The following is a 115343-nucleotide window of genomic DNA, read 5'->3' on the forward strand; positions in this document are numbered from 1 at the left end:
AGAACTTTATCCGGACGTTACATAAAACCTTGCTACGTGAGGACTATACTGTCTATCGAGAGCTTCCTGAGGGTGTACAAACAAGCTATGTCATCCATGCGGGACAATATAAGACTCGCCCCAACAGTGTCATCACTCGCTATGGCGACCGATTCGAATACGCCTCACCAGAGGAAACTCCTAGTTTGATGACAGATTTGGTGGACTGGTATAACATGGCTGAGCAGGAAGGAAAACTTTCTCCAGTTGAGTTAGCTGCACTATTCCACTACAGATACATCCGTATTCACCCATTTGAGGATGGAAATGGACGTATAGCCCGACTGATGGTAAACTTTATTCTTACTCGTCACGATTATCCGATGATTGTAGTGCGCAGTCGTAAAAAGAGTGAGTATTTAGAGGCTTTACATCAGACTGATATGGAAGTCGGCCCAGTACCTGCTGATGGTGCACATGCTGATATTAAGGACATCAAACCGTTCTTGAAATACTTCAATGAACTGGTAGCTACAGAGGTATATAATGATGTACTCTTTGTGAGTGAAAAGGATGAAAATGTGTGGTGGTATGATGGAGAACGGATAGCTTTCCGTACACCTAACTATACTAAAATACTGAATGCTATGCGAACACAACCTACGCTTACATTGGCTGATATGAAAGAAATAACTGGCATCAGTATCGCCGCTATTCAAAAACTCCTTGACCAACTGATTCAGAAGAAGTATGCTGAACGTGGAGAAAAGGATGGTAGTTGGAGAGTGTTTATGACACAATAAGTAATGTAAGATGCTGAGTATACTAACGATATACAATTCCTCTTGAATCCCGCCATTTAATTGATCAAACGTTATTTAAAAGTGTATAATAATATGCAAAAGAAAACTTTTGTTACTATTCTGTTCTCTCTGCTTACAATTTTTGCATCTGGACAAATTAAATCGGAAGTATCTGAGACAGTAGAACTGATTAATGTTCTTCACAGATCATGCTTTCCTGGCAAACCAGCGGGCGATGACGGCTCCGCTCAGGTTGTGCCATACGCTGAAGATGGCACCGGGAATAGTGGCCATGGGGTAGGTGGCGAAATGGAGTGTTGCAAGACTGCTGGCCAGACCGGAGTTCTGCATGCCTACCTCGATGGCAACAGCACGGCGCTTGGCAGTGGTCATGCCCAACAGGCGGCTGATGAGATAGCCAAACGATAGTCCGCAGAGGTTGTGAAGAATGACCACGGCAATGATAACGGTTCCACCCGATAGCAGTTTTGAGGCATTGGCGGCAATGATGATGGCTACGATGGTGCAGATGACTACCGATGAAAGAGCAGGGAGATAATCGACGGCACGCTCGGTTTGACGGGGCCACAACTGTTTTACCGCCAAACCGGCTACGATGGGCAGAATGACCACCCAAAGAATACTGAGGAACATACTCACCACATCGACATCGACCGATTTTCCTGCCAACAGCCATACCAACAGGGGTGTCAGCAGCGGGGCCAAGAGGGTGGAGACGCCCGTCATGCCTACACTCAGGGCCAGATCGCCTTTGGCCAGATAGGTGATCACGTTGGAGGCGGTACCTCCCGGACAGCAGCCTACGAGTATCACGCCTACGGCCAGTGCCTCGTCGAGCGAGAAAATCTTGCCGAGCGCCCAGGCTAAAAGGGGCATCACCGTGAACTGTGCCAGACAACCTATGATGACATCCTTCGGGCGACTGAACACAATGCGGAAATCTTCCAGGTGGAGGGTGAGTCCCATACCAAACATCACTAGTCCCAACAGGGGATTGATGACCGTGGGCTTTATCTGTCCCAGTACTTCGGGCCACATCAGTGCGGCTATCGATACCACCAGCACCAGAATGCCCATATAGTCGGCTATGAATTTGCAGATATTCTTCATCATGGCGGCAAAGATACAACATTTTATACGAACAACGGATTCCGAAGACTGTTTTTTTCGTCTGCGAAATCCGTTGAACTGTTTTTATATAAAAAGGAAATCAGATTATTTTCCTGCCCATTTAGCTATTCTGTTCAGAGCCTCGTCGGTCTGTTCGTGACTGCCGAAAGCGGTGAAACGCACATAGCCTTCGCCCGACGGTCCGAAGCCCACACCCGGCGTGCACACCACGTTGGCTCCATAGAGCAGTTCCTCGAAGAACTGCCACGACTTACTGCGGTTGGTGTTGCGAATGTTGCTGAGGCTGTCAACGGTAGGTGTCTTCATCCAGATATAAGGAGCATTCTCGCCTCCGTAGCACTCAAAACCGAGACCGCGGAAGGTGTCGAGCATCTTGCTTGCATTCTCCATATAGTAGTTGATGGTCTGTTGCACCTGCTCTTTTCCTTCAGGCGTGTAGATAGCCTCGGCGGCACGCTGTGAGATATAGCTGGTGCCGTTGAACTTGGTTGACTGTCGGCGGTTCCACAGTGGATTGAGTGGGATGCGCTCGCCCGTCAGCGTGGCGGCCGTCAAATCCTTGGGAACGATGGTATAGCCACAGCGTACACCCGTGAAGCCGGCCGTCTTAGAGTACGAGTGGAACTCGATGGCGCACTTGCGGGCACCACGAATCTCGTAGATAGAGTGGGGAATCTCCGGATCCTTAATATAAGCCTGATAGGCTGCATCGTAGAAGATGAGCGTGTCGTTCTTCAGTGCGTAGTTCACCCACTTGCGCAGTTCCTGTTTCGAGATAACGGTACCCGTGGGGTTGTTGGGGAAACAGAGGTAGATAACATCTACGCGGCGGTCGGGCAACTTTGGCACGAATCCGTTCTCGGCCGTGCAGGGCATGTATATTACATTCGACCAGCGGCCGTCCTCGCCTTTCACACCGGCACGGCCAATCATCACGTTTGAGTCGATATATACGGGGTAGATAGGATCGGTAACGCCGATGGAGTTGTCCCAGCGAATCAGTTCCTGAATATTTCCCGTGTCGCTCTTCGCACCGTCGTTGACAAAAATCTCGTCAATGTCCAGATGAATGCCGCGGGGCAGGAAGTCGTTCTTCAGAATGGCCTCGCGCAGAAAATCATAGCCCTGTTCAGGACCATATCCGCGAAAACCCTGACGGGTAGCCATCTCGTCGGCAGCACGGTGAATGGCGTTAATAACGGCGGGGCACAGCGGTTGGGTCACATCGCCAATGCCCAGCGAGATGACGTCGGCCTTGGGGTGCATCACCTTGAAGGCGTTCACCTTCTTGGCAATGTCGGCAAACAGGTAGTTGTTGGGGAGTTTAAGAAAGTGGTCGTTTACTAATGCCATATTTTTTCAATTCATAATTTATAATGCATAATTCATAATTCTATTTCGCCGTCACAGACGAATTCTGCAGGACCAGTCATATATACGTGATTCTTTTTAAAAAATTGTGAACCAATTGTAGAATCTTTTTCACACCATTCAATTTTTAAGGTTCCACCGTCCATCACGATTTGCGATGTTCGTCCGGCCCTACCGGTGACGCAGGCGGCAACAGCCGTGGCGCAAGCACCTGTTCCGCAGGCCAGGGTGATACCACTGCCACGTTCCCAAACACGGGTGCGGAAGGCCTCCCCCGATCCCTCCGAAGGGAGGGGAGTCGCAAACTCAATATTGCAGCGCTGAGGAAAGGCAGAATGGCGCTCGAGCTGAGGCCCTGTCTTACCCACCTGGTCTATATCGTCGGTGAAAATGACGTAGTGAGGGTTGCCCATGGAGACGAAGAGACTCTCCCCCGACCCCTCCCTGTGAGGGAGGGGAGTGGATAGACCTTTTGCAATTTGTGGGTTGAAGAGAGTTTCGTCTTCAAATACAGGCTCACCCATATCCACAGTAACGGATTCAACTATATTATTAACAATATGAAGATAGAGATTTTTAATCCCAGAGAGTGTCAACAAGCGTATTTCAGCTTCTTGGTAACCACTCCCCTCCCTCACAGGGAGGGGTTGGGGGAGAGTCTTCTGGGGGAGAGTCTTTTCATACAAATACTTTCCGATGCACCTCGAGGCATTGCCGCACATCATGGCCTCAGAGCCGTCGGCATTAAAGATACGCATGGAGAAGTCGGCCTCGGGTACAGGACTCTTGTCTATCAGCACCAGACCGTCGGAACCGATGCCTTTATGGCGATCGCTCCATTTAATGGCTGCCTCGGCAGGATTGTCGATAGGGTGCTCCATGACATTGACATAGATATAGTCATTGCCACAGCCGTGCATCTTGGTGAAGGGAATCTTTTTCATGAAACTGAGACTTTAGAAATGTCTTCATAGGGTGGAAAGATATGCATCAACTTCTTCATAGGATGGAGAGATATGCATCAACTTTCTTCGCAGTCTCCTTACCGCTGGCCATTGCGCGCACTACCAGTGAGGCACCGTTGGCGCTATCGCCACAGACAAACACGTTCTCAGGGTATTCAGGATGCTCAGGCTTGAGGAATCCCATAGCGAGAAGGACGAGTTCGGCCTTGATAATCTCAGGCTTGCCTTTCTCAACCATGATGGGGCGACCGCCTTCAGGATTGGTTTTCCAGTCTATCTCCTGCACCTTTACGCCAGTCAGATGACCGTTCTCACCCAAGAACTCCAGTGTGTTGATGTTCCAGCGACGGGTGCAGCCCTCCTCATGACTGGAAGTTGTTTTGAGTGTACGCGGCCAGTTGGGCCAAGGGCTCTGCGGGTCTTCTGGACCTTCAACAGGTTTGGGCATAATCTCTATCTGAGTCACGCTCTTGCATCCTTGGCGGTGGGCAGTGCCAATGCAGTCAGAACCTGTATCGCCACCACCAATCACCAGCACATCCTTACCTTTGGCAGTGATACGTTCGTCCTTACTAAATTCAATGCCTGCCAGCACACGGTTCTGCTGTGACAGCAGTTCGAGGGCGAAGTGAACGCCCTTGAGTTCGCGACCAGGAGCTTTCAGGTCGCGAGCGGTTGGGGTGCCGGTAGAGATGATGACAGCGTCGAAGCCGGTTGAGAGCTGCGATGAAATCGCATCAGAAGAAATGGGACTGCCGTATTTGAACTCGATGCCTTCTTGTTCGAGCAGGGCGATGCGACGATCGATGACGGCCTTATTCAGTTTGAAGTTGGGGATGCCGTAGCGCAACAGTCCGCCGGCGGCTTCGTTCTTCTCGAACACCGTTACCGTGTAGCCCATCAGGTTCAGGTCGTTGGCAGCAGCCAGTCCGGCAGGGCCGGCACCAATCACAGCCACCTTCTTGCCATTCTCGCCTTGCGAGCGTCCTTCAGCCGAGCGGCGCTTGATGTTAATGTGAGGCTGGATAAAGCCCTCCTGAAAGGCCATCTCGGTGATGGCACACTCATCCTCACGGTTGGTGGTGGGCTCGTGGTTAAAGCGGTTCAGCACACAGGCCTTCTCACAGAGTGCCGGACAGATGCGACCAGTGAACTCGGGGAAGGGGTTGGTGCTGCTCAACAGCTTGTAGGCCAGTTCCCAGTCGCCCTTATACAGGGCATCGTTCCATTCGGGGGCTTTGTTGCCCAGCGGACAAGCCCAGTGGCAGAAAGGTACGCCGCAGTCCATGCAGCGCGAAGCCTGCAGTTTACGTTCGCGGACGCTGAGCGTCTGCTCTACTTCACCAAAATCGTGTATTCTATCGTGAATGGGGCGGTAGCCAGCCTCCTGTCGATGTATCTCTAAAAATGCTTTTGGATTTCCCATCTCAATTATCAATTATCAATTATCAATTGTCAATTATCAATTTAATAGTCGCGCTGGACGTTCTCGATTTTTTCTTTCAGCTTCTGCATCTTTTCCTCCTCGAGAACGCGCTTGTACTCGATGGGCACCACCTGAATGAAGTCCTCAATATAGCGATGCCAGTTGTCGAGCATCCTTCCTGCAAGGGCCGATCCTGTGTGCAGATAGTGCTGACGAATGAGTTCGAGCAGTTCTTTGCGCGATACAGAGTCCTCGACCAGCGATAGCTCCACCATATCCATATTACAGAAATAGTCGAATGTGTGGTCGGGGTCATAGACATAGGCCACACCGCCTGACATACCAGCAGCGAAGTTGCGGCCCGTCTTACCAAGAACCACCACACGACCGCCAGTCATATACTCGCAGCAGTGATCGCCGGCGCCCTCGATAACGGCGATGGCACCCGAGTTGCGCACACCAAAGCGTTCGCCCACCTTACCGTTGACGTAGAGTTCTCCACTGGTGGCGCCATACAGACCGGTGTTGCCAGCGATGATGTTTTCCTCAGCATGGAAATCCTCACTACTTCTGACAGGAGGAAGAATAGAGATGCGACCACCTGAGAGTCCTTTTCCAAAATAGTCGTTACACTCTCCTTCGAGTTTCAGGTTCACACCCTTCACGGCAAATGCACCAAAACTCTGACCGGCTGAGCCTTTGAACTTGATATTGATAGTACTGTCGGGCAGTCCCTCTTCACCATATTTCTTGGCGATGGCACCTGAGAGCATTGTACCCACGGCACGGTCGGTATTCTTAATGGCGTACGAGGCCTCACCTCCGTTTCCTCTCTCAGAGGCGAGGGGAGTAGATAGAATTTCATTGAAGTCCGCCAATATCTGCTTGTTGAGTTGGTTGCCGCTAACCTCTGTGTATGCCCCGCGGTCCCAATAAAGCGCCTTGTCAGTGTCAGGCTTGTGAAGCAAGCGACCGAAGTCAATGGTCGCCCATTTGTCGGTGACACTACTCCCCTCTCCACTCGGAGAGGGGCTGGGGGTGAGGCTTTCAATCAGTTCGGTCCGTCCTATAATCTCCTTCAGACTCTTTACGCCGATTTCAGCAAGGTATTCTCTCACCTGTTGGGCCAGGAACGTAAAGTAGTTTACCACATACTCTGCACGACCTTCAAAGTGCTTGCGCAGCTCAGGATTCTGAGTAGCCACACCCATGGGACAAGTATTGGTGTTGCACTTACGCATCATCACACAGCCCAGCACAATAAGCGGCAGCGTACCAAACGAGAACTCGTCGGCACCGAGCATCGCCATGATAATCACGTCCTTGGCGGTTTTCAGCTGTCCGTCGGTCTGCAGGCGCACCTGATTTCTCAAACCGTTGCGTACCAGCGTCTGCTGAGTCTCGGCCAGTCCTATTTCAGGTGAGATTCCTGCGAATCGCATACTTGATGCGGGACTTGCACCCGTACCACCTTCGGCACCGCTGATTACAATGAGGTCGGCCTTAGCCTTCGCCACACCGGCAGCAATGGTTCCTACGCCACTCTCGGCAACAAGCTTTACGCTGACGGCAGCCGTGGGGTTGATGTTCTTCAGGTCGAAGATGAGCTGTGCCAAGTCCTCGATACTATAGATGTCATGATGAGGTGGGGGAGAGATGAGCGAGATGCCGGGGATGGCATTACGCGTCTTGGCAATGATGTCGTTCACCTTAAAACCGGGCAGTTGACCGCCCTCACCGGGCTTAGCACCCTGGGCCACCTTAATTTGTATTTCTTCTGCGTTCACCAAGTATTCGGCAGTAACGCCGAAACGACCAGATGCAATCTGCTTAGTCTTACTGCTGAGGCTTACGCCGTCAACCTCAGTATGATAACGGCTGTTGTCCTCGCCACCTTCACCAGTATTAGAGCGCGTACCCAGTTTGTTCATGGCCAGTGCCAAAGCCTCGTGGGCTTCAATGCTCAAAGCACCAAACGACATGGCACCGGTGACAAAATGCTTCACGATGCTCTCTACAGGCTCAACCTCAGCCTCACCCCCAGCCCCTCTCCGATTGGAGAGGGGAGTAGATACTTTCTTGAAGCGAAGGAAATCACGCAGGAAAATGGGAGATTCTTTTTCATCTACTGACCTAGCCCACTCCTTAAACAGTTCATAGTTGCCTGTTCTGCAGGCGATTTGCAGTTTGGCTATGGTCTCAGGATTCCAAGCGTGTTGGATGCCGTCCTTGCGCCAAGAGAATTGACCGTGGTTAGGAAGGTAACCACTCCCCTCTCCAATCGTAGAGGGGTCGGGGGTGAGGCTGAATCGTATTTGATCCCTCGCAATCTCCTTCAGGCCCACACCGCCGATGGTGCTTACTTCAGTACCGAAGTAGCGGCGCAGCAAGTCCTCGCTCAGTCCGATGCTCTCGAAAATCTTGGCTCCACGATATGAGCGGATGGTAGAGATACCCATCTTACTCATGATCTTCTTCAAGCCCTTGTCCACGGCCTTGATATAGTTTTTCTCGGCAGTAGCATACTCCTCCTGAATCTTGTGTTTCTTCACCAGATCATCCAGCACGGCAAAGGTCATGTAAGGACAGAGAGCGCTGGCGCCATAGCCCAACAACAGGGCGGCGTGCATCACCTCGCGAATCTCACCACTTTCCACAATCAGAGCTGTCTGCACACGCTTGCCCACGCTAATCAGGTAATGGTGAACGGCCGATACTGCAAGGAGAGAAGGGATGAAAGCCCACCCCGTCCCCTCCCCAAGGGAGGGGTCTTCGTTTACCTTATCTGTAAGAATGATATAGTTGTAACCATCATCTACTGCCTGTTCTGCATTCTTGCAAAGATTATCCAAAGCAGTTCTTAAATTCTCACCAGCCTGATTCCAATCTGGCTCCCCTCCCTTGGGGAGGGGCTGGGGGTGGGCTAATGACAATTTTATTGTCTTGAATCCCTTGTAGCGGATGTTACAAAGAATATCGAGTTGTGTGTTGGTCAATACGGGTTGTGGCAGGCGCACCATCTTACAGTTAGAGGCATCGGGTGTCAGGATGTTCGTTCCCACGGCGCCGATATACTCTGTCAGACTCATCACCAGCTCCTCGCGGATGGGGTCGATGGCAGGGTTGGTGACCTGTGCAAACTGCTGACGGAAGTAATTGAAAAACACCTGCGGACGGTCTGAGATGATGGCCAGTGGAGTGTCATTACCCATAGCTGCCACAGGTTCCTGTCCGGCGGTAGCCATGGGGATGATGGTCTTGTCGATATCCTCCTGACCAAAGCCGAAGGTTACGAGCTTCTGCTCAAGGTCGCTTACTGAGTTATCTACCTTTCGGCCGCTCTTCAGCTTCTCCAGTTGCACGCGGTTCTCAGCCAACCACTCACGGTAAGGATGAGCCTTAGCCAACTGTTCCTTGATTTCTTCGTCATAGTAAATCTTGCCTTCCTGGGTGTCAATGAGCAGAATTTTTCCAGGTTGCAGGCGACCTTTCGATACCACATCGCCCGGTTCAAAATCCATCACGCCCACCTCAGAGGCTACCACCATCATACCCTGTTTGGTGATGGTGTAGCGACTGGGGCGCAAGCCGTTACGGTCGAGCATACCGCCTGCATAGCGACCATCGCTGAACAGCAGAGCGGCAGGACCATCCCAGGGCTCCATCAGGATAGAGTGATATTCATAGAAGGCTTTCAAATCTTCTGAAATGGGGTTCTTGTCGTTGAAACTCTCAGGCACCAGGATCGCCATGGCCTGTGGCAGCGAGAGTCCGCTCATCATCAGGAACTCGAACACGTTGTCGAGTGATGCCGAGTCGCTCATTCCTTCCTGTACGATGGGGCGCAGGTCTTTGATGTCGCCCAGTGCCTCACTGTTCAGCACACTCTCGCGAGCCTTCATCCAACCGCGGTTGCCACGAATGGTGTTGATCTCGCCGTTGTGGGCCAACAAACGGAATGGCTGGGCCAGCTTCCATTTAGGGAATGTGTTTGTGCTGAAACGTGAATGAACCAGCGCCAGTCCGCTTGTGAAATAGTCGTTCGAGAGATCAGGGAAGTAACGACGCAGCTGTCCGCTGGTCAGCATACCTTTGTAGATGATATTCTTTGAGGAAAGAGAACAGATGTAGAAGTCATCAACAGCCTCACCCCCGACCCCTCTCCCAGAGGCGAGGGGAGTAGATGCCTTTGCTAATTCCGCAACTCTATTCTCGATTCTTTTCCTTATTATATATAATACACGCTCAAATGCCTTTTCTTCTTCGACAGGGTTGTAATCACTCCCCTCGCCCTTTGGAGAGGGGCCGGGGGTGAGGCTTCTCTTCACAAAAATCTGCTTGATGTCGGGTTCCACCTCGCGGGCAGCCACACCCAGCACTTCAGGGTTGGTGGGCACCGTGCGCAGATGCATCAGTTGTAGTCCTTCGCGCTCAATCTCCTCTATCATTATAGAGAGAATCTGCTGCTGTGCCTGTTCGTCCTTAGGCAGAAACACCAGTCCTGTACCATACTTTCCTTTCTCTGGCACGGGAATGCCCTGCAACAAAATAAACTCGTGAGGAATCTGTAACATGATACCGGCACCGTCGCCTGTCTTGTCGCGTGTCTCAGCGCCACGATGCTCCATATTCTCTAGCACTTTCAGTGCATTGTCCACCAGTTCATGACTCTTACCGCCGTGAATGTTCACCACCATGCCCACACCGCAGGCATCGTGCTCGTACTCGGGCTGGTATAGTCCTTTTCTTTCGCTTCTTTCCATATTATCCTATATAAAAACTTCTCTTATCTTAAAATCGGGCGCAAAATTATAGCAGTATGTAAGAAAACCAAACTTATTTCCGACTTTTTAATCTACTTTTTTGGCAAAAGTAACAAATTGTAAGCAAAATGTTATGATTTCGTTACAGATTGTTATTTACCTTAAAAATCTACATTGAAAGGCATGAAAAGTGTATTTCTATGTTGGCAAAACACGGTAACTTTGCCCTCGAATTCAGAAAAGTCACAGTGACAAGTAGTATTAACTAAAAGGTTTTAAGGTATGAAAAAGATTGAAGCAATTATCCGCAAGACCAAGTTTGAAGAGGTCAAGGAAGCCCTGCTGACGTCAGACATCAACTGGTTTGAGTATCACGACGTGCACGGTATCGGACAGAGCCGACAGGAACGTATCTACCGTGGTGTGATGTATTCAACGGATGTCATCGAGCGTGTAGCTATTACTATTGTTTGTCGTGACCAGTTTCTCGACCCCACCATCAAGGTGCTGCTTGAGGTGGCCCATACCGGTGAGGTGGGCGACGGACGTATTTTCGTGAGCGATGTGCTGGAAACCTATTCTATTCGCACAGGCGAGAAAGGTGACACCGTATTGAGAGACAAGAAATAGTTCGACATTAAACATTAAAAATTAAACATTAAGATTTTCAGGACTATGAACGAAATAGGAATTTCACTTGATACTGTATGGATGCTATTGGCAGCCATGCTGGTTTTCTGGATGCAGCCCGGTTTTGCGCTTTGTGAGGCAGGTTTCACACGCGGTAAGAACACGGCAAACATCCTGATGAAGAATTTCGTTGACTTTATGTTCGGCTCGCTCTTGTTCTTCTTCCTCGGCTTCGGTTTTATGTTTGGTGCCGATACGCTGGGAGGTTTTATGGGTATGCCCAACTGGGGCGACCTGAGTTTCTATGAGAGCGATCTGCCCGTTGAGGGTTTCTTGATTTTCGAGACCGTTTTCTGTGCCACCAGTGCTACCATCGTCAGCGGTGCTATGGCCGAGCGCACCAAGTTCTCGATGTACCTTATCTATAGTGCAGTCATCTCACTGATTATCTATCCCATCGAGGGTCACTGGACCTGGGGTGGCGGCTGGTTGTGCAACGATGCTGTTGACAGCTTTATGATGACCACCTTTGGCGATGTGTTCCACGATTTCGCTGGTTCTGCAATTGTTCACTCTGTAGGTGGTGTGCTGGCACTGATTGGTGCTTTGGCACTGGGTCCCCGTGTGGGCAAGTATGACAAGGATGGTAAGAGTCGCGCTATCCCTGGTCACAACCTGGCCATGGCTGCTCTGGGTGTCTTCATCCTCTGGCTGGGATGGTTCGGTTTCAACCCCGGTTCTCAGTTGGCTGCCAGTGGCGAGGTGAACCGCGTGGCTATCTCTCATGTGTTCCTGACCACCAACCTGGCTGCTGCTGCCGGTGGTGTGGCAACAATGTTCCTCACCTATATCAAATACGGCAAGCCATCACTCTCACTGACGCTGAACGGTGTATTGGCAGGTCTGGTAGGTATCACAGCCGGTTGTGATCTCGTATCACCCTTCGGTGCTATCATCATCGGTCTGGTTTGTGGCGTCGTACTGGTTTTTGCCATCGAGTTCATTGATCACAAACTGCACATTGACGACCCCGTAGGTGCTTCTTCTGTACACGGTGTCTGCGGTATTCTTGGAACCGTCATGACGGGTCTGCTGTCTGTCAGCAACGGTGCTTTCTACGGTCATGGATGGGGCTTCTTCGGTGCAGAGTGCTTCGGTGTCTTGGTGATTGACCTTTGGGCAGCTGCCTGTGGTGTGGCTCTGTTCTATGGAATAAAATATATTCATGGTTTGCGCGTTAATAAACGTATAGAGGAAGAGGGACTTGATGTCTATGAACATGGCGAAAGCTGCTATAACTAATTGAGAATTGACAATTGAGAATTGACAATTGAGAATTGACAATTAATTATTGGGCGAAGCCGAACGGACAAATTTATAATTGATAATTGATGATTATGAAAAAGACAATTTTATTTGCTATGGGCCTGGCCATGAGCATGATGGCCTTTGCACAGGGAGAAGACAAAGTTGAAACGACACTTGGTGCAGATTTCGTGAGCAGTTATATCTGGCGTGGTCAGGATTTGGGAAGCACAGCCGTTCAGCCTACTTTCGGCGTTGGCTATAAAGGATTGTCACTCAGTGCCTGGGGCAGTTACGGACTCGTGAATCCTGCCGACACCAAGGAGTTTGACCTTACGCTGGCCTATACCATCGGTGGACTGAACATCGGTGTGTCAGACTATTGGTTTACAACTGGTGGCGATCCCGATGGACGCTATTTTAGATACAATGCCCATGGCACCAACCATGTGTTCGAGGCCAATATCGGCTACGACTTCGGAGTGGCCAGTCTGCAGTGGTTCACCAACTTTGCCGGCAACGACGGTGTGAACAAAGACGGCGATCGTGCCTATAGCAGTTATGTAGAGGCAACCGTTCCTTTCACCCTCGGTGGAGTGGATTGGACAGCAACAGCAGGTGTCGTTCCCTTTGCCACCGATTTCTACGGCACCACAGGGGCAGCCGTTACCAACCTCTCACTGAAAGCTACAAAAGAAGTGAAAGTGACCGACACCTTCCGTCTGCCCGTCTTCGGCCAGGTGGTAGCCAACCCATGCTCACAGAAAGCCTATATGGTGCTGGGCGTGTCGCTCGCTATCGATTGATATTTCGCGATTGTCGCGAACCATAATCTTTTTTTTAACTGATTTCCTGCCCCCTCTTCCGCGTGATGCCGAAGAGGGGAGCTTTTTTTAATTGATAATTGATAATTCATAATTGTTTTCAGTGAACAACTTATAATTAGACTTGCAAATGCATTATGAATTATGCATTAATAGAACGTTGGTTGCATCGCAATTGAACGGTGGTTATGTTGCAATTGAACGGTGGTTGTGTTGCAATTGAACGGTAGTTATGTTGCAATTGAATGGTGGTTATGTTGCAATTGAACGGTGGTTGTAACATAATAGAACGGTGGTTTGAATGAACTTTTAATATGAATCTTCCCTTTTGGTAATATGCGCATTCTCTTGTAAGTATTGGCAAAGTCTGTCATAATTAGCTTCTTTGAGTAATACTTGCTTGTCTTTATCAAGCAAATAGATTGATGGTAGCCGTTGTATGTCATATAGTTGTTTTTGGTAAATCTCCTTGTTTTGGTCAAATCCTGTTATCCAATTCTTAGGATATTGATGTTCTTTCCAATCTGCTATTTCCGAATTAGGCGTGATGGCAAGAATCTTTAGTACTTCATCCTTTACCATATTTTGAATGTGGGCATTATTTTCAATTTTTTCTTCTGTTGAGTGACAAAGAGAACAATCCGGGTTGTTGAAGATAAGTAGCAAAAGAGGAGTATTAATGTCGTAAAGACAATGTACTTGCTCCTTCTTGTCGATAAAGGAGAAGTTGTTGGCAGCTTTACCTATTGCATTTTTTTTCATCATTTTCACACGTGCTGCAGGAGTCATTTTCATTACGGAATCGGCATCGGAACACAGCACCGCATTCATTAGAAGCATATATACTCTTTCATCGTATTGCGGTGATGAAGAGTCATACAAAATATTGTCCAACCAGTAGATAATTTGCCCTAAAGTATGTTTCTTTCGGCATGCTAATTCAATGAAAGAATTGGCATAAGCCTCCGCTTGTTTTTCGTCTAACTGCTTCAACAAGTATTGGTAGTCAAGCAATAATCGCGGATTCTGAAAATTCAACGTGTCACTGATGCTTTGCTCATTCCAGAAGTGTTCAGCCATATAGGCGACACGCCTTTGACGATCAAGAATACTGTCAGGTGGCATAGGATAAGAGAAAGTTTGTCCTAACAGAACGACAGGACAGATATTAACAATTATGAGGAAAACGATTTGTTTCATTTGCTTTTTACTGGAATACGGAAGGTGTAGCCGAGTGTCAGCGAGAAGTCACTTTCTGTACCATATTGCATACCTATATCCAGACTGCCTGGCCCTACGAACCAACAAGCACCCGCCAGTAGGCGCAACTCGGAATAGCTCTCAGGAGCAAATGCCCATGATATGCCAGCTCCTGCATATGGAGCAAGATTGACTCCTTTAATATTGAAAGGAAGATAGGCTCGGCTGTCGATACCTATATCGCCTGCAAAATCACTTTCATCTCCAAAATTGTTATAGCCAAGATTCAATGTAATGGAAGCATCTAAAATATTCTTGTAGAGGTATGAGCCGCCACGCAGATTTAAACTACCATTTGTGTAGTTATCGCCTCCATTGAATGTTCCGCCAACATAGTAGAATACTTTTGTGTCGCCACTCCTTTGCAGTTCCAATGGCATGTAGTCTTCAATTTGAAGGCTGTCGTTGTTCCACTGACTTAGCATTTTCACCCCCTCGGGCGACGAAATCCATAGTTCTCGTTGCTGACCTCCAGGATAGATATTCATGTCATAGTCTGCAAATTCTTTTGCTACTTTGCTAAGCACATCTCGCTTCTGTTCAGAATTTAACTTGCCGTAATCAGCATTAGTTATCAGATTCAATTTCCCGTCCTTGGCAAATCCTCCACGCAGATATCTAACTACTGTCGGGTCAGACAAGCTCTTATGTTTTGGTACTTCTTTCTTTTCTGCAACTACGGTATCAACTTTGGTAGGTTTCTGTGTTTTCTTCACCTGAGTTGTCTTTGCTTTAGTTCGTTTTGGGGTCGTCTTTCTTGTCTGAGCGTCCACCGATATGCACACCATTAATAATAGCAGGCACATCAAAATATTTTTTATTTTTCTCATTTCAACAGTCCGTTAAAGTCGAAATAAATGGTTTTACCAAGTGAGATACTATAGCTGAACTTTTGTTCAGAAGAGAAGGGTATATAGCCAGTTATCGTAATGTCGAACGATGACGTCTGTGCTTTGTTGAGGAAAGAGAGTCCAATTGATGGCGACAGATTCAGCGTACTACTTTCTTTGTTGAACATGTCTGTCAGTCCGATTCCTCCAACGAAAATGCCCCATGCTTTATAGACCGAAGCACCGATACTACCAGAGAACTCCTCATTATAGTAGTTGATACCAATATTTAGCGAAGCGCTAAACTTATTGCTGGTATAGAATCCCAGTCGGCTGTTCAGTGAATACATATCCTTAGCTGCTGAAGCTCCGATGTACGTCATCATTTTAGGAGGATTCATACCAAGCAATTGTTTCAGCCATGAAGCATTCTCGAATTTCAATTTTAGGTCGTTGACTTTAGTCAGATGGTGTTCAAAAACCTGTTTGTTTTCTGCCAGTTCTTGAGGCATAAGAGAGATACCCTTTTGCAGTAGTTGAGAAGCATAGGCGTAATGACCCAATGTTTCCCAAAGGGCGCTGTTATCTATATATACGATATAGGTGTCAGAGTAACGTTGCTTCAATTCCTCAAACAGAGCTATTGCCTGTATCGTCTGATGATTGGCTGCAAGTTTGTTGGCTCGCTTCAGTGCATCGGAAGGAGCGTCGTTGTTGATGCTGGTCTTAGTCTTGTACTTTTCATTAAGACCCTGATAAACTCCGTCTATCCACTCAGGAACTTTTGCTTGTTTCATTAATTGCTGTGCCGCATCTTCGTAGCCCATCAGCGTCAGCACCTGGGCCGAATAGAAATCAGCATATTTCGTCCCAACCATTCTGGCGCGATCGATATTCATCAGAGCTGCCTCGAAGTCATGGTGTAGGGCAAGGGCATAGGCATATTCAGCTATAAGCTCTCCGCTGACGCCACGACCCGCATTGCGGGTGTCTTGGGCATGAGATAGGGCTGAGGCGTATAACATCAATGAACTCAGTACTTCTCCTTGTTTTAGGTAAGCCCTAACTGTCTTAGACGAATAGTCAGTCAATGTCTTTCCTATTATTAATTCACCAAGAGACTGAGAAATAGCCTGTTGCGTTGTGATAACAAAAAGCAGTAAGAATATCTGAACCTTTTTCATATAGTTATTCAAATGATATGTTGATAGACTCTATAGTTCGCATACTTATTTTAGCTCTCTCTGCATTCAGTTTTGCTACTGCATGTAAATAGTTATCCCATTTTTCCTGTGTATTACTGTTTTGGTTTAGTATGTGATTAACAACATGTGTCATTCTATGCCCATCAAGACTTTGTATGGAATTTGTAATTCCACTAAGTGCAATCACGCTTCGACCTGCCTTGTAAATAACATTGTCGTTAAGCACCCCCAAGTCAACCTCTGTCCCAATAGCTTTTGCCACATAAGTGTTGCTCTTGTCCGAAGGGTCAAAAACTCTTCCTGTCACATTTTGCGCAACCTTTTGGGATGTTGTTAGAGCATCATTGGATGCATGATAAGCTGTTATATTGAAGTCACCATTGTTCTTCTTTTCAAAAAGATTGTTGTCTTTGAGTATCTTGTCTGAGAGTCCCTCTGAGTTGAATGTGTAAGTTGGTTTTCCTGTAGATAATCCTACATAAGTTGCTAATGCACCGCCAAGAGAATGCCCCGTTATATTTATCTTTGTTTCAGGAGGTAATTGATTAATTGCATTTGCTATTGTATTTGCAAGAATAAACTGAGGACCTATCACACCTGCTGCTTGAGTTGCATTATTAAATGCCCAGTCATTCCATGCGTCTGCAGATATATTCATCGCAGAACCCTCGAAGCCTATAGCATATTCATTAGTTAAATTATTATGATATAGAACTGCGTGAAAACCTGTTTGTTTATTACATGTTTCTATCGCTTCTGCTAATTGTCTGATTGGATCGTCTTCTTTAAGCCATTTAGATTGAATCATGGCATAATTTGTTTTAGACATCAGCTCTTCATTATCTCCTCCATAACAATCGAAAGCTAATATAGCCATATCTGTTTCTTTTTTTTCAACAGACATGTCTATTTCCATCCTTTTTTCTTCTATCTGCTTGTTTGCTTCATTAATAAGAGTTTTTGCAAATTCACGATAGTTAGCCATGGCTTGTCTTTCTGCTTCTGTTGGAACTCCTTGACTCACAATCCTGTCTATATTCATTCCTGATGCTTGATAAAACTGCTGTTTTATCCATGAGATGTAATCATCAGCTTGAATGAGAGAGGGCATAGATGTTTTATCGACTTGAAGAAGATAGTTTGCCACCATTATATCATTTGCAGGATGCTCTTTGGGCGCGATGAGATCCTCTGATACAATGGTACTGCTGCCACCTTCTCTCATGTTCAAGGACACATAAGGCTTGTCTGGGTCTATGACAGGCAGTGAACTATTTCTGGCGCGGTCATACTCATCGTCACCCGTTGAGACAGATGCGGTCATCTGTTTTTGTGCGTTCTTTTTCAAAGCCAGTATTTGCTCCATATAGTTGTTGCTCCAGTCATTGATTTCCTGAGCGCCATTAGTAGAATAGAAGCTGGTACCTTGGTTGACTCCTTTTATGTTGGGTACACCAATGTTGATGGTAGATCTATTCATGGGCCGACCAGTACAGGGAGAGGCTGTTAATTTGAAATAGCAGTTATATTTCTTCCTATCTATCGTTCTTCCTGTCCTTGCGTCGTAGATAATCATTTCTGCCTGTGCCTTTACGCTATTGACAAGATTTCTTACCTGTTCGCAAGAGCTTTGGTCGGGGAAGCCAGATATAGCCTGTCCTTTTAATTGTTGCAACTGAGTGTTCAATTCTCTCACTCCAATTACCCTCGCACAGTCGCCACTGAATCCGCCGTCAATAGTGAAGGTGTATTGAGCATTGGCGGGAATTAATCCCGCCAATGCTAATAATACAACAAGATATTTATTCATATAGTACCTGCTTTATTTCTTGTACCAACGCAGTGTAGGATAGGTTTTACCTTCTGTTATCTTCCACGTTTTTACGAAATCCCAACCTTCATAATTTGATTGTGTCATCATCTGCTGAGTGGTTCGTGCATTCTGAGTGTCATACAAATTGGTTGCCCCAATAATGGTTTTGTCATAGTAAGTATATATACCACCACATGTAAATTTACCATCCATAATATTACTATTAGTGTTAGACACTTTTCCTGCATAATAGCATTGTGAATGCGTTCCACCAAATGAAACACCATCACATAACCCTCCTTTTAGAGAAGCCTTTGAGTAACATTCCGTGATGGTTGTTAAGTTTGGACTTGCAACACCAACTATTCCGCCAACATAATCATAACTTTGGGTCCCCGTTATACTGCCTTCCGAATAGCACTCAGAAATAGTAACAGATCCATTAGTTTCTCCACAAATAGACCCTATATATTCGTTTCCTGCAATATTTCCTTTTACGGCACATTTGTTGAATGAGGAATTGCCCTGACCATACCCACAAATACCTCCTACAGACTTGGCACCTTTTATTCCATTATCGTCCGTTTCCAATATAACTCTGCTAATTGTAGCATTATTAATATAGCCAAACAATCCAACGCCATTAGTGGTAGGGCGCTTCATCCACATATTTTTAATCGTATGGCCTTGGCCGTCAAGCGTACCCGTAAACGGATTCTCTTTCTTGCCTATCGGATCCCATCCACTGCCATTGGCATCTTCATTCAAGGTGATGTCGGCAGTCAAAACGAAATGGGCGTTGAGGGCTTTTGTGATAGACTTCAGCTGATTCGCATTCTTAATCTGATAGGGGTCTTCTTTTGTACCGCTTCCTGCTTGGAACATAGGTGAAGAGGCTCCTTTCTGAGTAACAGTAATCTTGACCGTACTAGATGTGTTTGATAGTATGATTTCTCCTTGGCGTTGTTCTGCAGTCAGGTTTTCCGAGACTGTCACAGCGATAGTATTATCTTTTGTTGTCACCTCACACCAGTCAGGCTTTTCTTCTACTGTTACAGAAGTAGGATTCTCCAGAGTTAATGTCATAGTCTCTCTTTCGCTACTGAAAGATAAAGAGGTCTTGTCCAATTTGATAGGTAATTGGAATGGAGCCTGATATTTGATAATTGCGCCAGAATTGCTACCTGTCGTCGTTCCAAACTCATCAGTAGTAGCCGTTGTTAGATAGTCAACAACATAGATTCGGGCATACTCAACTGGCCTACCATACCCACTCCACGGGGTGTAACGCATCACGTAGCCTGTACCAGGCACTACAGCAGCACTTTTAGACCAGCCAGTTACAGGAATCTGGGTTATTCTGGCAAGACCATCAACTCTGCCTATGTTGACGAACTCTATCTTATAATCGCTTTCCTTCCCTCTAAAATTGTTTGCCGCATCTACATGAATCTCTCCCAGGTCTCCAATTGTGTAATAGTTACCATCAGCACCGCTAATCAAGTTCAGTACAATTGTGCCTTCAGGATCCTGATTACTCAGATTTTCTGTATTTTCTTGCATGTCACTCTCTTCTTCCTCATCTTTACTACAGGAGACAAAAAAGAAACTAAGTAATGCTGCCACTGATAAAATCAGCAGATGTGAACACTTATTACTCTTCATAGCAATAATGGTTTTAGTTTGCCTCCTGAACTCCCGAATTCAGCGTTAGTAGATGATTTGTTTTAGGTCTGGAAATAAAAAAGACGTGGGAGTTTGTTCCTCCGCGCTTATCCCAGATCTCATGCCTTAGCATTGCCCCCTTTCAAGGATAAGCAACGCAAGCCAACCCACGCCGAGTGATATGATTATAATTCAGTCAGAAAATTAACCATAGAAAACAACAATGGCTATTACATAACCTCAATATAATGCACCCACGTGAACGCTTCGTTGCATTACCTCTGTGAAAGGATAGATCACAGATAATAACGTTCGAAAACGTCCTTTTTCCCTTGGCTTGCCTTACAAACGGTATTATTAGCCTAGGGATTCCATCGATGTTATTTCAACCCGCCCTGTCCTTTAGCCCCTATCTTTGTTGGTCAAGGGTGGCTGGACTGGCTTGATCGGTTGCAAATATACAAAGAAATATGAGAATCGCAAAACAAATATTAGAGAATATTTTGTACCTTTGTGCCGTTAACTCAAAAATAATGATATGACGATAGAGGAAATACAAGCGTTGATTCATGATGATGAGACTCGCACGTTGGAAATGAAAAAGACCACTGGCGAGTTGAAGGATGGTTTGCGTACCGTTTGTGCTTTCCTCAATACTGCTGGTGGCTGGCTGTTCTTCGGCATTGCACCGACAACACTGAAGATTATTGGCCAGGAAGTGACTGACAACACACGGAAGGAGATTGCCAGAGAGATAGCCAAATTGGAACCATTGATTGACCTACCAGTAGAATACATTGATGTGCCAGACCGTCCGGGCTTTCTTGTTATTGCAATTCATGTGAATGCTGCTGGTTATTGGAGTGCCCCCTACACTTACGACAGCAAACCATATATACGGATAGAAAGTACTACCGCTGTTATGCCCCGTGATATGTTTGAAGACAGATTGATGCGGAGCAAGAACAATCACTATAAATGGGAAGACCAAGTATGCGAGGGCATCACCATTGACGATCTGGAGGAGCAACGAATAAGGGGCGGTGTACGCCTCGGCGTTGAACGTGGTCGTATGCCAGCATCTTCATTGATGGAAACGACTGAAAATCTTGTCGAGAAACTGAAACTTACAACTTCCGATGGAAAGCTGAAAAATGCAGCAGCAGCCTTGTTTCTGCATGATACTAGTCAGTTCCCTCAGTTCCTTCTTCGCATGGCTCGTTTCCGTGGTACCAACAAGAACGAGTTTATTGACAACCAACGTGCTTATGGTAACTTCTTCACTCTTTTGGATGCAGGCATGGCATTCTTCTTTAAACACCTCTCGATTAGCGGGAAAATTGTTGGCTTTACGAGAGAGGAGAAACTGGAAGTTCCTGCTGAAGCTCTGAGAGAAGCCTTGACGAATGCGCTCTGCCATCGATTCTTTCACAACACAAGCAGTTCTGTTGGCATCGCCATCTATGATGACCGCATTGAAATTGAGAACTCTGGTCATTTACCAGAGGAGTTGACAACTGAGACCATCAAACAGTCACATCATTCCTTCCCACAGAACCCAACTATTGCTGACGTACTTTTCAAAACAACATTCTTGGAGAATTGGGGCAGTGGCGTTGGTCGTATCATAGATGCTTGTAGAGATGCAAACCTACCCGAACCGGAGTATAGCCAAAACGCATCTTTTGTTTGGGTGACATTCAAACGGGATACCATACAACCATACAACCATACAACCATACAAGTTCACCATACAACCTCTATGCACGCATCTAAGGCTAAACGTCTAAAGAAGTTTTTGTCGGTAGTTGGCGAAAAAGGTGCAAACATGAAAACCTTGATGGAAGAAATGAATTTGCGTAACAGGTCGAGCTTTGTTAATACTTACATAGCCCCGAACTTGGCAGAAGGATATATTGCAATGCTATACCCAGAATCGCCTAATCATCCTATGCAGTCTTACTACTTGACGAATAAGGGAAGGGAAGTCTTAGATAGTCTTTGATGGCAATTACTATTGTTTTTAATTCTACAGGCATGGTAAGAATGTAAACATTTTGATACTGATGTATTACAATTTGTCAGAAAATAACGTAAAATATTTACAAATTATCAAATTCTCTTTATTTTAACAAATAAAATGATTTGACGTTTCCAGATAATCTTTCAGAAAGAGTTAACTTTGCAGTCCATAAAATACAATTGTTTTATGGATACAAAATATATCTTTATCACCGGAGGCGTTGTCTCATCGCTTGGCAAGGGTATTATCTCTGCATCAATAGGAAAATTGCTCCAAGCGAGAGGTTACAAAATCACTATTCAGAAATTCGATCCTTATATTAACATTGACCCAGGTACGCTGAACCCTTACGAGCATGGAGAATGCTATGTAACGGCTGACGGCATGGAGACCGATTTGGATTTGGGTCATTATGAGCGTTTTACAGGTATTGAGACCACTCGCAACAATAGCGTGACAACGGGTCGTATCTACCTGAGCGTGATAGAACGTGAGCGCCGCGGTGATTATCTGGGCAAGACCATTCAGGTGGTGCCACATATCACCGATGAGATAAAGAGACGTATGCTGAGGGAGGGGGCGGGTGAGGCCTACGACTTCGTGATTACCGAAGTGGGAGGCACCATTGGCGACATAGAGAGCGCACCCTTCATGGAGGCCATCCGACAGTTGCGCTACCAGTTGGGGCGCAACGCCGTATGCGTACACCTTACCTACGTACCTTACCTGAAAGCTGCCGGCGAACTGAAGACCAAGCCCACCCAGCACAGTGTGAAAGAACTGCAGTCGATGGGCATACAGCCGGATATACTGGTACTTCGCACAGAGCAACATCTGGACGATAACATGCGCATGAAGGTGGCTTCATTTTGCAATGTTGACCTGGAGTGCGTGGTGCAGAGTGAAGACCTGCCATCCATCTACGAGGTGCCCGTTAACATGCAGCGTCAAGGGCTCGATGCAGCCATCCTGCGCAAGATAGGCATCCCTGTGGGTGAGACACCAGCCATGAAACCCTGGCACACATTCCTCGACAAGCAGCGCAATGCTACCCGCGAGGTTCATGTAGGTTTGGTGGGTAAGTATGATTTGCAGGATGCTTATAAGAGCATACGCGAGAGTCTCAACCTGGCCGGTATCTATAATGATGTGAAACTGAAGATTCATTTCATCAATAGCGAGGAAGTCACCAAAGAGAATGTTGCCGATAAACTTAAAGGCATGCAAGGCGTGGTGATCTGTCCAGGTTTCGGCAGTCGTGGCATTGAGGGTAAGATTATCGCTGCTGAATACACGCGTACTAACGATATTCCCACCTTTGGCATCTGTCTGGGTATGCAGATGATGGTTATCGAGTTTGCCCGTAATGTGCTGTGCTACAAGGATGCCAACAGCGTTGAGATGGATGCTGATACAAAGCACAACGTCATAGACATCATGGAGGAGCAGAAATCCATCACCCAGATGGGCGGTACCATGCGATTGGGCGCCTACGACTGTGAACTGGTTGAGGGTAGTCGCACATGGGAGGCCTATGACGAAGAGAAATTGATTCGCGAGCGCCACCGTCATCGCTATGAGTTCAACAACGAGTATCAGAAAGAGTACGAGGCTGCCGGCATGAAGTGCGTTGGCATCAATCCCGACGCTCAACTGGTGGAGATCGTTGAAATACCCGAAAAGCGCTGGTACATCGGTACCCAGTTCCATCCGGAATACTCTTCGACAGTGTTGCATCCGCACCCCCTGTTTATGAGCTTTGTCAAAACTTGTTCTGAGTAATCTGAGTAATCCGAAAAGAAATGGAGCAACTGAAACATGAGTGTGGTGTGGCAATGATTCGCCTGCTAAAACCACAGGAATATTACGAAAAGAAATACGGCACTATAGCCTATGGTTTCAACAAGCTGTATCTGATGATGGAGAAACAGCACAACCGCGGACAGGAAGGTGCAGGCTTTGCTGCAGTGAACCTGTGCACGGAGCCTGGTTCGGAATATATGTTTCGTGAGAAGGCTGAGGGAAAAGATGCGATAACAGAGATTTTCAAGAGAATAGGCAACGGAAAGCTGAGCGATGGAAATGACGATGCTCAGTTCTCTATTCTCAATTCCCAGTTGCTGATGGGACATCTGCGCTATTCCACTACCGGCAAGAGCGGACTGACCTATGTGCATCCTTTCCTTAGACGAAACAACTGGCGGGCCAAGAACCTCTGTCTCTGCGGCAATTTCAATATGACGAATATCGAAGAGGTGTTCTCCTTCCTTACCAGTCAGGGACAGTCGCCCCGTATCTATAGCGACTCTTATATCACCCTTGAACTGATGGGCCACCGATTGGACCGTGAGGTGGAACGACTCTACGAAGAAGCCAAGGCACGTGGCCTTCAGGGCACCGACATCACACTGTATATTGACAACCACGTGGAAATGGCCAATGTGCTGCGCACCACGATGACCCATTTCGACGGCGGATATGTGATGTGCGGACTCACCGGTAGTGGTGAGATGTTTGCCGTGCGCGACCCCTGGGGCATCCGACCAGCCTTCTACTATCACGACGATGAGGTGATGGTGCTGGCCAGTGAACGCCCCGTGATACAGACAACCTTCAATCTCGATACTGATAACATCAAAGAACTGCTTCCCGGACAGGCCATCATTGTTCATAAGAACGGTGAGATTTGTCTGGAGCAGATTCAGGAACCTAAACAGAATGCCCGCTGCTCGTTCGAGCGCATCTATTTCAGTCGTGGCAGTGACCGCGATATCTACAGCGAGCGTAAGAAACTGGGCCAACAGCTCACACCGGCCATTATCAAAGCTATCAATGGCGACGTAACCAACACAGTTTTTTCATATATTCCCAACACCGCCGAAGTGGCCTATTACGGCATGACCGACGGTGTCCGACAGTTGAATGGTGATGTGCGTGCGGAAAAGGTTGTCTGGAAAGACATCAAGCTTCGTACGTTCATTACCGACAACTCGGAGCGAAACGACCTGGCTGCCCATGTCTATGACATCAGCTACGGTTCGCTGAAACCCTACGAGGACAACCTCGTGATTATCGACGACTCCATTGTGCGCGGCACCACCCTGAAGGAGAGCATCTTCAAGATTCTGGACCGTCTGCATCCCAAGAAAATTGTAATGGTCAGCTCGTCGCCACAGATCCGTTATCCCGATTTCTATGGTATCGACATGGCCCGACTCGAAGAGTTGTGTGCCTTCCGTGCAGCCATCGAACTGCTCAAGGAAAAGGACGGACTTCATCTCATTCAGGATGTTTATCGGAAATGTAAGGAAGAGCCCTGTGCTGAGAATCATGTAAGGAAAATCTATGCTCCCTTTACCGTTGAGGAGATCAACACCAAGATTGTTGAGATGCTGCGCCCCGAGGGTATGCAGACGCCTATCGAACTGGTATATCAGAGCATCGAGGGACTGCACGAGGCCTGTCCCAACCATCCCGGCGACTGGTATTTCACGGGCCGCTATCCTACACCCGGCGGTGTACGACTGGTGAATAGGGCCTTTGTAAACTATGTAGAGAAAGTATTGAAATTGCAATTAAAATAGTATCGATGAAGAAAGCAACATTAACATTAGATGACGGCAGCCAGTTCACAGGCTGGTCGTTTGGCTATGAAGGCGAACTTGCTGGCGAGCAAGATGGCAGTGTAGTTGGTGAGGTGGTTTTCAATACCGCCATGACTGGTTATCCGGAGAGTCTGACCGATCCCAGTTATGCCGGACAGATTCTCACCATGACCTTCCCACTGGCAGGCAACTATGGTGTACCGTCAACAGCGGTGGAAAGCAATGGTCTGCCCACCTTTATGGAGAGTGACCGCATCCATGTCAAGGCACTGGTAGTGGCCGACTACAGCACACAGTTCTCCCATTGGAATGCAAAGGAGTCGCTGGCCGACTGGCTGAAACGTGAAAAGGTGCCCGCCATCACAGGAGTCGATACCCGTCGCCTCACCAAACTGTTGCGTGAGCATGGCGTGATGATGGGAAGAATCAGTCTTGATAGTGTAGAGTGTAGAGTGGAGAGTGTAGAGTGTAGAGTGGATAGTGTAGAGTTTGCTACCGCTCCGCAGAAATCTTCACAAGAAAAAGTCAATGAGGCTACCGCAGCGGTAGCAAACTCTACACTCTACACTCTACACTCTAAAGCTCCTCAAGATTACGGATCTGTCAACTGGGTGGAGCAGGTAAGCTGCAAGGAAGTGATTACCTACAAGCCAGACACCTCTCAACTCTCCGCTCGACCTTTGGTCGCTCGCAAGGCGAGATCTCTCACCTCTCACCTGAAAAAGGTTGTTCTTGTAGATTGCGGTGTGAAGGCAAACATCATCCGTTGTCTTTTGAAGCGTGGAGTAGAGGTGGTGCGCGTGCCTTGGGACTATGACTTCAATCAGTTGGAGTTCGACGGACTCTTCTTGGCCAATGGTCCTGGCGACCCTGAGCAATGCGATGTGGCGGTGAGACACATCAGGACTTTCTTGGAGACGGAATTGAAAAAGGTTGGGGATGAGGCTATCAGGCCTTTGATGGGTATCTGCTTGGGCAATCAGTTGCTGGCCCGTGCTGCAGGTGCAAAGACCTATAAACTGAAATATGGTCATCGCAGTCATAACCAGCCTGTAAGAATGGTGGGTACCAACAAGTGCTTCATCACCTCACAGAACCATGGCTATGCCGTTGACGACAAGACCCTTCCCGCCGAATGGGAACCTCTCTTCATCAATATGAACGATGGCTCTAACGAGGGTATCCGTCACAAGACGAATCCTTGGTTCTCGGCACAGTTCCACCCCGAAGCCTGCAGCGGACCCACCGACACGGAGTGGATGTTCGATGAGTTCGTCGCTTTAATAAGTGAAGAGTGTAGAGTGGATAGTGTAGAGTTTGCTACCGCTCCGCAGAAATCTTCACAAGAAAAAGTCAATGAGGCTCCCGCTGCGGTAGCAAACTCTACACTATCCACTCTACACTCTACACTCAAAAAAGTTCTCCTCCTCGGCTCTGGTGCCTTGAAGATAGGACAGGCTGGTGAGTTTGACTATAGTGGTTCGCAGGCGCTGAAAGCCATGAAGGAGGAAGGTATAGAGACCGTCCTCATCAACCCGAATATTGCTACGGTGCAGACCTCTAAGGATGTTGCCGACAAAGTATATTTCCAACCAGTGACCCCCGATTTCGTGGAGCGTGTCATTGAGAAAGAGCGCCCCGACGGTATCCTGCTCAGTTTCGGTGGTCAGACAGCCCTGAACTGTGGCGTGGAACTCTATCAGAAAGGCGTGTTCGAGAAATATGGCGTCAAAGTACTGGGTACACCGGTGCAGTCTATTATCGATACTGAGGACCGTGACCTCTTTGTGCGCAAGCTCGACGAGATTGGTGTGAAGACCATCAAGAGTCAGGCCTGTTCAACAGTTGAGGAAGTGAAGAAGGCGGCTGGCGAACTGGGCTATCCCGTTATTCTCCGTGCTGCCTATGCCTTGGGCGGACTGGGTTCTGGTTTCTGCGACAACGACGAGGAACTGCTGGCACAGGCCGAAGAGGCTTTCTCCTTCTCGCCACAGGTGCTGGTAGAGAAGAGTCTGCGTGGCTGGAAAGAGATAGAGTACGAGGTGGTGCGCGACCGTTTCGATAACTGTATCACCGTTTGTAACATGGAGAATTTCGATCCCTTAGGCATCCATACCGGTGAGTCTATTGTGGTAGCTCCTTCACAGACCCTTTCCAATGCCGAGTATCACAAATTGCGTGAACTGGCCATCAAGATTATCCGCCATGTGGGCATCGTAGGCGAGTGCAACGTGCAGTATGCTCTTGATCCCAACTCCGAAGACTATCGTGTGATTGAGGTCAACGCCCGTTTGTCGCGCTCCTCAGCTCTGGCATCAAAGGCTACCGGCTATCCTCTTGCTTTCGTGGCAGCCAAGCTGTCGTTAGGCTATGGTCTGTTCGACCTGAAGAACTCGGTGACGAAGACCACCTCAGCCTTCTTTGAGCCTGCCCTCGACTATGTGGTATGTAAGATTCCACGTTGGGACCTTTCGAAGTTCCATGGCGTGAGCCACCAGTTAGGCTCGTCCATGAAGAGTGTGGGTGAGGTGATGGCCATCGGTCGAACCTTTGAAGAGGCTATTCAGAAAGGCCTGCGCATGATAGGACAAGGCATGCACGGTTTCGTAGAAAACAAGGAACTGCGTGTTGATGATATCTGCTATGCCCTTCAGCATGCCACCGACAACCGCATCTTCGTATTGTCGAAAGCCATTCAGATGGGTTATACCGTCGAACAGATTCACAGTCTTACGAAGATTGACCGTTGGTTCCTGGAGAAACTCCTGCACATCGTCAATCTCGACCATCGGCTGAAACAGTTTGCCCAGCTGTCCGAACTGGTATCGTTCATGGACAACAGCGAGTTGCTGGAATACCTTGAAGCGCCCGAGTTCGTAGAACTGCTGTATCAGGCTAAGGTCTATGGCTTCTCAGACTTCCAGATTGGTCGTGCACTCGGACTGGAGAACGATATGAACATGGAGCAGGCTGGTCTCACCGTGCGTGAGTGGCGTAAGGAACTGGGTGTAGTGCCCACCGTCAACCAGATTGATACGCTGGCTGCTGAGTATCCTGCGCAGACCAACTATCTGTATTTGTCGTATGTTTAATTAACTTTTTAATTTGTAGATAATAACTATGTGTGGAATCGTTGCAATCTTTCATCCGGCTGCGCAAAAGGGCGTCAGCCAGACCAATAACGAGAAAGAGCAGATGCAGGCTTTGCGTCAGAAAGCTCTGAAGATGAGTCAGAAAATCCGTCATCGCGGTCCTGATTGGAGCGGTATCTACACAGGAGAATCCGCCATTCTGGCCCATGAGCGCCTGAGTATCGTCGATCCTGAATCGGGAGGTCAGCCATTGTATAGTCCCGACAGGAAACAGGTGCTGGCCGTGAATGGCGAAATCTACAACCATCAGGAGATTCGTCGCCGCTTTGCCGGTAAGTACGAGTTTCAGACGGGTAGCGACTGCGAGGTTATCCTGGCACTGTATAAAGAGTGGCGCCAGCAGTCCTCTTCTCTTGGGGATGGGGTAGGGCTTGACTCCTTCTTGGAACAGCTAAATGGTATCTTTGCCTTTGCACTCTACGATGAAGAGCGCGATGCCTTTCTGATAGCCCGCGACCCCATCGGTGTCATCCCCCTCTACATCGGTTACGACAGTGACGGCACCGTCTATGTAGCCTCCGAACTGAAAGCCCTCGAAGGACAGTGCGAACGTTACGAGCCCTTCCTGCCAGGACACTATCTTTGGAGTCCTAGTGTAGAGTGTAAGCGCTACTACCATCGCGACTGGATGGAGTACGATGCCGTGAAGGATAATCCTGCTTCTGTTGAGGCTATCCACGATGCACTGGAGGATGCCGTTAAGCGTCAGCTGATGAGTGATGTGCCTTATGGTGTACTGCTCTCGGGCGGTTTGGATTCGAGCGTTATCTCTGCCATCGCCGAGAAATACAGTGAGATGCGTATTGAGGACGACTCCAAGACAAAAGCCTACTGGCCCCGTCTGCACTCGTTTGCCGTAGGACTGAAAGGCGCTCCCGACCTGGCAAAGGCAAAACTCGTGGCTGATCATATCGGTACTGTTCATCACGAAATCAACTATACCATTCAGGAAGGACTCGATGCCATCCGTGATGTGATCTATTTCATTGAGACCTACGATGTGACCACTGTTCGCGCTTCTACTCCTATGTATCTGCTGGCACGTGTCATCAAGTCGATGGGCATCAAGATGGTGCTCAGTGGCGAAGGTGCCGACGAGATTTTCGGCGGTTATCTCTATTTCCACAAAGCTCCCAATGCAAAGGAGTTTCACGAGGAGACCGTGCGCAAGCTTTCCAAACTCCACCTCTACGACTGTCTGCGTGCCAACAAGAGTCTTTCTGCCTGGGGCGTAGAAGGACGTGTGCCGTTCTTGGATAAAGAGTTCCTGGATGTGGCCATGCGCACCAATCCAGAGGCTAAGATGTGCCCGGGCAAAACGATGGAGAAGCGCATAGTGCGCGAAGCCTTTGCCGACATGCTGCCTGATGAAGTGGTATGGCGACAGAAAGAGCAGTTCAGCGATGGTGTGGGTTATAGCTGGATTGATACGCTGAAGGCCGTAACGGCGGCAGCAGTTACCGACGAGCAGATGGCACATGCGGCAGAGCGCTTCCCCATCAATCCGCCGAAGAACAAGGAGGAATACTATTATCGCAGCATCTTTGCCGAACACTTCCCTAGCGACTCAGCCGCCCGTAGTGTGCCCTCAGAGGCCAGTGTGGCTTGCTCTACCGCCAAAGCCTTAGAGTGGGACGAGGCTTTCAAGAATATGAACGACCCCTCTGGCAGAGCGGTGAAAGGCGTACACGAGCAGGCATATTGCTAAAAAACTGCAAAAGCTGCCTAATAATCTGAATAAAAGGCAGAGACTTAGGAATATTGAGTAATTTTGCACCGATGAATTACGTTGGTGAATTAATATCTATTGGCGTGGCCTTCTCATGGACGGCCACGGCTCTTTTAAGTGAGTTTGGCAGCAAACGGTTGGGCAATCTTACGCTCAATGTGCTTCGCATGGCCATGGCACTCCTGTTTTCACTGGTTCTTTTTTATGTTGCTGTAGGCTCGCCCCTGCCTTCAGGCACCACATGGCAGTCCTGCGGATGGATGTTGCTGTCGGGCTTGGTAGGCTATGTGATTGGCGATTTCTGCTTGTTCCAGTGTTATATTATTATAGGTTCGCGCTATGGTCAGCTGTTTATGACGCTGGCTCCGCTGGCCGCTGCCCTCATGGCCTGGATCACATTAGGTCAGGAAATGTCGCCCATGAGTATTCTGGCCATGCTCGTCACCCTGGCTGGTATCAGTATCTCGGTACTGGGACGTGGCGAGCATCACAAGGTATCGCTCAAACTGCCGCTCAATGGCGTGCTCTATGCCGTTGCTGCCGCTATGTGTCAGGGCATCGGACTGGTGCTTAGTAAGATAGGCATGGACCACTACGACACCACCCAACTGCCTGAATGGCTCATTCCTTTCAGTGCCAATTTCCTGCGTTGTGTGGCCGGAATCATTGGTTTTAGTTTCCTTCTTTATTTTCGTGAAGGCTTTCAGCCCCTTCGCACTGCCCTGCACGATGCGAAAGGCATGACAGTAGTCACCATGACTACCATCTTTGGTCCCTTCATGGGTGTGGGCTTTTCGCTCATGGCTGTGCAGTATGCTCCTGCCGGTATTGCCTCCACGCTCATGGCTTTGACCCCCATCATCATCATTCTTCCTTCTTGGTGGCTGTTCCGTCAGCCCATCACCTTGCGTTCGGTAGTGGGGGCTGTTATCTCCTTTATCGGAGTAGGACTGTTCTTTTTAGGATAAAAAACAACGCTTTTTCTTTGTAGTTTCGTAGAGATATTCTACCTTTGTCGCCGTAAAAACGATAAAAAATCTACGATATGAAGCAAATTGTTTTGTTTATTGCAACACTTTTCTTGATGGGTGGTTTGCAAAGTTGTTCACAAGAAGAAAAGAAAGCTACAATGACTGTTACAGATGATGCCTCACAGGCTGTTATTGACTGTATCATGACTCGTACGTCAGTGCGCAGTTATCAGAAAGACCGTACTGTAGAGAATGAGAAAATCGAAGCCCTTCTGCGTGCTGGTATGGCTGCTCCTTCTGCTGTCAACAAGCAGCCTTGGCATTTCGTGGTAGTTACCGAACGTGAAGTGCTCGATAAGTTGGCTGCTGCCAATCCCAATGCTGGTATGCTGCGTCAGGCCCCATTGGCCATCGTTCCTTGCGGAGATATGGACAAAGCTCTTGAAGGCGATGCCTGTGCCTATTGGATTCAGGACGTCTCAGCAGCTACCGAGAATATTCTGCTGGCTGCCCACGCTCTTGGCTTAGGAGCAGTGTGGACGGGTACTTATCCCAGCGCTGAGCGTGTATCGGCTATTAGTGAGGTGCTCGCATTGCCCGAAACCGTCATTCCTTTGTGTACCATCGTGATTGGCTATCCTGAAGGCGAGCAGACACCAAAGGATAAGTGGAACCCCGAGAATGTCTCGTGGCAGCAATACGGACAGGCCGCTGAATAATTCTGTCTGTCAGATCGATTTTTGATTAGACTTATTGTTAAACAGAAAGATTCCTGATTAGTCTTTTTTGTTAGATAGAAAGATTCCTGATAAGCCTTTAGATAGAAAGATTTCTAATTGTAATATCTTCGCATGGTACTTGTTGCCATGCGAATTTTTTTATGAGTTCATCGGGACTTACGGGCTGAGGCTCTTTCAGCAGTCCGGCATGAAAGGCCAGCATACCGATGATTTCCTGTGGTGTGTGCCGTTGGCGCAGTTCGCCCATGTCCAGGCTCCGGTCGCGTTTTGACAGTCGTTGACCGGCCTCGTTCACCAACAGGGGGAAGTGTATAAAGGCAGGTGCATGGAAGCCTAACAGTTCACCTACATAGATCTGCTGAGGCGAAGAGAGCAGCAGGTCGCGGCCTCGTACCACTTCGTTGACGCCCATCAGTGCATCGTCGATCACCACGGCCATCTGGTAGGCCCAGGCCCCGTCTTTCCGGCGGATGATGAAATCGCCCACATGGCTGGCCAGGTTGATGCTCTGTGTTCCGTAGTGGCCATCGGTAAAGGCAATCTCGCGGTCAGGGACTATGAGCCGCTGAGCGGCAGGGGGAGCTATAGTTTTTATAGTTCCTATAGTATCTATAGTGCCTATAGTGCCTATAGTCTTTGGCCGGCAGGTGCCTGGATAGACCACACGGCCGTCGCTCTCGTGGGGCGCCTGTGTGGCCAGCAGGTCGGCGCGTGTACAGTAGCAGGGGTAGGTGAGGCCCTGCGCTTTCAACTGCTGAAAATACTGTTCGTAGATGTCTCCCCGCTCACTCTGATATACGGGCTCACCGTCCCACGACAGTCCCAGCCACTGCAGGTCGTCCATCAGCAGTTGGGCATACTCACGGCGCGAGCGCTGAGGGTCTATATCCTCAATGCGCAGCAGCCACTGGCCCCCTTTGCTCTTTGCCGACAGCCACGACAGCAGCGCTCCAAACACGTTTCCTAAGTGCATGCGTCCTGTTGGCGATGGTGCAAAACGTCCTGTTGGCAAGGTCGAAAAACTATCTTTCTGCATCTTTTCTGCTCTTTTTAAGTGCAAAGTTAACCACTTTTTCTCATTTTTTGGTTAGAAACGACTCTCGCTTACTGAAAAAGTTGTATTTTTGTACCGGACAAATCATATATACACATCGCTTATATAGATGACTTAACGCTTAAATGAACGAATCAATCTTAATCTTTAATAGAAAAGGCATGAAAAAATCATTGTTGCTATTGGCCCTGATAGGAGTATCTGCTACCCAGTTAGAAGCCGAGACAGTGGGCGACACGCTCGTTATTGAGAATGTAGGTAAAGTGACAATCGAGACAGGCGGCAATGCGCAGCGTATTGTTATTAAAGGTACCAGGGACAATGCCGATTACCTCTATGATCAGCGTATTGAATATAGCGATTCCTCAGCCTTTAAACGTACAGTAAAAACTACGAAGAAATATATTGCGAGACCGATAACGAAGACCAAGACTGTTGAAACCAACCTCCATTTCCTCTTTGGTTTGAACACCATGCTCAATGCCCCTTCCGATTATTCTTTCTCTTTATGGCCATCGTTTGAATGGTCTTTTGGCGGCACTATCGACTGGCATCCCTTTGGCAAGCGCAATGTGTGGAGTACAGGTCTGATGTTCGACTGGCGCAACTACCGTTTGAACGACGATAAGTACTTTGGAAAGAACAGTTCCAACGAGATGCAGCTCTTGTCTTATGGCTTAGGCGATAGCAACAAAAAGAGCACCATGGTAGCTTTCAGTCTGCAGGTGCCCCTGCTCTATACCCACAACTTCGATAAGAAAGGAAAATGGCATATCACCCTTGGTGCATTGGTCAATTTCAACACTGGTGCCCATACCACTCGCGAATATACTTACAATGATGAGGACTATGAGGTGAAGACCACCGGTATTGGTCAGCGTCCTGTTACCGTTGATGGCTATCTTGAACTGGGCATCCCTTCCTTCCCCGACCTTTATGTGAAGTACAGTCCCAACACCTACTTCAAGGATGGTCGCGGCCCAAAGATGCATCAACTCAGTTTCGGTTTGTCTCTTTTTTAAGTGAAATAATAATCCAATGAAACAGACCATACACCTTATTACAATTTTTACGTTGCTGGCATTGATGTCGGCCTGTTCAAAGTCTGAACGTAGCGAGGAGAATACACGGCTGAGACGGGAATATCAGAAAATGCTATATAAAACCTCCGAACAGATACTGGAACGTGTTGACAGTGCTGAACGGGCCTGTGTATTCTCAACAGCAGAAGCCGACCTTATCCGTAGTTCCGCACATGCAGCTATGGGTCACACGCATCTGGCTATATTCTATGGTGAAAGGATATTTAACGATCCTGAAATCAAAAGCGATCCCGATTCCTATTATCCGGTAGTCCTTATGGTCAACGGGTTGTTGGCGCGACAAGGAGAAAACGGCAAGGTTCTCCGTTTATGCGACGAGATTATTGAAGACGTTAACAATGAACGGGCGAAGGGTGACGGAGAATCCAAAATGAGTAACGAGGTAGCCCTGCGAGTGAAATGCCGTGTGCTGATTCAGAAAGGCGATTGCGAGTTGCATCTGGACCATCCCGACAAGGCAGAACAGTTATTTCTGGAGAGTATCGACCTGATGATGAACGGCGTAAAACACACTGACGATTACTGGGTGATAGACCCTCTGGTCATGGCCGTTATTGAGACCACGGAGTTTTATCTGGAACAAGGCATGCCTGAGAAGGCGTTTCCCCTGATTGCTAAGGGTGATACAGCCCTGGCCCGTATGGACCGCTGCACTAACTTGCCCGACATGCTTCGCCATATTCGCCACAATAATATTACCATCAGTCAGGCTATGATCTATGCCGCCAATGGTCAGTATGAAAAGGCCGACTCTCTCTACCGGAAACATCGGCAGGGTGAAATGTTGTCGGTATATGATATTGGAGGCGAAGCCCGCTATCTGTCCATGATTGGCCGCTACGACGAAGCCATCCGCCTGTTCCATCAGGCCGACTCCCTCTATCTGGCTCAGGGCAGCGCCATCAACACCACTTACATCAAGAACTACATGATGAACCTCTATAAGACGCTGCAGAAGGCCGGGCATAATGATGAGGCGATGGCTCTGTCCGACCGTATGCGCCAGTTGACCGACTCCATCCATGTTGAGGAGCGTAAGACCGATGTAGAGCAGCAGGAGGTCATCCGCCAGAAGGAACAGGAAATCACCAACCGTCGTCAGTCGGCCATCATCTATCGCATCCTTGTCGTTGCAGCTTTCCTTATCTCTATCTTGATTGCCTATTTCCTGTGGCGCTCCCATGTACACAATAGGATATTGCTTGCCAAGAACCGCCGCCTGCTTGCCGAGATTGAAGAGCGTGAACGACAGGAACAGCAAGCCATAGAACAGTTGCAGGCCGAACCCGAGGAAAGTCTTACTGCCGGACAGCAACTCTTCCGTCGCATCTGTACGCTGATGGCAGAGCAGCACCCCTATACCGACGAGAACCTGAACCGTGACATACTTGCCCAGCTTCTTGGCACCAACGCCAGGTATGTGGTTGAGGCCATTCATGAATGTTCGCATGGCGAGACCGTTACCGACTTCATCACCCGCTATCGTTTGGAGCATGTAGCCCGACTGCTCAGAACTACTGATGATGCCATTGCCATCATCGGCGAAATGTCGGGTATTCCCAGTCGTGCCACCCTGGCGCGTCTGTTCCGCAATGCCTATGGTATGACGTGTACCGAGTTCCGTGCAGTTGCCAAAGAAAAGGAGGAAGGCCTTCGCTAAACAACTTTTTTGCCATTTTCCGGGTGTGCGTTATTCCCGATGAAATGGCCGTTTTTTGATTTTTCTCAGATTTGAGACATACTTTTCCGCCAGTGAGACATCTGTTTCGCTGGCGGTTTGTTATTTTGCAGTCAGAAAACAAAAAAGTAAAACGATATATGCTGAACAACGAATGGATATTTATCATAGCAGTAGCATTGGGCGTGACCATGGTTTTGGTGATCCTGGTACTGGTAGCCATTATTATTTTCCAGCGATGGCGCATCAGCGACAGCAATGTTCACTTGGAAAAGTTCATTACCGAGAACATAGAGCTGCGCGAGAAGATAAGAAGGGCAGAAGCCCTATAAATATTATTAGGTGGAAAAACATTCTTAAATTAATAAATATATAACATTATGAAGTTTTTTATTTCGGAATGCGTACATGTGGTCGGACGGCTGACCAATGCGCACAAAATGGCGAGGACACTTACATTGCTGCTGCTCGCTGTGTTCCTGCAGCCAGAACAAGCTGCGGCAGCCAATAGTGACTTCCAAGAGAGCTACTTGTTTGACGACTGGTACAACGGAGGCGACTATGTTTTATTCACGTGTACCTATTTTGATCGCCGTGGTTGGGACGAGGGCTTTGTCCGTGACGGTGGTTTGGCTGTCTATGCCAGTAAAGATGATGGAGCTAGCTGGACCATCATCTTCCAAGTTCGTGCCAATTCATCAGGCGCAAGAGATGTTGAGAACTACTGGAATGGAACCAAGTACCATGATGCTTGGTGTGATGACGGTAACTATGATCGGATTAGAGTTCGTTGGAATCTCCCTCTCCAATGGCGTAACTGTAACCTCAAATTCAAGAGTGAAGGCTGGTGGAGTGAGAATGACGGAACCGACCAGTTATTGAAATCGAAAGTAATTGGACACTATCCCGTTGGCTATAGGTTCGATGTTCGTTCCATTGAATGGAATGGTGGTTTCTACATCGATGAGAATGGCAATATGACTGTTCCCTATTACTTTGGCGGAGGTTGTAACACCGACGGAGAGACGCATATCTGCACCAATATCAATGGTTCATACAATGATGCCATTGGCTACAGGTACCTCGCCGGCAACTATGCAGCAGGTTCCTATTCTTTCAATCTGAATAGCATTGGTAAGAACATGCGCTCACAGTTCACCATTCAGCCTTATCATGAGTTTACCCATAATAACGACAAGGATGCACGCAATGGCGTGAAGTATTACACTAATAGTGCAAGTACTAAGACTTTTTACCCAATGCCATTGGCATCCCTTGAAAACCCTGTTTTCAGTCAGGCAAGTAAAAGCGTGACGTTGAAGTGGAAGGCTGACAATTCAAACTACGGCAACGGAAGGTGGGCAATCTATCGCAATGGAAAGTTTCTTAAAGTTGTGCCGCAAAGTACTTATTCCTATACCGACCATGGTTTCCTTGATGAGAGCAACGTGAAGTACTACATCTGTTATGTGGCTAACGGTTGGGCAGATACTGCAATACGCAGTGAGTTGATGTCGAATGAGGTATCTGTGAATACCACGCGTACCGTGCCCGTAAACAACTTTAATGCTGACAGTCAAGATGACCGCATTGTTTTCACCTGGACATCCGATGGTTATCCAACCGCCATGAATCACAAGTTCAAAATTTACATCGACAACGTGCTAGCCTATACACTTATGCCATCTGATGGGCAAACGAGCTTCCGTTGGGAGCACCGCACCACCGATGCACACTCTGATCGACAGAACAAAATGGATGGTACCATCCCTTACACAGAGGAACCGCTGAACGCCTGTGCACCACACAACTACCGTGTCGAAGGTCTTATTGGTGAAACGGTGCTTAACAACTCCAATCCTGTTAAAACGGCTATTGGCACTGGTACATTGTTCTATTCTTTCGATGCTACGAAGGGGGTTTATCCTGGTACTGTGAAACTGCAATGGCATGTCAATCGCCAAGGCTCCACCGCCGCCAAGACCTATATCGTAGATCGTCGATGTGCAGAGAAGGACAGTGATCCATGGACGAACCTCTATCGTACATCGAGCACCGACGAATATCTGTTCTATACCGATGACACGCCCCTGCCTGGTGTTTTCTACGAGTACCGCGTAACAGTGTTTGACAAGTGTGACGACGGAAAAGAAAAAGAAAAACCGGCTTACGACATCGGCTTTGCTCAGACTACAGGTACTATGAGCGGCCGCATTACCTTTGGTTCTACGGGCAATTCCGTTGCCAATGTGGATGTGGAGGCTCGGAGGACGGGCGCGTCGGACGATGACAATGCGCAGTACCACGCCATGCGTTTCACTAGTACAGGCGGGGCAGTTATGTGGAACTATCCCTCTTTAGACTATGCTGCCAAAAAGTTTTCCAAGAACGATTTTTCTATGCAGATGTGGCTGAATCCCGAGACGCTCGGCGAGGCCAAGATACTACGTCTGAACAATGAGACCTGCTACGTGGGCATGGATGCCAATGGTAAACTGATATTAGTAAACAACGGACAGACCTATACCTTCGACAATGCCGAGCTGACAGCCGGACAGTATAACCATGTGGTGCTGACGCGTAGCGGACAGAATGTGACAGCCAGCGTAGTGGGCAGCGACGAGGCCGGCGTGCCTATGCTGAACAGCAGCACACAGACCTTGAGCGACAGTCTGGTACTGCAGGGTGCCGACACGCTGAAGTTGGGCCATTTCGTGGGCTATGTGGATGAGTTCCGTATTTGGACAAAGGCACTCACCGAGGATGAGATTCTTGAGAACTACGACCACCTGCTCGTAGGCAACGAGAAGAATCTGGAAACCTACTGGACTTTTGACGAAGGCCTGAGCTTACAGTTCTTCGACTACTCACGCGACGGAACCGTTTACCGCCAGCATCATGGAAAGACAGGCAGTAATGCCGGTCCCTCAAACCTTACTCCCGAACAGCTGAAGCTGAAAGCACGTACTGATCGGGACGGAAACTACATCATTCAGGGTGTACCATTCCGGGGCGAAGGCACTACCTATGCCGTTATTCCACAGTTGGGCATCCACCAGTTCAACCCCAGTCAGCAGCTGCGCTTCGTGGGCAACAACTCGCTGGTGCACAACGGCACTGACTTCACTGATATCTCCTCATTCCCCGTGCGTGGTACAGTGCGCTATGCCAATACCGACTATCCCGTGGAGGGCGTGAACTTCTACGTTGATGGACAGATCTGCGCCAAGGAGGGACAACCCATCGCAACGAATGCCTATGGTGAGTACGAAATCAGCGTACCCATCGGCGAGCACTATATCACCGTGAAGAAGCAGGGCCATGTATTTGCCAATGACGGCCGCTATCCTGCCGATTCTTTGAAGGTGGGTACACTGGTGAACTACAACGATGCCGTGAAGAATCTCGACTTTGAGGACGTGACACTGGTCACTGTAGCAGGTCGCGTAACGGGTGGTAAGATTGAAGAGGAGAAACCCCTCGGCTTCGGCGAGAGTGTGAACAACATCGGCCAGGCCACCATCACCTTAGGCATTGAATCAAGCTACCGTCTGAATGTAGTGCGCGAAGTCAACGGCACCACCGTCAGCTATGAGAATAATAAAAACGATCTGGCTGTCAAATCGCCTACTGCCGACGTACAGAGCGAGACCGTGCGCCAGGGTGGCGACATAGACGCGGTGAAGAACATCATTATCAAGACCGATCCACGAACAGGTGAGTTTGCAGCCCTGCTGCCTCCTATCGACTATAGCGTTAAGAGCATCGAGATTGAGTCGAACCCCGACATCATCTTCGACCACCTGCCCATCCTCTATGCCAACGATCCGATGGACATCGACACCGACTCGCTGATACTGGAAGACGGCACGAAGAAGGAGTTTGAGTATGTGGCAAAGCTCATCCAGAGCTACTACAGCGAACCTGTGCTCGAAGTAACACAGCAAGACCGCAACGACGGCTCGTTCGGTGAGGAGACTTATACCTATACCGACACTAAGACGGGCGAGGAGACTCAGCTGACACTCTATACCGTGAATGAAGGCGCTGAGGCTCCCACCTATACCTACGACTTCCCCATCTTCAATCAGATGAAGCGCTACACGTTCAACGTGCGCGGCTATGAGACCTACGTGAACAAAGATGGTGAGACTCCTGTCATCTACGAGGTGCCTCTGCAGAACGTGCCCGTGCAGTTCAGCAACCAGATGGGTACCGGACAGGGCGTAGTGATGGATCCCTCGAAGACTGAGGAGGCAGACGACCAGCAGGGTGACCTCTCTGGTGATCCCGTCCCCGACGAACTGACACTCGACGAGAATGGTAAAGGTCAGTACCAGTGGCAGGCTGGCTTCCCCAATATCACAGCCCCCTACACACTCAACCTTGCAGCTACCTTCACCCACAACGGCAAGGGTTATACCTGGAAAGGTATTAACACAACCAATTCGCTGACAGGTGTCGTCATAGGCGCACTGCCTACAGGTAGCAACTTCGTGACCAGTGGTCCCGACAAGGTGGAAATGATTATCCGTGATCCGGCAGGATCGGCATCGTCGGCTTTCTGGGAGACTGGTCAGAGTGTGACCATGACTGAGACGCAGAACATCACCGTGAACGAGGAACTGGAGACAATGACCCACACCGAGTTTGGCGTTGAGCTGACCACACTGACGGCAGCCAATGCAGGTGTAGTCATCCTGGGACTTATAGAGACCAACAAGACGAAGGCGACCCTCGACGTGGGTGTGACCACAGAGTATGAGCATGTGTCATCAGACACCCGAGTACTCACCACCAGCACCACGAAGCGCATTTCTACCAGTGGCGAGAGTGAGTATGTGGGCGCACAGGGTGACGTGTTCGTCGGACAATCTACCAATATCGTCTTCGGCAATGCCCGTACCGTAGGCTTCCAGAAGAATGGTACTACGGGCAGCATAGAGTTGCAGAAGTTCGACAACTACGTTACTGGTCAGGAGTTTGAGACTCACTTCAACTACACACAGAACCATATTGAGAATGTGCTTATACCAAACCTCATTGCTCTGCGCAACGATGTTCTGCGCAAGGGTGTGGATGAGCAAGGACTGATATACGACACCACCCTCAATGAGGATGACGAGAAGTTTGGCACAGCGGGCACTTACACCGTGACTCTGCCACAGCCTGCCGACAAGCCGTTCTACACCGATATGGTGAAGTACTACAACGAGCAGATTGCCAACTGGGAGTTCCAGATGGCCAGAAACGAAGAGGCAAAGGTGACGGTTATCAGCGACCGACGTCGCTGGTTAGAGGCTAACCAGAGCTTCGACTCCGGTACGTTCATCGACTCTGAAGTATCTTCTGAGAGTACAGTGGGCACCAGCACCACCAACACGTTCAACACCAGCCTCATTGTAGGCGGAGGTACCAGCGTGAGTGTCTTTGGACAGGATGTGGATATCAGTTTGCAGAGCACCACAAAGGCTGGCAGCGAGTGGGAGAAGTCAAATGAAAATACCCGTTCCATCACAACAGGCTACTCGCTTGTGGAGACGGGCGACGACGATGCCCTGAGTGTGGATGTCTATCGTGCCCCCGACGGCATGGGTGCCATCTTCGTGACCCGTGGCGGACAGACCACCTGTCCTTATGAGGGCGAACAGCGCACCAAGTATTTCGAGCCGGGCAAACACGTTCTGGCTACTGCCACTCAGCAGATAGAGAAACCGCGTATCAGAGTGGAGAATGGCGCCAACCGACTGGTGGGTGTACCTGCCGGCAAGATGGCCAACTTCCCACTGCTGCTCACCAATGAGAGCGAGACGGGTGAGGACTGCTACTTTGTTCTCTTCGTGATCGATGATACCAACAAGAAAGGTGCCGGTATCGACATCAACAGCAACGAACTGAGCGACGGACGCCGTGTGCTGGTACCTGCAGGAAAAACCGTGCGTATGAACCTGGAACTGGAACAGAACAACGCAGGCGACCTGCTCTACGAGAATATCGCCGTTGTACTGGCATCAGACTGTCAGAGCGATCCCTCCAGCACTTGGGACGTTATCGGTGATACGGTCTATATCTCAGCCGAGTTCGTACCATCAAGCACCGATGTGACCCTGCGTATTGACAACACCGTAGTGAATACCTCTACAAAGGGTATTCTGCCCCTGACAGTACGCGACTATGATCCTTACTATGATGGCCTGAAATATATTGCCGTACAGTATCAGGGCGTGGGTGAGACCATGTGGCACGATGCCCGTAAGTACGTGATGAAAGACAGTGCTATCGTGAATCCTCAGATTGAGGAGGTACTGCCCATTTCCGGTGTCATCAACCTGAATTTCGACATGAACAACAATGCCTTGTTCCCCGACCGCACCTATAAGTTCCGTGCTATCTCTGCCCGTACTTATGGCAATGGCGAGGTGACCAACGTGAGTCAGGAGATTCTCGTGGTGAAGGACATGAGTCGTCCCAAACCACTGGGTCAGCCACAGCCTACCGATGGCATTCTGCAGGCAGGCGACGACCTGAGCATTCTCTTCAACGAGGCTATCCTGAACGGTGAACTGACCAAGGACGCTAACTTCCGCATTACGGGTGTGCTGAACGGTTCGGCCGTGGATCATCAGACCGCTCTGGCTCTGCAGAATACTGTACAGACGGCTGCCACTGAGGCCAGCATCAACCTTGCCGGAAAGGACTTCAGTATCGATACCTGGGTGAACACCAATGGTGCAGGCACCCTGCTCACTCACGGCACTGGCACACAGAAACTGACAGTGAGCATCGATGACGACAACAAACTGGTGGTGAAGGTAGGTGATCAGACCTATACCTCGCTGGCTGATATGCCACAGAACAAGTGGGCATTCCTCACCTTGAGTCTGACAGCCGACGGCAAACTGAGTGCCAGCGTGGCTGCCGGTAGCGAAACGACAACTCTGTTCAGCAACAAGGAAGCCATCGCCTACGAGGGTAACGGTCCGCTGAGCGTAGGTCAGCAGATGACAGGCGCCATGCACGAACTGTTGCTCTGGGATGAGGCTCGCGATATAACCACTGCCCTGCAACAGCGTTCGGTAACGAAGAATCCTGCCACAAAGGGACTCATCGGCTACTGGAAGATGAACGAGGGTGAGGGTACTCTTATCACCGACTATGCACGCAACCGCCACATGGCCATGAGCGACGAGACCTGGCATATCGAAAACGAGAACAAGGCCGTGGCACTGGATGGTGAACACTTTGTGGGCATCAACACCAGCGAGATTCCGCCTATGCCACAGGACGACTACGCTGTAGAGCTGTGGGTGAAGGCCGGCGAACAGACTGCCGATGCACAGCTGCTGCAGTTGGGTGAGGTAGGCCTCGTGATTGACGCCGAAGGCCAACTCTCACTGGAGAGCAATAATTCTTCACTCTTCACTCTTAACTCTTCACTTACCGACAACGCCTGGCACCATGTGGCCCTGAATGTGCTGCGCGGCGGCAATGCCAACCTCTATATCGACGGTGAGGCAAAGGCTACGGTGAATGCCGACAGAGTAGGTTCGCTGGGTAGCGACCGCCTGATCATCGGTGCACGACGCACCCTGCAGGATGTTGAAGAGAGTGAGGTGCTCTACACCTACGACCGTCCGCTGACTGCCACCATCGACGAGGTGCGCATCTGGAATGCTTCTATGAACGCTAACCTGCTGAAGAAGCAGCGCAAGCTGCGCCTCACAGGTGAGGAACCGGGACTTGTGGCCTACTATCCTTTCGAGGTGAAGACTCTCGACCAGCAGAATCAGGTGATTACCAATGGTGATGACGCCGACCTTTGTGGCAGCGGTAAGCAGGCACAGTTCTCACCTCTCAGTTCTCAGTTCTCACCTCTCACCTCTCAGTTCTCACCTCTCACCTACACCAATGATGCTCCCGCCCTGCGCGAAAAGCCATCTGAGGAGAATGTTAACTTCACCTTCACGGCTTCCGACAAGCAGATTGTGATTACACTTGACGAGGAGGCAGCACGCCTGGAAGGCACAACGCTGAACATCACCGTGCGCGATGTACACGACCAGAACGGCAACCTCTCAGAACCTGTAACATGGACGGCCTTTATAAGTCAGAACCCGCTTGCATGGCAGGAGAGCACTGTTGGCTGCACAGCCAAAGTTACTGAAGGTGCCACACTCACCGCCACCCTCGTGAACAAGAGCGGCGTAGCCCAGAGCTGGACACTGAGCGGACTGCCCACATGGCTCACCGCCGACGTGGACTACGGTTTGCTGCAGCCTCTCGCTGAGCAGGTTATCACCTTGAACGTCAGCTCTTCGACCCCCATCGGCAAGTACGAGCGCAACATCTATGTCAAAGGTGACGACGGCATTGAGACACCTCTGACGCTGAACATCAAGGTAATGGGCAACACACCTGACTGGACTGTGAACCCGCACGACTTCGAGACCTCGATGAACGTGATCGGTGTATTGAAGAAGGATGGCGCCTATATGACCGACGCTGACGATATGATGGCAGCCTTCATCGGCGACGAATGCCGCGGTGTGGCAAACCTGAAGTATAACGAGCGCTATGGCAACTACTACGTGACCATGGATATCTACGGCGGCACCGCTGAGACTGGACAGGAAGTGAGCTTCCGCGCCTACGATGCTTCGACGGGTACCACCTATCCCGTAGTGAAGTGGGAGTCTGACAAGCCCTTCAAATTCCTACCTCTCACATTGCAGGGAACATACGCTGAACCGGCAGTATTCAATATTCAGGACCTGATAGAACAGGAGTTGGATCTGAAGGCTGGCTGGAACTGGATATCGTTCAACGTCGAAGCAGATGACATGACAGCACCTGCCCTCTTCGAGAAGATTGTTGACGATGTGATTGTTGTGAAAGGCCATTCGTCGTCTCTCACTCCTGAGGAAAACTCATGGAATGGAAAACTGACGGAAAGTCTGTCAACCGCACAAATGTATGCAGTGAAAATGAAGACCGACCGCAAGCTACGTGTTGTAGGTACCAGTGCCAACACACCTGTATCCATTCATGCTGGCTGGAACTGGTTGGGCTATCAAGGTCAACAGGTTGCTTCGCTCGGCGATGCACTGGCCGACATGGAGAAGACCGATGGCGACGTTGTGAAGGCACAGAGTGGCGTGGCCTACTGGGACAGCTATGAGTGGTCTGGCTCGCTGATGATGATGGAACCAGGTGTTGGATATCAGTTAAAGAGCACTGCCGCTGACCAGACCTTCAACTATCCTTCGACTGTTGCAACTGGTGTACGCATGACGCGTGCGGTAGAAAACACTTCCCTCTTCCCTCTTCCCTCTTCCCTCTTCTCGCCTGTCAACTTCCGCAATTATCCTGACAACGCCATCATGGCGGTGAAGGTGATGGCCGGTAAGACACTTGCAGGCGTTGAGGTGGCCGCCTTTGCTGGCGACGAATGCCGTACTGTAGCCGTCACCGACGAGAGAGGTATTGCTTATCTCACCATCCCTGGCGATGAGAATTGCGAACTGACCTTCAAGGTGGCTGTCGATGGCAAGGTGGTGGATGCACCGCTAACGCTTACTTACGAGAACGATGCTATCTATGGTACTCCAAAGCATCCTCTGGTGATGAACCTCAGCGATACTGACGGCATCCGCGAGATATTTAATGACAACGGTGTTGAGACCATCTATGACCTTGGTGGACGTAAGATCCAGTCTGACAACCAGTCTCGCAAGTTGAAGAAAGGCGTTTACATTATTAACGGTAAAAAACAAACTGTGAAATGAAATTGATATATAGATTATTCAGCCTGCTGGCACTCCTCCTTGTGGGGAGCGCCAGCCTTCAGGCACAAGACGAAGATCCTTTTCCTGAACTTAATTACTATCTATATCAGTGCAATGTAACAATCACATCCAAGATAGTACAAAATGGCAATGTACTCAAAGATGCCCTTGTTGCCGTCTTTTGTGGCGACGAAATTCGTGGAAAGGAGACAGTTGGTAGTGGTACTCAACCAGACATCGCTTTCATAACTGTTCATGGTAATTATCTGGGTAAGTATCAGTATTTGACTTTCAAAGTCTTTACGGGAGGTAAGATTTTCACATTTAATCCTAATCCATCATTAGACTGGGAAGATGACTGTTATATTAAATATGATCAACTGGTTGGTAGTGTCAAAGCCCCCTACATCATCGATATTACCCCTATCAGCCTGGCCGACCGTGCCGACAACACCGATTTGCTGACTTCTCTCGATGGTCAGACCGAGGATGTTGCGCTCACTGACCGCACCCTCTATAAGGACGGAAAGTGGAACACCATCTGTCTGCCATTCGATGTGGAACTCAGTGGCAGCGACCTGGACGGTGCCGTCGCCCGTCCGCTCAGCGATGCCTATATCACTGGCACCACGCTCAATCTGACTTTCGGCGATGCCGTGGAGACACTGAAAGCGGGTACTCCTTATATCATTAAGTGGGCAAAGGCCGACGACTACGATGTGGCCAGCGCAGACAGCCGCGACATCACGAACCCTATCTTTACAGGGGTGGCACTCAGCACAGAGACGCACTACTACGACAACGGCTTCAGCGGTGACGAGCGTGTGCGCTTCATGGGAAGCTATCAGAGCACTGCCTTCGACAGCAAAGACCGGAGCATCCTGCTAATGGGCAGCAGCAACACGCTCTACTATCCAAAGAGCGGTGCCGGTCTCGGAGCCTTCCGCGCCTATTTCAAGATTGGCGATGACGATGCCGTGGAGGCACGCAGACTGACTGCCTTCAACATCGATTTCGACGACGAGGGCGTGGTAACGGGCGTAATAGACCAAACTGTTTTGCCCACCAGCGAAAGCCAGTCGCCCGTATGGGGCTATACGCTCGACGGTCGCAAGCTCAGCGCTAAGCCTACCATGCGAGGCATCTATATCAATAATAGCAAGAAGGTTGTACTTAAATGATGGGGGAATCAGCAATGAAGAAAAAGAAATATGAAGCGCCGTTGACACAGGTTGTCTTGATACAAAACAGTTCGGTGATGCAGACTGTCAGTTATGTGCGAACCAGGGGATTCGAAGACTCTGATGATGAACTCGACCTCTGCGAAGAGTCCTGCGACTTTTGGGGAAGGTAGGAGATAAGAGTGTAGAGTGTAGAGTGCAGAGTTTCTTGCGTCCCGTTGGTAGCAAGCGACCATAGGTCGAGCGGCTACCGCTCCGCAGGACGATTCAGAGAATTGAGAACTGAGAATTGAGAACTGAGAGGTGTACAACACAATAACAACTTCATAATTTGCCGAAAAAGGCATCAATTTGCAGGCTTTTTAGCGATATTTTTTTTGCTTTTTGGGCTCAAAACTCGCGTCAGATTCACCAAACAGGAAGTGGGGTGGAAATACGCGAGTTTTGACGTATCTTGATTCTTTTTAGAACTATCTGAATATCAATTGATTGCGAGTAAATGGGAATTCTTCTGATATACTCCTATTGCAGTGATTCTATTATGCTGCAATGGCACTTCTGCTATACTGCAACCACCGTTCTATTGCAATACAACCACCATTCTATTGCAATACAACCACCGTTCTATTGCAATACAACCACCATTCTATTGCAATACAACCACCGTTCTATTGCAATGCAACCACCGTTCTATTGCAGTATAGCTGAACTTCAATTTTGGTGCAAGAAAAGTGCTATTTCACCAGAGCAACAGAATAATACCGTCAAATCAAGAAAAATGCGTCAAAATATGCCTTTTTTCAAGAAAAAGTAGGAAAAAAGGGATGAAATCGGCAATTTTCAACTCCAATCACTGAGGTAAGAACGCATCATGAGGGTGAAAAACAAATGATTCTCTTTCTAGATTGAGATTTTTATTTGTCTTAAAAATCGAAAATCTAAACAGGAAGGCAGTAGGTGGAAAAAGCGAACAAAATAGTCCAAGAATTTCTTTCTTTTGAACACGGATTTAACAGATAAAACGGATATTTTTTTCGACTAATTCGTGGTCTGAAAAAAATATCCGTTTAATCCGTTGTCGAAACAAGACGTTTAGCTATCGAACAAGTTCGGTTCCATGATATTGCCGCTGTAGGGGTTGCGACCGAAATGCTTGTAGGCCAGTTCGGTGGCCATACGACCGCGTGAGGTGCGCTTGATGAAACCCTCCATGATGAGGAATGGTTCGTACACCTCCTCTACGGTGCCGGCATCCTCGCCAATGGCAGTGGCAATGGTAGAAATGCCTACCGGACCGCCACGGAACTTGTCGATGATGGTGAGCAGAATCTTATTGTCTATCTCGTCCAGTCCGTACTTGTCGATGTTCAGGGCCGAGAGGGCAATCTTTGTAATCTTCGTGTCAATACCGCCCGTTCCCTTCACCTGAGCAAAGTCGCGCACACGGCGTAACAGCGCATTGGCTATACGTGGCGTTCCGCGCGAACGACCGGCTATCTCCAGCGCAGCATCCTCGGTGATGGGCACGTTCAGCAGTCGGGCCGAGCGCTCAATGATGTGTGCCAGCGTCTGCGGGTCGTAATATTCCAGGTGCATGTTGATGCCGAAACGTGCGCGCAACGGTGCCGTGAGCAGTCCGCTGCGGGTAGTGGCACCCACCAGGGTGAAGGGGTTCAGGTCTATCTGGATGGAACGTGCCGACGGACCTTTGTCTATCATGATATCGATGCGGTAGTCTTCCATGGCCGAATAGAGATATTCCTCTACCACGGGCGACAGGCGGTGAATCTCGTCGATGAAAAGCACATCGCGCGGTTCCAGCGAGGTAAGGATACCTGCCAGATCGCCGGGCTTGTCGAGCACCGGTCCGCTGGTAATCTTGAATCCCACGCCCAGTTCGTTGGCAATAATATTTGAGAGGGTTGTCTTTCCCAGTCCGGGAGGGCCGTGCAGCAGGGTATGGTCGAGCGGTTCGCCACGGTATTTGGCCGCTTCGACAAACACCTCCAGGTTCTCCACCACTTTCTGCTGACCGCTGAAGTCGCTGAAAGCCAATGGGCGGAGGGCATTCTCGAACTCTTTCTCGGCATTGCCGTTGGCATAGCGTTCTTCCCTGATGTCAAAATCGTCGTTCATTTTGATTTTTTCTATGATTTGACTGCAAAAGTAGTGTTTTATTGTCAAATAAGCAAATCTTTTGCAAGGCAAAGACTGTACTTTTGCAAGGCAGTAACTACAGGGCGAATTACATTGTCTTGCTAAATCAGTTCATGTTTTTATCAGATTTTGTTTTTTTTGTTTTATTTTTTTTGTATTTTTGCAACATCAAATAATATAAGATGTGTAATTCTTATGTTAAATACTATCTGAGAATAGTCAGACAAACTGCTGAACAAATTATTGAAATATATTTCTAAACAAAAACAAATATGAAAAAGAATAAGACTTTGGCGGTGGTCACCGCCCTCGTATGTTTTGCAACACTATTTGCAGGTTGCAAGGATGCTCGCACGCAAGAGGATAATGCTGCTCAACAGGTGAAGAGTGAAGAATTGATTCGCACCTCGCAGAGTTGGGATGGTGTGGAACTGCCCGACTATCTACAAGGACGTCCGGAACTGGTGGCCGTGAAGTATGAATTCCCTGCTGGAAAGAAATTGGGTTGGCACCACCATCCAGTGATGAACTATGGCATACTGGTGCAGGGCGAGCTGACTATCATCGGACAAGACGGCAAAGAGAAAACGGTGCATGAAGGAGAGGCTGTTGTGGAAATGGTGAACACAATCCACCATGGCGAGAACCGAGGAACAAAGCCTGTTATCCTTTATATGTTCTATCTCGCGCAGAAGGGTCTTCCCCTGGCGGTACAGCATCCTGAGATTGAGCTTGAATAGAATAGAGAGAAAAAGGAATTGCTATCTTCTTCTTATTATTATACTAAAGTTTCCCACTTGCCATTTTATAGGCTTTTTCAAATGATTGTATCTTGTAATTTACAGATAAACAATTCATTAACATTTTGCAAACGTAAGTTAATGCTCTATATCAATAGTCTGCTACAGCATCTAATGGTGACAAAGCAAGTAGGATTGCTTCAAGCTCATCAACAGTCTGTGTACCTTCCATCAAATTCTCCATGGTATCAGCCACATTGATGCAGAGTTTTACTGCCAACACGTTAAGCAGATTCTTGATGATCTCCAGTGTACGGCGCCATTGAGTGAGCTCAAACAATTCTCGTCTTGTCTCACGGAACAACTCTCCAAGTGCTTCATACTGGTTGAACCGCTGGCCCAATGTCAGCACCATGTGCGTCATAAGACAGAGCGTGCAGTCGGCAATTTGCTCGTCGAAATCTGTACCCTGGTATGAGCCAAGTCCAAGATATTGCCGGCACTCCTTTATCAGCACTTCTATATTCCAGCGTATTTGGTATATCTCAAAGGCTTCCACAAACTTCATGTGGGTGTCCGTCGTGACAATAGCGTCCCAATTCTTATTCCGTCCGACTCTGATGAAGAATATCTTCACACATGTATCCCCCATCATCACCCGTTGCTCGAAATACATGCACTTATACTTGCGGCACACAACAGCCTCACGCTCGTGCAAGGATATAAGCTCATGAACATTGTATCTGCGTGAGCCGACTGCATACTTGTCCTTTCCCATGGCAAGACGGCCTACGACATGTATCGCTCCACCTGCTATCTTCCTTATAGCGCAAACCAATGGAGGCTTCACAAACCACGTGTCCATCAGTGCATAAGCAGCACAAATGCCAAACTTATAAGCCCTCTCTATCATTTTGGCTACGTTGTCATTCTTCTTGGCATCCAGTTCCTTAAAACGCTCATAGTCAGGATTGCTTTCGCTACGCTCTTTGTGGAACTGCATGGAACGTTCTTTCTTTGAGAGGCTGAAGTCTTCTTTCTTTCCTGCTTCCCGATGCATAGATAAGTCTACTGTATATGTACTGCGTCCATCGAAGAACGCGAGCAGGAGCAGCTTGTAACCGAGTACACACTTGCCAAGGACATGGTCAAACACTCGACTAAGCCCCTCGAAGTGTAGCCCGGTTTTGGTCACAGTTGTGTCATCAACAATATAGCATTTTGGCGCTTCGGTCTCCTCTGCATTTTCTTTGCGTACTATGCTTTGAAAACGCCGTGCCATAGATAGCTGCAGAATCTGCCAGTTCATTTCCGAACGAGCCAACAGACGGTAGAAGCAATTTTTGCCGACCTCAAGAACACCATGGAACTTTGTTAGTGACAAGGAGCCTATTGTCTCACCAAGAATACGGAAAACCATCATGGCCAGAATCTGCTCTGCCATATCTCGCCCGCGCATTTTGTCCAAAGAGTGTTTGGAGAGGATTCTGCCTATGCCAAAACACCTCATGAAGTGCATTATTGCGTCACTAGTCTCACTTTTAACACTCAATATCTTGGTCAACTCACCGATTTTGTTTAATTTTGCAAACATATAAGGAATGTTTAATTGTTTATGTATCAATGATTTATTTGCACTACAAAGATACAAAAACTTTTGGACATTCCTTCTTTTTTCCTTGTGTTTTAAGGCCTTAAGTACGATTTATATGCAAGTGGGAAACTTTAGTACCATTATTGCCTATGACAAAGATCGTACATATCAGGCGCTTTCCCGTCAAGGGTGGTTTCTATGCCATCAACCTCTTCAGTATTATCTTCACCATACAGGAGCTCAGTGCCGTGGAGCTTAACCATGAGCGCATTCATACCGCCCACCAACGGGAACTGTTCTTTGTCGGATTCTATCTTTGGTATGTTGTCGAGTGGCTCTTCCTCCTTGTCAAATTTCGCAATGGCATCAAGGCCTACTTCAACATCCGTTTCGAAAAAGAGGCCTACAACCATCAAAGCGATTTGAACTACCTGAAGCATCGGCATCGGTACCACTACCGATAAGAACAACTCCTCATCAATTAAGTATGAATACTTTTATGAACTGAAGACGATAGCACCTCATTGCAATATAGGAGAAAGATATTTGGCCATGAGATAACCGCCGACAATCAGCCAACCATAGAGGACTGCGGCTAAAACAAACGGTTTGAATCCGGCTTTCTTGAACTTGTCGATACTCGTTTCAGCACCGAGAGCCGTCATGGCCATGGTGAGCAGGAAAGTGTCGAAGGTGTTGATGAGCGACACAGCATTGGAGGGTAGCAGGGAGAGCGAGTTGAACCCTATGACAACAAGAAACAGCAGCGCAAACCATGGTATGGTGATAGTGCTCTTCTGCGCGCCACCACCACGGCTGCGCACGCCACGAGCCACGAAGAAGGCCACGACAAGCAGAACGGGCACGAGCATCATAACGCGGATCATCTTCACGATGATGGCCGTGTTGCTCACCGCCGTACCCATGGCATTGCCCGCACCCACCACGTGGGCTACCTCATGAATGGTGCTGCCGGTGAAGATGCCCATCTCATCGGGTGAGAGATTGAAGATGCCACAACGGTACAATATAGGATAGAGAAACATCGAGAGCGTTCCGAAGATGACAACAGTGGCCACAGCAACAGCGGTCTTATACGGTTTCGGACGTATGGCGCCGTCGACACCCATCACCGCCGCAGCACCACAGATGGCACTGCCACACGATGTGAGCAGGGCGATGCTACGGTCCATCTTCAGCAGTTTGCCGATGATGATACCGAGGCCGATGGTTACCCCAACGACGATGGCATCAATGACGATGGCAGGGATTCCCACCTGCATGACATCCTGAAAGCTAAGCTTGAAACCGTAGAGGATGATACCTAATCGCAGTATACGCTTACTACAAAAGCTGATACCCGGTACCCACGTGTCAGGCAGGTTGTTGCGCAGACTGTTGGCATAGAGCATGCCCAAGACAATACCCACGACCATTGGACTCAGCGACAGAGCCTTGACCCAGTTCATGTCGCCAACATAGAAAGCGGCACACGAGAAGAGTGCCATCAGCAGCACGCCGTGAAGCATACTGCTACGTTGTTCTGATAATCTCATTTTTCTTCTTACTTTATGAATTTTCCGCCTGCAAAGGTAAGAAGAAAAAGCCGCTGACAATTATACAGAATAACTATGACTTATAACTTGAAGTTATGAAGTGCTTGAATTTCGACTGCAACTTTGGTGAGGCTCCCTGTTTCTCAACGAAGCAGAACTGGCGTTCAAATTTCAGATGTTCAATGTCCACAATCTTGAAAATGTTGGCATATATCTGGTCGCGCACCGCCTGTATGCTGACAATGCCCATCGCATCGGTATGCTCCACGTAGTGCTTGATGCCCTCGGTAGTACCAAGGTTCATTTCTATATTCAGATCGGTGAGTGCAATGTGCTTTGTCTCAAGTGCTTTCTGTAACACATCTAGGGAGCCCGAACCGAACTCGCGCAGTACGAGCGGTACTGTCCTAAGTCGCTCCATTGTGATGGTGTCGTACTTAGCCAAACGTCCGCCAGTCCTGACAATGGGCACAAGCTCGTCGTCCATAAACGGATGGTATTTCAGCTCAGGCCGTCTGACAATACCCTCAACCATGCCTAAGTCGATGCGCCCCTCGCGTAGGGCAGTCTCCACCTCCCGACTGTTGCCGCTGAGCATTGTGATGCGAATATCGGGAAAACGCTTGTGGAAGTCGGCGATGATGCCCGGCAAGACATACTGCGATATCGTGGTGCTGGCCCCAACGCGCAGTTCGCCGGCTACCTTCTCTTGTAGGGAGTTCATGTCGTAGTCCATCTGCTGATAGTCCTGCTGTATTTTTCTTGCGTGACCAAGGAGTAGCTGACCGGCATGGGTGAGCTGTATGCGGTTACCCAGTCGGTCGAAGAGCCGGCAGTTATACTCCCGCTCCAGCTCCTGGATATGCTTACTGATGGCGGGCTGACTGATGAAGAGCTCCTGTGAGGCCTTAGTGAAGCTAAGGTTCATCGCCGCGCTTAGGAATACTTTTAGACGTATATCTATCATGTCTCAACGGGTTTGGTTTCTGTGGCAAAGGTAAACATTATTCCAGTGATAGAGGTAAACTTTTCTGTTATTATCGTCTCCTACAGTAATTTTTTGTGGTTTGTCTGTATTTCTTTGTATTTCAACACTATAAAGTTACAACAAATTTCGCTAATCACCAAATTTATAAGCACTTATAATTCATCGAACTCACGTTAACTTATGTTTGCAAAATGTTAAATCATTGATTATCTGCAATTAACGAGATTACGTCATTGGGAAAAGCCCATAAAATGGGAAGTGGGAAACTTTAGTTATTATACTTCTTCAAGCATTCTTTTATTTTATTTTTCGCAAGCTCCGCTTGCCTTGAAGATAAAGGGAGACAGCAGGAGATAAATGACATTAGTTTTTCTGCAGAATCACCACAGATGGAGTAATGTCTTCTATCTTCTGCCGCTGAAAAGCGGCTATCTACCTCTATCTTCCTATATCTTCGTAACATGCGAAACTTGAATTAATTAGTTTGTGTACCATTTAGAAATGGTTGACGTGTTATTTTATGCGATTGACGTCTTCCATAATTAAATGTTTTAATGGTACAAATGTAATGAAATTAATTCATTATCAGCAATACAAAACATAAATTCAAGCAGAATCGATAAGAGTTACATAATTTCATGTAGTTGTTACATAAGTTCAAGCACTTTTTAAATATTATACCTACTTTCGCAGCGCTAATTTTAATAAACAATCTTTATAATGAAACAAAAGCTACTACTAATAATGATGTTGATGGCATGGGCGGCTATAGGCGTCCGTGCCATCACGGTGACCGACACCATCTTCAACCGCTCTGAGCATGAAGTGTTTGCTTTTGGTGCAGACGTGAGTTTTGTACCCATGATGGAAAGCTGGGGTACGAAGTGGCTCGACAAGAACGGGAAACAGAAGGATATTTTGCAGATTCTGAAAGAGCAGGGTATTAATAATATCCGTTTGCGTGTGTGGACAGTGAACAGCGGTGCCAGCAGTAAGCAGGAGGTAGTGACGATGTGTAAGCGTGCAAAGGCGAGGGGGCTGGGCGTGATGATCGACTTCCACTATAGCGACACATGGGCCGACCCTGGCAGTCAGACTATTCCTGCGGCATGGACCGATCATAGTGTGGATGCACTGGCACAGAATATTTATGACCACACCTACGACGTGCTGTCAGCCATCAAGGCAGCGGGCGTGGTACCGCGCTGGGTACAGGTGGGAAACGAGACGAAGCGAGGCATGCTCTATCCCGTAGGCCAGACTAACAATGGAGGCTCGGCGGCCTTCGCCAAGTTTGTACTTACTGGCTATAATGCCGTGAAGGCAGTAGATTCTACGATGCAGGTCATCGTCCACCTGCCCGACGGCCATGACAACTCGCTCTACCGTAGTATCTTCGACGGATTGAAGAAGAACGGAGCCAAGTGGGATATCATAGGCTTGTCGGCTTATCCCCGTTGGTCGCACCTCGACGGTCCGACAATGATTACAAAGGTGATGGCCAATATCAATGATCTGAAAAGCCGCTATGGCAAGCCTTGTATGATAGTGGAGACAGGGCATTATCCTAATAAGGCTATAGAGGGTAACCAATATCTCGTTGGTGTGATGGACCGCATGATCAAGAATGGCGACTTGGGCTGCTTCTATTGGGAACCGGAGTCTATGGGCGGCTATGATATGGGAGCCTGGGACGAGGCGACGAGGAAACCCACTGTGATGATGGATGCTTTTCTGGGCGTGAAGCACACAGAGGTGGCATGGCTGATAAAGGCTTCCATGCAGTCGCCACAGACTGAGCAGACCGTCGGAGTCGGTAGTGTGGAGCTTCAGGCAAAAGTCAAGCATCAGCGCAAGGGGCGCATACAATCGGTGGAGTTTCATTTCGACAAGAAGACTGCAGGGACCTATCGGCCCGAAAGTCTTGTCGATGTGCCCGCCACTACCGTTGCTTCGTTAACAGTGGCTGATGTTACCATTGGTGTTCACACAGCATGGGCGAAGGTCACCGACACCTCTAATAATATGCAGACCACCGACACCGTGGCTTTCTTCGTGGGCGAGTCTGTGCTATTCGACAAAGCTGTTGTTGAAAATGCTGGCCAAAAAGGAGGAACAGTCAGCTGGGGAGCAGCCTTCAGTGAGGCGGGCAAATACCGTTTAGCGTTCAAGTATAGCAGTTCGACCTTTCGTGGCACTGAGTTATGGCTAGACGGTGACAGCATCGCCAAGGTGTATTTCATGAAAAACGATGATGCCTATCAATCGATTGATATTGAGATTCCGGAGGCAGGTCCGCACACGCTGCAACTCGTTGCATCAGGCAGTACAGTGCTGCCTGATGTTGCCTTACTGCGCGTCTTTCCGCTTGAAGACCAGACAATGCCTATGCAGACTGATGTCAGTGGCATTATACTAGCCTGTGAAGATGAAAAAGAGAGGGTTGAGGTATATAGTCTTTCAGGAGTGTTAGTGGATGTTACCACTCAGTCGGCATTAGGCATCTCGTTGGGCGACAGGTCGGCAGCCGTGATGGTCTTGCCAAACAGCGTTGGCGGCACACCGAACATTGTGCGGAAACAGCGGCTGAAATAGCTGGCAGAAGAGAATCCTGTGGCATAGCTCACCTCGGCGACAGTCATATTTCCCTCACGAAGTAGCTCGGCAGCATGCCGCAGACGGATGGTGCGGATGAACTCAGTGGGCTTCTGTCCGGTGATTGTCTGAATCTTCCGATAGAAGGTCATGCGACTCATGCATAGGTCGCTGGCCAGTTGTTCTATGCTGTAGGCATCGTCAGCAATGTGCGCCTCGACATGGGTGATAGCTTTTTGCAGCCACTCGTTGGCCAGAATGGGTTGCTGCTGGACAGACTGTTCTGAGGGAGGCGTTACTTCCCTTTGTGGCACAATCTTTTCCGTTAGGGCTGGAGTTCCCTCTTTTATGGCTGTGAGAAATCGCTTACGCTTCTGATGCATCAACCATATGTAGGTAGTGAGTGCCATCAGCATGATGACCAACACGCCAAGCGTCCACCACGTCCAGAGTGGCATGCGTTCCACGATCTTCTCGTTCTGAGGTTGGCTCCAGCGCTGACCGTGTTGTGTCTCATGCAGTTCAATGCAGTAAACGCCCTTATCCTCGATGTTTTGCTGACGGAGAGTTTTCTTCACAGGGTCATACAGACGCACATAGCGGTCGCAGACAATAATGAGGCGCCCCAAGCTGTCAGTCTGCAGAGCCACAACGGCATCGCCGTATTCGTTGGAAGCATAGTCATCTATAGTCAGTGTTTTGTCTTTGTAAGCCATCACTGTGCCGAAGATAGTAGCGAGCCATAACGTGCCGTCATTTGAGATGGTCATGCCCGAAACATCCTTGGTGTCTGGCAGGATGACTTCCTCTCCCTTCTGAGAATCATGCCGGCGTATGTCCTTGCCTGTGCTGAACCATAGACACCCTTTCTCGTCTTCTATCGTTGCCGTGGGGCGAGCCGACAATTTCCTAGCTCTAAGAATAGAGTCGGCTGTCCAGCGTGTCAGTCGCTGACCATCGAACCAAGGTTTTGGCTCTGTTGTACACAAAGCGTAACACTTGCCAAAACCGTCGGCCACTAACAGGTTACCTAAGCAATCGGTGGCTATGCGGCGGAAGTCAATGGTGTCGGGCCATTCTTCGGAAACTTGAACAAGCCTGCCACTGTCAATCCGCAACAGACCGCCCTCCCATTCTTGTGCCCAGATGTGGTCCTCGTCATCCTCATGTAGTCGGAAAATGTATTTGTCGCCTCCGGGATATATATTCAGCAGTCGGCCGTCGGCAGCATACTCGAAGACTTTCTTGTTAGAGGTCAGCCACCAGTGCCCGTTACGGCCCACTATGATGTCGTCCACACGCTTGTCGTCCACATCCTCCAATCGCCGGATGCTGTAGTCGTGCTTGTCAAGCAGCGATGCCCCGTGGAATGTTCCAATGATGATATAGTGCCCGGCGGCCTCGGCCAAGCAGGCCACATCGTTGCTACACAAAAGGTCGGGATGCTCGGCATCGCTGCGGAACGACATTATCTGATGACCGTCATCGCGGCAGATGCCGCCACCCTCGGTGGCATACCACAGAAAACCCTCCGAATCCTGAATTACCTGTAGCACTCGCTGCGATGACAGCTGTTCCAGTCGTGGCAACACGAGTAGATGTTGCTCCTGTGTTCTGCCGATAATCGACAGCACGACCCCGAGCAATAAAAGAAGGAATCTATGGCATTTCATTTGTTTCATTATTAATAGAACGCTACAAAGTTACATTATTTCATTAAGAAGTTACATAAGTTCAAGCGCCTTTTTAATATTATGCGTACTTTTGTAATCGATTAGATAAAAACTTAAAACTGTACAAGAAAGACTATCCAGACAATTATTAAGATGAAAGATGTACTGCCCATGCTATCAGATAAACATATAAATACCAGTAATAACATGAAAAAGTGTCTTTTTTTCTTCCTGAACCTGCTGATGCTCACAGCTTCAGCCCAGACAGGGCAACGACAAATCACAGTGACTGAAAACATCGCCTATCGGACCGACGTGGGACCGAGTACCGTACTTGACTTGGCGCAACCTCTCTTCGGACCACAACAGAACCGTCCGGCCATACTCATCATCCATGGCGGCGGCTGGAGCGCAGGATCGAAGAACGATATGGTTTACCGTACGTTGATGGTGGATTATGCCATGAAGGGCTATGTGGTGTGTAACATGAACTACCGGCTGGTGCAGGAGGCCCCGATGCCTGCCTGTATAGAGGATGTGCAGGCTGCCGTGAAATGGATGAAAGACCATGCACAACAGTTGGGTATTGACCCTGTCCGTATTGGCACATATGGTCACTCGGCTGGCGGACATTTGTCGTTGATGGCCGGACTGACTGCTGGCGTAGCCTGTGCGGTTGGTGGTGCGCCTCCCACGGAGATTGGCCGTGCAGGCGAATGGAATGACCACAGAGAGTGGTGGCCCATCGGCTATATAGGCAAAAGAGAAACACCGATGCTCGTGCTACAAGGCGGCGAAGACCCTGTGGTTCGCCCGAACCTGACGGAAGACTGGGTGGTGAAGATGCAGAAGGCCGGTTCGCCGGTGGACTATGTGAAAGTGCATGGACAGCACGGTGTGGCCTTCGATCAGCAGCTGGAATTCACTCGTCCTGCCATGGATGCCTTCTTTGCACGCTATCTGAAACACGATGACCCGACCCTCTCATTTGAACAGCTGAAGGTGGTGGAGTATGGCGGCAGCGGTCCCTACAAGGCGGTGGCAGTCCGTGAAAAATCACTCACCGACTTTGTGGTTTACAGACCCATGAATATTGATGCCGCCATGACCGTTGGAAGGCCAACCATGTTTGCTACCGGAGCACCCCAAAAAGAGAAGCTGCCTGTGATGGTGTTCTGCAATGGCGGTTGCATGGATACCAGTATCGGTTATGAAAACATGCTTACAGACCTGGCCTCCTACGGATATATGGTAGTGGCCATTGGCGAGATGCAGATGCTAGCCCGGCATGAGAACGACCAGCACACACCTTCGTCAATGGTCAAGAAGGCCCTCGATTGGATTAGCCAGCAGGCCTCTAACCCCAGTTCACCTTATTATAATAAGATAGATGCCGACCGCATTGCTGCCGCCGGACACTCCTGTGGCGGTGCTCAGGTGCTGGCCAATGCTGCAGACCCGAGACTGCAGACCTACGTCATTCTCAATGCCGGCATGGGCAAGATGACGATGGCCGATGCCAGCAGAAAGTCGCTGAAGAACCTGCACGGACCTGTACTATACCTTGTGGGCGGAACTACGGATGTGGCCTGGCAGAACGCACAGATGGACTACAAGGCTATAAATAGAGTGCCTGTGGTGCTGGCCGATAACATGCAGAGCGGACACGGCGGCACTTACGAGCAGCCCTTTGGCGGTGCCAACAGCCGTATGGTGCGAGCCTGGCTGGACTGGCAACTGAAGGGTATAGAGAAGTTTAAACAACTCTTCCTTAGAGGCGACCTCACCGGATACGACGGATTCACCATCATGCAGAAGAATTTCAGAGATAAACATTAAACATCTGTTCTACAGTTACCTTTTTTATTCATATTTCTTAATGCAATAAATAGGCGTTTTCTTCGTTTAGATGTCAACAAGAGATTGAAAGACATTTCTATACGAAAGAGAACAAACAAAAAACGAGATGAATAAATCAGAAAAATTTGTGATTACCATTAACCGTGAGTTGGGTTCTGGCGGACGAACTGTCGGACGCAAGCTGGCTGAGCGCCTGCAAGTGAAATTTTATGACAAGGTGCTCACGGAGAGTCTGACGCAGAAATATCGACTGACGATTGACGAGATAGAGCGTATCAAGGCTCAGAAACTGTCGTGGTGGGATGAGTTTAATAATTTCTATAAGGGCTTTCTGGCCAATTTTACGCCATCGGCCGATCCGGAACTGAAGCTGACCTCTACCAATGTGTTTGAAACTGAGCGCCGCATTCTGGAAGCACTGGCCCGTCAGGAGTCGTGTGTGGTGGCTGGTCGCAGTACATTCCTGATGTTTAAAGAGTGGCCTAACCACCTGAATGTGTTTATTCAGGCCCCACTACTGAACCGCATAGACCGACTGGCGCGCAAGCGTGGAATTACTACCGAGGAGGCTCTGCATATTTTGGAAGAGGTGGATGAGAGTCGTGAAAGCTATTTGCAGAAATATACTGATAAGTCGCGTTATGATACAAGAAACTACGACCTCGTGATCAACATGGCTGACATGACTGAAGACGAGGCCGTAGATGTGATAATGGCGTATATTCGCTAACGCTTATTTCTTTTTCTTTGGTTTGCGGCGTGCCCAGCCCTCTTCTGTGAAGTCGGGCTCCTCACCTCGCAAACCATATTGTTTCTTGCCGCGGCGATTGTCTTCGGTGGCTATGCGCATCAGGTCGCGCCAGTTGCCGCTGTCTTCTTTCTTTTCAACTCGCTTTTCTCTTCTTTCTTTTCTCTCGCCTCTTTCACCGCCTTTCTTACGTTCGCCTCTTTCATTGTTTTCGGGGCGACCGTCTTCCTGATTGTTGCAGCGCACGGTGCGTCCTTTATAGCGAATACCGGTGAGTTGGCTCATCACTTTGCGGGCGTCCTTGTCGGGCACCTCGAAATAGCTGATGGTGTCGAGCAGGTCGATATGTCCTACCTGCTGACGACCGCCCACATAGCGGTTCAGCGTCTGCATCAGTTCACCGGGATAGAATCCGTCGCGCTTGCCCAGATTGATGAACAGTCGAGTAAAACCTTTCTCGGGTTTGTTCACCCGTTTCTGGCGGTCGGTCTGATTGCGCTTGTCTTTCCGGTCGGCTTTTTCCTCTTTCACCTTTTCCAGTTCGGGCGCTTCGGCATAATAGGCCAGGAACTTGCCGAACTCGAGTGATACAATCTTCTTGATGATTTCCTCCTTGTCGATATACTCGAAGTAGCGGTTCATATCGTCGATGAAAGGAGCAATCTCGTCGTCGTTCACATCGGTCTTCACAATCTGGTCCATCACCTTGTAGAGCTGTTTCTTACAGATCTCCTCGGCCTTGGGAATCTCGGCTTCGACAAACGATTTGCCAATCACTTTCTCGATGTTGCGAATCTTGTGTTTCTCCCTTGAGTGAACAATGCTGATGCTGGTACCTTTCTTTCCGGCACGACCTGTACGGCCTGAGCGGTGGGTATAGTTTTCAATATCGTCGGGGAGTCCGAAGTTGATGACGTGAGTCAGGTCGTTCACATCCAGTCCACGTGCAGCCACATCGGTGGCCACCAGCAGTTGAGTGAGGTGCTGACGGAATTTCTGCATGGTCAGGTCGCGCTGTTGTTGCGAGAGGTCGCCATGCAGGGCTTCGGCGTTGTAGCCGTCCTTGATCAGTTTGTCGGCAATCTCCTGAGTTTCCAGTTTGGTGCGACAGAAAATGATGGCGAAGATGCGTGGGTTGTAGTCAACAATACGTTTCAAGGCCAGATATTTGTCCTTGGCCTGAACCATGTAGTAGATGTGGTTTACACTCTCGGCACCCTCGTTGCGCGAACCTACCACAATCTCCTGATGGTCGTTGAGGTATTTCTTTGCCACCCGCTCCACATCGCGGCTCATCGTGGCCGAGAACATCAAGGTGTTGTGTTCCTTTGGCAATGCTTCGAAAATCTCTTCGATAGCGTCAGAGAATCCCATGTTCAGCATCTCGTCGGCCTCGTCGAGCACAATGTTCTGCACCTGTTCCAGTTTGGCATAGCCACGGTTCTTCAGGTCGATGAGTCGGCCTGGAGTGGCCACGATAATCTGAACACCTTTCTTCAGGGCGCGCATCTGTTGTTCGATGGCAGCACCGCCATAGACAGCTTCGATATGGATGCCGTCCATGTATTTAGAGAAATCGCGCAGGTCGTCGGCTATCTGCAGACACAGTTCGCGTGTAGGAGAAAGGATAAGTGCTTGGGGAAGACCTTTCTTCTCAGCTGATACAGGTTCGCCTTGCCACAAGCGCTGGAGTAAGGGAATGCCGAATGATGCCGTTTTTCCCGTACCCGTCTGTGCAAGGGCGATGGTGTCTTTTCTACTCTCCAACAGCGTTGGAATCACTGCTTCTTGCACAGGCATGGGCTGTACAAACCCCATTTCTTCGATGGCGCGACGAATCTCTTCACATACGCCAAGTTCTTCAAATGTCTTCATTTACAATTATTTGCGTGCAAAGTTACCTATTTTTTATCAGAATAAACCATAAATCGGTAAAATAGTTGTTTTTCCTTTTTGCGTTTCACTGTTTTTTTGTATTTTTGCCAACGATAATACAATATTTTATTCTTGGACAAAATAAATTATTAGCCTAATAACGCAAGATGTACAGACTGAAACTAATCGCCATACTACTCTTTTCCTGTTTAATGTCGTATGGTCAGGAAGATATTGTTTTTTCTCCACAATGGACGCCACAGGCACAGTTTGTCGGCTATTATGTGGCTGAGGCCAAAGGATTCTATAAGGATATGGGGCTGAATGTACAAATTGTCCATCCGTCGGCTTCAAATCCATGTATAAACCGTTTGAAGAGTGGAAGCAGTCAGATTATTACCCTGCAGCTGCCTACTGCCATGCACTATATTGATCAGGGAATACCTTTGAAAAACGTGTTGCAGGTGTTGCAGAATAATTCGCAGATGATTGTGTCGCACAAACCGCTGAAGAGTATTCATGACCTGGATGGGAAGAAAGTGGGTACGTGGTATGTAGGGTTCAGTGAGTTGGCCTATGCCATGGCCCGTCAGCAGAAAGTGGAGTGGGAGTGGGTGCCTTTCATTCAGCATGTGAATCTGTATGTTTCTAAGGCTGTAGATGCTACGATGGCGCAGAGCTACAACGAGTTTTTCCAACTGAAGTTGGCCGGTCAGCGTTTTCAGGACAGTCAGCTTATCTATCTGGCCGATATAGGTTGTAATATACCGGAGGATGGTATCTATGTAACGGCCGATTATTATAAAGCGCATCCTCATACCGTAGATAAATTCGTTCGTGCCTCAAGACAAGGGTGGGAGTGGGCAGCCAGTCACCCGGAAGAGGCCCTTGATATTGTCATGGATGTGGTGCGTAAGAATGGGGTGAAGACCAACCGTCCTGCCCAGCGTTGGATGCTGAAGCAGATTCTGGAGTTGACCAATGATCATAAGACAGGTAAGCGAACCTATCGACTGGAACCTGAAGCAGTGAACCTGGTAAACCAGTTGATGGGTGAAACTGGTTATCTGAACCGTACCATTACATACAAAGAAATTACTGAGCCATGAAATTAGCCAAGATATTTATCCCCTCACGTTCGTTGGCAGCCAAGATCACGTTTTGGGTTACGGCTCCAATGCTACTCACGTTCATAGTTGTCACATTGTTCATTTATGGCACAACTTCTTATGGCATCTATCTGGAGGCCAACGCCCGCTATCAAGGACTGCTCAATAGTAATAACGAGCGTGTGAATGCTACACTGAGTGCAGTAGAAGTGGCCATTAGCAATGCAGTGCCGCAGGTAGAAGAACGGTTGAATAACCCAGATCAGCTCTTTAGCGTAGTTGAGCGAGTGTTGGCATTGAACCCTGACATCGTGGGTTCGGCCATTGCCTTCGAACCAAACTATTATCCTGAAAAAGGAGTGCAGTTCTCCCCCTATGCCTATCGCAACGGGGATGTGATAGAGACCAAGCAGTTGGGTACTGCCGACTATGAGTATCACTATATGGACTGGTATCAGATACCGAAACTCTTGGACCGTCCCTATTGGAGTGAGCCTTATTTCGACAAAGATGGGGGCAACATGATGATGACCACTTACTCGCTTCCGCTGCGCAATAGTAATGGCGAACTGTATGCTATCTTCACAGCCGATTTGGCTTTGGAATGGCTCGTCAACATGATGCTTCAGACAGATAGCATCAACAACAATGAACAAGGGGTAGGGCAAGGCCATGCTTTCAGTTTTATCATAGGAAAAAGCGGCACCTATATTGCTCATCCAGATCCAAGAAAGGTGCTGAATGAAACCCTGTTTAGTCACTGTATGGAAACGCCCGACAGTACAGACGATGCCATAGCCTATGAGATGATTGATGGGCGGAAAGGAGATGCAGTAATTGAATATGATGAAAGTTTGCGTGTGTTCTATTCTCCTATTGAGCACACAGGATGGTCTATGGCCATTGTGGTTCCGGAACACGAAATGGTGGCAATGGCTCAGAAAGTGGGACTCGTTATCATAGCGCTGATGCTGCTGGGCCTTGTTGTCGTATTTGTGCTATGCTACTATAATATTGGAAGAATCACCAAACCGCTGACACGATTTGCCGATTCGGCCGACGAGATTGCTCAGGGTAACTTCGAAGCGCCGCTGCCTGTTGTGCATACCCACGACGAGATGCGCCGACTGTACGACTCATTCAATACCATGCAGCATTCGTTGAACAATCAGATTCAGGAAACCATTCGAGTAACTGAACAGAAAGGACGTATTGAGAGTGAATTGAATATTGCGCGAACCATTCAAATGGCAATGTTGCCCAAAACCTTCCCGCCTTTCCCCGACTGCAAAGAGGTGACCATCTTCGGACAACTGACACCGGCAAAGGCAGTGGGCGGTGATCTGTACGACTTTTATATCCGCGACGGAAAACTATTTTTCTGTATAGGTGATGTGAGTGGAAAGGGCGTTCCTGCCTCATTGGTAATGGCTGTGACGCGTGCCCTGTTCCGAACCATCTCTGCTCATGTGTCTGAACCGAGCCTCATCGTTAAACAACTCAACGATACCATTGCTGAAGATAATGAGGCAAACATGTTTGTAACGCTGTTTGTGGGAGTGCTCGATTTGGCTACGGGCAATATGCGCTATAGTAATGCAGGGCATGATGCACCGCTGCTTATTTCTGCTGACGGTAAGAACATCGGACTCTTGCCTGTTGACAGCAATCTACCTGTAGGTGTTATGCCTGACTGGCAGTTCAGTGAGCAGGAAGCAGATATATATATAGGTACAACAATCTTCCTTTATACAGACGGACTGACCGAGGCCGAGAATATCGACCACGATCAGTTCGGAACACAGCGTCTTCATCAAGCGGCTCAGGCTACAAGTGAAGACGGTCAGATGTCACCCCGCTCCATCATTGACCATATGACCAACGCCGTTCATGCTTTCGTGGGTGATGCTGAGCAGAGCGACGACCTGACAATGATGGCTATTCACTATACGCCCGATTAATCATGAGCAGCACTTTGTGAATATCAGATTATTGGGCTCCTGCCTTGTGAATAAATACGCAACAGATTATTGTAGTTGCGAGGATGACGCCTACCGTAGAGAGGATAAGAACTTTGGCAGGAATATTCCAGCCAATGCCCGATCCTAAAGTAGTCAGAGCCATACAGAGTGTGAGCAGGAGTATCTCAATAGCCATGATGCGTGTCATACGGCTAACAAGCGTATATTGGCGGAAATTACGCACTTCAACAGGCAGATTGATCATGTGTGGGAAATAGGCAAACACCATCATGGCAATACCCACTATCGTGGTTATTCCGCAGGCGAACAGGATGTGGCCGGGAGTTCCCCATCCGTTAGGATTCCCTTGCAGGTCGAAATGAATGGCTATTGTAGAGGGGGCTTGTCCGGAAAGCCATGAAATGAATCCCCACAGCAGAATAGCCAGTACGGTAAAGGAAACTTCAAAAATAGTGCCTTCTAAGGTACGGCCCATTTTTACCTTTTTGTTATTCTTTTGCTTAAACAGTTTCATCTTCTTTCGTGCTATTAGTTTTGTTATTCTTTGGCAGTCGATGCGCCTTGCGCAGAGCTTCGTTGATGATCCATTGAAGTTGGCCGTTGGTAGAGCGAAACTCATCAGCGGCCCAGGCTTCAATGGCATTCATTGTTGCGGCATCGATGCGCAGAATAAAACTCTTTGTTGCAGTATCTTTTGCCATTACGTTTTTCTAAATTATACAGACAACCTTTTCTTATAGGGTATCTTTATTTATACAGGCTGCCAGTGTTTACAACAGGTTGGGCTGCATCGTCACCGCAGAGTACAACGAGCAGATTGCTCACCATGGCAGCCTTCTTTTCGTCGTCCAGCTCAACAATGCTTTCTTTCGACAGTTTGTCAAGGGCCATCTTCACCATAGAGACAGCACCCTCCACAATCTTTTCGCGTGCTGTGATAATGGCTGAGGCTTGCTGACGGCGCAGCATAACGGCTGCAATTTCGGGGGCATAAGCCAGATAGTTGATGCGGGCTTCTACCACTTCGATACCTGCCAGGGCCAGACGTTCGTCGAGTTTCTCTTCCAACTGTTTGTTGATCTCGTCACCACCGTCGCGAAGGGTCATTTCCTGTGAGTTCTTTTCGTCGGTATCATCGTAGGCATATTGACCGGCTACTTGACGGAGGGCTGCATCGCTCTGAACCTTGACAAAGTTCTCCAAAGCCTGCATAATACCTTTCAGACTGCTACCGCCAATCTCTTCCTGGTTTGTTGGTGCCATGGTCTGTGAGTCAATCTCAAAGAGGGCCTTATAGGTGTCTTTCAGTTTCCATACCAATACCAAGCCAATCATCACAGGATTACCTACTTTGTCGTTCACCTTGATAGGTTCGGCATCAAGATTACGGGCACGCAGCGACAGCTTCTTTGTTCCGTAGAAAGGATTCACCCAGTAATAGCCTGTTTCAGTAAAAGTGCCGGCATACTTGCCAAACCAGGTCAGCACACGTGCCTCATTGGGCTCAAGCATCAGGAAGCCGCACATCATGATAATAGAGAAAATCAGCAGAGCTATACCGCCGAATAAAAGATACAGACCGTCAGTTTTATCATCCGACAACATGATGATACCTATAATGGTCCATGCAATACTGAGAATGGTTAATGCTAAAGTGACAAACAGCATCAAAAAGCCGTTAAATACACTGCCTTCAAATTTCTTCTCCATGTCTTTTAAAGTTTAAATAGTTAAGTTAAAGTGATATCAAAATGATATTGCAAATATATTACATTTTTGAAATGCGACAATGGAAATAGAGAAATATATAACGTTATTTAACAAACCAATGATTCGTGCTTTTTCGAGCATTTGTTAACTTTGTGCCCATGAAACTATGTGTTTTTTGTTCGGCCAATCAACAGATTGACCCACTTTTTTTTGAGATGACCCATGCGTTAGGTCGCTGGGCAGCAGAGAACGGACATAGCATCGTGTTCGGTGGTCATGATGCCGGACTGATGCATTCAGTAAGCAAAGCCTGTAAGGAGGCTGGCGGACAAGTGATTGGCGTGGTGCCCCGTAAAATTGAGGAGATGGGCAAACTGAGTCCTTGGCTCGATGTGCATATTCCTACTGAAGACCTAACCGACCGTAAGGAACTGATGATGGTGCAAAGCGATGCTTTTATTGTGTTGCCAGGAGGAATAGGTACGCTCGACGAGCTGTTTACCGTAGTTGCAGCTGCCACGCTTAACTATCATCAGAAACCCATCATTCTCTGGAATATGAATGGTTTCTGGAATTCACTCATTGCCTGTCTTGACGATTTGGAGGCAAAAGGGATGATGCGCAACAGTTGGCATACTTATATAAAAACAGCTACCACCCTTGATGAGGTGGCAGCTGCTCTTTTTTAGTGAAACAGCCCCATCTACGGGATGCTGTTTTTTTCTGTTTAATAAACGACCATTTCTTGTCCTGTGTGTTGCGACTCGGTCGCAACATACAGAACTACTTCTTTAGCGCTTCGGCCATTGCGCGGCCCAGTGCCTCACACTGTGCAATGGTTTCGCTATTAAGGGCCTGTTTGATTTCCACAGGCGTACCAACGGCATCGTAGTGCAGGCGCTCGTCGTTCCATTTCTGAATCTCACTCACTGCTTTTGATGCCCAGCTGTAAGAGCCGAACCAACCGAAGAGACGGCCTTTTATATCCTTCTGCGACAGTTCGTCCAGGAGCACGTTCATCTCGTGGTAGAGTCCGGTGTTATAGGTAGGAGCACCTACGATGAGACCTTTATAGCGGAACAGATCGCGGATGATGTAGGAGTGGTGAGTCTTCGACACATTATACATCACGATATTCTTTACACCGGCTTCGGCAGCACTGCGGGCAATAACTTCGGCAGCACGCTCGGTATTGCCATACATGGTGCCATAGCAGATCACAAGACCGGGCTCGGCTTCATAACGCGACAACTGGTCGTAGATGCCAATCACCTTCTCTACATTCTCGTGCCATACCGGTCCGTGGGTAGAACAGATATAGTCAACCTTCACCCCAGCGAGTTTCTTCAGGGCCATCTGTACGGGAGTACCGTATTTTCCTACGATATTGGAATAGTAGCGCACCATCTCCAACCAGAAGGTGTCGCAGTTCATTTGCTCGTCGATAAACGCGCCGTTCAAGGCACCGAAGCATCCGAAGGCATCACCAGAGAAAAGTATCGTTGCATCTTCAGCATTACTGTGAGCGGTAGCCAACTCTACACTCTCCACTCTACACTCTCCACTCTTACATAGTGTCATCATGGTCTCAGGCCAGTGCACCATAGGAGTGAGTACAAACTGAAGCTCGTGGTTGCCCAATGAAAGAGCGTCTCCGTTCTTCACCTCGTGCAGTCCGTCGGTAAGTTTGTAGAAACCGGCCATCATATCGAATGTCTTCTTATTGCCGACAATCTGAATGTTGGGATAGAACTGGCGCAGCAGGGCCAGCGAGCCGCTGTGGTCGGGTTCCATGTGGTTCACTACAACATAGTCGATAGGACGGTCACCGATCACCTCGCGTATGTTTTCGAGGAAAGGTATGAAGAAGTCAACCTCAACAGTGTCGATGAGGCACACTTTCTCGTCGTTGATCAGATAAGCATTGTAACTAACGCCGTTTGGCAATGGCCAAAGGCCTTCGAAGAGCGTCTTGTTGCGGTCGTTGACGCCTACGTAATAGATGTTTTTGATGATTTCTTTCATAATGTATTGATTAGTTTTCCGAATTCGGGTTCAATATAGTTATTGAAGCTGTGGCAAACATTTGCAGCGAAACGGTTGCCGCTTTCTATGAGACGGTCCCACTGCTGTTCGGTGAGTCCGTTTTCAATATTCTCACGAGTGATGCCGTCGCGGATGAGGCCGAACACAAAACCTGCATTGAAATTATCGCCGGCACCAATAGTGCTTACCACCGTTCCATCATTCTGGATGGGATATTGTTTGGCAAAACCATTGTCGGCTCTTACCTCAACGGGTTGGGCGCCGCGTGTATAGATGAATTTCTTGGTGTAGAAAGATATTTCAGAGCGATACACAGAGTCGGCATCCTTTTTCTTGTACATAATCTCAAAGTCCTCTTCGCTGCCGCGTACTATATCGGCCATTTCCAGATTTTCGATGATATTGGGCGTTACGCGCAGCAGGTCGGTCTTGTGCGATGCACGGTAGTTCAGGTCGTAATAGAGAATAGCTCCCTGTTTGTGGGCATAGTCGAGAAAAGCTGCCACCTGTGGGCGAACCACGGGGTTGATGGCAAAGAACGAGCCGAATATCACCACGTCGTCCTCATGGATGTCAGGGTAGGTAAAGTCTATCTGGTCGTGTGGATGGTCTTTGTAAAACAGGTAGTCGGCATTGTTCTCCTCGTTGAGGAAAGCCAGTGAGATAGGCGATTTAGAATCAGGAAAAGTACAAACGCCCGACTCATCGACACCATTGTCTTTCAAGAAATTTTTGATTAACTGGCCCACACGGTCATTACCTGTTTCGCCGATAAAAGAAGCAGGAATGCCTGCGCGTCCTAAAGAGATGATTGCATTGAAGGCAGAACCACCGGGCACTGCCTGTACGGGCTGATCGCCCTTGAAAATAATGTCGAGAACGGTCTCGCCTATACCTATAACTTTTCGCATATTGCAGATAAATAATCCTATTGAAGTTTTTGCAAAATTACAAATTAGCTTGTTAATAACCAAATTTTAACGTGAGAAAGACTCTTGTTTTTATTATTTTTCCTATCTTTGCAAATTGAACTTGATCCTATAAATAATTACAAATCAAAACATTGCTATATAATGAAAAAACTACTATCACTACTATTATGTGCCTTACCCTTTACAGCCGTGATGGCGCAAGAGGAAACAGAGATCACTACAACTCAGGCAAAGAGCATGTACAAGAATACTTCTAAGAAGCGAATCAGTGTGCATGATCCGTCTGTTGTCTATGAGCCGGTATCCAAGCGTTATTACATTTTCGGCTCGCATAAATCCGGTGCTTATTCTACCAATTTGCAGAACTGGACCTCGTCGGCTCCAACATGGCAAGTTGGTACTAACACAAATGCTGCCAATAAGGATGCTTTCGTGACTCCTGCCGTCACCAAGGTGATGAAGGGTGGGGTGGAAGTTGATTTCCCCGCTTTCAATGCCATGGAATGGTCGGGGCGTACGGATGAGTCCTATAATATAGACGGCAATATGTGGGCTCCTGACGTGTTGTGGAACCCAATCATGGAGAAATGGTGCATGTATCTGAGCATCAATGGCGATGCGTGGCATTCCAGTATTGTGTTGCTTACTTCCGACAAGATTACGGGCCCGTATCTCTATCAGGGGCCTGTAGTGATGAGTGGTTTCCAGGATAGTGGTCACTCTTATAAAGGTACAGACCTTGAACTTGCATTAGGCACGCTGACATCATTGCCCACACGCTATGCTGTCGGTAGTGGATGGGGGCGTCGCTGGCCTCACACTATTGATCCTTCCGCATTCTTTGACGAAGACGGAAAACTGTGGCTGGTATATGGTTCGTGGAGTGGAGGTATCTGGATGCTGGAGCTCAACGAAGAGAATGGCTTACGTGATTATGATGTGGTATATCCATCTACGGGCGGCAGTACCGATGGCGTGACCAGCGATCCTTATTTCGGCAAGAAGATAGCCGGCGGCTATTATGTGTCGGGCGAAGGGCCTTATATTGAGCATATAGGCAATTACTACTACCTGTTTGTGAGCTATGGAAACTTTACTGCCGGCGGCCGCGACGATAAGAACAATCCCGTAGGTGGCTACGTGATGCGTATGTTCCGTTCGCAGAAACCCAACGGCCCCTATGTTGATGCCAATGGAGTAAGTGCTATCTTCAATAACTATGTGCTGAACTATGGCAATGGCAGTGACACCCGTGGCGTGAAGGTGATGGGCGCTTACGACCATTGGGGATTCATGTCGGAAGGCGCGAATAAGGAAGGTGAACTGTCGCAGGGCCATAACTCTGTTATTGCCGCCGAGGACGGGCGTACCTATTTGGTTTATCACACTCGCTTTAACGTGGGCTATATGGCCGATGGAAAGGTTTATGAGGGTCATTCCGTACGTGTTCACCAGATGTTCCTCAATGCTAATAACTGGCTGGTGGCTTCGCCCTTTGAGTATAATGGCGAAACACTTACCGACGAGGAACTGGCCACCACCCAGAATGTTCCTGATAGTGAAATACCTGGTGTCTACCAGATTCTCGTTCATAAATACAAGACCGATATTGCCAATTTTGAAACCGTAGAACCTGTAAAAATCACACTTACCGCCGATGGTAAGATTTCAGGAGCTTATACGGGAACGTGGAGTCTGAAGGAAGGCACCAGTTACATCACCTTGAAACTGGGCTCTACAAACTATCATGGTGTGCTGTTTGAACAGCAGATAGATGGCAAGAGTATTAAGACTGTGGCCTTCTCGGCATTGGCTCTCAACGGTGTCAACGTGTGGGGCTATAAGTTCCGCGACGACTATTCAATTGCCTGGCAGTTGAACAATCAGACCGAGCCGTTGTCCAATGGTCAGCGTGTGAACAAGAATATCGACCTCTATGCTATGAGCGAGAATGTAGATAATGTTTCTCTGCACTGGACCACCAGTAATCCCGAGGTCATTTCCGCTTATGGTAAGTATTATCCTGTAGGTTTGGAGGAAAACACCACCGTTCAACTCACTGCCCGCCTTGAAGCCGGCCATTATTTCTGGCAGAAAGATTATAATGTGACTGCTCAGTCGGAGGAAAATTCGCAGACCACCTACACTACTTGGAAAGATGGCATGCTGGCCCACTATGAGTTTGACAATGCTGAATTGTCTAACTCGCTGAATCCTTCAGAGAAAGCCCAGTTGAAAAAGAACGGTACTGGCAAACAGCCTACATTGGTTGAGGGCGAAGTGTTGCGCAATGGAAATGTGGTGCACACCGTCTTTGGTGCCAAGGGTAAGGAAAGTTATGTTGCCATACCTAACCCCCTGAAGGGAAAGGAACTTGCCAATGGCGCTACCGTCTCATTCTTCGTGAAGCGTAGCGATGCCAATCTGTGGGATGCCCTCTTTGGCGCTACAGCCGGTACTGCTCAGCTCTATATGACGGGCAATCTCTATATGGGCTTTAACAGTGGCGATGGCAATTACATCGATATTAACCATCCCGAGACCGTACAGCCTACCGACCTTACCGTTGACCGTTGGCATTTGGTGACAATCACCTTTGAGCGCACGGCAACTGCCACTTCTGGCGGCATCACCATGTATATAGATGGTGTGGCCCATAAGAGCGACCGCTACAAGGAGGAACTCAATGGCAAGTCGGCCACTACCCGTCAGGGATTCAACTACAACCTGATTGTTGACCATCTCGCCGCTGCCGACGAACTGATGCTTGGCAATGGCTCGTTCTGGGGTACTGCCGATGCCTCGTTCGACGATGTGATAGTCTATGACCGTGTGCTTTCTACTCTTGAGATTAGGGCACTGAACCAGATGGTGAACCGTTCGAACATCAACGGCAAACTGGATGGTATCAGCGACGTAACGACGGCTCAGCCCGTGAAGAGTTCCGATGCTGTGTTTGACCTCTCGGGTCGTCGCATCACTGTGCTCCGTCCAGGACTCTATATCAAGAACGGAAAGAAGTTTGTGATCAAGTAATTTTCCCGAATCTTTTGATAAAAGGTGAAGTTTAGACCTTTACTATAGACAATTTATTTTTTATGACTTTGAATAGTTTTTTTAAGTTATGCCTTGTCATTTGCCTGCCCCTTTTGGCTGGTGGACAAGGTATGGCTGTGAATCGGGCTTCAGTAGAAAATCCTGAAGACCGTACCAGTCTTATTCAGAATCCATCATTCGAAACCAATGGTACCACAGGTTGGACGGTTAATAATATGTCCACGCAGAACAACTCCGTGTTTTCTCAGAAAAGAGGCGTGTACTATCTGGAGTCGTGGGTCAGTATGGGGCAGAAACTCGGTTCGGCCTCCGTTACACAGACGTTGAAGGACCTGCCACAAGGCAATTATATTCTCAAGGCTCATGCCCTGCATATTCAGCAGTCTGCCAGTGGCAGTACGGCCAATAAAGGAACTGCCCAGACGGGTGTTGTGCTTTTTGCCGGCACTTCCGAGACCGTGGTCACGGCCATGAAACAGTATGAGGTGGCTTTCTCGGTAATCGGCGAAAAGAGCGATGTTGAGATAGGCTTGAAGGCCGAAGGGGCTACGGGCAACTATTTGTGCGTGGACAATTTCATCCTTCAGTATGTGGGCGAACTGACCACTGACAGCTATGTGGAGACGATATGCCAGCTGATGACTCAGGCACAGGGCCTGTTGGACAAGGGCGTGCAGAATACCGTTGCCCAGCAACTGCAGACCGCCATTGCCGCGGGGCGTGAAGCCACGCTGACGCAGGAGGGCACTCCGCTTACTGAATATGATGCCGACAAGCTCACCGCTGCCTATCAGCAACTCGTTGCTGCCGTTGAGGCCGGTCTGTCGTCGCGTGCTCTCTACGATGCCCTTCAGTTGCGTATCGACTATGCCCAAAAGGTAGTGGGCTGGTGGCAGAACACAGAACGAAAGGCTACGGCCGTGGCCAATCTGACCGAAGCCATCAGTGTGGCCACTCAGGCTGTCACCGACTATTCGCTGGCCGATACCGATTTGAAAGGGGCTGTTACAGCCTTGAACAGTAAGATATCGGCTGTCGATAAGAAAATCTACTGCAGTGGCAATGCCTGTGGCAGTGATGCCGACTTGAAGAAAACCACCAGTCAGTGGTGCTACGAACGCAGTCTGCAGTCAAAGCATTGGATTCTTTTCTGGGAAGCAGGCTATGGCATGACGGCCCCGTCGGTGGTGCCTGGCATTCTTGAGACTGCCGATAAAATCTTTGAGTTCTACGCCGACAGTCTGAAGTATATCACCATCAATCAGGGTAAGTCAAAGACTGATACCTACAAGATGATTATCCGCCTGCGCCACACCACCGACTGGGAGGCCAGCGGTAGTGGTATCGACAATATGATTGGATTGCTGACGCTCTCGAACGGCGCCCATACCTCGCGCTCAGGACAGACCGTGGCCCACGAGATAGGTCACTGTTTCCAGTATCAGACTCACTGCGACAACAACAATAACAACGGATGGATGTACAACTGGGGGCAGTCCACGCTGAACGTGTTCTGGGAGATGTGTGCACAGTGGCAGGCCTATAAGTTCTATCCCGACATGCAATTCAACAACGAGTGGTTCACCAATACCATCAACGGTCTGCACCGCCATCCGTTGTGCGTGGATCTGCGCTACAACAACTTCTTCATTCAGGACTATATGTGCCACAAGCATGGCATGGACTTCTTAGGCCGTATGTGGAACGAGTCAAAGAGTCCGGAAGACCCGCTGCAGGCTTATATGCGACTCACCATGAGCGGACTGTCATCCAAAAAACTCAGTCAGTTGGGTGATGAGATGTGGGAGTATGGTGCCCGCATGACCACATTCGACATGGATCCTATCCGTGATCGTGGAAAGAGCTCTATCAACAAGCGCAATCAGACTGCTCTGGTGAATGCCGGAGACGGATTCTGGAGTCCGACGGCAGCCAACTGCATAGAGAACTTTGGTAATAACGCTATCCGACTGAATGCTCCTTCTACCGAAAAGACTATCTATGCCGAACTGGTGGGACAGGCAGGAAAGGCCGGCTATACCTCACACAACAAGACAAAGGCCGGTTGGCGTGTAGGTTTTGTGGCCCTTCAGAAAGATGGTACTCGCTTGTATAGTGAGGTGGGAACGGCCACCTATAAGGACTCGGTGACGATTGTATCGTTCGACTGTCCGGCCAAATGCTCTTATGTGTGGCTTGTGGTGAGCGGAGCTCCCACCAGTTATTGGACACGCGACTGGCTGAGCTGGGATAAAGAGGGTGTCGCCGAACAGTGGCCCTACCGTGTGAAACTCTATCAGACCAATGTCTATGGCAAGGCCAACAACAACACCCTGCCCAGTGGTATCGACGATATCCGCATTCTGAATGGTGAAAAGCCTTGCGCAGATACAAACGTCTATGACTTGCAGGGACGTAAGGTCAGCTCTTCACTCACAGATGGCTGTTCAAGTCTGAAGAGTGGCGTTTACATCGTTGGTGGAAAGAAAGTACTAATGAAATAATAAAACTTAGTTAATTAACATGAGAAAAACGATTTTTAGCGCGATTATGTTGCTGGCTGTGCTGGTGGCAATGCCTGTCGATGCAAAGAAAAAACAGGCTAAACAAGCACAGAGCGAGCGTGAGTATTGGGTGGAACAGGCCTGGAAAATGGCGCAGCCCGTGTTGGAGAATATGGCAAAGGGCGAACTGCAGAAGAACATGCAGACAGAGTTCTCACCCTCGTTTGACAACCGCAACCGTAAGGTGGTATATATGGAGACCTTCGGCCGACTGATGGCCGGTATTGCTCCTTGGCTGGCTCTGCCCGACACCCTGCCGCTGAATGCCACAGAGGCAGACAAGAAAGAACTGGAACAGCGCCGCCAGCTGCGTGAATGGGCTTTGGCTTCTTACAAGCATTCGGTGGATCCCGACTCGCCCGACTATCTGGTATGGGGCGCATCAGGTCAGAACCTGGTGGATGCCGCCTATATCGCCGAGTCGTTCATCCGTGCCTATGACGCCCTGTGGGTGCCACTCGACAAGGTGACCAAGGAACGCTATATCAAGGAGTTCAAGATGCTGCGTAAGTATGAGCCGCCTTACACCAATTGGTTCCTCTTCTCTTCAACTATCGAGAGTTTCATTGCCAAGGCTGCCGGACTGAAGGAGTATGATGATTTCCGCGTGATGATGCCTATCCGCAAAACCGAGGAATGGTATGTGGGCGACGGATGGTATGCCGACGGACCGGTGTTCGCTTTCGACTATTACACCAGTTATGTATTCCATGCCATGTATCTGGAAACACTGAAGAATATGATTGATGCCAAGCAGAGCGGCACCCGCCTGGAGTACCAGAAATACTACAACCGCGCCATGAAGCGTGCACAGAAGTTTGCCATCATCCTCGAGCGCTTCATCTCGCCCGAAGGCACCTTCCCCGTCATTGGTCGTTCAACGCCTTACCGTATGGCAGCCCTTCAGCCACTGGCCCTGCTGGCCTGGTATCAGAAACTTCCGCAAGACCTTTCCAACGGACAGGTTCGCGCAGCGCTCACACAGGTGATGCACCGTATGTACGACCATCAGAACAACTACAACGAGAGTGGATTCCTCACCATCGGCTTCTGCGGTCATCAGCCCGAAACGGCCGACTGGTACACCAACAACGGTTCGCTCTATATGACCTCCCTCTCGCTGATGCCTCTCGGTCTGCCTGCCGACCACGATTTCTGGACCTGTAAGGCTGAGCCTTGGACCCAGGTGAAGGCATGGAACGGACAGCCCTTCCCGAAAGACCATCGCTGGGCCGACGACATCGTGACCAAGGATAAGTGGTAAGAAGCGATGTGCTAAAAAAGCTAGGCGTTCTGGGAGTTTAATCCAGAACGCCTAGCTTTTTTAATTTCTGCGTGGTAATATTTTTAATTGTTAAACTTACTTGATACAGTGATTATGACTCAGAGGTTACCTTACCTCCACGGGGAATACTATCTTTTACTCGAACTTTTACTCGAATACCACCATTTACTTCCTCCAACTCTTCCTTTGTCAGAGTGCGTTCGTCCTTTTCATTCTTTTGTGTCAATTGAACTAAAAGGCAAAGAAAATTGCCGAATTTTGTCATATTTTTGTTTCTTCTTGCACATTTTATATGAAAAATTAGTATTTTTGCTACATTAAAATTTCGTATAATGGCAAATAAAGATCTCAACAGATTGAAAGTGGTGCTTGTTGAACAGCACAAAACAGCAAAATGGTTAGCAGAGCAAATGGAAAAAGACCCTGCGACAATTAGTAAGTGGTGTACCAACAAAGCACAGCCTTCATTAGAGACAATCAAAAAGATTGCAGAAATCCTACAGGTTAAAATGAGCGACCTTGTAAGCAATGAACAACTCTAAACACGAAGTAAATCATGGCAAATGAGATAAAACCAATAATGTCAACCGATATTTCAGCAAAGGATGCAGCAGTTGGAAATTTGATGACTGACCTCCGCCAAATCATTGACGAAGCGCGAATTCATGTGGCATCTACAGCCAACTATGAGCTAACCATGATGTACTGGCATATTGGCGAGCGAATTAACCGCGACGTGCTCGGAAATGAACGGGCTACATACGGAAAACAAATTATCGCAACAGTGTCACGACAATTACAGACATGGTATGGCAGTAAGGGTTTTGAGGAGAGAACAATCAGGAGAATGGTGCAATTTGCGCAAGAATTCCCTGATTGGCAAATAGTGTCACCGCTGGTGTCAAAATTGTCTTGGACTCATTTCCTGACTATTATGACACTGAAAGACCCACTTCAACGAGAGTTTTATCTCACAATGGCAGCAAACGAGAGGTGGAGTAAACGTACACTTCAATCAAAGATTGATGGAATGCTATACGAACGTACAGCATTGTCTTCAAAGCCTGAGGACGTTGTAAAACAGGAACTAGCCAATGTCAGAGATAATAAAGTTGTTTCTCCTGATGTGGTATTCAGAAGTCCCTATTTCCTTGAATTTACCGGATTAAAAGGCTTGTATAGCGAGAAGGACTTGGAAGATAGTCTTGTCGCACATCTGGAACAGTTCATTCTTGAACTTGGAAATGGATTCTGCTTTGCAGAGCGTCAAAAGCGAATGATTATTGATGGAGAGGACTTCTATCTTGACCTGCTATTCTATCACCGCAAACTACATCGCCTTATTGCCATTGATTTGAAACTCGGTCGTTTCAAAGCTCAATACAAAGGTCAGATGGAGCTCTATCTACGTTGGCTTGAGCAGAATGAAATGGAGCCAGGGGAAGAAACACCACTTGGTCTTTTACTCTGTACCGAAGGTAGTGAGGAACAGATTGAACTTCTCCAACTCGACAAATCGGGAATAAAGGTCGCTCAGTATATGACAGAATTGCCTCCGCGTGACATTCTCGTTCAACAGATACAAAAGTCCCTTGAAGTTGCAAAAGCTAAATGGGGAAATGAAAGAAAGGAGGATGAGGTATGAGTGAAATGGCAGATAAGTTTAAGAAGGCTGACGAGAACAACCGTTTGCTGTCAGCATACAGACCTTTACCGCCCGAAACACTAAAATCGTTAAGAGAGTACTACCGCGTAGGGCTCACTTATACGAGTAATGCCCTTGAAGGCAATAGCCTGACAGAGTCAGAAACCAAAGTAGTCATTGAGGACGGATTGACGATTGAGGGTAAGCCCCTGCGCGACCATTACGAGGCAGTAGGTCATGCCAAGGCCTACGACTATATCTACCAGATTACCGAAAAGGAAGGTCTTGAAGAAGAGGACATTCTGGCTCTTCATCGCCTGTTCTATCAGCAGATAGATGCCGAAAAGGCAGGAAAATATCGTGAAGTAAAGGTTTATATCAGCGGCAGCCGTTATGCGGTATCGGCAGTATCTAAGATTCCTGCTGAGATGCAGAAACTTGTTAAATGGTACAATGACAACGAGAAGAAGTTGCACCCAATAGAGTTGGCGGCTACGTTGCATCAGCGTTTTGTCTTCATTCATCCCTTTGTGGATGGCAACGGGCGTGTGGCGCGTCTGCTGATGAATTTCGCTTTGTTGCGCAACGGCTTTACCATTGCCATTATTCCTGCTGTTCTGCGTCATGAATACATCTATTCGTTAGAGGCAGCCCATACTCGTCCAGAGGTCTTTGTTGACTTTATTGCCGACCGTGTGATAGCCACCCAACTTGACCTGATCAGGCTGATGCGGGAAGACGATGATACTGTAAATGATACTGTAAATGATACTGTAAAAGCAGTCGCGCCCCAGCTTTCAAAGACCGAACAGACCGTCTTGAATGCGATAAGTACGTACCCCAATTATTCTTATGAGAAGCTTGCCACATACTGCCAGCTTTCTCGTCCTACTATCGCCCGTACCATCAAAGCCCTCCAAAGCCGCGAGTTCATCCGACGCATAGGCTCTGATAAAACTGGTCATTGGGAAGTTATCGGAAAGGGGGATGAGGTATAAGTGAGATCATGAAAGAATGGAATAACTTAACTTTCGCAAGCTCCGCTTGCCTTGAAGAATAAAGGGAGACTTCGTAACATGCGAAACTTGAATGAAGAAATAATAATTCTCTTAGGAAGTAAAACAATAAGAATTGCATTCTAATTCTTTTCAAGCATAATTCTATTGGTTTTCATGCTCAATAGAATTATAGCTAAAATTCAAAAAATTATAGCTATAATTTTCGCAATTATAGCTATAATTTTTTTTACGTGTTTATCTGTTGCTTCTTAACAGACAGCAAAGAAGTTAGCAATATTCATTATTTTGGCACGCACCTTTTTGTTTGCTCCGCCCCCGAATCATATATAGTTTTCCTTACTTGCTATCTCAGTAGTACTTTCACGCTCTTCTGACCAATCTTTACGATGGCGATGGAACCAGGCTTCATCGATATGTCACTCCTAGACTTCATTTTTTAACTCCATTTTGCCCCAATAATGAATAATTTTTTATGTTTTGGGGCAAAAATATGTCGAACAATGGAGTATTCTCAGTAATTGTTTGTATTTGCCAGCAAATAAAAGATCATCAATATGGAACAGAAGCTTATTGCGAGAGACCAAGAGTGCTCTATGCTACGGGACTGCATGGAGTCAGACCGTTCGGAATTTGTTATCGTTTATGGAAGAAGGCGCGTGGGAAAGACCTTCCTCATAGATCAGTATTTCAAGATGAATTATGATTTCAGTTTCGTGGGCTCGCATCGTTCCACGCAAAGGGTTCAACTACGTAACTTTGGGAAAGCCATGAAACAGTATGCAGGTTTAAAGACTGTACCAAAGTATGCCGACTGGTTTGTCACTTTTGACAACTATTTGCGCAAAAAAAATGAACAAATATTTTATTAAAATCGACGGAAATTGAAAGTTTTTTGCTTTCGTTTGACTTTTTTTGCTACCTTTGTAAAGATTTTCCGCATTCTCTGTTGGATGACTGTCGTTTTAAGCGACTATTTGAAAACAAAACAGCTCACGCCGTGCTGAGAGAGGCGAAGTCTTCGGACGGAGTCGAACGAGGCGGGCTGCATCGGAAAAGCCGCAAGGCGATTCCGCCAGAGGTGGGAAGCGGGGAATGGCATCGAACCGATGAACGAGCGATAGCTCAGCCGATGAAATGCAAAAAAGGTCCGATATGAGCACATTGTCTAATGTGGAAACTGGACGAGGCCAGGCCAATCCTCCGAGTGTCAGGGTTCTTCGAAGTATCGAAGCGACCGAAGGTCGATTAGCCCCTGATACCATCCCCGAAGCTAGAAGCGCACAAACCGGGGTGTCGGTAAAATATGTACCTACACCTGACAAGAGTTGGTATGTGTTCCGCGCCTCTTACGGCAGAGAAGATAGGGCATCGGACTATATCGTAGAAGACGGCACATTTGTATATATCGCCAAGCGCTATGTTCGCAAGACGGTAAACGGTAAACAAAAGAAGGTTTTGGAGACTTTAATCCCGAACCTTCTTTTCGTATATTCCACTGAAGAAAAGGCTGAGGAGTATGTTAAGAACACACCAGCCCTGTCCTTTCTCACCTATTACTACAATCATTTTGAGTTGGACAAAGACCAGAAGAATCCTCCATTGACTGTTTCCCGTAAGGAAATGGAGAACTTCATCATTGCCACCTGCAACCAGAGTGAGCATCTGAAGTTTGTCACCGAATCGCAGTGCCATTTCAAGGGCGGCGAGACGGTGATGGTCATCGACGGCATGTTCAAGGGAGTCGAGGGAAGGGTCGCCCGGGTATCAGGACAACAGCGGGTGGTCCTTTCTTTGTCAAACGTCGGACTCATTTCTACGGCTTATATACCAACCGCCTTTCTGAGAATGAAGAATGAAAAGTGAAAAATTTACTACCGCAACAGGTAATTTAACTGTTACATCACCGTTGCTGCCCGACCTCGAAGAGTTTCACGGACTGCTGAAGGAGATTTGGGCGAGCAAGTGGGTAACGAACATGGGACAGTTCCACCGTCAGTTGGAACGTGCCCTTGCCGAGTATCTGAAAGTGCCCTACATCAGCTTGTTCACCAACGGAACCCTGCCGCTCCTGACGGCCCTGCAGGCACTACGTATCAAGGGCGAGGTGATTACCACACCCTACAGCTTTGTTGCCACCACCCATGCCATCTGGTGGAACGGCTGTACGCCGGTGTTTGTGGACATCGAGGAAGACACCTGCGGCATCGACCCAGACAAAATTGAAGCCGCCATTACGCCTCGGACCACAGCCATCATGCCTGTGCATTGCTATGGCCATCCGGTGAAGATGAAGCGCATACAAGAGATTGCTGACCATTACGGTTTGAAAGTCATCTATGATGCTGCCCATGCCTTTGGGGTGGAATGCCTCACCCCCGACCCCTCCCCCGTAGGGAGGGGAGAAAGTCTCGGGAGTGGCGCTTACCGAGAAACAGCCGCAGAGGCGGATTATCCATTCTTGAAGGAGCGTGCTCGGGAGATGCGCAAGAAACCAACGCAAGCCGAGGAGGTCTTATGGCAAGCACTGAGAAATGAAGGTATAGGCTATAAATTTCGCAGACAGCATCCTTTTGGAGAGTACATCGCTGATTTTATCTGTTTTGAGACATCTGTCGTTATCGAAGTCGATGGCGGTTATCATCAGACTCCCGAACAAAGTAATTCGGATAAGCTACGCGATATCTTTTTCAGGAAAAAAGGATTTGATGTATTACGTATCTCCAATGACGAAGTCCTCTTTAATTTCGACCAAACTATTTCGCGTATCAAAGACTATCTAAAGGACTTCCCCCTACAAGGGGGACAGAGGGGGGCTTGGACCTCTGTTCTTTTGGCGGGCGATATGAGTACCCTTTCATTTCATGCCACCAAAGTGTATAACACGCTGGAGGGAGGTGCCTTGATAGTACATGATGAGGAAACCAAGAAGCACATTGACCACCTGAAGAACTTCGGGTTTGCAGGAGAGACAGAGGTGGTCGCACCCGGCATCAACAGCAAGGTGGACGAGGTGCGCTGTGCATACGGATTGCTGAATCTGAAGCAGGTGGATCATGCCATCGCCCATCGGCAGATGGTGGCACAGCGGTACCGTGAGGCACTTCGAGACGTTCCTGGCATCCGTTTCTTTGACGACATGCCGGGTGTCAGACACAACTACAGTTATTTCCCTGTTTTTGTCAATGCCGCGGATTATGGCATGACGCGCGATGAACTCTATTTCAAGTTGCAAGAACAGGGCATCTTTGGCAGAAGATACTTCTATCCGCTCATCAGCACTTTCAATACTTATCGCAGTCTGCCGTCCGCAGTCCCTGCGAATCTGCCTGTAGCCACGAAGGTTGCAAACGAAGTAATTTGCCTGCCCATGCACCACGCGCTGAGTGAGGATGATATTGAAAGAGTTGTGAGTGTAGTGAAAAATCCCAAAAAGTAAAAGACAATAAAGAAACGCATTATGCTTTTCAATTCTCTTGAGTTTCTTATTTTCCTGCTTATAGTATTCCTGCTCTATTGGTTCGTTTTTTGTGGACGACGATGGCAAAACCTATTGGTAGTCGTTGCGAGCTACGTATTTTATGGTTGGTGGGACTGGCGTTTCCTACTGCTGATAGCCTTGACTTCGCTTTGTAGCTATGGAAGTGGCAGGTTTTTGGAACACTATGAGGGTCAACGACGGAAACAACAGTTGATAAGCGCACTAAATATCGTGCTGAACCTCGGCATTCTCGGCGTTTTCAAGTACTACAACTTTTTCGTTGAGAACCTGGATGCGCTATTCGGAACTATAGGATGGCATTTAGACTGGGGGACGATGAACATCATTCTGCCCGTCGGCATCAGTTTCTATACCTTTCAAGCACTTAGTTATACGATTGATGTCTATAAGAAAAAGTTGCCGGCTACCCATGACATAGTAGAGTTCTTTGCTTATATCAGTTTCTTCCCGCAGTTGGTGGCAGGACCTATTGAACGGGCAACGAATCTGCTGCCCCAGTTTCAGCGGCAACGCCACTTCGACTATGCCAAGGCCGTGGATGGCATGAGGCAGATGCTTTGGGGATTCCTGAAGAAAATGGTTGTTGCCGATAATTGCGCAACAGTAGTCAACGACTTTTATCCGCAATATTCAGAACTTCCAGGAATAACGCTTCTCCTTCTTGGCATTCTGTTTACAATTCAGGTCTACTGCGACTTTTCTGGCTATTCGGACATAGCCATCGGTTGTGCGCGGTTGTTCGGCTTCAATCTGATGCGCAACTTCAACATCCCCTTCTTCTCGCGAAGCGTGCCTGAGTTCTGGCGACATTGGCATATTTCGCTGACCACCTGGTTTCGTGACTACGTTTTCTTCCCTCTCGGTGGCAGCCGGTGCAGCCGATGGAAAACCGTCCGTAACGTATATATCGTCTGGGGCATCAGCGGCCTGTGGCATGGCGCCAACTGGACCTTTGTCTGCTGGGGACTTATCCATGCCACTCTGCTTGTTATCTACACACTGTTAGGCATCAATACCAAATATAAGAATACAGTGGCATACGACCGCTATCTGCCAAGCATCAAAGAAACATTGCAAATGGTATTGACATTCCTCCTTTTTGCCATGAGCATGATCGTCTTCCGTGCCGAAAACATGGGGCAGGCAGTTGACTATCTGACGGTCATGGTAACCAATAAGTTTTTTGATGCGACAATGCTTCAGGGGAAACAACCTTTGTGCTTCGCCCTGTTGCTTCTTAGCGTAGAATGGCTGCAAAGAGACAAACTACACGCATTGCAGTTCACGGACATAAAGCCTTTCAAATACAGATTTGTCCGTTGGAGTGTATATTACGTCATTCTATTGGTCATATTCAAATACGCCGGTTCAAGCCAAACATTTGTATATTTTCAATTCTGAATAGCGATGAAAAAATTCCTCACATATTGCGCTATTTTTTGCTTGCCTGTCCTGATTTGTGCTTTTCTCGCAGAGTATCTGACAAGACAAGTCCCCAATCCATACAAATACAAATATGAGTGGATGCAAAAACATGCAGAAGACGTTGAAATTCTGGTCTTGGGCAGCTCACAAACATTTTATGGCGTTCGACCAGAATTGTTTGAAGGCAAAGTGTTTAATCTAGCCAATGTCAGTCAAGGAAACAAGCAGAACCTCTTCTTGCTGAAATATTGGGCTGACAGATATAAACAGTTAAAAACTGTCATCATCCCCATATCTCTATATACTTGGTTTACGCCTGGATTGGAACAAGGTGTAGAATCGTATCGTTGCAGATATTATAGAATTTACATGGATTGTGACCTGTATTCCAATTGGTCGCTCAACAATCTGGAATTGTCTGATAGGCGGACGGCATTAGGGAAATTGGAAAAATACTTTTCTGGCGACAGTTCTCTTGGCTGTGACAAGTATGGATGGGGCAACATATACAAACTGTCGGAGAAGAATATGGGGAAATGGGATGATGAGACTGAAGTTGAGACTGCCGTCAAAATGAACACAGCCGGAAACTGGGATTATATAGAGCCGAACTACAACCTACTGAAAGAGATAGCAGAATTCTGCCAAAGCTGGAACATCGAACTGATTCTTGTTACCCCTCCCTGCTGGACTTCATATAATAAAAAATGTGATAGCAAACAACTAGCAAAAATGTATGAGCTGACACACAAATTCCAACAGGAATACCATCTGACATATCTGGATTACCTGAAAGACCCGCGCTTTGACGCTGATGACTTCTATGACTGCAACCATTTGTCGGATGTTGGAGCCATCAAGTTTACAAAGATACTTATTGGGGATATATAAAACACTGGGCATCACCGACTATGTGAACCCCATAGGGGGAACAGAATTCTACGACAAAGAGGACTGGGCGTAGCGAGGACTGACCCTCAGTTTCCTGCATCGTCGCGATACTATCAGTTACCCTCAATTTGGAGGCGAGTTTGTTCCAGACCTCTCTATCATCGACATGCTGATGTTCTGCTCGAAAGAGGAAATACAGCAAATTCTTAACGAATACGATATATTGTAATGAAGAGTGATGAACTAAAAGGTAAACGGCTTGCTGTATTCGGTGCCAATAATGTGGTGGACGAGGTGACGGCCTACGCTCGGCGACACGGCATCGTGCTTGTGTCGGTAGGCAATGTGCCGGAAGCACCGATTCATCAGGTCTCCGATGAACAATACTATATGGACTGCACCGACGAGGCCGCGATGTTACGGTTCTTCAAGGAGAAACACATCGACGGACTGTTGTCGTGCTCTGGCGAGATGGTCATCCGCAAGACGGTAGGATTCATCGGCAAGACGGGATTTCACTATTATGCCACACCCGAACAGTGGGATGTGCTGATGAACAAAAAGCACTTCAAGGAGGCTTGCCTTCGCTACGGTATGCCTGCCATACCAGCCTTCCGCTTAGAGGACAAAGACATTCCCTTCCCCGTCATCGTGAAGCCTGTAGATAATGGCGGCTCATTCGGCATTACTGTCTGTCATCACAGGACAGAGATGGAAGAAGCCATCGCCAAAGCTGTCCGGCACTCCACTGTTGGCGAATATCTCTGCGAGAAGTTCATTGTGGGTCCTTATTTCCAGTTTGAGATATGGCGGCAAAACGGGAAGTCGTATTTTCCCTATACCAAGGGACGTGTGTTCTACGATGCCATCGGCACCTCTCCCCAACAGCCGTTCTTAGACCTTTACCCTTCGCCCGAGGCTGACATCATCAAGAGGCTTTATGAACCCATGTCGCGATTGTTCGACGACTTCGGCGTCGACAATGGTTCCTGTATGTTCCAGGGTATCATCAGTGACGGCGTGCCTTATATCATGGACAATGCTTTCCGCCTGAGCGGAGGCATGGACTTTCGTGTGGTTCACGAAGACAAGGGCATAGACCTTGTGGCCTGCTATATGCAACATGCGCTGACGGGGCAGTTTGGCGACGACTTCTCAGCACTTTCAGAGCCTCTTCACAGTCGGTACGCCACCATCTGCATCGGCCTGAAAAATGGTCTAATCACCCGCATCAAGGGAATAGACGCAGTGAGACAATTGCCCTTTGTCTATAGCCTGTATCAATATTACCATGAGGGCGACATCATGCAGTACTCCGGCCTCTTCCTGCAAGTGCTATGCCGCATCTTTGTGCGAGCCAACAGCCGGCAGGAACTTCAATCGAACATCAACACCATTCTTGGCCTCATTGAAGTGGAAGGAACTGATGGAAACTCCTTACTACGTAATTACCCAAACAAATATTAAAAAAACTTATGATTCTTGAGACCCTTCGGGAACAAGCCAGCAAAGCTGGAGCAGACGGAAAGCGATACATCGCCATCATGCAGCCGTACTTCTTCCCTTACATCGGCTATTGGCAGCTCATCCATGCTGCCGACTTGTTTGTGGTTGGCGACAGTGTTCACTATATTAAGCATGGCTGGATTAACCGTAACCGTATCTTGGGCGAGGGTGGGCAGCCTCAGTACTTCGGTATTGAAGTGAGCCATGCCTCCTGCAACCGACTCATCAGCGAGACGAAACGCGTGGTCAGCCGCAAACAGGCTGAGTACCTCTGTCGGGTGCTGAAGTTCTACTATGGTCATGCACCAAATTACAGCGAGGCAATGGAAGTCATCAGGCCTATATTGTTGGACGAAGAACCCGACCTGACGCGCTATCTCGTCAGCAGCTTGCGGACCGTGGCTGACTATCTCGGCATCACGACGGAGTTCCGTATGCTCTCGGAGGTGTCAGACCGCTGGGAGTACAGAGCGCCCGAGATTATCAGTCGCACGTGCGAGCACTTCGGTTTCACCGACTATATCAACCCCTCCGGTGCCGGCATGGGCTATTACGACAAGGATGCTTTCCGCGAGATGGGCATCAACCTCCAGTTCCTGCGGCGCAACGAGGACATCCGCTACAAACAATTTGGTGGCGAGTTCGTTCCCGACCTGAGCATCATCGACCTGATGATGTTCTGCTCACGCGATGAGCTTCACGACATTCTGAATCGTTATCATTTCTTATGATCAAATGTCAGAATCGCTGAAACAGAAAACGGTGAAGGGCCTGGGCTGGTCGGCATTGGACAATGCCGCCCGCTATGGCATGCAGTTCGTCATCGGCATTGTGCTGGCCCGTCTGCTCACACCCGATGACTACGGGCTGTTAGGACTGGTGGGCATCGTCACCGTTGTCTGTACGGCACTGGTCAACGGCGGGTTTACAACAGCATTGATTCGCAAGAATGATGCCACAGACGACGACTACAACACGGCGTTCATCTGCAATCTCTGTATGAGCCTGCTACTCTTCGCGACGGTGTTCCTCTGTGCCCCGCTGATTGCCGACTTCTTCGGACGCGTCGAGTTGACAGCCTTGGTTCGAGTGTCATCCTTAGGCTTGATCATCGGAGCACTGGGCATGGTACAGCAGACACGCCTGACCAAGCGCATCGACTTCAAAACACAGACGAAGATTACGATTGCGGCCACTGCTTTGAGCGGCATCATAGGCATCGGCATGGCACTGACGGGCTTTGGCGTATGGTCGCTGGTAGCCCAGCAGCTTACTTCACAGGTCATGACCACCATACTGTTATATATATATAATAGGTGGATGCCCAGGCTCCGATTCTCTTCTGAGAGTTTTCACGATTTGTTCGGATTTGGCTGGAAGATGATGGTGAGCGGAGTGCTTGATACGGTATGGAAAGAGTTGTATCAGGTTGTCGTCGGCAAGTTCTATACGCCGGCAACGCTGGGACAATATACCCGAGCCAAGCAGTTCTCCACCTTGTTTTCGAGCAATCTGACTTCTGTCATACAGCGTGTCACCTATCCGGTACTAAGCCATATCCAAGACGACCAGTCACGGATGGTCTCTGCCTATCGGCGTATCATCAAGGTCACCATGTTCGTCACTGCAACGGGCATGTTTTTCCTCGCAGCCATTTCGGAGCCGTTGCTTTATTGTCTGATTGGCCCCAAGTGGCACGATGCTGCGGTCTATCTTCCATTGATTTGCATCAACGGCTCTCTTTATCCACTCCATGCCATCAACCTGAATATGCTGCAGGTGCAAGGACGCAGCGATCTGTTCCTCGGTCTGGAAATCGTCAAAAAGCTGATTGGCCTTATTCCTCTTGCGGTATGCGTCTTTTGGGGCATCATGCCCATGCTCTATGTGAATCTTGCCGTTGGAGTAGTGGCTTATTTCCTTAATTCGCATTATTCAGGCCGCCTGATAGGCTATAGTTCGTGGATGCAGGTAAAAGACATTGCCCCTTCTTGTCTGGTTGCCGCCATTGTAGCCGTCAGCGTATTTTTCGTCAAGTATCTTCCTGTAAGCTATTGGGTGATATTGCCGCTACAGATAGTAACGGGGGCCGCCGTCTTCATGGTGTTATGCCAACTGACAAGAAACCCGGAATACATAGAGATGAAAACGATGCTTGCTCCATATCTAAGAAAGGTAAAAAGGTAAAAAAGGTGAAACCGCATGGAAGAAAGACAATATAGATGGATGGTCTGCACAAGGTGTGTCACTTTCAACCAAGCGCCCTATATCGAGGATGCCATGAATGGCTTCACGATGCAACAGACCACATTTCCGTTTGTCTGCACAATTATTGACGATGCCAGTACCGACGGCGAGCCGGAAGTCATCCGCCAATATCTGCAGGAACATTTCGACTTGGAAGACAAGTCTGTGGTACGTAACGAAGAAACAGACGACTATGTGCTTTGTTTCGCCCGGCATAAGGAAAACCGGAATTGCCACTTTGCTGTGCTGTGGCTGAAATACAACCACCACAGCAGGCATAAGTCGATTATGCCGTATATAGCAGAATGGAAGGGAAACTCGAAATATTATGCCCTATGCGAGGGTGATGACTATTGGACGAGCCCCCAAAAACTGCAGCGGCAAGTTCTGTTCCTTGAGCAGCATGACGATTATGTCATGTCGTACTCGCAAGCTGCGGTTCGCAGTGGCAACGACATTGTCGGTCTCAGGAAATTCAATACGTGTGACTTCGAGTCGATTATCTGTTTCAATGGAATAACGACCTTAACCGTTTTATTCAGGGAGGAACTGAGGGAACGGTTTGGGGATGAGATTAGACCGATAGCCCCCGGTGGTTGGCTGATGGGCGACTATCCTATATGGCTCTATCTGAGTCTGAAGGGCAAAATCCATTATATCGCAGAGCCCTTGGGCGTGTATCGGCTGCAGTCTGAAAGTGCTTCTCATAGCGCAGATTTGCAAAAATCGTTGGACTTTGCTGATAATGTCTGCCAAGTAAGACTGTTTTTCATGGACTATGCGGAAAGAATAACGGGAGTTCGAAATGCGAAGTTGAGAAAGAAGGTAGCGGTCGAGAATATGAAAAGAATGTTGTCGGTCTATTATTCCTTTAATGATTTTACAGGCGCAAAGAATTATTTGAAAGGAAATAGGAAAAAACTTTCATTCTTGTCTTTTTTTATATTGAAACTGAAAGTCATTAAGGAAAGTTATATTGCTGGATGGAAAAACGTATATCGATAATATTTGAATCGGATATTTATGCCCAGTACGGTGTATTCAACTCCGTACGCAATCGGGTTTTGTATTTAAGTAAAATATCAGATTACGTCATAGATGTTTATATCGTTACAAAATACCTTCCATGGTATCTGCGCTTATTACGCAATATTAATAAACAGGACAGGAAAAAAGAAATCATTCTTGATGGAATAACTTATCACATATTGTGGTATCGCAAATCCATTTTGGAACATATCATAACAGAATGGTTTAGATTGCCTCCCTATTTTCTGAATCGGTTTATATGTAGAATGGCAAAGGAAATGCGCAACTATGATTTCCTGTCTGTCCATTCTGGTTTAGCCGGCAAAATAGCACAAAAAACAAAGGAACTCTATCATATACCATATTGTATAACTTGGCATGGCTCAGACATACACACGCATCCATTCCAAAGCAAGTTGGCTTTTGCGCAAACAAAGTTATTGCTTAATAATGCATACTGCAATTTTTTTGTGTCACAGGCATTATGTGACAAAGCCACAACGATAACAGACAGTTTTCGGAGTGAAATACTGTATAATGGGATTAATAGTAAATTCTGTTGCTATAGTGTTGAAGAAAAGAAAAAACTGAGAAAAACAAAAGGTGTGCCTGACGGGAAAAAAGTAGTTGCCTTTTGTGGTGCATTGTTAGATGTAAAGAATCCACTATCATTGCCACCTATTTTCAAGTCTGTGATGGATAATAGGGAAAACAATTTGATTTTTTGGATAATAGGTGATGGCCCTTTAAAACCACAAGTGGAGAGTGAGGCGGAATCCCTTCATCTGCCATGCGTTTTTTGGGGTAACCTCCCTGCAGAAGAAATGCCTGTAATGATGAATTGTATCGACGTTTTAGTACTTCCAAGCAAAAAAGAGGGGTTGCCTCTCGTAGTGATAGAGGCATTGGCTTGTGGCTCAAATGCTGTTGGTAGTAATGTTGGGGGGATAAAAGAAGCGGCAGGTGAAGACAATGTATTTGATTTGGATGATAGTTTTGTTAGTCAAATATCAACTCGTATAAATTATTTGCTTCATCATACTGTTGAACAGCCTTTAAATGAAGTGTTTGACTGGAAAAAAACAGCAAGCAAAGAAAAAAGTGTTTATGACGCCATTTAGAATGACAAAGATGGTCAGATACATATTGCTAATTATATGCTTGTTGATATATATTTATAACATCCAACTGCAAGCAATACCTATTGCTGCGAAGACATTGTTAGCTGTTCCTGGGTTTATTTATTTCCTTACAGACAAAAAAAGCAAGGTAACATACCAGAAGTTGCAAAAGTACATTAAACTATTTGGCGTCGCACTTCTACTTTTTTTATGGGGTCTTTTCACAATGGCCATTAACGGGTCTGACGAAATGCTTTATCTCGCATATATCAAGAATTTCCTCTTGTGGTTTTTTGAAGTTTATTTTCTTTGCCATTTAGCCAAAGGCATAGTAAGCTCTTTCCTTGACCTGTGTAAAATCATCACAATAGTGGTTGCATTTGAAAGTTTATTAGCTCTCTGTTTGAAGTTTAATCCTTCATTTGCTGAGATAGTTAGTAATATAGTAGAAATGAAAGTGTATCAAGTTAGTTTCGATAATTATATGGATACAAGTGATTTGACGGACTTTTCACGAATCATCGGTTTTGGTAATGCCATATACTTTGGTGTTTTGACATCTTGCACGCTTGGTTTGATTTCGGGTGCATACGTATTATATCACAGCAAAAGTATTTTTATTTATATCGTTTGCTATATTATCATATCAATTGTTTCTATTATGACAGCACGCATTGCGGTCGTTCCCGTTGTACTCGGATTGGCTCTGGTATTGTTGTATCATGCGAAAGAACGTAATGGCCATGTCATCGGAACAACCATTTTGATTTTCTTGAGCGCATTTGTAACAATTCACCTTGCTCAGACATTTTTGCCAGACAATATGCTTGAATGGCAGATGGAATTATTTGGAAATATGACTGAAAATTCAGAATCAGAGCGTTTGCAAAAATGGCTAATAAATACGGAATTTGAGGATAAAACATTATTTATAGGAGATGCTCATTATAAGGTGGGTGATTTCGCATACTATAAAAATGTTGATATTGGCTTCTATAGGCAAATTTTCTACTCTGGGTTAATCGGACTAAGCATCATTCTCTATTATAATATAATGATACTGAAATACATTAAAAAGAGTGATATCTCAGACAAAAGCCTTGGCCCATACGTTGCGGTACTCTTTATTTGTTACTTGATATCCATGTTTAAAGGTGATATTAATTATGTGGAGCTGTATTTGCTGGTCTTAATGATGTTTGATTTTTCTATTAAAAAGAATGTTCTTACAAAATGAAACTATTGATCGTTTGTGTGAACTATAATTCATACGGGGAACTATGCAACTATCTTCAGTCGGTTGACAAATCTGCATCAAATGTAGAGGGTGATTTACAACTGGATGTAATAATAGCAGATAATTCTTCCTCAAAAGAGGTCGTTGATTGTGGTGCATATAAAGCTATACAGGTAAAACAGGTCGAACTGCAAAACCTTGGATATTTAGGTGGAGCTCAGGCTATCATTAACAACCTTGAAGATGTCAGTCAATACGACTATATAATCATTTCTAATGTTGATTTACAGTTTGAAGATGAAACCATCAAACAGCTGAAAAACTTTAAAGCAGGAGACGACGTAGCATGGGTTGCTCCGAGTATTTATTCCGAAAAGTTCAAAAGAAATCTTAATCCGAGTATTATAAATAGATATAAACGGTGGAAATTAACTTTGCTGAAGCTAACGTACAATAGCTTATTCTATAGTATTTATACAAAGTATTACTATGCCAACAAAGGGAAGAATGTGGTGTACCCAATGATGGATATTTATGCAGGTCATGGCTCCATTATTATACTCACCACCAACTTCTTTAGAATCTATCCAAAGATAGATTATCCAATATTCCTTTATGGTGAAGAGATATATCTTGCAGAACTCATCAGAAGAAAGCGAATGAGGGTAGTGTACGCTCCTTCGGTTGAAATAAAAACGACAGGAGGGGTTTCTACATCTAAGATGCCGTCAGACTCTTACTTTAAGTTCAATAAGGCAGCAATCAATTTCATATTGAAAACCTTTTATTAATGGACAATAATAATTTGGTGTCAATCATTATGCCTTCATATCAATGTGGGCGTTTTATAGAAGAGAGTATAAGGTCAGTACGGGCCCAGACGTATCCGTATTGGGAGCTGATAATAGTCGATGATTGTTCAGACGATAGTACCGTTGAGATTGTTTCGGAAGCAAAAAAACATGATAACAGAATATGTTTCATTCGGAATGGTTCCAACCTTGGAGCTGCAGTTTCCCGTAATTTGGCAATAAGAAAAGCAAAAGGGCGTTGGATTGCTTTTCTTGACAGTGATGATTTGTGGGAACCGACAAAATTAGAAAAACAAATCAAGTTTATGGTAGAGAATGGATATGTTTTCTCTTATCATGAATATGTTGAGATAGACCTACATGGTAATGAACTTGGCATCCATGTAAGCGGGAAAAAACACGTGAAGAAGTTTGATATATTTGCGTGTTGCTGGCCAGGATGTCTCTCTGTAATGTATGATGCTTCGGCAGTTGGTCTTATTCAAATAAAAGATATTAAGAGAAATAATGATACGGCGTTGTGGCTGAAAGTAATCCGTAGGGCTGATTGTTATCTGCTGCCAGAGATTCTTGGTAAATATCGTAGACGTGATGGCAGTATTACCCCAAAAAGGTTATGGGATCGTATTCTGGCCCACTATCCGTTGTTCCGTGTTGCAGAGGAAATGAATCCTATCTCGGCAATATTCTGGGTGATTATGAATATGTTTGGGAATGCATATAAGAAGATGAAGTATGTTAAACAGTATGAGGTGAAAGGCCCCTATCGCGTGTAATGGAAATGATAAGCATCATCATACCTTGCTATAACCAGGCCGAATTTTTGCCTGAAACGTTGAAATATGTTCAAAGCCAGACCTATGCCGACTTCGAGTGCATCATTGTCGATGATGGTTCCACAGACAACTCGGCAGAAATAGTCCATTCATTTATGGTCAATGACCCTCGCTTTTGCCTGGTTTCAAAACAGAATGGAGGAACGGCCACGGCACGGAATGTCGGCCTAAAGGCTGCATCTGGCGACTATGTGATTTTCCTCGATGCCGATGACTTCCTGCATCCAGAGGCATTGGCCAGGCAATTGGAGCATACGACGAAGCGTCAGTTGGACGTCTCGCTCATGGAGTGGAGTTACTTTGTCGAGAGGGAGAACCGCGAGATTGTCTTTATGAAGCATACGCCCATTAAGACGCGCATCTTCGTTTCGCTTCATGTCTCAATGCTGACGCGCTGGGGCTTAGATTTTACTTATCCGCCACACGCCATAATGTATCGTATGGATTTCTTGCGTTCGCTCGGATTGACCTTTTCCGAGAAAATCCGTTACCGCGAAGATTGGGATTTCCTGCTTGACGTGAGCGGTATCCACGGTGTGCGTGTGGCTCAATTGCGCGATTATGAAGGTGCCTACTATCGGCAGAACCCGAAAGGAAAAACCTGCTCGGGCAGCAAGATGTCGAAAGGCAATTTCATCTATCTCCAATATAAGTGTCGAGAGGTGGGGTTTGCCGATTTCCTCCTGCTTTCCTACAGGTTGTCAAGTGAAATGGTCTTGTTGGTGGGACGAATGGTGAAGTTCCGTGACTATACGATGCTGTCACACCTCGGCATCCTATTCAGACATTGGCGTTCGGTTCTGATGCTTTTTGGAGGCATCTGTTTTCTGCCTTTAGCTGTTTTGCATGTGGCAGTACGTTCTGTGTGGGAATATAGCGCATGATTATTAAATTAAGATAAAAGAAACGTAATATGACAAAAATGAAATCGATGAAAATTCCTTTCTCACCTCCTGATATGAGTGAGGAAGAGGCAAAAGAAGTAAGAGAGGCTATATTGTCTGGATGGATTACGACAGGGCCGCGAACAAAGAAACTGGAGGCACAGATATCAGAATACGTTGGGACTGTTAAAGCAGTTTGTCTGAGTTCGGCAACAGCAGCCATGGAGATGATGCTCCATTTGCTGGATATACAACCGGAAGATGAAGTAATCGTTCCAGCATACACCTATACGGCTACGGCCTCAGTTACACAACATGTGGGTTGCCGGTTGGTCATGGTGGATAGCCAGAAGGACAATGTTGAGATGGACTATGAGCAGCTGGAGCAGGCTATCACGGAGAAAACCAAGGTAATCATGCCAGTGGATATTGCAGGCATCGTGGCAGACTATGACAGGGTGTATGAAATTGTAGAGCGGAAAAAGAGCCTGTTCAGACCTGCCAACGCGCTGCAGGCGAAGATAGGCAGAATTGTTGTGACGGCTGATTGTGCCCATTCATTTGGTGCTGTACGAAAGGGAAAGAAGGCTGGCGCCATCGCTGATTTCAGCGCATTCAGTTTCCATGCAGTGAAAAACTTCACTACTGCTGAGGGGGGTGCTCTGACATGGAAATTGCCTTTCGGGAATGATATTGTACCGACTGATGTTGATTATATGCCAACTGTGCCGAAGATAGAAGATGAAACTTGGAATGAGATGCTGTACAGAATTTCCCAACTGTTCAGCCTGCATGGACAGAACAAGGATGCTCTAGCCAAAACAAAGGCCGGTATGTGGGAATACGACATCATCGGCCCTTGGTATAAATGTAACATGACGGACATCATGGCATCTCTTGGCTTGGTGCAGATGCGGCGTTATCCCAAGATGTTGGAGAGAAGACAGGAGATTGTGGCTCGCTACAATGCCGCACTCGACGGTCTGAATGTGGCTGTACTGAATCACAAGGATGCGGAGCATTGTAGTTCGCATCACTTGTATATGGTTCGCCTGCCGGGTAAGAGCCGCGAGGAGGTGAATCGGGTGATGGAACAGATGGCAGAACGAGGTATTGCCACGAATGTACATTTCAAACCACTGCCGATGATGACGGCATACAAGACACTGGGTTTTGATATTGCTGATTATCCGAATGCGTACCACCTGTTTGAAAATGAGATAACACTGCCATTGTACACCCGGCTCACCGATGAGGAAGTGGACTATGTGATAACTAACTTCGTAGACGTCATCAGGGATTTGTGAAAAGATTATTCGATATCGTTGCGAGCGGACTTGGACTCATTCTGCTAAGTCCCCTCTTTTTGATTCTTGCCATTTGGATCAAGGCAGATTCAAAGGGACCGGTGTTTTATCGCCAGGTACGTGTAGGAAGGTACAACAGGGATTTCCGTATCTTTAAGTTCCGCTCCATGCGAGCCGGTTCTGATACGGGAAGCCTTATTACGATTGGTGGCCGCGACCCTCGCATAACCCGTTCCGGTTACTTTATCCGCAAGTTCAAGTTCGATGAACTGCCTCAGCTCATCAATGTATTGGTGGGCGATATGAGCCTGGTGGGGCCGAGACCGGAGGTTCGCCACTATGTGAATTTTTGGACTCCCGAACAAATGCACGTGCTGGATGTCCGCCCTGGTATCACCGATCCTGCGTCTATTAAATTTCTCAACGAGAGTGAATTGCTGGAAAAGGCTGAAGACCCGGAAAAATACTATATAGAGGTCATCATGCAGGAGAAGATAAGGCTGTATTTGGAATATGTCGAGAAGCATAACTTCTTTTATGACTTGGCGTTAATATTTAAAACCTTTGGGGTAATCGTGAAAGAAAAATTATTCAGCGGCTCCTCTATGCAAAGTTAGCGAATTTCACAAATTATGGATAAGATAAACTTGAATGATAAGACCTTATTGGTTACTGGTGCTGCCGGGTTTATCGGTAGTAATTTAGTAAAGAGACTGCTTAGAGATGTGAAAGGAGCTACCATTATTGGCATTGACAATATCAATGACTAAAAAGTTGATATTGCTGACCGTGGCAATATCGATGATATATTTAGTAAGTATAAGCCAGCAGTGGTGGTGAATCTCGATAAGAAAAGTCGAATAATCCTCTTAAGAATAAATAATGATTCTCTTAGGAAGTAAAACAATAAGAATTGCATTCTAATTCTTTTCAAGCATAATTCTATTGGTTTTCATGCTCAATAGAATTATAGCTAAAATTTTTTTTACGTGTTTATCTGTTGCTTCTTAACAGACAGCAAAGAAGTTAGCAATATTCATTATTTTGGAACGCACCTTTTTGTTTGCTCCGCCCCCGAATCATATATAGTTTTCCTTACTTGCTATCTCAGTAGTACTTTCACGCTTTTCTGGCCAATCTTTACGATGGCGATGGAACCAGACTGAAGAGAGGTGCTAACAGTTGCCTGTCCGTTCTGAACAACGGCAGTACCTACCTGAGTGCCATTAACATTATAGATACTAACTTGGGTGCCATCATCAATACCTTGAACGGTCAGTGCTCCACCCTCGTTCTTTATCAGCACGGCAAAGGCAGGTACCTCAGCGACGCTCTCTGTTCTCGGATCTACGTCTATCCAACAAAGGGTTGCCGTAGCCGTCTCAGAATTCTCATAACCTTCCTTCGAGGCAAAAACATTAATGGTATAGGTGGCACTTAGCTGCACCTCATTGCCGCTACCGGATTTGATATCCTCATCAGTAATAGAGTATTGGCAAACGGCTCCCTCTGTATCACTATTGAAAGTCAGCACACCGTTCAGATAGCTGATAGTTGGTGTCTGGCACGTGGGAAGATCATCCGAAGTATCAGTACCATAATCATACTCTTCAATGTTGGCAAAGTTGAGCCACCACGGAGTATCTTCATAATAAACTTTCTTACCTATAGGAACATACAACTTTGCATTACTATAAGTATTGTCAGCAAAAGCATTTTTGGAAATAGTAAAGACATCCTCAACCTTGCTATAGATAGACTGAATATTAGAGCAGCCAGAGAATGCCTGCTGAGCAATGCTCGTCACATTTTTACCAATCACAATCTCCTTGATGGATGATAAATCACTAAACCATGTTCCGATCTCTTTGCAGTTGAATGTTACAGAGTTTAGACGAGAACAGCCATAGAACGCATGAGTTCCAATGCTCGTCACAGTATTAGGAATAGTGACGGAGGTAAGGCCAGAACAGCCAAAGAACGCCCCATCTCCAATACTCGTCACACTATTAGGTATAGTGACGGAGGTAAGGCTGGAGCAACCATAGAACGTATAACCTTCAATGCTCGTCACACTATTAGGTATAGTTACGGAGGTAAGGCTGGAGCAACCATAGAACGCACTGGCTCCTATGGTCGTCACACTATTAGGAATAGTAATGGCGGTAAGGCCAGAGCACTTATAGAACGCGACATCTCCAATACTCGTCACACTATTGGGGATTGTGATAGAAGTAAGGCCAGAGCAACCTCTAAACGCGTTATTTCCAATGCTCGTCACCTTACGTGTTTTGTCCATATAAGTAACCTCTTCAGGGATAACGACATTGCCTTGATATGAATCAGGATAGTAACCCTTGTACGTTACCTCCAACTCTGTAGCATTATTGATATAGTTGTAATAAATGGTGACACCATCGGTATTTTTTACTTCGATTTCGTGGGCACTGACTACTAATGGCAGTAGCATCAATGCGAATAAAAGTAATTGTTTCTTCATAATCATATAATTGCTTTAGTTCTTGAAATATACAAAAAAGAAAAACGTGGACATTTTACTTCGTCTACGTCATTCGAGGCATCGCCAAACGCCTTACAATCTATAACGAGTAAATGCCCACGCCAAACGGCGTGAACTCCTACTTTAGTTCTTGATTGTGATTTATGAAATTTGGCGAATTTCGAATGACAAGAATCTAAAAGTGGATATTCATCCTATATGTCCTTTTCTGTAATAATCTTTTCTCAGCCCATAGGCAATCTCTTGTTTTAAAAGTTAAACATTTAGCGTTTCACTTTTCTGCGAGCAAAGATACAAACTTTTCTGTAACTTCCAAAGAACAACGCTGCAATTTCTTTAATCTATCGAAGCAATGGGATAGGGACAAGAAAAATCTTGCCCCTCGTTTTTATGTACTTTTATCTAACGACTGAAGACGCCAGGACATGCCATGACTTGTCTAGGTCGCTGCGCTGGATATAGCCCTTTCCAGTCTTGCCGTCAAGGAGTTTCTGGATGGCGTAGATGACTATTTGCGATACTTTCGCCAGCCTTTAGTCACTTTTGCGGCATAATCGCATTGTTATTCAAAAAGAATTCGTAACTTTGTCGCTGTAATACTTCATTCATCATGTCACAGGAGATTCAAAATAAAGCGGAATACATCGTCATTTTCATTAGCGAGTTTGCTCGTTGCTTCGGTCTGTCAGCGGTGCAGGCTTATCGCTATCTGAACCGCTATAAGGCCATTGACTTTCTGGATGAGCATTATAACGTAGCACATACTCAAAGTTTTGAAGACATGGTGCAGAATATGGCTGGGTACTGCCAGCGTCATGGAGGGGCGCTTGTATGAAACTTTATCATGGAACAAATATAGATTTCTTGGCGATTGACTTAAACCAATCCCAGCGAGGCAAGGACTTTGGTCGTGGATTCTACCTATCAGAGTCAGAGACACAAGCAGAGGAGATGGCCAAGTTCAAGGTACAATTGATCGGTGGAGAGTGTATCGTTCAAAACTATGAGTTCGACGAGGCCCACTTGAATGACGGGACATTGCGTTTTTTGCGTTTCGATGGTTATACGAAAGATTGGGCCACGTTCATCCTTGCCAACCGCCAGAATAAGAGTGAGGTAAACATTCATAACTACGATGTTGTCTATGGTCCAATAGCAAATGACAAGGTAGGTGCACAAATCCGTAATGTCATTGAGCAGAACATCAATATGGACACCTTTCTCGAGCGCTTGAAATACATGAAGGGCATCACTTTTCAATATTTCTTCGGAAGCGAGAAAGCCATTCAAATGCTGAGGCGCCTATGAGTACAATAGACTATATGAATGAATGCACCGTGCGAGACCTCGTTTTTATGCTGATGGAAGAGCGCGGATTGTCGCTTCACGAAGCGCTTGACGCGGTCTATAACTCTGAGACATACGCCAAACTGACCGATCCCGCAACGGGACTCTATTTCCAAAGTCCTGTTTACATTTACTGTTATCTTGACAGAGAACTTACTACGGGAAAGATGTAGGGGCTGAGCACCTTTCCAAAGCAAAACAATTCAGCCGCTCTCAAACGCTCCATCTATCCAAGAAACGAACCATGTAAACGATAAGGGTGTGCCAAGAAAATGAAGTGAACCCCAGAAGTATTCTGTCCAACTTCTGGGGTTCACTTCACACTTGTCCCTCTGCCATCATTCCTTAATCCTTAATCACCTTTCTTGTGGTTCCATCACTCATTTTCTGGATATTCACACCTCGTTGAGGTTGAGCTAGCAAATTACCATCTATAGAATAATGTTTTAATATACGAGTTGCATCAAAAGAACTTCTTTCTGATACTGCTGTTTCTTCTATTTCAGTAATACTCAAGAATCTCCCCCATTCAGGAGTATTTCTATATAATTCCAAAGTTCCTGCCGGAATTTCCAAATTAACCACTTCATAGTGGTATTTTTCAAAAGGACTCCAATCTTCAACGTATTTGCGTGGAAAATATGTTTGACTGCTAAAATTGGTTAGTCTTGTACAACCTTTAAACACAGACGAACCGAAATAATCTAAGTCTGCGGCAAGAATAACTAAACTCAAGGAAGTACATCCTTGGAATGCATTATCTTGAATTTTCTTAAGGTTATTAAAAAGGCCAGGGAATATCACTATTTCTGTTATACCAGTGCACCCTTTGCAAACCTCATAAGGAACTTCCTTGAGATTTCCTCCAAAAATCATGACTGTTAAACAGGTACAACCTTCTAAAGCATTACGCCCCATTTCTTCCAAAAGAGGGGGGATTGAAAAAACCTGAAGTTTTGTACATCCTGCGAATGCATAAGCTCCAATCTTTTTTGTTGCATCGCCAGGCCATGACATTGACCATAACTCTTTATTATCTCTAAATGCTGCTGTTCCAACCTCTTCTATGGTAGGTGGAAAGTTTATCCATTCTATTGCTGGATCAAATTTTGAACTGTAAAAAGCGTTGTCTTCTATTCTAGTAACCAAGTAATTCTTTTCTTCATATGTAACATATTCAGGGATGGTTAATATACCACCTAGTGCCACATCTTTAGTTGCACCCTTAATGGTTGCTGTACGGGTGGATTCATGAAGAGCACATTCAAATTTACCAATTCGAACATCAGCTTTTATGGTTACAACTGGCAATAATAACCATAATATAAGAATTCTTTTCATACCTCTCAAAAATATTAGTTTGATTTTAATTGTACTTATCAAATGGGCAGTAGTGATACGTTTGCACCTTATTCTATGCTGTGACGAAGATACGAATTTAATTTGAAATAACAAAGGAAAAGAGATGAAAAAAATAACGAAACAGCAAAAAAATGGCGAGGTGGATTACGGGGCACTCCGTCCCTTGACATGAATCTTACATAATTAGTAAGCAAGGATGAACTTCGGTCTCGATTCTGAATAAAAGCTATCGCTGCTTTGTCTTTTCCACATCATAAGTAGCAACTTATCTTTGCAGCAACCAACAAAAATTGAATCATGACAACAAACAGTAAAGAATGGATTCAGTACTCAACCGCAGCACTCATGGTGGTGTCTGGGGTTGTACTGTCCTTTATCTCGTTCTTCACCAAGGGCGATGTCACCGACGGTGTGCTCTGGTACATGGCGCATGGCCTGACCTTCGCAGGGGCCGTCTTCGGGGTGAGCGTGTACTTTAAAACGAAACTCGGAGAATCCGAGTATCGTATCAAAGAATTCTTATCCAAACAAATCAGAAATGAAACAGACAATGAGACGCATTGACAGAATTATCGTTCATTGTACGGCCACGCCTGAGGGCAGGCATGTGACCGTCAAAGACGTGGATAGCTGGCACCGTGACAGAGGCTGGGCCAACGGTATCGGCTACCATTATCTGATTTACCTTGACGGCAGCATCTTTTTTTTACGTGTTTATCTGTTGCTTCTTAACAGACAGCAAAGAAGTTAGCAATATTCATTATTTTGGAACGCACCTTTTTGTTTGCTCCGCCCCCGAATCATATATAGTTTTCCTTACTTGCTATCTCAGTAGTACTTTCACGCTTTTCTGGCCAATCTTTACGATGGCGATGGAACCAGACTGAAGAGAGGTGCTAACTGTTGCCTGTCCGTTCTGAACAACGGCAGTACCTACTTGAGTGCCATTAACACTATAGACACTAACTTGCGTGCCATCATCAATACCTTGAACGGTCAACGCTCCACCCTGAGAACTGATTGTAGGTGTCTGGCACTTTGGCTGATCTACAGGAGCGTCAGTACCGTAATCATACTCCTCAATGTGAACAAAGTTACTCCACCATGGAGTATCCTCATAATCAACTTTCTTGCCTATAGGAACATACAACTTTGCATGACTATAAGTATTGTCGGCAAACGTATTCTTAAAAATAGTAAAGACGTCCTCAATCTTGCTATAAACAGATTGAAGGCTAGAGCAGCCATAGAACGCCCCATCTCCAATGCTCGTCACACTATTAGGTATAGTTACGGAGGTAAGGCTGGAGCAGTCATAGAACGCAGCATTTCCAATGCTCGTCACACTATTAGGTATAGTTACGGAGGTAAGGCTGGAGCAACCATAGAACGTATAATCTCCAATGCTCGTCACACTATTAGGTATAGTTACGGAGGTAAGGCGAGAGCACCTATAGAACGCATAAGTTCCAATACTCGTCACACTATTGGGGATAGTGACGGAGCTAAGGTTATTACATTTCTCAAACGCACCACTTCCAATGCTCGTCACACTATTAGGTATAGTGACGGAGGTAAGGCCGGAGCAGCCTAAGAACGCGTTATTTCCAATGCTCGTCACGCTATTACCGATAGTTACGGATTTAAGGATAGAGCAGTCAGAGAACGCCCCATTTCCAATACTCGTCACACTATTACCGATAGTGACGGAGGTAAGGTCTAAGCAGCCAGAAAACGCATATTCTCCAATGCTCGTCACACTATTAGGAATGGTGATGGAGGTAAGGCCGTAACAGCAAGAGAACGCCCCATCTCCAATGCTCGTCACACTATTAGGAATAGTTATGGAGGTAAGACTGGAGCAACTATTGAACGCAGATTCCCCAATACTCGTTACACTATTGGGGATTGTGATGGAGGTAAGGCGATAGCAACCAGAGAACGTGTGATTTCCAATGCTCGTCACGCTATTACCGATAGTGACGGAGGTAAGGCTAGAGCAGCTAGAAAACGCACTGGTTCCAATGCTCGTCACACTATTGGGGATAGTGACGGCGGTAAGGCCAGAGCAGTCACGGAACGCAGAATTTCCAATGCTCGTCACGCTATTAGGAATAGTGACGGCGGTAAGGCCGGAGCAGCCATAGAACGCTTCATTTCCAATACTCGTCACCTTACGTGTTTTGTCCATATAAGTGACTTCTTCTGGGATAACGACATTGCCTTGATATGAAGATGAAGAAGAATAGTTACCCTTGTACGTTACCTCCAACTCTGTACTATTATTGATATAGTTGTAATAAATGGTGACACCATCGGTATTTTTTACTTCGATTTCGTGGGCACTGACTACTAATGGAAGTAGCATCAATGCAAATAAAAGTAATTGTTTCTTCATAAGCTTATAATTGTTTTTGTTATTAATTGAATAGACACAAAAAGAAAACGTGGACAATTTACTTCGTCTACGTATTCTGAGGTATTGGGGAAAACCTATTAGTCTTAAACGAGTAAAAGTCCACGCTACTAAGCGTGAACTCCAACTTTCGTTCTTGATTGTTTCTTCCAATTCCCCAATATTCAGAAAACAAGAATCTAAAAGTGGATATTCATCCTATATGTCCTTTTCTGTAATAATCTTTTCTCAGCCCATAGGCAATATCAGTTTTAAAAGTTAAACATCTAGCGTTTTACTTTTCTGCGGGCAAAGATACAAACTTTTCTGTAACTTCCAAAGAACAAGGTTGCAATTTCTTTAATCTATCATTATTACCAAGGACAAGTGGTAAGAAAGCGGAACCGCGCGATAAGAAAAGTCGAATAATCCTCTTATGAATAAATAATGATTCTCTTAAGAAGAAAAACAATAAGAATTGCATTCTAATTCTTTTCAAGCATAATTCTATTGGTTTTCATGCTCAATAGAATTTTGGCCAAAATTCAAAAAATAATGGCCAGAATTTTAAAAATTTTGGCCATTATTGGTATTAACTATTTATCTGTTGCAACTTAACGGGCTGCGAAGAAGTTGACAGTGCTCATCACTTCGGCACGCACCATGTCAAGTCCTGCCTGGTCGTTAGTAACATTGATCTTCTCACCGTTCTTCATGGTAGCCTGGATGGTTCCATCGGGATTGAAACGGAAAATCTCCTTTACCACACCGTTCTGCTTCATTGACCAAGAGTCGGTAGCCTCGTCGTGCAGGAAATAGGTCACCTCGCCGGTAGGAGCCTTTATCTCATAGCCCTGACGTGAAGTCTTCACTACATAGTAGCGACCGTCCTGACCCATCACGGTCTGGGTGTTGTCGGCCAGAGGATTGTTGCCGCTCCAGAATTCGATGGTGTTCAGCACCAGACTGTCAACAAACAGGCAGATAGGAGCAACGAGCCACTCGATCAGTAAACCAACGATACCGTTCACATACTTGTTGCTGGTCATGTGGGTCTGCCACTTCTCATACTTGTTGAACAGGGCATAAGAACCGATACAAGAACTGTAGATGAATGAAGCTGCGAGCAATACGGCTGCTACACTGAGATTAATTTTTTTCATAAGCTGAAGTTTATTAGGTTGTTTTAATAAATGGTTATTAAATAGAAATTCTGTGGCAAAGATACACACTTTGCCACATATTGCCAACACTTTTCCACAAAAACTTGCTATTTTTTTGTGGTTAACCAGTTCGCAGACTTAACCGCATACTGCTTTAGTCGGACTCACGTTAATATTAACAGATGGGTGGGAATTTCATTCGCATGAACAAAATTCACGGCTATTCGTTTGGTCGTATCGGAAATAAGTACTAATTTTGCAAATATGAGTAAATATGTAAGATTCGACTGGGCCATGAAGCGGCTGCTCCGCAACAAGGCCAACTATGTGGTGCTGGAAGGGCTTATTACCACCCTTCTGGGCCGGTCAATCCATATCAAGAAACTTTTGGAGAGCGAGGGCTACAAGGAGAACGAGGACTCGAAGGCCAACCGTGTAGATTTGCTGGCTGAGGACGACCACGGACATCTCTATCTCATGGAGGTGCAGAACGAGTCAGAGGTGGCCTACTTCCAGCGCATGCTCTTCGGAGCATCCAAGCTGGTGACGGAGTATATCAACAGCGGCGAGGGCTACGAGAATGTTTCTAAGGTTTACAGCATCAATATCGTCTATTTCAACCTGGGTCAGGGCAAGGACATCGTTTACCACGGCAAGACTGAGTTCCGTGGTCTTCACGATGCGGACGATGTGCTGCAGCTTTCGCCTTTCCAGCGCCAGAAGTTCAATGTCGATGCCGTGAGCGACCTCTATCCGGAGTACTATGTTTTGAAGGCCAACGACTTCGACCGCTGGTCGCGCGTGCCCTTGGAACAATGGATTTATTTTCTCTCTACGGGCGACATTCCTGACGATGCTGATGCTCCAGGACTGGCTGAGGCACGCCAGAAGATGCAGATAGCCAGCATGACGCCTGAAGAGCTGACAGCCTACCGCCGTCACTTGGATAATGCCGTCATTCTGCGCGACAATATTGAGACAGCAAAAGGAGAAGGTCGTGCTGAGGGTCGTGCTGAGGGTCGTGCTGAGGGTCGTGCTGAAGAGCGCGTTGTAATGGCTCGTAATATGAAGACTGACAACATGCCGGTGGAGTTGATTGCCAAGTACACTGGACTTACTCATGAGGAAATAGCCTCGCTGTAGCCTTCATCTTAATAGTTATATAGGTGGGAATTTTGCTCGCATGAGCAAAATTCCCACCTTTTCTTTTGGTTGAATCAGAAATAAGTCGTACTTTTGCTGCCGTGTTGATGAAAAAAACTGACAAGAGAGTCGGCGACACATCTTTTTAATTGCTCAATTCCCAGACGAATTGCGACCTCGAAAAGGAAAAATAGAGCATTATATCACCATTTGAGTGTGTGCATTATTGCGCAAACTTCAACGTATGGTGATTTAGGTCGTCGCAAACCTGTCTGGGAATACGGAGAGGTCTGCGCTTTTTTGTGTCCATGCCTTTCTGCTGGTGATACTAATTATTAATCTATTAATAACTTAAACAAAAAGGTATGGAAATGAAAAAAACTACTAATGAAAAGACTACTCGTCGCAGTGGGAGTGCTCATGGGAGTAACAAATGAGAAGTAATAACCCTTGGTGGTGGTGCAGGAGACAGTGACATGACTTTCTACCTGACCTGTGACAATGGTTATGGAAAAATTCACAGTGTGGTAGGTAGTAGTTGTGTTGGAACAACAGAAAACGAAACCGTATGGTGGAACAACCTCTCCGATTATTTCACAGTTGCTGCCAACAAGACACTTACGCTTAATTTCAAGAACTATTCGAGTAAGTCTGATAATTGGAATAACAGAACTGCCCAAAATGATTGCTGCATCGGAATTAATTCGTATGGGCAACGATTATAATGGTTCAACCACGATCGAGTCGCGCAGCAATAGCAATAGTGTCTGGGACGACGAGGAGGAAGATTATTAATCGTCAACGACAAAAAAGGAATATTTCATTTTTTTTTCTTTCCCTTCGGGGAAGATTGTTTAAATTAGTATTAATAAACACGCTCTTCATAAACTGTGAAGTCGTAAGGAGAGCAGAAACTATGGGAGGATGTAGTCCGTGAGGATCGCATCCTTTTTTTTTGATAGAATCATTAATCGTTGGAAAGGAATGAGGATGAACTCTAAAGCAAAAAAACGCTTTCCGGCCCCATATTGCACAGCAAATCGAGGATGCTGAGGTTGGGCAGGAAACCGTGCTTGAGCGCATATACTTGATAATATGTACGCGCGTTGAACTCGCTGTCGGGTCCAGGATGCTTCGGATTAATAGTATCGCGGAAATCAACAATCCCGTCTTGTTCAGACAGTGCCGAGGGTGAAACGTATTCAGATGTTAGGGCCACGTTCGGTTGGATGTCTATCAGTTCGCACATTTTTTGTCGGATGGCCTCGTTGAAATCGTAGAGAAACTCCCATTTCTCCGTGAAGAAGGGGCGCAGGTCGTCCTCATAATACTGAAAGAAGGGTGAGTCGCCATAGGCCGAGGTGATGGCCTGCCAGTGCTGGTGGCGCCAGTTGCCGTGATCGGAAACACGTATTTTGCTCTGGAGGTAATCATACCTCTCAGCTCTCAGTTCTAAGTTCTCAACTGAAACAGGAACGGTAAGCGCCTGCACGCCGTTGGTGGTAGCTATCAGACAACGGTTGCGATAGGTCTGCTTCTGATAGCTGTCGCAATGCTCAATCAGCACTTCGTCGTAGCGGTTCAGCTTCTGATACCACTGTACGGGTCCGAAATATGTAGAGGAAAGGATTGCTTTCATCTTCTTTTTGAAAAGCGTGTTCAAAAGAAAGGAAAATTATTTTAGCAACAGGAAACGGTCGTTGCGGAACCCTCGCAATACTGAACTGTCTGACGGGTGTGAATAGACAATGAGGAAAGCACGTCCTATGATAGACTTTTCACTGATGAATCCAAACAGGCGGGAGTCCATCTGGTTCTCTTCGTTGAGCGACTGAATCCAGTAGTAGTCGGCATCGGCGCAGTTCACCAATCCGGGAACCAGTTCGAGATTGCCCTCATAGCGGACAGTATCGCCCGGTAGGGCGCTCAACCTGCCGAAGAGTACACGCCGGTTCAGACTGTCGGTGGGGTCATCGTAGGCCACGATGTCGCCTCGCTGCATGGGTTGTCGGCACAGGCGACCATAGCTGAACAACCGGTTTCCTCCTGTGCGCAGACCATAGCTCCATCGGTTCACCATCACCCTGTCGCCATTGATAAAATCGGGCTCTAAGCCTTCGCCATCTACAGAATAGATGGTGAAAACCAAGGCTCGGAATGCCAACATCAGTAGGAAGGCAACGGCCAGCGAAAGGATGAATTTTAGTAGACTACGCATAGGTTTTACTGTGAGCTGCGAGTCAGTCGCAGCTCACACCATTATTTGATGTCATCGACAAAACGGAACAGACGGTTCCAGCGCACTCCTCCATTGAATAGCGAACGGTCGGGATCGCTTGACCACCAGATGAAGATAGGTTTGCCCACGATGTGATCCTCGGGCACAAAACCCCAGTAGCGTGAGTCGGCTGAGTTGTGGCGGTTGTCGCCCATCATCCAGTAGTAGTCCAGTTTGAAGGTATAGCTGTTGGCCTCTTCGCCATTAATGAATATCTTGCCGTCGCGCACCTCCAGACTGTTGTGCTCATACACTTTGATGGGGCGTTCGTAAATGGGCAGGTTGTCGAGTGTAAGGTCGATGCTCTCACCCTTGGCAGGAATCCAGATAGGACCGTAGTTGTCGCGTGTCCAGTGCATGTTTCCGTTCTGAGGATAGATGGCACGCTCGGGCTGGAAAGGAGCAAGGTCGGCATCGCTCACAGGCTGAACGGTCTTGGCTATACCGCGGCGCTTCAGTTCGCTGGCTGTATGGTGAGTCATAGGCATCACGCCCATCCGACTGAGCTGAATGACATCCTCTTTCGTGATTTGCAGTTCTTTGCGCAGGGCGTCCATCTGTTCGCCCATCAAGTCATAGACCGAGATGTTGTTCAGTTCTACGAAGTAGGTGTACTGCACGTTGTCGGGCTCTTTGTTGGCCTTGCCGTCGAGATAAACAATCTGGTCGCGAATCTCGAGTGTCTGTCCAGGCAGGCCCACACAACGTTTCACATAGTTTTCACGACGGTCGGTAGGACGGTATTCAACCTCGCCAAACTCGTTTTGATTGTTCTTCAGGAATTCCGATCCCAGACTATAGATAATATCGAAGAACTTGCGGCGCTGTTCGGCAGTCATGGAGTCTGGCTGCATTTGCATGCCGGGATACTGCTCCTCCAACAGACGATAGCCATTGTCGTAGCACAGTTCGTAGTAACGTGTCTTGTTGGTGGGATCGTAGTGGTTCACCAGTACGGAATCGCCGGCAGGGTAGTTGAACACCACGATATCGTTCACTTCCACCTTGCCCAGTCCGCTCACACGGCGGTATTCCCAGTGGGGCCAGCCAATGTACGATTTGATGGATGGACCTACAAAGGGAGGCATCTGCATCTCGTCCTGAGTCAGGGGCATGGTGAGTGGTGTCTCAGGAATACGGGGACCGTAGCTCACTTTCGACACAAAGAGATAGTCGCCCGTGAGCAATGACTTCTCCAGCGAACTGGAGGGAATCACATAGTTCTGGAAGAAGAACAGGTTGATGAAATAAACTGCCACGAGGGCAAACACGATAGCATCAACCCAAGACATGATTGTGCGGGTGACAGGGCTCTCTGACTCGCGCCACCACTGCCATTTTATTTTCTTTGTGATATAGATATCAAAAATGAAAGGAATGACCAGCAGTCCCCACCATGAACCAAGCCAATAGAGGAAGAGAAGGTAGAGAATCAGTACGCTGATAAATTTCAGCCACTGGATTTTCTTGTTTACTGTTTTTTCAGAATCTTTCTTCGGGCGTTCGTAATTGGGACGGCTGCTGAATAGATCCCAGATAGATATTTTTCTTGACATACGATGTTAGAATTTGAACATGTCGCTAATAGTCAGCAGGCCGTTATGCTCCTTTGTGTATTCGGCAGCAAGTACGGCACCAAGGGCGAAGCCACGGCGTGAATGGGCATCGTGAGTGATGGTGATGCAGTCGGCATCGCTGTCATAGCGAATAGTGTGAATACCAGGAACTTCGCCACGACGAATATGGTCTATTCGTAGCAACTTCGGGTCGGTAGTGTCTTCAGCCCAGGCTTCCTTGCGATCGATGGCCTCGACAATCTCTTCGCCCAGTGTAATGGCTGTGCCTGAGGGGTGATCAAGTTTGTGTACGTGGTGTGTTTCCTCCAGTTCTACATCATACTGAGGAAACTGGTTCATAATTTTGGCAAGATAGCGGTTGACAGCCGAGAAAATGGCTACACCGATACTGAAGTTGGAAGCCCAGAAAAGTGTCTTGCCGTTGGCGCAGGCCTCGCGAACATCATCGCCGTGCTCTTTCAGCCATCCTGTAGAACCGGAAACTACCTTCACACCAGCTTTCCAAGCTTTCAGGTAGTTGTCGTAGGCAACAGTAGGATTAGTAAACTCAATGGCTACATCGGCCGATGCAAATGCTTCGCTCTCGAAATCCTGTTGATTGTCGATGTCAATTATACTAACAATCTCATGACCACGGCTAAGGGCTATTTCCTCAATCATCTTGCCCATCTTGCCGTAGCCTATTAAAGCTATTTTCATTTTATTATGAATTATAATTCGTGTGCAAAGATAGTAAAGAGTTGGCAGTTAGGGGTTAGGAGTGGGGAGTTATTTTCTTCTGTTTAACTTTTTTTTGGTAGGTTTTGTATTAATTCCTTCAATAATTGAGCGTTAAAGTATGAAAGTTTTTCGTAACTTTGCCCCAATTATGAACTAATAACTATAAAAACTATATGAAAACGAGTCTTCTTTCGGCAGTACTTTTGTTGGCTGTCAGTTCTCTCTCTGCGCAGAATAGACAGGAAATCACCCTTACAGATAATTGGCAATTCTCTCATGACAGTCAGTCGTGGGAAACGGTTAGCGTGCCTCACGACTGGGCTATCAGCGGACCATTCGACAAGAAGTGGGACCTGCAGGTTGTGGCTATCGAGCAGAATGGTGAAAAAGAAGCTACTGAGAAGAGCGGACGCTCGGGCTCTCTGCCTTGGATAGGCGAGGGGCATTACAAGCGCAGTTTTACGATTCCGGAAGAATTTAAAGGGCATGCCGAACTGGTGTTCGACGGCGCAATGGCAGAGCCAACGGTATTCATCAACGGAAAGAAAGCAGGCTATTGGGCTTATGGATATAATACTTTCAGAGTAGATGTGACTCCTTTTATAAAGACTGGCGAGAATGAACTGACTGTCGATTTGCAGAACTTGGAAGAGAGTTCGCGCTGGTATCCCGGGGCGGGCATCTATCGCCCTGTGAAGCTGGTGCTTACACCTACGCAGGCTCGTATTGACGACTGGGGAATAACCACCTCGACGGAGTTGCACGCTAAGACGACGAAAGACAAGGACATCACCCAGTTTACCATCGAGATACCCATAGCCAATGCCGCGAAAGGCGCCGTGCTGAACCTGGCGCTCATCGACCCCGACGGCAACAACAAGGCCAACTTGTATCCCGCGCCTGTGAAAGACGGTAAGGCCATCGGCAAGTTCTACATACCCAATGCCAAGCTGTGGACCCCCGAGACACCTTATTTATATAAGGTACGGGCCGTGCTCTTCGACGGAAAGAGCTCATCCGACCATAAAGTCTACGACGACTTCGGCACGGCCATCGACGAGAAGATCATCAACGTGGGACTGCGCACCGTCAGCGTCAGCAAGGAAGGAGGCTTCCAGCTGAACGGCGTCACGCGCAAGCTGAAGGGCGTGTGCCTGCACCACGACCTGGGGCCGCTTGGCGCTGCGGTGAACAAAGCTGCTCTTATTCGTCAGATTCAGATTCTGAAGGACATGGGATGCGATGCTATTCGTACCGCCCACAACATGCCTTCGCAGATGCAGATGGATGTGTGCGACTCGCTGGGAATGATGGTGATGGCCGAGAGCTTCGATATGTGGATTTACAAGAAGTGCAAGAACGGCTATGCCCGCTTCTTCAAAGAGTGGGCCGACAGAGATATAGAAAATTTGGTTCGTGCTAACCGCAACCACCCCAGTATTGTGATGTGGAGCATCGGCAACGAGATTCCCGAACAGGGGATGCAGGGCGGTCGTGAGATGGCTATGCACCTGCAAGACCTCTGTCACCAGCTGGACCCCACACGTCCCGTAACGCAGGGAATGGACCGTGCTGAGAGTGCCCTCTCCACCGGTTTTGCACAGGTGATGGATGTACCGGGCTTCAACTATCGTGTACACAAGTATGACAATAACATCAAGCAACTGTGGCAGGGCTTTCTGTTGGGTTCTGAAACAGCATCTACCGTCTCTTCACGCGGGGTGTATAAATTCCCAGTGGTGGTGACCGACAATTCTCAATATTCTTCTTGGGCAAAGAACTACGATCCCGAAGCCATCAAGAAAGCCGACGGACAATGCTCGTCTTATGACGTGGAATACTGCTCGTGGTCGAACTTGCCCGATGACGACTGGGTGTGGCAGGATGATAAAGACTGGGTGATTGGCGAGTTTGTGTGGACGGGCTTCGACTATCTGGGCGAACCGACTCCCTATGATGAGTACTGGCCTTCACGCAGCAGCTATTTTGGCATCTGCGACTTGGCTGGCTTGCCCAAGGACCGCTTCTATCTCTACCGTTCAAAGTGGAATAAGGACGAACATACCATTCACCTGCTTCCACATTGGACTTGGGGCAACGAAAGCGGTGTGACGAAGAATGGCAAGAGTCGTCGCGGCGAAGTAACACCCGTGTACTGCTATACTGACTACAACGAGGCTGAACTCTTTGTCAACGGCAAGAGTCAGGGACGTATCAAGAAAAATCCGAAGGAACGCCTGGATCGCTATCGCCTTCGTTGGAACGAGGTGAAATATGAGCCAGGCGAACTGAAAGTCGTTGTTTACGATGAAAACGGACAGGCTGCAGGCGAGAAGACCCTGAAAACTGCCGGTAAACCCGCTCAACTGCAATGCAGCGTATGGACTCAGCAGTCAAGTCACACTCCTCTTCCATTGGAAGGAACAGACGGAAAGCTCTTTGCCGATGGTACAGATCTGGCTTTCGTCACTGTTTCTTTGGTCGATAAGAAAGGAACCTTAATTCCCGATGCTCAGGATCAGCTATCGTTTGAGGTGTCAGGAGCCGGTTCGTTCCGTGCTGTCTGCAATGGTGATGCTACTTCGCTGGAACCCTTCACCAAACCTACTATGAAACTGTTCAACGGTCAGCTTGTGGTCGTTGTCCAGGCAGCCAAGCATCCAGGCTCTCTCACCCTGAAAGTAACCGATAAAGAGCGCAAACTGAAACAGACAATAACGATACCTGTTCAATAAAAGGAAACAGAATGTATAAATAAAGGAAGTCCGTGCGGCTTCCTTTTTTTGTTGAGTGATGGATATTTTGTTGTTTGATAGGATATTTAGTGTAAAAAATAAAATAATTTGTGCGGAATCGATAAACATAAAGAAAAAACATTATCTTTGCAACCTGAATTAACTACAGAGAACAAAACTGAGGTTGGAGCATTTTTTCTATCAATTAGCATTATTTTCGACAGGCATTATCAATATGGTGATGGCTTGCATACTTTTTATAGGTAGTAAGCATTATAGGCAATATGCTATTTACTACCGCACACGCCTGCTTACCACCTTGTGGATTGCCGCTTTTGGATTGGGCTATATGATTCACGGCGTGTTTATGTGGCGCTACACCTGGCCCACGGCTGCATCGGCACTCACCGTTACCTATTTCCACCTTGGAGCCATCTGTTTCAACTGGGGCTATATTCCATTACTGAATCCAAAGTATCTTACCAAAAGAAAGGTTTGGACTCATGGACTGTTCTATCTCGTCGGACTGGTAAGCTATTGGTCGGTTGCTGCCATCAAGCAACAGGCACCGATGCTTACTTTGCTGTCGTTCCTTTTCTTTTTTGTTTATGCTGCCTGGACTATTTTTAAGTTCTATCGAACCTATAATCAGGTGAGCTTCCGACTGTTGCGACTTTCGTTTGGCAATGTGATGGATTTTGTACGCTGGATGCAAGTGTGCTGCGACCTGATAGTACTCTTTGGTATTAGCAGCGTGGCCATCACCGCCATCTTCCCCAACGAGTTCTGGCCCTACACCCTGTTGCTGTTTGCCGGTGTGCTCATGTTTGCATATATTGCCTATTCGCTGCAAAAATATGGTTCTACCATCGATGTAGCTACAGAGGCAACTAATAATATCGCACCAACAATTTACAAATAGAAGACTTAATAAAGAAATATGATACATTTACGACTCCTAAACCGATTTTTGGCAGTGGCTTTCGCCTTAGTCTCTTTGCTGTCGTGTGAAAATAAGGATACCGAGCATACTCCAAAAATTATGGAGGCCGATGCATTGATTAGTGCCGCCCATAAGAATCATGAGTACCAGCAACTGCTGAAACTTGCCGACCAGTTGGAGGCTGCAGGTCAGATTACTGATATTCAGGCCGACTATTG

Annotated in this window: 88 protein-coding genes and 5 pseudogenes (2 of these 93 cut by a window edge); 62 read left to right on the top strand and 31 right to left on the bottom strand. The window is 47.4% G+C overall.

The window, feature by feature from the left end:
• Nucleotides 1-782: the 3' portion of a Fic family protein gene (locus L6475_RS00200; protein ID WP_237821349.1), read on the top strand. 286 nt of this gene lie to the left of the window's left edge; the window shows 782 of its 1068 coding nt (coding positions 287-1068); its start codon lies off the left edge, out of view; it ends in the stop codon at nt 780-782.
• Between the two features lie 207 nt (nt 783-989).
• Here L6475_RS00200 and L6475_RS00205 read toward each other — a convergent pair whose 3' ends face one another.
• The 5 genes from L6475_RS00205 to gltB all read right to left on the bottom strand — a co-directional run bounded on the left by L6475_RS00205 (nt 990) and on the right by gltB (nt 10459).
• Complete coding sequence (locus L6475_RS00205) at nt 990-1913, bottom strand: bile acid:sodium symporter family protein (RefSeq protein ID WP_370641686.1); 924 nt, start codon at nt 1911-1913, stop codon at nt 990-992.
• 105 nt (nt 1914-2018) lie between these two features.
• A complete protein-coding gene (locus L6475_RS00210) occupies nt 2019-3287 on the bottom strand; it encodes an LL-diaminopimelate aminotransferase (protein WP_237821353.1) in 1269 nt (422 codons plus the stop codon).
• Between the two features lie 32 nt (nt 3288-3319).
• Nucleotides 3320-4249 (bottom strand): diaminopimelate epimerase, encoded by a 930-nt coding sequence (dapF, locus tag L6475_RS00215; protein ID WP_237821355.1) that lies wholly within the window; start codon nt 4247-4249, stop codon nt 3320-3322.
• A 55-nt stretch (nt 4250-4304) separates the two neighbouring features.
• Nucleotides 4305-5696 (bottom strand): glutamate synthase subunit beta, encoded by a 1392-nt coding sequence (locus tag L6475_RS00220; RefSeq protein WP_237821357.1) that lies wholly within the window; start codon nt 5694-5696, stop codon nt 4305-4307.
• A 41-nt stretch (nt 5697-5737) separates the two neighbouring features.
• Nucleotides 5738-10459: a glutamate synthase large subunit gene (gene gltB / locus L6475_RS00225; protein ID WP_237821358.1), complete on the bottom strand. Its 4722-nt coding sequence runs from the start codon at nt 10457-10459 to the stop codon at nt 5738-5740.
• A gap of 282 nt (nt 10460-10741) precedes the next feature.
• Between gltB and L6475_RS00230 the strand changes: the two genes are divergently transcribed.
• The 3 genes from L6475_RS00230 to L6475_RS00240 all read left to right on the top strand — a co-directional run bounded on the left by L6475_RS00230 (nt 10742) and on the right by L6475_RS00240 (nt 13200).
• Nucleotides 10742-11089, top strand: coding sequence for a P-II family nitrogen regulator (locus tag L6475_RS00230; protein ID WP_091816563.1), 348 nt, complete (start codon nt 10742-10744; stop codon nt 11087-11089).
• Nucleotides 11090-11134: 45 nt separating this feature from the next.
• Nucleotides 11135-12391 (top strand): ammonium transporter, encoded by a 1257-nt coding sequence (locus L6475_RS00235; protein ID WP_237821360.1) that lies wholly within the window; start codon nt 11135-11137, stop codon nt 12389-12391.
• Nucleotides 12392-12486: 95 nt separating this feature from the next.
• A complete protein-coding gene (locus L6475_RS00240; RefSeq protein WP_237821362.1) occupies nt 12487-13200 on the top strand; it encodes a hypothetical protein in 714 nt (237 codons plus the stop codon).
• Nucleotides 13201-13527: 327 nt separating this feature from the next.
• On the opposite strand, the gene L6475_RS00245 is transcribed toward L6475_RS00240, so the two are convergent.
• Genes L6475_RS00245 through L6475_RS00265 form a run of 5 tightly spaced genes read right to left on the bottom strand, consistent with a single transcriptional unit; the run spans nt 13528 to nt 19991 of the window.
• Entirely contained in the window at nt 13528-14418 is an 891-nt protein-coding gene (locus L6475_RS00245) for a DUF5106 domain-containing protein (RefSeq protein ID WP_237821364.1), read from the bottom strand.
• Nucleotides 14415-15308 carry a hypothetical protein gene (locus tag L6475_RS00250; RefSeq protein WP_237821366.1) on the bottom strand — a complete coding sequence of 298 codons (894 nt, stop codon included), beginning with the start codon at nt 15306-15308 and terminating at the stop codon, nt 14415-14417. The genes L6475_RS00245 and L6475_RS00250 overlap by 4 nt, the downstream gene beginning before the upstream one ends.
• Complete coding sequence (locus tag L6475_RS00255; protein WP_237821368.1) at nt 15305-16492, bottom strand: hypothetical protein; 1188 nt, start codon at nt 16490-16492, stop codon at nt 15305-15307. Before L6475_RS00255 ends, L6475_RS00250 begins: the two co-directional genes overlap by 4 nt.
• A 4-nt stretch (nt 16493-16496) precedes the next feature.
• Nucleotides 16497-18323 carry a hypothetical protein gene (locus L6475_RS00260; RefSeq protein WP_237821370.1) on the bottom strand — a complete coding sequence of 609 codons (1827 nt, stop codon included), beginning with the start codon at nt 18321-18323 and terminating at the stop codon, nt 16497-16499.
• Nucleotides 18324-18335: 12 nt separating this feature from the next.
• Nucleotides 18336-19991, bottom strand: a complete 1656-nt coding sequence (locus L6475_RS00265) for a BACON domain-containing protein (protein WP_237821372.1) — start codon at nt 19989-19991, stop codon at nt 18336-18338.
• A gap of 538 nt (nt 19992-20529) precedes the next feature.
• On the opposite strand from L6475_RS00265, the gene L6475_RS00270 reads away from it, so the two are divergent.
• From L6475_RS00270 to L6475_RS00300, 8 genes and pseudogenes are all read left to right on the top strand, one after another.
• Complete coding sequence (locus L6475_RS00270) at nt 20530-21996, top strand: ATP-binding protein (RefSeq protein ID WP_237821375.1); 1467 nt, start codon at nt 20530-20532, stop codon at nt 21994-21996.
• Between the two features lie 204 nt (nt 21997-22200).
• Nucleotides 22201-23796: a CTP synthase gene (locus tag L6475_RS00275; protein ID WP_237821376.1), complete on the top strand. Its 1596-nt coding sequence runs from the start codon at nt 22201-22203 to the stop codon at nt 23794-23796.
• 20 nt (nt 23797-23816) lie between these two features.
• Complete coding sequence (locus L6475_RS00280; protein WP_237821378.1) at nt 23817-25598, top strand: amidophosphoribosyltransferase; 1782 nt, start codon at nt 23817-23819, stop codon at nt 25596-25598.
• Nucleotides 25599-25603: 5 nt separating this feature from the next.
• Nucleotides 25604-26854: pseudogene (gene carA, locus L6475_RS14510) on the top strand (glutamine-hydrolyzing carbamoyl-phosphate synthase small subunit); the annotation flags it as partial.
• Nucleotides 26855-27061: 207 nt separating this feature from the next.
• A pseudogene (gene carB / locus L6475_RS14515) lies at nt 27062-28705 on the top strand (carbamoyl-phosphate synthase large subunit); the annotation flags it as partial.
• 34 nt (nt 28706-28739) lie between these two features.
• On the top strand, nt 28740-30479 hold the full coding sequence (asnB, locus tag L6475_RS00290) for an asparagine synthase B (protein WP_255777552.1): 1740 nt from the start codon (nt 28740-28742) through the stop codon (nt 30477-30479).
• Between the two features lie 71 nt (nt 30480-30550).
• Nucleotides 30551-31468, top strand: a complete 918-nt coding sequence (locus L6475_RS00295) for a DMT family transporter (RefSeq protein ID WP_237821380.1) — start codon at nt 30551-30553, stop codon at nt 31466-31468.
• A 77-nt stretch (nt 31469-31545) separates the two neighbouring features.
• Nucleotides 31546-32190, top strand: coding sequence for a nitroreductase family protein (locus L6475_RS00300; protein ID WP_237821382.1), 645 nt, complete (start codon nt 31546-31548; stop codon nt 32188-32190).
• A 97-nt stretch (nt 32191-32287) separates the two neighbouring features.
• Here the strand turns inward: L6475_RS00300 and gluQRS are convergent, their stop codons facing one another.
• On the bottom strand, nt 32288-33247 hold the full coding sequence (gene gluQRS, locus L6475_RS00305; protein WP_237821384.1) for a tRNA glutamyl-Q(34) synthetase GluQRS: 960 nt from the start codon (nt 33245-33247) through the stop codon (nt 32288-32290).
• 179 nt (nt 33248-33426) lie between these two features.
• On the opposite strand from gluQRS, the gene L6475_RS00310 reads away from it, so the two are divergent.
• From L6475_RS00310 to L6475_RS00335, 6 genes are all read left to right on the top strand, one after another.
• Nucleotides 33427-34287 (top strand): outer membrane beta-barrel protein, encoded by an 861-nt coding sequence (locus L6475_RS00310; protein ID WP_237821386.1) that lies wholly within the window; start codon nt 33427-33429, stop codon nt 34285-34287.
• A gap of 16 nt (nt 34288-34303) precedes the next feature.
• Nucleotides 34304-36028 carry a helix-turn-helix domain-containing protein gene (locus L6475_RS00315; protein ID WP_237821388.1) on the top strand — a complete coding sequence of 575 codons (1725 nt, stop codon included), beginning with the start codon at nt 34304-34306 and terminating at the stop codon, nt 36026-36028.
• A 158-nt stretch (nt 36029-36186) separates the two neighbouring features.
• Nucleotides 36187-36378, top strand: coding sequence for a hypothetical protein (locus L6475_RS00320; protein ID WP_237821390.1), 192 nt, complete (start codon nt 36187-36189; stop codon nt 36376-36378).
• A 48-nt stretch (nt 36379-36426) separates the two neighbouring features.
• Entirely contained in the window at nt 36427-45831 is a 9405-nt protein-coding gene (locus L6475_RS00325) for a LamG domain-containing protein (RefSeq protein ID WP_237821392.1), read from the top strand.
• Complete coding sequence (locus tag L6475_RS00330) at nt 45828-47012, top strand: hypothetical protein (protein ID WP_237821394.1); 1185 nt, start codon at nt 45828-45830, stop codon at nt 47010-47012. Before L6475_RS00325 ends, L6475_RS00330 begins: the two co-directional genes overlap by 4 nt.
• A complete protein-coding gene (locus L6475_RS00335) occupies nt 47009-47185 on the top strand; it encodes a hypothetical protein (protein WP_237821396.1) in 177 nt (58 codons plus the stop codon). The genes L6475_RS00330 and L6475_RS00335 overlap by 4 nt, the downstream gene beginning before the upstream one ends.
• A gap of 919 nt (nt 47186-48104) precedes the next feature.
• Here L6475_RS00335 and ruvB read toward each other — a convergent pair.
• The gene (gene ruvB / locus L6475_RS00340) at nt 48105-49148 is read right to left on the bottom strand and encodes a Holliday junction branch migration DNA helicase RuvB (protein WP_237821398.1); all 1044 of its coding nucleotides are present in this window, start codon (nt 49146-49148) and stop codon (nt 48105-48107) included.
• 293 nt (nt 49149-49441) lie between these two features.
• Between ruvB and L6475_RS00345 the strand changes: the two genes are divergently transcribed.
• Nucleotides 49442-49909: a cupin domain-containing protein gene (locus tag L6475_RS00345; RefSeq protein ID WP_237821400.1), complete on the top strand. Its 468-nt coding sequence runs from the start codon at nt 49442-49444 to the stop codon at nt 49907-49909.
• A gap of 151 nt (nt 49910-50060) precedes the next feature.
• Here the strand turns inward: L6475_RS00345 and L6475_RS00350 are convergent, their stop codons facing one another.
• The gene (locus tag L6475_RS00350) at nt 50061-51353 is read right to left on the bottom strand and encodes a transposase (RefSeq protein WP_237818676.1); all 1293 of its coding nucleotides are present in this window, start codon (nt 51351-51353) and stop codon (nt 50061-50063) included.
• Nucleotides 51354-51652: 299 nt separating this feature from the next.
• On the opposite strand from L6475_RS00350, the gene L6475_RS00355 reads away from it, so the two are divergent.
• Complete coding sequence (locus tag L6475_RS00355; RefSeq protein ID WP_094447880.1) at nt 51653-51967, top strand: hypothetical protein; 315 nt, start codon at nt 51653-51655, stop codon at nt 51965-51967.
• Nucleotides 51968-52024: 57 nt separating this feature from the next.
• Here the strand turns inward: L6475_RS00355 and L6475_RS00360 are convergent, their stop codons facing one another.
• The gene (locus tag L6475_RS00360; protein ID WP_094447881.1) at nt 52025-53059 is read right to left on the bottom strand and encodes a YeiH family protein; all 1035 of its coding nucleotides are present in this window, start codon (nt 53057-53059) and stop codon (nt 52025-52027) included.
• A gap of 73 nt (nt 53060-53132) precedes the next feature.
• Nucleotides 53133-54026 carry a LysR substrate-binding domain-containing protein gene (locus tag L6475_RS00365; protein WP_237821402.1) on the bottom strand — a complete coding sequence of 298 codons (894 nt, stop codon included), beginning with the start codon at nt 54024-54026 and terminating at the stop codon, nt 53133-53135.
• Nucleotides 54027-54767: 741 nt separating this feature from the next.
• Here L6475_RS00365 and L6475_RS00370 point away from each other — a divergent pair.
• On the top strand, nt 54768-56642 hold the full coding sequence (locus tag L6475_RS00370; RefSeq protein WP_237821404.1) for a glycosyl hydrolase 53 family protein: 1875 nt from the start codon (nt 54768-54770) through the stop codon (nt 56640-56642).
• Here L6475_RS00370 and L6475_RS00375 read toward each other — a convergent pair.
• Nucleotides 56534-58324, bottom strand: coding sequence for a helix-turn-helix domain-containing protein (locus L6475_RS00375; protein ID WP_237821406.1), 1791 nt, complete (start codon nt 58322-58324; stop codon nt 56534-56536). The genes L6475_RS00370 and L6475_RS00375 overlap by 109 nt on opposite strands.
• A 198-nt stretch (nt 58325-58522) precedes the next feature.
• On the opposite strand from L6475_RS00375, the gene L6475_RS00380 reads away from it, so the two are divergent.
• Nucleotides 58523-60154, top strand: coding sequence for an alpha/beta hydrolase fold domain-containing protein (locus L6475_RS00380; protein ID WP_237821407.1), 1632 nt, complete (start codon nt 58523-58525; stop codon nt 60152-60154).
• Between the two features lie 127 nt (nt 60155-60281).
• Entirely contained in the window at nt 60282-60905 is a 624-nt protein-coding gene (locus L6475_RS00385) for an AAA family ATPase (RefSeq protein ID WP_237821409.1), read from the top strand.
• A 3-nt stretch (nt 60906-60908) separates the two neighbouring features.
• Here the strand turns inward: L6475_RS00385 and L6475_RS00390 are convergent, their stop codons facing one another.
• Nucleotides 60909-62798, bottom strand: coding sequence for a DEAD/DEAH box helicase (locus L6475_RS00390; RefSeq protein WP_237821412.1), 1890 nt, complete (start codon nt 62796-62798; stop codon nt 60909-60911).
• Nucleotides 62799-62965: 167 nt separating this feature from the next.
• On the opposite strand from L6475_RS00390, the gene L6475_RS00395 reads away from it, so the two are divergent.
• Complete coding sequence (locus tag L6475_RS00395) at nt 62966-63907, top strand: ABC transporter substrate-binding protein (RefSeq protein ID WP_237821414.1); 942 nt, start codon at nt 62966-62968, stop codon at nt 63905-63907.
• Complete coding sequence (locus tag L6475_RS00400; RefSeq protein WP_237821416.1) at nt 63904-65868, top strand: SpoIIE family protein phosphatase; 1965 nt, start codon at nt 63904-63906, stop codon at nt 65866-65868. Before L6475_RS00395 ends, L6475_RS00400 begins: the two co-directional genes overlap by 4 nt.
• A gap of 28 nt (nt 65869-65896) precedes the next feature.
• Here the strand turns inward: L6475_RS00400 and L6475_RS00405 are convergent, their stop codons facing one another.
• From L6475_RS00405 to L6475_RS00415, 3 genes are read right to left on the bottom strand one after another with little or no spacing between them, the layout of a single operon-like run.
• Entirely contained in the window at nt 65897-66403 is a 507-nt protein-coding gene (locus L6475_RS00405; RefSeq protein ID WP_237821418.1) for a DUF1648 domain-containing protein, read from the bottom strand.
• On the bottom strand, nt 66390-66590 hold the full coding sequence (locus L6475_RS00410) for a hypothetical protein (RefSeq protein ID WP_237821420.1): 201 nt from the start codon (nt 66588-66590) through the stop codon (nt 66390-66392). The genes L6475_RS00405 and L6475_RS00410 overlap by 14 nt, the downstream gene beginning before the upstream one ends.
• A 46-nt stretch (nt 66591-66636) precedes the next feature.
• The gene (locus L6475_RS00415; protein ID WP_237821422.1) at nt 66637-67599 is read right to left on the bottom strand and encodes an SPFH domain-containing protein; all 963 of its coding nucleotides are present in this window, start codon (nt 67597-67599) and stop codon (nt 66637-66639) included.
• A 158-nt stretch (nt 67600-67757) separates the two neighbouring features.
• Here L6475_RS00415 and L6475_RS00420 point away from each other — a divergent pair, with 158 nt between their 5' ends.
• Nucleotides 67758-68288, top strand: a complete 531-nt coding sequence (locus L6475_RS00420; protein ID WP_237821424.1) for a TIGR00730 family Rossman fold protein — start codon at nt 67758-67760, stop codon at nt 68286-68288.
• Between the two features lie 94 nt (nt 68289-68382).
• Here the strand turns inward: L6475_RS00420 and L6475_RS00425 are convergent, their stop codons facing one another.
• Nucleotides 68383-69624: an FprA family A-type flavoprotein gene (locus tag L6475_RS00425; protein ID WP_237821426.1), complete on the bottom strand. Its 1242-nt coding sequence runs from the start codon at nt 69622-69624 to the stop codon at nt 68383-68385.
• On the bottom strand, nt 69621-70556 hold the full coding sequence (locus L6475_RS00430; protein WP_237821428.1) for a carbohydrate kinase: 936 nt from the start codon (nt 70554-70556) through the stop codon (nt 69621-69623). Before L6475_RS00430 ends, L6475_RS00425 begins: the two co-directional genes overlap by 4 nt.
• 162 nt (nt 70557-70718) lie before the next feature.
• Between L6475_RS00430 and L6475_RS00435 the strand changes: the two genes are divergently transcribed.
• The 3 genes from L6475_RS00435 (at nt 70719) to L6475_RS00445 (ending at nt 77462) form a co-directional block, all read left to right on the top strand.
• Entirely contained in the window at nt 70719-73613 is a 2895-nt protein-coding gene (locus L6475_RS00435; protein WP_237821430.1) for a family 43 glycosylhydrolase, read from the top strand.
• Between the two features lie 68 nt (nt 73614-73681).
• Complete coding sequence (locus tag L6475_RS00440) at nt 73682-76138, top strand: DUF6055 domain-containing protein (protein ID WP_237821432.1); 2457 nt, start codon at nt 73682-73684, stop codon at nt 76136-76138.
• 19 nt (nt 76139-76157) lie between these two features.
• Entirely contained in the window at nt 76158-77462 is a 1305-nt protein-coding gene (locus tag L6475_RS00445) for a DUF2264 domain-containing protein (RefSeq protein ID WP_237821435.1), read from the top strand.
• Nucleotides 77463-77574: 112 nt separating this feature from the next.
• On the opposite strand, the gene L6475_RS00450 is transcribed toward L6475_RS00445, so the two are convergent.
• Entirely contained in the window at nt 77575-77748 is a 174-nt protein-coding gene (locus L6475_RS00450) for a hypothetical protein (RefSeq protein ID WP_237821437.1), read from the bottom strand.
• Nucleotides 77749-77815: 67 nt separating this feature from the next.
• Here L6475_RS00450 and L6475_RS00455 point away from each other — a divergent pair, with 67 nt between their 5' ends.
• From L6475_RS00455 to L6475_RS00560, 23 genes and pseudogenes are all read left to right on the top strand, one after another.
• Nucleotides 77816-78025 carry a helix-turn-helix transcriptional regulator gene (locus tag L6475_RS00455; RefSeq protein WP_237821439.1) on the top strand — a complete coding sequence of 70 codons (210 nt, stop codon included), beginning with the start codon at nt 77816-77818 and terminating at the stop codon, nt 78023-78025.
• A 38-nt stretch (nt 78026-78063) separates the two neighbouring features.
• Nucleotides 78064-79128 carry a YhcG family protein gene (locus L6475_RS00460; RefSeq protein WP_237821441.1) on the top strand — a complete coding sequence of 355 codons (1065 nt, stop codon included), beginning with the start codon at nt 78064-78066 and terminating at the stop codon, nt 79126-79128.
• Nucleotides 79129-79133: 5 nt separating this feature from the next.
• A complete protein-coding gene (locus L6475_RS00465; RefSeq protein ID WP_237821443.1) occupies nt 79134-80126 on the top strand; it encodes a Fic family protein in 993 nt (330 codons plus the stop codon).
• A gap of 575 nt (nt 80127-80701) precedes the next feature.
• Nucleotides 80702-81016 (top strand): hypothetical protein, encoded by a 315-nt coding sequence (locus L6475_RS00470; RefSeq protein ID WP_237821445.1) that lies wholly within the window; start codon nt 80702-80704, stop codon nt 81014-81016.
• A 283-nt stretch (nt 81017-81299) separates the two neighbouring features.
• Nucleotides 81300-82010 carry a UpxY family transcription antiterminator gene (locus L6475_RS00475; RefSeq protein ID WP_237821447.1) on the top strand — a complete coding sequence of 237 codons (711 nt, stop codon included), beginning with the start codon at nt 81300-81302 and terminating at the stop codon, nt 82008-82010.
• Nucleotides 82000-82512 (top strand): annotated as a pseudogene (locus L6475_RS00480) (DegT/DnrJ/EryC1/StrS family aminotransferase); the annotation flags it as partial. The gene L6475_RS00475 and the pseudogene L6475_RS00480, both read left to right, overlap by 11 nt.
• A pseudogene (locus L6475_RS14485) lies at nt 82507-82914 on the top strand (endonuclease domain-containing protein); the annotation flags it as partial. The pseudogenes L6475_RS00480 and L6475_RS14485, both read left to right, overlap by 6 nt.
• Nucleotides 82915-82968: 54 nt before the next feature.
• Nucleotides 82969-83583 (top strand): annotated as a pseudogene (locus tag L6475_RS00490) (DegT/DnrJ/EryC1/StrS family aminotransferase); the annotation flags it as partial.
• A gap of 21 nt (nt 83584-83604) precedes the next feature.
• Complete coding sequence (locus L6475_RS00495; protein ID WP_237821449.1) at nt 83605-85047, top strand: MBOAT family protein; 1443 nt, start codon at nt 83605-83607, stop codon at nt 85045-85047.
• Between the two features lie 123 nt (nt 85048-85170).
• Nucleotides 85171-85962 (top strand): hypothetical protein, encoded by a 792-nt coding sequence (locus tag L6475_RS00500; protein ID WP_237821451.1) that lies wholly within the window; start codon nt 85171-85173, stop codon nt 85960-85962.
• Nucleotides 85963-86041: 79 nt separating this feature from the next.
• On the top strand, nt 86042-86191 hold the full coding sequence (locus tag L6475_RS14520; RefSeq protein ID WP_370641687.1) for a WbqC family protein: 150 nt from the start codon (nt 86042-86044) through the stop codon (nt 86189-86191).
• Nucleotides 86191-87429, top strand: a complete 1239-nt coding sequence (locus L6475_RS00505; RefSeq protein ID WP_237821453.1) for a hypothetical protein — start codon at nt 86191-86193, stop codon at nt 87427-87429. The genes L6475_RS14520 and L6475_RS00505 overlap by 1 nt, the downstream gene beginning before the upstream one ends.
• 8 nt (nt 87430-87437) lie before the next feature.
• Entirely contained in the window at nt 87438-88199 is a 762-nt protein-coding gene (locus tag L6475_RS00510; RefSeq protein WP_237821455.1) for a WbqC family protein, read from the top strand.
• A gap of 4 nt (nt 88200-88203) precedes the next feature.
• Complete coding sequence (locus L6475_RS00515) at nt 88204-89655, top strand: lipopolysaccharide biosynthesis protein (protein ID WP_237821457.1); 1452 nt, start codon at nt 88204-88206, stop codon at nt 89653-89655.
• A 15-nt stretch (nt 89656-89670) separates the two neighbouring features.
• Nucleotides 89671-90720, top strand: coding sequence for a glycosyltransferase (locus L6475_RS00520; RefSeq protein ID WP_237821459.1), 1050 nt, complete (start codon nt 89671-89673; stop codon nt 90718-90720).
• The gene (locus L6475_RS00525) at nt 90699-91865 is read left to right on the top strand and encodes a glycosyltransferase (RefSeq protein WP_237821461.1); all 1167 of its coding nucleotides are present in this window, start codon (nt 90699-90701) and stop codon (nt 91863-91865) included. Before L6475_RS00520 ends, L6475_RS00525 begins: the two co-directional genes overlap by 22 nt.
• Complete coding sequence (locus L6475_RS00530) at nt 91813-93102, top strand: hypothetical protein (protein ID WP_237821463.1); 1290 nt, start codon at nt 91813-91815, stop codon at nt 93100-93102. The genes L6475_RS00525 and L6475_RS00530 overlap by 53 nt, the downstream gene beginning before the upstream one ends.
• A complete protein-coding gene (locus L6475_RS00535; protein ID WP_237821465.1) occupies nt 93099-93893 on the top strand; it encodes a glycosyltransferase family 2 protein in 795 nt (264 codons plus the stop codon). Before L6475_RS00530 ends, L6475_RS00535 begins: the two co-directional genes overlap by 4 nt.
• Nucleotides 93893-94690, top strand: coding sequence for a glycosyltransferase family 2 protein (locus L6475_RS00540; protein WP_237821467.1), 798 nt, complete (start codon nt 93893-93895; stop codon nt 94688-94690). The genes L6475_RS00535 and L6475_RS00540 overlap by 1 nt, the downstream gene beginning before the upstream one ends.
• Nucleotides 94690-95634: a glycosyltransferase family 2 protein gene (locus tag L6475_RS00545; protein ID WP_237805228.1), complete on the top strand. Its 945-nt coding sequence runs from the start codon at nt 94690-94692 to the stop codon at nt 95632-95634. The genes L6475_RS00540 and L6475_RS00545 overlap by 1 nt, the downstream gene beginning before the upstream one ends.
• 38 nt (nt 95635-95672) lie before the next feature.
• Entirely contained in the window at nt 95673-96941 is a 1269-nt protein-coding gene (locus L6475_RS00550) for a DegT/DnrJ/EryC1/StrS aminotransferase family protein (protein WP_237821469.1), read from the top strand.
• Entirely contained in the window at nt 96938-97558 is a 621-nt protein-coding gene (locus tag L6475_RS00555; protein ID WP_237821471.1) for a sugar transferase, read from the top strand. Before L6475_RS00550 ends, L6475_RS00555 begins: the two co-directional genes overlap by 4 nt.
• 15 nt (nt 97559-97573) lie before the next feature.
• Nucleotides 97574-97711, top strand: a complete 138-nt coding sequence (locus L6475_RS00560) for an NAD-dependent epimerase/dehydratase family protein (protein WP_305079892.1) — start codon at nt 97574-97576, stop codon at nt 97709-97711.
• A 332-nt stretch (nt 97712-98043) separates the two neighbouring features.
• On the opposite strand, the gene L6475_RS00565 is transcribed toward L6475_RS00560, so the two are convergent.
• Nucleotides 98044-99441, bottom strand: coding sequence for a leucine-rich repeat domain-containing protein (locus tag L6475_RS00565; RefSeq protein ID WP_237821473.1), 1398 nt, complete (start codon nt 99439-99441; stop codon nt 98044-98046).
• A 631-nt stretch (nt 99442-100072) separates the two neighbouring features.
• Here L6475_RS00565 and L6475_RS00570 point away from each other — a divergent pair.
• The 3 genes from L6475_RS00570 to L6475_RS00580 are packed head-to-tail and all read left to right on the top strand — an operon-like array spanning nt 100073 to nt 100982.
• Nucleotides 100073-100297: a DUF3791 domain-containing protein gene (locus tag L6475_RS00570; protein WP_237821475.1), complete on the top strand. Its 225-nt coding sequence runs from the start codon at nt 100073-100075 to the stop codon at nt 100295-100297.
• Nucleotides 100294-100770 carry a DUF3990 domain-containing protein gene (locus L6475_RS00575; protein WP_237821477.1) on the top strand — a complete coding sequence of 159 codons (477 nt, stop codon included), beginning with the start codon at nt 100294-100296 and terminating at the stop codon, nt 100768-100770. The genes L6475_RS00570 and L6475_RS00575 overlap by 4 nt, the downstream gene beginning before the upstream one ends.
• Nucleotides 100767-100982 (top strand): hypothetical protein, encoded by a 216-nt coding sequence (locus L6475_RS00580; protein ID WP_237821479.1) that lies wholly within the window; start codon nt 100767-100769, stop codon nt 100980-100982. Before L6475_RS00575 ends, L6475_RS00580 begins: the two co-directional genes overlap by 4 nt.
• Before the next feature lie 172 nt (nt 100983-101154).
• Here L6475_RS00580 and L6475_RS00585 read toward each other — a convergent pair whose 3' ends face one another.
• Nucleotides 101155-102150: a leucine-rich repeat domain-containing protein gene (locus L6475_RS00585; protein ID WP_237821481.1), complete on the bottom strand. Its 996-nt coding sequence runs from the start codon at nt 102148-102150 to the stop codon at nt 101155-101157.
• A gap of 318 nt (nt 102151-102468) precedes the next feature.
• Here L6475_RS00585 and L6475_RS00590 point away from each other — a divergent pair, with 318 nt between their 5' ends.
• On the top strand, nt 102469-102735 hold the full coding sequence (locus tag L6475_RS00590; RefSeq protein WP_237821482.1) for a hypothetical protein: 267 nt from the start codon (nt 102469-102471) through the stop codon (nt 102733-102735).
• A complete protein-coding gene (locus L6475_RS00595; RefSeq protein WP_237821483.1) occupies nt 102710-102922 on the top strand; it encodes an N-acetylmuramoyl-L-alanine amidase in 213 nt (70 codons plus the stop codon). The genes L6475_RS00590 and L6475_RS00595 overlap by 26 nt, the downstream gene beginning before the upstream one ends.
• Before the next feature lie 72 nt (nt 102923-102994).
• On the opposite strand, the gene L6475_RS00600 is transcribed toward L6475_RS00595, so the two are convergent.
• Both L6475_RS00600 and L6475_RS00605 read right to left on the bottom strand, forming a co-directional pair.
• Nucleotides 102995-104569 (bottom strand): leucine-rich repeat domain-containing protein, encoded by a 1575-nt coding sequence (locus L6475_RS00600; RefSeq protein ID WP_237821484.1) that lies wholly within the window; start codon nt 104567-104569, stop codon nt 102995-102997.
• 611 nt (nt 104570-105180) lie between these two features.
• Entirely contained in the window at nt 105181-105729 is a 549-nt protein-coding gene (locus L6475_RS00605) for a DUF3332 domain-containing protein (protein ID WP_237821486.1), read from the bottom strand.
• Nucleotides 105730-105993: 264 nt separating this feature from the next.
• Here L6475_RS00605 and L6475_RS00610 point away from each other — a divergent pair, with 264 nt between their 5' ends.
• On the top strand, nt 105994-106872 hold the full coding sequence (locus tag L6475_RS00610; protein WP_237821488.1) for an Rpn family recombination-promoting nuclease/putative transposase: 879 nt from the start codon (nt 105994-105996) through the stop codon (nt 106870-106872).
• Nucleotides 106873-107348: 476 nt separating this feature from the next.
• Nucleotides 107349-107597: a hypothetical protein gene (locus tag L6475_RS00615; protein ID WP_237821490.1), complete on the top strand. Its 249-nt coding sequence runs from the start codon at nt 107349-107351 to the stop codon at nt 107595-107597.
• Between the two features lie 272 nt (nt 107598-107869).
• On the opposite strand, the gene L6475_RS00620 is transcribed toward L6475_RS00615, so the two are convergent.
• The 4 genes from L6475_RS00620 to dapB are packed head-to-tail and all read right to left on the bottom strand — an operon-like array spanning nt 107870 to nt 111426.
• Nucleotides 107870-108511 carry a WbqC family protein gene (locus L6475_RS00620; RefSeq protein WP_237821492.1) on the bottom strand — a complete coding sequence of 214 codons (642 nt, stop codon included), beginning with the start codon at nt 108509-108511 and terminating at the stop codon, nt 107870-107872.
• Nucleotides 108512-108547: 36 nt separating this feature from the next.
• Complete coding sequence (gene lepB, locus L6475_RS00625) at nt 108548-109090, bottom strand: signal peptidase I (protein WP_237821494.1); 543 nt, start codon at nt 109088-109090, stop codon at nt 108548-108550.
• Nucleotides 109091-109131: 41 nt separating this feature from the next.
• Nucleotides 109132-110706 carry a signal peptidase I gene (lepB, locus tag L6475_RS00630; protein WP_237821497.1) on the bottom strand — a complete coding sequence of 525 codons (1575 nt, stop codon included), beginning with the start codon at nt 110704-110706 and terminating at the stop codon, nt 109132-109134.
• Between the two features lie 6 nt (nt 110707-110712).
• On the bottom strand, nt 110713-111426 hold the full coding sequence (dapB, locus tag L6475_RS00635; RefSeq protein WP_237821499.1) for a 4-hydroxy-tetrahydrodipicolinate reductase: 714 nt from the start codon (nt 111424-111426) through the stop codon (nt 110713-110715).
• A gap of 194 nt (nt 111427-111620) precedes the next feature.
• On the opposite strand from dapB, the gene L6475_RS00640 reads away from it, so the two are divergent.
• The 3 genes from L6475_RS00640 to L6475_RS00650 form a co-directional block, all read left to right on the top strand.
• Complete coding sequence (locus tag L6475_RS00640) at nt 111621-114182, top strand: glycoside hydrolase family 2 TIM barrel-domain containing protein (RefSeq protein WP_237821501.1); 2562 nt, start codon at nt 111621-111623, stop codon at nt 114180-114182.
• A 241-nt stretch (nt 114183-114423) separates the two neighbouring features.
• A complete protein-coding gene (locus tag L6475_RS00645) occupies nt 114424-115104 on the top strand; it encodes a hypothetical protein (RefSeq protein ID WP_237821503.1) in 681 nt (226 codons plus the stop codon).
• Between the two features lie 18 nt (nt 115105-115122).
• Nucleotides 115123-115343, top strand: partial view of a HAMP domain-containing sensor histidine kinase gene (locus L6475_RS00650; RefSeq protein ID WP_237821505.1) — the 5' end (the start) only. Its footprint extends 1786 nt past the window's final position; only the first 221 of its 2007 coding nucleotides appear in the window; it begins with the start codon at nt 115123-115125; its stop codon lies beyond the right edge, outside the window.

It is taken from the genome of Prevotella sp. E9-3, assembly GCF_022024015.1.
Taxonomy (GTDB): domain Bacteria; phylum Bacteroidota; class Bacteroidia; order Bacteroidales; family Bacteroidaceae; genus Prevotella.

Excerpts from the sequence above, each read along its gene's own strand:
- L6475_RS00310 (WP_237821386.1), top strand. The coding sequence starts at position 33,427 with ATGAAAAAATCATTGTTGCTATTGGCCCTGATAGGAGTATCTGCTACC.
- L6475_RS00355 (WP_094447880.1), top strand. The coding sequence starts at position 51,653 with ATGACAAAGATCGTACATATCAGGCGCTTTCCCGTCAAGGGTGGTTTC.
- L6475_RS00600 (WP_237821484.1), bottom strand. The coding sequence starts at position 104,569 with ATGAAGAAACAATTACTTTTATTTGCATTGATGCTACTTCCATTAGTA.
- gltB (WP_237821358.1), bottom strand. The coding sequence starts at position 10,459 with ATGGAAAGAAGCGAAAGAAAAGGACTATACCAGCCCGAGTACGAGCAC.
- ruvB (WP_237821398.1), bottom strand. The coding sequence starts at position 49,148 with ATGAACGACGATTTTGACATCAGGGAAGAACGCTATGCCAACGGCAAT.
- L6475_RS00565 (WP_237821473.1), bottom strand. The coding sequence starts at position 99,441 with ATGAAGAAACAATTACTTTTATTCGCATTGATGCTACTGCCATTAGTA.
- L6475_RS00520 (WP_237821459.1), top strand. The coding sequence starts at position 89,671 with ATGGAAGAAAGACAATATAGATGGATGGTCTGCACAAGGTGTGTCACT.
- L6475_RS00250 (WP_237821366.1), bottom strand. The coding sequence starts at position 15,308 with ATGAGAAAAATAAAAAATATTTTGATGTGCCTGCTATTATTAATGGTG.
- L6475_RS00325 (WP_237821392.1), top strand. The coding sequence starts at position 36,427 with ATGAAGTTTTTTATTTCGGAATGCGTACATGTGGTCGGACGGCTGACC.
- L6475_RS00515 (WP_237821457.1), top strand. The coding sequence starts at position 88,204 with ATGTCAGAATCGCTGAAACAGAAAACGGTGAAGGGCCTGGGCTGGTCG.
- L6475_RS00470 (WP_237821445.1), top strand. The coding sequence starts at position 80,702 with ATGGAACAGAAGCTTATTGCGAGAGACCAAGAGTGCTCTATGCTACGG.
- L6475_RS00370 (WP_237821404.1), top strand. The coding sequence starts at position 54,768 with ATGAAACAAAAGCTACTACTAATAATGATGTTGATGGCATGGGCGGCT.
- L6475_RS00270 (WP_237821375.1), top strand. The coding sequence starts at position 20,530 with ATGACGATAGAGGAAATACAAGCGTTGATTCATGATGATGAGACTCGC.
- L6475_RS00230 (WP_091816563.1), top strand. The coding sequence starts at position 10,742 with ATGAAAAAGATTGAAGCAATTATCCGCAAGACCAAGTTTGAAGAGGTC.
- L6475_RS00220 (WP_237821357.1), bottom strand. The coding sequence starts at position 5,696 with ATGGGAAATCCAAAAGCATTTTTAGAGATACATCGACAGGAGGCTGGC.
- L6475_RS00205 (WP_370641686.1), bottom strand. The coding sequence starts at position 1,913 with ATGAAGAATATCTGCAAATTCATAGCCGACTATATGGGCATTCTGGTG.
- L6475_RS00405 (WP_237821418.1), bottom strand. The coding sequence starts at position 66,403 with ATGAAACTGTTTAAGCAAAAGAATAACAAAAAGGTAAAAATGGGCCGT.
- L6475_RS00540 (WP_237821467.1), top strand. The coding sequence starts at position 93,893 with ATGGACAATAATAATTTGGTGTCAATCATTATGCCTTCATATCAATGT.
- L6475_RS00465 (WP_237821443.1), top strand. The coding sequence starts at position 79,134 with ATGGCAGATAAGTTTAAGAAGGCTGACGAGAACAACCGTTTGCTGTCA.
- L6475_RS00260 (WP_237821370.1), bottom strand. The coding sequence starts at position 18,323 with ATGAATAAATATCTTGTTGTATTATTAGCATTGGCGGGATTAATTCCC.
- lepB (WP_237821494.1), bottom strand. The coding sequence starts at position 109,090 with ATGCGTAGTCTACTAAAATTCATCCTTTCGCTGGCCGTTGCCTTCCTA.
- L6475_RS00645 (WP_237821503.1), top strand. The coding sequence starts at position 114,424 with ATGGCTTGCATACTTTTTATAGGTAGTAAGCATTATAGGCAATATGCT.
- L6475_RS00390 (WP_237821412.1), bottom strand. The coding sequence starts at position 62,798 with ATGAAGACATTTGAAGAACTTGGCGTATGTGAAGAGATTCGTCGCGCC.
- L6475_RS00495 (WP_237821449.1), top strand. The coding sequence starts at position 83,605 with ATGCTTTTCAATTCTCTTGAGTTTCTTATTTTCCTGCTTATAGTATTC.
- L6475_RS00365 (WP_237821402.1), bottom strand. The coding sequence starts at position 54,026 with ATGATAGATATACGTCTAAAAGTATTCCTAAGCGCGGCGATGAACCTT.
- L6475_RS00610 (WP_237821488.1), top strand. The coding sequence starts at position 105,994 with ATGAGTAAATATGTAAGATTCGACTGGGCCATGAAGCGGCTGCTCCGC.
- L6475_RS00300 (WP_237821382.1), top strand. The coding sequence starts at position 31,546 with ATGAAGCAAATTGTTTTGTTTATTGCAACACTTTTCTTGATGGGTGGT.
- L6475_RS00435 (WP_237821430.1), top strand. The coding sequence starts at position 70,719 with ATGAAAAAACTACTATCACTACTATTATGTGCCTTACCCTTTACAGCC.
- L6475_RS00595 (WP_237821483.1), top strand. The coding sequence starts at position 102,710 with ATGAAACAGACAATGAGACGCATTGACAGAATTATCGTTCATTGTACG.
- L6475_RS00475 (WP_237821447.1), top strand. The coding sequence starts at position 81,300 with ATGAGCACATTGTCTAATGTGGAAACTGGACGAGGCCAGGCCAATCCT.
- L6475_RS00585 (WP_237821481.1), bottom strand. The coding sequence starts at position 102,150 with ATGAAAAGAATTCTTATATTATGGTTATTATTGCCAGTTGTAACCATA.
- L6475_RS00430 (WP_237821428.1), bottom strand. The coding sequence starts at position 70,556 with ATGCGAAAAGTTATAGGTATAGGCGAGACCGTTCTCGACATTATTTTC.
- lepB (WP_237821497.1), bottom strand. The coding sequence starts at position 110,706 with ATGTCAAGAAAAATATCTATCTGGGATCTATTCAGCAGCCGTCCCAAT.
- L6475_RS00375 (WP_237821406.1), bottom strand. The coding sequence starts at position 58,324 with ATGAAACAAATGAAATGCCATAGATTCCTTCTTTTATTGCTCGGGGTC.
- asnB (WP_255777552.1), top strand. The coding sequence starts at position 28,740 with ATGTGTGGAATCGTTGCAATCTTTCATCCGGCTGCGCAAAAGGGCGTC.
- L6475_RS00345 (WP_237821400.1), top strand. The coding sequence starts at position 49,442 with ATGAAAAAGAATAAGACTTTGGCGGTGGTCACCGCCCTCGTATGTTTT.
- L6475_RS00235 (WP_237821360.1), top strand. The coding sequence starts at position 11,135 with ATGAACGAAATAGGAATTTCACTTGATACTGTATGGATGCTATTGGCA.
- L6475_RS00580 (WP_237821479.1), top strand. The coding sequence starts at position 100,767 with ATGAGTACAATAGACTATATGAATGAATGCACCGTGCGAGACCTCGTT.
- L6475_RS00525 (WP_237821461.1), top strand. The coding sequence starts at position 90,699 with ATGGAAAAACGTATATCGATAATATTTGAATCGGATATTTATGCCCAG.
- L6475_RS00550 (WP_237821469.1), top strand. The coding sequence starts at position 95,673 with ATGAAATCGATGAAAATTCCTTTCTCACCTCCTGATATGAGTGAGGAA.
- L6475_RS00380 (WP_237821407.1), top strand. The coding sequence starts at position 58,523 with ATGAAAAAGTGTCTTTTTTTCTTCCTGAACCTGCTGATGCTCACAGCT.
- L6475_RS00590 (WP_237821482.1), top strand. The coding sequence starts at position 102,469 with ATGACAACAAACAGTAAAGAATGGATTCAGTACTCAACCGCAGCACTC.
- L6475_RS00320 (WP_237821390.1), top strand. The coding sequence starts at position 36,187 with ATGCTGAACAACGAATGGATATTTATCATAGCAGTAGCATTGGGCGTG.
- L6475_RS00445 (WP_237821435.1), top strand. The coding sequence starts at position 76,158 with ATGAGAAAAACGATTTTTAGCGCGATTATGTTGCTGGCTGTGCTGGTG.
- L6475_RS00505 (WP_237821453.1), top strand. The coding sequence starts at position 86,191 with ATGAAGAGTGATGAACTAAAAGGTAAACGGCTTGCTGTATTCGGTGCC.
- L6475_RS00210 (WP_237821353.1), bottom strand. The coding sequence starts at position 3,287 with ATGGCATTAGTAAACGACCACTTTCTTAAACTCCCCAACAACTACCTG.
- gluQRS (WP_237821384.1), bottom strand. The coding sequence starts at position 33,247 with ATGCAGAAAGATAGTTTTTCGACCTTGCCAACAGGACGTTTTGCACCA.
- L6475_RS00410 (WP_237821420.1), bottom strand. The coding sequence starts at position 66,590 with ATGGCAAAAGATACTGCAACAAAGAGTTTTATTCTGCGCATCGATGCC.
- L6475_RS00330 (WP_237821394.1), top strand. The coding sequence starts at position 45,828 with ATGAAATTGATATATAGATTATTCAGCCTGCTGGCACTCCTCCTTGTG.
- L6475_RS00255 (WP_237821368.1), bottom strand. The coding sequence starts at position 16,492 with ATGAAAAAGGTTCAGATATTCTTACTGCTTTTTGTTATCACAACGCAA.
- L6475_RS00420 (WP_237821424.1), top strand. The coding sequence starts at position 67,758 with ATGAAACTATGTGTTTTTTGTTCGGCCAATCAACAGATTGACCCACTT.
- L6475_RS00570 (WP_237821475.1), top strand. The coding sequence starts at position 100,073 with ATGTCACAGGAGATTCAAAATAAAGCGGAATACATCGTCATTTTCATT.
- L6475_RS00500 (WP_237821451.1), top strand. The coding sequence starts at position 85,171 with ATGCAAAAACATGCAGAAGACGTTGAAATTCTGGTCTTGGGCAGCTCA.
- L6475_RS00560 (WP_305079892.1), top strand. The coding sequence starts at position 97,574 with ATGGATAAGATAAACTTGAATGATAAGACCTTATTGGTTACTGGTGCT.
- L6475_RS00450 (WP_237821437.1), bottom strand. The coding sequence starts at position 77,748 with ATGACAAAATTCGGCAATTTTCTTTGCCTTTTAGTTCAATTGACACAA.
- L6475_RS00545 (WP_237805228.1), top strand. The coding sequence starts at position 94,690 with ATGGAAATGATAAGCATCATCATACCTTGCTATAACCAGGCCGAATTT.
- L6475_RS00360 (WP_094447881.1), bottom strand. The coding sequence starts at position 53,059 with ATGAGATTATCAGAACAACGTAGCAGTATGCTTCACGGCGTGCTGCTG.
- L6475_RS00400 (WP_237821416.1), top strand. The coding sequence starts at position 63,904 with ATGAAATTAGCCAAGATATTTATCCCCTCACGTTCGTTGGCAGCCAAG.
- L6475_RS00535 (WP_237821465.1), top strand. The coding sequence starts at position 93,099 with ATGAAACTATTGATCGTTTGTGTGAACTATAATTCATACGGGGAACTA.
- L6475_RS00425 (WP_237821426.1), bottom strand. The coding sequence starts at position 69,624 with ATGAAAGAAATCATCAAAAACATCTATTACGTAGGCGTCAACGACCGC.
- L6475_RS00240 (WP_237821362.1), top strand. The coding sequence starts at position 12,487 with ATGAAAAAGACAATTTTATTTGCTATGGGCCTGGCCATGAGCATGATG.
- L6475_RS00385 (WP_237821409.1), top strand. The coding sequence starts at position 60,282 with ATGAATAAATCAGAAAAATTTGTGATTACCATTAACCGTGAGTTGGGT.
- L6475_RS00615 (WP_237821490.1), top strand. The coding sequence starts at position 107,349 with ATGACTTTCTACCTGACCTGTGACAATGGTTATGGAAAAATTCACAGT.
- L6475_RS00415 (WP_237821422.1), bottom strand. The coding sequence starts at position 67,599 with ATGGAGAAGAAATTTGAAGGCAGTGTATTTAACGGCTTTTTGATGCTG.
- dapB (WP_237821499.1), bottom strand. The coding sequence starts at position 111,426 with ATGAAAATAGCTTTAATAGGCTACGGCAAGATGGGCAAGATGATTGAG.
- L6475_RS00605 (WP_237821486.1), bottom strand. The coding sequence starts at position 105,729 with ATGAAAAAAATTAATCTCAGTGTAGCAGCCGTATTGCTCGCAGCTTCA.
- L6475_RS00350 (WP_237818676.1), bottom strand. The coding sequence starts at position 51,353 with ATGGCAGAGCAGATTCTGGCCATGATGGTTTTCCGTATTCTTGGTGAG.
- L6475_RS00460 (WP_237821441.1), top strand. The coding sequence starts at position 78,064 with ATGTCAACCGATATTTCAGCAAAGGATGCAGCAGTTGGAAATTTGATG.
- dapF (WP_237821355.1), bottom strand. The coding sequence starts at position 4,249 with ATGAAAAAGATTCCCTTCACCAAGATGCACGGCTGTGGCAATGACTAT.
- L6475_RS00620 (WP_237821492.1), bottom strand. The coding sequence starts at position 108,511 with ATGAAAGCAATCCTTTCCTCTACATATTTCGGACCCGTACAGTGGTAT.
- L6475_RS00395 (WP_237821414.1), top strand. The coding sequence starts at position 62,966 with ATGTACAGACTGAAACTAATCGCCATACTACTCTTTTCCTGTTTAATG.
- L6475_RS00245 (WP_237821364.1), bottom strand. The coding sequence starts at position 14,418 with ATGAAACAAATCGTTTTCCTCATAATTGTTAATATCTGTCCTGTCGTT.
- L6475_RS00315 (WP_237821388.1), top strand. The coding sequence starts at position 34,304 with ATGAAACAGACCATACACCTTATTACAATTTTTACGTTGCTGGCATTG.
- L6475_RS00280 (WP_237821378.1), top strand. The coding sequence starts at position 23,817 with ATGGAGCAACTGAAACATGAGTGTGGTGTGGCAATGATTCGCCTGCTA.
- L6475_RS00265 (WP_237821372.1), bottom strand. The coding sequence starts at position 19,991 with ATGAAGAGTAATAAGTGTTCACATCTGCTGATTTTATCAGTGGCAGCA.
- L6475_RS00335 (WP_237821396.1), top strand. The coding sequence starts at position 47,009 with ATGATGGGGGAATCAGCAATGAAGAAAAAGAAATATGAAGCGCCGTTG.
- L6475_RS00275 (WP_237821376.1), top strand. The coding sequence starts at position 22,201 with ATGGATACAAAATATATCTTTATCACCGGAGGCGTTGTCTCATCGCTT.
- L6475_RS00295 (WP_237821380.1), top strand. The coding sequence starts at position 30,551 with ATGAATTACGTTGGTGAATTAATATCTATTGGCGTGGCCTTCTCATGG.
- L6475_RS00575 (WP_237821477.1), top strand. The coding sequence starts at position 100,294 with ATGAAACTTTATCATGGAACAAATATAGATTTCTTGGCGATTGACTTA.
- L6475_RS00640 (WP_237821501.1), top strand. The coding sequence starts at position 111,621 with ATGAAAACGAGTCTTCTTTCGGCAGTACTTTTGTTGGCTGTCAGTTCT.
- L6475_RS00510 (WP_237821455.1), top strand. The coding sequence starts at position 87,438 with ATGATTCTTGAGACCCTTCGGGAACAAGCCAGCAAAGCTGGAGCAGAC.
- L6475_RS00455 (WP_237821439.1), top strand. The coding sequence starts at position 77,816 with ATGGCAAATAAAGATCTCAACAGATTGAAAGTGGTGCTTGTTGAACAG.